101 protein-coding genes and 1 other RNA gene (2 of these 102 only partly in view) are annotated in these 115,343 nt (G+C 37.9%); 50 read left to right on the top strand and 52 right to left on the bottom strand.

The genetic code is table 11. The features are described 5' to 3' along the window. The 4 genes from ABN099_RS04820 to ABN099_RS04805 all read right to left on the bottom strand — a co-directional run. Positions 1-2,295, bottom strand: the 5' portion of a protein-coding gene (locus ABN099_RS04820; protein ID WP_349462546.1) for a hypothetical protein. It extends 459 nt beyond the left edge of the window; 2,295 of the gene's 2,754 nt are visible here — the first part of the coding sequence; it begins with the start codon at positions 2,293-2,295; its stop codon lies beyond the left edge, outside the window. Positions 2,296-2,356: 61 nt separating this feature from the next. Further along, entirely contained in the window at positions 2,357-4,273 is a 1,917-nt protein-coding gene (locus tag ABN099_RS04815; protein WP_349462545.1) for a hypothetical protein, read from the bottom strand. Positions 4,274-4,490: 217 nt separating this feature from the next. Further along, positions 4,491-5,123, bottom strand: a complete 633-nt coding sequence (locus tag ABN099_RS04810) for a helix-turn-helix transcriptional regulator (RefSeq protein WP_349462544.1) — start codon at positions 5,121-5,123, stop codon at positions 4,491-4,493. A gap of 63 nt (positions 5,124-5,186) precedes the next feature. Then, positions 5,187-5,819, bottom strand: a complete 633-nt coding sequence (locus ABN099_RS04805) for a TetR/AcrR family transcriptional regulator (protein WP_349462543.1) — start codon at positions 5,817-5,819, stop codon at positions 5,187-5,189. A gap of 232 nt (positions 5,820-6,051) precedes the next feature. Here ABN099_RS04805 and ABN099_RS04800 point away from each other — a divergent pair, with 232 nt between their 5' ends. Both ABN099_RS04800 and ABN099_RS04795 read left to right on the top strand, forming a co-directional pair. Beyond that, on the top strand, positions 6,052-7,263 hold the full coding sequence (locus tag ABN099_RS04800; protein WP_349462542.1) for a Tm-1-like ATP-binding domain-containing protein: 1,212 nt from the start codon (positions 6,052-6,054) through the stop codon (positions 7,261-7,263). A gap of 16 nt (positions 7,264-7,279) precedes the next feature. Continuing rightward, positions 7,280-8,107, top strand: a complete 828-nt coding sequence (locus tag ABN099_RS04795; RefSeq protein WP_349462541.1) for a phosphoenolpyruvate hydrolase family protein — start codon at positions 7,280-7,282, stop codon at positions 8,105-8,107. 84 nt (positions 8,108-8,191) lie between these two features. Here ABN099_RS04795 and ABN099_RS04790 read toward each other — a convergent pair whose 3' ends face one another. Further along, positions 8,192-9,091: a diaminopimelate dehydrogenase gene (locus ABN099_RS04790; protein ID WP_349462540.1), complete on the bottom strand. Its 900-nt coding sequence runs from the start codon at positions 9,089-9,091 to the stop codon at positions 8,192-8,194. A gap of 199 nt (positions 9,092-9,290) precedes the next feature. Here ABN099_RS04790 and ABN099_RS04785 point away from each other — a divergent pair, with 199 nt between their 5' ends. Continuing rightward, on the top strand, positions 9,291-10,631 hold the full coding sequence (locus ABN099_RS04785) for an MATE family efflux transporter (RefSeq protein WP_349462539.1): 1,341 nt from the start codon (positions 9,291-9,293) through the stop codon (positions 10,629-10,631). Positions 10,632-10,690: 59 nt separating this feature from the next. On the opposite strand, the gene ABN099_RS04780 is transcribed toward ABN099_RS04785, so the two are convergent. Then, entirely contained in the window at positions 10,691-11,593 is a 903-nt protein-coding gene (locus ABN099_RS04780) for a hypothetical protein (protein WP_349462538.1), read from the bottom strand. 111 nt (positions 11,594-11,704) lie between these two features. Then, positions 11,705-12,310, bottom strand: coding sequence for a hypothetical protein (locus ABN099_RS04775; RefSeq protein WP_349462537.1), 606 nt, complete (start codon positions 12,308-12,310; stop codon positions 11,705-11,707). A gap of 456 nt (positions 12,311-12,766) precedes the next feature. Between ABN099_RS04775 and pepT the strand changes: the two genes are divergently transcribed. The 3 genes from pepT (at position 12,767) to ABN099_RS04760 (ending at position 17,422) form a co-directional block, all read left to right on the top strand. Then, positions 12,767-14,020: a peptidase T gene (pepT, locus tag ABN099_RS04770; protein WP_349462536.1), complete on the top strand. Its 1,254-nt coding sequence runs from the start codon at positions 12,767-12,769 to the stop codon at positions 14,018-14,020. Then, positions 14,017-15,384, top strand: coding sequence for a C4-dicarboxylate transporter DcuC (gene dcuC, locus ABN099_RS04765; RefSeq protein WP_349462535.1), 1,368 nt, complete (start codon positions 14,017-14,019; stop codon positions 15,382-15,384). Before pepT ends, dcuC begins: the two co-directional genes overlap by 4 nt. Before the next feature lie 715 nt (positions 15,385-16,099). After that, complete coding sequence (locus tag ABN099_RS04760) at positions 16,100-17,422, top strand: serine dehydratase subunit alpha family protein (RefSeq protein ID WP_349462534.1); 1,323 nt, start codon at positions 16,100-16,102, stop codon at positions 17,420-17,422. 222 nt (positions 17,423-17,644) lie between these two features. On the opposite strand, the gene yjiA is transcribed toward ABN099_RS04760, so the two are convergent. From yjiA to apt, 11 genes are all read right to left on the bottom strand, one after another. After that, positions 17,645-18,619: a GTPase gene (gene yjiA / locus ABN099_RS04755; RefSeq protein WP_349462720.1), complete on the bottom strand. Its 975-nt coding sequence runs from the start codon at positions 18,617-18,619 to the stop codon at positions 17,645-17,647. 22 nt (positions 18,620-18,641) lie between these two features. After that, a complete protein-coding gene (locus ABN099_RS04750; RefSeq protein WP_064719079.1) occupies positions 18,642-18,848 on the bottom strand; it encodes a YbdD/YjiX family protein in 207 nt (68 codons plus the stop codon). Between the two features lie 68 nt (positions 18,849-18,916). Beyond that, positions 18,917-21,067, bottom strand: coding sequence for a carbon starvation CstA family protein (locus ABN099_RS04745; protein WP_349462533.1), 2,151 nt, complete (start codon positions 21,065-21,067; stop codon positions 18,917-18,919). A 624-nt stretch (positions 21,068-21,691) separates the two neighbouring features. Continuing rightward, positions 21,692-24,199: a TonB family protein gene (locus ABN099_RS04740; protein WP_349462532.1), complete on the bottom strand. Its 2,508-nt coding sequence runs from the start codon at positions 24,197-24,199 to the stop codon at positions 21,692-21,694. A gap of 16 nt (positions 24,200-24,215) precedes the next feature. Beyond that, positions 24,216-25,739: a protein kinase domain-containing protein gene (locus ABN099_RS04735; protein ID WP_349462531.1), complete on the bottom strand. Its 1,524-nt coding sequence runs from the start codon at positions 25,737-25,739 to the stop codon at positions 24,216-24,218. Next, complete coding sequence (locus ABN099_RS04730) at positions 25,739-26,488, bottom strand: PP2C family serine/threonine-protein phosphatase (protein ID WP_349462530.1); 750 nt, start codon at positions 26,486-26,488, stop codon at positions 25,739-25,741. Before ABN099_RS04730 ends, ABN099_RS04735 begins: the two co-directional genes overlap by 1 nt. Continuing rightward, positions 26,488-27,171 (bottom strand): vWA domain-containing protein, encoded by a 684-nt coding sequence (locus ABN099_RS04725; RefSeq protein ID WP_349462529.1) that lies wholly within the window; start codon positions 27,169-27,171, stop codon positions 26,488-26,490. Before ABN099_RS04725 ends, ABN099_RS04730 begins: the two co-directional genes overlap by 1 nt. Before the next feature lie 250 nt (positions 27,172-27,421). Further along, entirely contained in the window at positions 27,422-28,027 is a 606-nt protein-coding gene (recR, locus tag ABN099_RS04720; protein WP_349462528.1) for a recombination mediator RecR, read from the bottom strand. Beyond that, positions 28,027-28,356 (bottom strand): YbaB/EbfC family nucleoid-associated protein, encoded by a 330-nt coding sequence (locus ABN099_RS04715; protein WP_064719073.1) that lies wholly within the window; start codon positions 28,354-28,356, stop codon positions 28,027-28,029. Before ABN099_RS04715 ends, recR begins: the two co-directional genes overlap by 1 nt. A 54-nt stretch (positions 28,357-28,410) precedes the next feature. After that, on the bottom strand, positions 28,411-30,393 hold the full coding sequence (gene dnaX, locus ABN099_RS04710; RefSeq protein ID WP_349462527.1) for a DNA polymerase III subunit gamma/tau: 1,983 nt from the start codon (positions 30,391-30,393) through the stop codon (positions 28,411-28,413). Positions 30,394-30,673: 280 nt separating this feature from the next. Next, the gene (gene apt / locus ABN099_RS04705; RefSeq protein ID WP_349462526.1) at positions 30,674-31,225 is read right to left on the bottom strand and encodes an adenine phosphoribosyltransferase; all 552 of its coding nucleotides are present in this window, start codon (positions 31,223-31,225) and stop codon (positions 30,674-30,676) included. Positions 31,226-31,361: 136 nt separating this feature from the next. On the opposite strand from apt, the gene priC reads away from it, so the two are divergent. Both priC and rsmS read left to right on the top strand, forming a co-directional pair. Next, positions 31,362-31,904, top strand: a complete 543-nt coding sequence (gene priC / locus ABN099_RS04700; protein ID WP_349462525.1) for a primosomal replication protein — start codon at positions 31,362-31,364, stop codon at positions 31,902-31,904. Positions 31,905-31,915: 11 nt separating this feature from the next. Beyond that, positions 31,916-32,071, top strand: a complete 156-nt coding sequence (rsmS, locus tag ABN099_RS04695; RefSeq protein ID WP_349462524.1) for a pleiotropic regulatory protein RsmS — start codon at positions 31,916-31,918, stop codon at positions 32,069-32,071. Positions 32,072-32,081: 10 nt separating this feature from the next. On the opposite strand, the gene mscK is transcribed toward rsmS, so the two are convergent. The 3 genes from mscK to acrR all read right to left on the bottom strand — a co-directional run bounded on the left by mscK (position 32,082) and on the right by acrR (position 36,651). After that, entirely contained in the window at positions 32,082-35,501 is a 3,420-nt protein-coding gene (gene mscK / locus ABN099_RS04690; RefSeq protein ID WP_349462523.1) for a mechanosensitive channel MscK, read from the bottom strand. A gap of 124 nt (positions 35,502-35,625) precedes the next feature. Further along, positions 35,626-35,979: a DsrE/DsrF/TusD sulfur relay family protein gene (locus ABN099_RS04685; RefSeq protein ID WP_064719067.1), complete on the bottom strand. Its 354-nt coding sequence runs from the start codon at positions 35,977-35,979 to the stop codon at positions 35,626-35,628. Continuing rightward, positions 35,980-36,651 (bottom strand): multidrug efflux transporter transcriptional repressor AcrR, encoded by a 672-nt coding sequence (gene acrR, locus ABN099_RS04680; RefSeq protein WP_349462522.1) that lies wholly within the window; start codon positions 36,649-36,651, stop codon positions 35,980-35,982. Positions 36,652-36,775: 124 nt separating this feature from the next. Between acrR and ABN099_RS04675 the strand changes: the two genes are divergently transcribed. From ABN099_RS04675 to ABN099_RS04660, 4 genes are all read left to right on the top strand, one after another. Then, positions 36,776-37,969: an efflux RND transporter periplasmic adaptor subunit gene (locus ABN099_RS04675; RefSeq protein WP_349462521.1), complete on the top strand. Its 1,194-nt coding sequence runs from the start codon at positions 36,776-36,778 to the stop codon at positions 37,967-37,969. 14 nt (positions 37,970-37,983) lie between these two features. Continuing rightward, entirely contained in the window at positions 37,984-41,133 is a 3,150-nt protein-coding gene (locus tag ABN099_RS04670; protein WP_349462520.1) for an efflux RND transporter permease subunit, read from the top strand. Between the two features lie 600 nt (positions 41,134-41,733). Beyond that, positions 41,734-42,096 carry an Hha toxicity modulator TomB gene (gene tomB / locus ABN099_RS04665; RefSeq protein ID WP_349462519.1) on the top strand — a complete coding sequence of 121 codons (363 nt, stop codon included), beginning with the start codon at positions 41,734-41,736 and terminating at the stop codon, positions 42,094-42,096. A 46-nt stretch (positions 42,097-42,142) separates the two neighbouring features. Further along, positions 42,143-42,346, top strand: a complete 204-nt coding sequence (locus ABN099_RS04660) for an HHA domain-containing protein (protein WP_006535062.1) — start codon at positions 42,143-42,145, stop codon at positions 42,344-42,346. Positions 42,347-42,715: 369 nt separating this feature from the next. Here the strand turns inward: ABN099_RS04660 and ffs are convergent. Further along, an RNA gene (ffs, locus tag ABN099_RS04655) (signal recognition particle sRNA small type) lies at positions 42,716-42,812 on the bottom strand. A gap of 349 nt (positions 42,813-43,161) precedes the next feature. On the opposite strand from ffs, the gene tesB reads away from it, so the two are divergent. After that, positions 43,162-44,037 (top strand): acyl-CoA thioesterase II, encoded by an 876-nt coding sequence (tesB, locus tag ABN099_RS04650; protein WP_349462518.1) that lies wholly within the window; start codon positions 43,162-43,164, stop codon positions 44,035-44,037. Between the two features lie 48 nt (positions 44,038-44,085). Here tesB and amtB read toward each other — a convergent pair whose 3' ends face one another. The 5 genes from amtB to ABN099_RS04625 form a co-directional block, all read right to left on the bottom strand. After that, positions 44,086-45,378, bottom strand: coding sequence for an ammonium transporter AmtB (amtB, locus tag ABN099_RS04645; protein WP_349462517.1), 1,293 nt, complete (start codon positions 45,376-45,378; stop codon positions 44,086-44,088). Positions 45,379-45,388: 10 nt separating this feature from the next. Next, the gene (locus tag ABN099_RS04640; protein ID WP_349462516.1) at positions 45,389-45,727 is read right to left on the bottom strand and encodes a P-II family nitrogen regulator; all 339 of its coding nucleotides are present in this window, start codon (positions 45,725-45,727) and stop codon (positions 45,389-45,391) included. A gap of 249 nt (positions 45,728-45,976) precedes the next feature. Beyond that, positions 45,977-47,767 carry a SmdB family multidrug efflux ABC transporter permease/ATP-binding protein gene (locus ABN099_RS04635; RefSeq protein WP_349462515.1) on the bottom strand — a complete coding sequence of 597 codons (1,791 nt, stop codon included), beginning with the start codon at positions 47,765-47,767 and terminating at the stop codon, positions 45,977-45,979. Continuing rightward, entirely contained in the window at positions 47,754-49,499 is a 1,746-nt protein-coding gene (locus tag ABN099_RS04630) for a SmdA family multidrug ABC transporter permease/ATP-binding protein (protein WP_349462514.1), read from the bottom strand. The genes ABN099_RS04635 and ABN099_RS04630 overlap by 14 nt, the downstream gene beginning before the upstream one ends. Positions 49,500-49,557: 58 nt before the next feature. Next, entirely contained in the window at positions 49,558-50,019 is a 462-nt protein-coding gene (locus ABN099_RS04625; RefSeq protein ID WP_064719057.1) for an Lrp/AsnC family transcriptional regulator, read from the bottom strand. A 158-nt stretch (positions 50,020-50,177) separates the two neighbouring features. Between ABN099_RS04625 and queC the strand changes: the two genes are divergently transcribed. Continuing rightward, the gene (gene queC, locus ABN099_RS04620; protein ID WP_349462513.1) at positions 50,178-50,876 is read left to right on the top strand and encodes a 7-cyano-7-deazaguanine synthase QueC; all 699 of its coding nucleotides are present in this window, start codon (positions 50,178-50,180) and stop codon (positions 50,874-50,876) included. Between the two features lie 147 nt (positions 50,877-51,023). On the opposite strand, the gene ABN099_RS04615 is transcribed toward queC, so the two are convergent. The 9 genes from ABN099_RS04615 to bolA form a co-directional block, all read right to left on the bottom strand. Beyond that, complete coding sequence (locus ABN099_RS04615) at positions 51,024-51,431, bottom strand: acyl-CoA thioesterase (RefSeq protein WP_349462512.1); 408 nt, start codon at positions 51,429-51,431, stop codon at positions 51,024-51,026. 274 nt (positions 51,432-51,705) lie between these two features. Further along, positions 51,706-52,074: a ComEA family DNA-binding protein gene (locus tag ABN099_RS04610; RefSeq protein WP_349462511.1), complete on the bottom strand. Its 369-nt coding sequence runs from the start codon at positions 52,072-52,074 to the stop codon at positions 51,706-51,708. 271 nt (positions 52,075-52,345) lie between these two features. Next, on the bottom strand, positions 52,346-54,223 hold the full coding sequence (ppiD, locus tag ABN099_RS04605) for a peptidylprolyl isomerase (RefSeq protein WP_349462510.1): 1,878 nt from the start codon (positions 54,221-54,223) through the stop codon (positions 52,346-52,348). Between the two features lie 479 nt (positions 54,224-54,702). Next, a complete protein-coding gene (gene hupB / locus ABN099_RS04600) occupies positions 54,703-54,978 on the bottom strand; it encodes a nucleoid-associated protein HU-beta (protein ID WP_036911695.1) in 276 nt (91 codons plus the stop codon). A gap of 214 nt (positions 54,979-55,192) precedes the next feature. Then, a complete protein-coding gene (gene lon, locus ABN099_RS04595) occupies positions 55,193-57,553 on the bottom strand; it encodes an endopeptidase La (RefSeq protein WP_349462509.1) in 2,361 nt (786 codons plus the stop codon). A gap of 261 nt (positions 57,554-57,814) precedes the next feature. Continuing rightward, entirely contained in the window at positions 57,815-59,086 is a 1,272-nt protein-coding gene (clpX, locus tag ABN099_RS04590) for an ATP-dependent protease ATP-binding subunit ClpX (RefSeq protein ID WP_129039643.1), read from the bottom strand. Positions 59,087-59,208: 122 nt separating this feature from the next. Next, positions 59,209-59,832, bottom strand: a complete 624-nt coding sequence (gene clpP / locus ABN099_RS04585; protein ID WP_064719050.1) for an ATP-dependent Clp endopeptidase proteolytic subunit ClpP — start codon at positions 59,830-59,832, stop codon at positions 59,209-59,211. Between the two features lie 257 nt (positions 59,833-60,089). Further along, positions 60,090-61,394, bottom strand: a complete 1,305-nt coding sequence (tig, locus tag ABN099_RS04580; RefSeq protein ID WP_349462508.1) for a trigger factor — start codon at positions 61,392-61,394, stop codon at positions 60,090-60,092. Between the two features lie 321 nt (positions 61,395-61,715). After that, positions 61,716-62,030: a transcriptional regulator BolA gene (gene bolA, locus ABN099_RS04575; RefSeq protein ID WP_349462507.1), complete on the bottom strand. Its 315-nt coding sequence runs from the start codon at positions 62,028-62,030 to the stop codon at positions 61,716-61,718. Positions 62,031-62,297: 267 nt separating this feature from the next. Between bolA and ABN099_RS04570 the strand changes: the two genes are divergently transcribed. Both ABN099_RS04570 and ampG read left to right on the top strand, forming a co-directional pair. Continuing rightward, on the top strand, positions 62,298-62,876 hold the full coding sequence (locus ABN099_RS04570; RefSeq protein WP_349462506.1) for a YajG family lipoprotein: 579 nt from the start codon (positions 62,298-62,300) through the stop codon (positions 62,874-62,876). Positions 62,877-62,929: 53 nt separating this feature from the next. Continuing rightward, positions 62,930-64,450, top strand: coding sequence for a muropeptide MFS transporter AmpG (ampG, locus tag ABN099_RS04565; RefSeq protein WP_349462505.1), 1,521 nt, complete (start codon positions 62,930-62,932; stop codon positions 64,448-64,450). A 93-nt stretch (positions 64,451-64,543) separates the two neighbouring features. Here the strand turns inward: ampG and dbpA are convergent, their stop codons facing one another. After that, positions 64,544-65,917 (bottom strand): ATP-dependent RNA helicase DbpA, encoded by a 1,374-nt coding sequence (gene dbpA, locus ABN099_RS04560; protein ID WP_349462504.1) that lies wholly within the window; start codon positions 65,915-65,917, stop codon positions 64,544-64,546. 380 nt (positions 65,918-66,297) lie between these two features. Between dbpA and ABN099_RS04555 the strand changes: the two genes are divergently transcribed. The 7 genes from ABN099_RS04555 to ABN099_RS04525 all read left to right on the top strand — a co-directional run bounded on the left by ABN099_RS04555 (position 66,298) and on the right by ABN099_RS04525 (position 73,882). Continuing rightward, entirely contained in the window at positions 66,298-67,059 is a 762-nt protein-coding gene (locus ABN099_RS04555) for an outer membrane protein OmpK (protein WP_349462503.1), read from the top strand. A gap of 495 nt (positions 67,060-67,554) precedes the next feature. Next, a complete protein-coding gene (gene cyoA, locus ABN099_RS04550) occupies positions 67,555-68,511 on the top strand; it encodes a cytochrome o ubiquinol oxidase subunit II (protein ID WP_349462502.1) in 957 nt (318 codons plus the stop codon). Positions 68,512-68,514: 3 nt separating this feature from the next. Then, on the top strand, positions 68,515-70,497 hold the full coding sequence (gene cyoB / locus ABN099_RS04545; RefSeq protein WP_349462501.1) for a cytochrome o ubiquinol oxidase subunit I: 1,983 nt from the start codon (positions 68,515-68,517) through the stop codon (positions 70,495-70,497). After that, on the top strand, positions 70,497-71,108 hold the full coding sequence (locus tag ABN099_RS04540; RefSeq protein ID WP_069368579.1) for a cytochrome o ubiquinol oxidase subunit III: 612 nt from the start codon (positions 70,497-70,499) through the stop codon (positions 71,106-71,108). The genes cyoB and ABN099_RS04540 overlap by 1 nt, the downstream gene beginning before the upstream one ends. Next, positions 71,108-71,440, top strand: a complete 333-nt coding sequence (locus ABN099_RS04535; RefSeq protein ID WP_064719040.1) for a cytochrome o ubiquinol oxidase subunit IV — start codon at positions 71,108-71,110, stop codon at positions 71,438-71,440. The genes ABN099_RS04540 and ABN099_RS04535 overlap by 1 nt, the downstream gene beginning before the upstream one ends. An 11-nt stretch (positions 71,441-71,451) precedes the next feature. Further along, positions 71,452-72,336 (top strand): heme o synthase, encoded by an 885-nt coding sequence (gene cyoE, locus ABN099_RS04530; RefSeq protein WP_349462500.1) that lies wholly within the window; start codon positions 71,452-71,454, stop codon positions 72,334-72,336. A gap of 175 nt (positions 72,337-72,511) precedes the next feature. Beyond that, the gene (locus ABN099_RS04525; RefSeq protein ID WP_349462499.1) at positions 72,512-73,882 is read left to right on the top strand and encodes an MFS transporter; all 1,371 of its coding nucleotides are present in this window, start codon (positions 72,512-72,514) and stop codon (positions 73,880-73,882) included. 69 nt (positions 73,883-73,951) lie between these two features. On the opposite strand, the gene ABN099_RS04520 is transcribed toward ABN099_RS04525, so the two are convergent. Beyond that, on the bottom strand, positions 73,952-74,443 hold the full coding sequence (locus tag ABN099_RS04520; protein WP_349462498.1) for a YajQ family cyclic di-GMP-binding protein: 492 nt from the start codon (positions 74,441-74,443) through the stop codon (positions 73,952-73,954). 214 nt (positions 74,444-74,657) lie between these two features. On the opposite strand from ABN099_RS04520, the gene panE reads away from it, so the two are divergent. The 4 genes from panE (at position 74,658) to ABN099_RS04500 (ending at position 77,311) form a co-directional block, all read left to right on the top strand. Continuing rightward, positions 74,658-75,578, top strand: coding sequence for a 2-dehydropantoate 2-reductase (gene panE / locus ABN099_RS04515; RefSeq protein WP_349462497.1), 921 nt, complete (start codon positions 74,658-74,660; stop codon positions 75,576-75,578). Next, a complete protein-coding gene (gene yajL / locus ABN099_RS04510; protein ID WP_349462496.1) occupies positions 75,547-76,164 on the top strand; it encodes a protein deglycase YajL in 618 nt (205 codons plus the stop codon). The genes panE and yajL overlap by 32 nt, the downstream gene beginning before the upstream one ends. Positions 76,165-76,343: 179 nt before the next feature. Further along, a complete protein-coding gene (locus tag ABN099_RS04505; RefSeq protein WP_349462495.1) occupies positions 76,344-76,925 on the top strand; it encodes a hypothetical protein in 582 nt (193 codons plus the stop codon). A gap of 5 nt (positions 76,926-76,930) precedes the next feature. Further along, positions 76,931-77,311, top strand: coding sequence for a type II toxin-antitoxin system YafO family toxin (locus ABN099_RS04500; protein ID WP_349462494.1), 381 nt, complete (start codon positions 76,931-76,933; stop codon positions 77,309-77,311). Between the two features lie 72 nt (positions 77,312-77,383). On the opposite strand, the gene thiI is transcribed toward ABN099_RS04500, so the two are convergent. Continuing rightward, positions 77,384-78,835, bottom strand: a complete 1,452-nt coding sequence (gene thiI / locus ABN099_RS04495) for a tRNA uracil 4-sulfurtransferase ThiI (RefSeq protein ID WP_349462493.1) — start codon at positions 78,833-78,835, stop codon at positions 77,384-77,386. A 200-nt stretch (positions 78,836-79,035) separates the two neighbouring features. On the opposite strand from thiI, the gene xseB reads away from it, so the two are divergent. The 12 genes from xseB to ABN099_RS04435 all read left to right on the top strand — a co-directional run bounded on the left by xseB (position 79,036) and on the right by ABN099_RS04435 (position 89,892). Next, positions 79,036-79,299 (top strand): exodeoxyribonuclease VII small subunit, encoded by a 264-nt coding sequence (gene xseB, locus ABN099_RS04490; protein WP_349462492.1) that lies wholly within the window; start codon positions 79,036-79,038, stop codon positions 79,297-79,299. Next, positions 79,300-80,223 carry a (2E,6E)-farnesyl diphosphate synthase gene (ispA, locus tag ABN099_RS04485; RefSeq protein WP_349462491.1) on the top strand — a complete coding sequence of 308 codons (924 nt, stop codon included), beginning with the start codon at positions 79,300-79,302 and terminating at the stop codon, positions 80,221-80,223. Between the two features lie 65 nt (positions 80,224-80,288). Beyond that, positions 80,289-82,154, top strand: a complete 1,866-nt coding sequence (gene dxs, locus ABN099_RS04480; RefSeq protein WP_349462490.1) for a 1-deoxy-D-xylulose-5-phosphate synthase — start codon at positions 80,289-80,291, stop codon at positions 82,152-82,154. A gap of 354 nt (positions 82,155-82,508) precedes the next feature. Then, positions 82,509-82,928, top strand: a complete 420-nt coding sequence (gene rbsD, locus ABN099_RS04475) for a D-ribose pyranase (protein WP_349462489.1) — start codon at positions 82,509-82,511, stop codon at positions 82,926-82,928. Between the two features lie 7 nt (positions 82,929-82,935). Next, on the top strand, positions 82,936-84,444 hold the full coding sequence (rbsA, locus tag ABN099_RS04470; protein ID WP_349462488.1) for a ribose ABC transporter ATP-binding protein RbsA: 1,509 nt from the start codon (positions 82,936-82,938) through the stop codon (positions 84,442-84,444). 1 nt (position 84,445) lies between these two features. Beyond that, positions 84,446-85,411 (top strand): ribose ABC transporter permease, encoded by a 966-nt coding sequence (rbsC, locus tag ABN099_RS04465; protein ID WP_349462487.1) that lies wholly within the window; start codon positions 84,446-84,448, stop codon positions 85,409-85,411. A gap of 42 nt (positions 85,412-85,453) precedes the next feature. After that, positions 85,454-86,344 (top strand): ribose ABC transporter substrate-binding protein RbsB, encoded by an 891-nt coding sequence (gene rbsB / locus ABN099_RS04460; RefSeq protein WP_349462486.1) that lies wholly within the window; start codon positions 85,454-85,456, stop codon positions 86,342-86,344. Between the two features lie 76 nt (positions 86,345-86,420). Beyond that, the gene (gene rbsK, locus ABN099_RS04455; RefSeq protein WP_349462485.1) at positions 86,421-87,347 is read left to right on the top strand and encodes a ribokinase; all 927 of its coding nucleotides are present in this window, start codon (positions 86,421-86,423) and stop codon (positions 87,345-87,347) included. Between the two features lie 4 nt (positions 87,348-87,351). Beyond that, entirely contained in the window at positions 87,352-88,359 is a 1,008-nt protein-coding gene (gene rbsR, locus ABN099_RS04450) for a ribose operon transcriptional repressor RbsR (RefSeq protein ID WP_432807482.1), read from the top strand. Between the two features lie 118 nt (positions 88,360-88,477). Continuing rightward, positions 88,478-88,720, top strand: a complete 243-nt coding sequence (vapB, locus tag ABN099_RS04445) for a type II toxin-antitoxin system VapB family antitoxin (protein ID WP_349462484.1) — start codon at positions 88,478-88,480, stop codon at positions 88,718-88,720. Beyond that, complete coding sequence (gene vapC / locus ABN099_RS04440) at positions 88,713-89,117, top strand: type II toxin-antitoxin system tRNA(fMet)-specific endonuclease VapC (protein WP_349462483.1); 405 nt, start codon at positions 88,713-88,715, stop codon at positions 89,115-89,117. Before vapB ends, vapC begins: the two co-directional genes overlap by 8 nt. 439 nt (positions 89,118-89,556) lie before the next feature. After that, complete coding sequence (locus tag ABN099_RS04435) at positions 89,557-89,892, top strand: zinc ribbon domain-containing protein YjdM (protein WP_349462482.1); 336 nt, start codon at positions 89,557-89,559, stop codon at positions 89,890-89,892. 95 nt (positions 89,893-89,987) lie between these two features. Here the strand turns inward: ABN099_RS04435 and thiL are convergent, their stop codons facing one another. The 10 genes from thiL to queA form a co-directional block, all read right to left on the bottom strand. After that, complete coding sequence (gene thiL, locus ABN099_RS04430) at positions 89,988-90,971, bottom strand: thiamine-phosphate kinase (protein WP_349462481.1); 984 nt, start codon at positions 90,969-90,971, stop codon at positions 89,988-89,990. A gap of 93 nt (positions 90,972-91,064) precedes the next feature. Continuing rightward, on the bottom strand, positions 91,065-91,478 hold the full coding sequence (gene nusB / locus ABN099_RS04425) for a transcription antitermination factor NusB (RefSeq protein WP_349462480.1): 414 nt from the start codon (positions 91,476-91,478) through the stop codon (positions 91,065-91,067). 28 nt (positions 91,479-91,506) lie between these two features. Then, entirely contained in the window at positions 91,507-91,977 is a 471-nt protein-coding gene (gene ribH, locus ABN099_RS04420; RefSeq protein WP_349462479.1) for a 6,7-dimethyl-8-ribityllumazine synthase, read from the bottom strand. A 212-nt stretch (positions 91,978-92,189) separates the two neighbouring features. Further along, positions 92,190-93,344: a bifunctional diaminohydroxyphosphoribosylaminopyrimidine deaminase/5-amino-6-(5-phosphoribosylamino)uracil reductase RibD gene (gene ribD, locus ABN099_RS04415; protein ID WP_349462478.1), complete on the bottom strand. Its 1,155-nt coding sequence runs from the start codon at positions 93,342-93,344 to the stop codon at positions 92,190-92,192. Between the two features lie 64 nt (positions 93,345-93,408). After that, complete coding sequence (gene nrdR / locus ABN099_RS04410; RefSeq protein WP_064719018.1) at positions 93,409-93,858, bottom strand: transcriptional regulator NrdR; 450 nt, start codon at positions 93,856-93,858, stop codon at positions 93,409-93,411. A gap of 118 nt (positions 93,859-93,976) precedes the next feature. Next, positions 93,977-94,945 carry a protein translocase subunit SecF gene (secF, locus tag ABN099_RS04405; protein ID WP_349462477.1) on the bottom strand — a complete coding sequence of 323 codons (969 nt, stop codon included), beginning with the start codon at positions 94,943-94,945 and terminating at the stop codon, positions 93,977-93,979. A 10-nt stretch (positions 94,946-94,955) separates the two neighbouring features. Beyond that, a complete protein-coding gene (gene secD / locus ABN099_RS04400) occupies positions 94,956-96,803 on the bottom strand; it encodes a protein translocase subunit SecD (protein WP_349462476.1) in 1,848 nt (615 codons plus the stop codon). A gap of 32 nt (positions 96,804-96,835) precedes the next feature. Next, on the bottom strand, positions 96,836-97,171 hold the full coding sequence (gene yajC, locus ABN099_RS04395; protein WP_006535133.1) for a preprotein translocase subunit YajC: 336 nt from the start codon (positions 97,169-97,171) through the stop codon (positions 96,836-96,838). Positions 97,172-97,256: 85 nt separating this feature from the next. After that, positions 97,257-98,399 (bottom strand): tRNA guanosine(34) transglycosylase Tgt, encoded by a 1,143-nt coding sequence (gene tgt / locus ABN099_RS04390; protein WP_349462475.1) that lies wholly within the window; start codon positions 98,397-98,399, stop codon positions 97,257-97,259. A gap of 198 nt (positions 98,400-98,597) precedes the next feature. Beyond that, positions 98,598-99,668, bottom strand: coding sequence for a tRNA preQ1(34) S-adenosylmethionine ribosyltransferase-isomerase QueA (gene queA / locus ABN099_RS04385; RefSeq protein ID WP_349462474.1), 1,071 nt, complete (start codon positions 99,666-99,668; stop codon positions 98,598-98,600). Between the two features lie 107 nt (positions 99,669-99,775). Between queA and ABN099_RS04380 the strand changes: the two genes are divergently transcribed. The 10 genes from ABN099_RS04380 to ABN099_RS04335 all read left to right on the top strand — a co-directional run bounded on the left by ABN099_RS04380 (position 99,776) and on the right by ABN099_RS04335 (position 110,658). After that, on the top strand, positions 99,776-100,363 hold the full coding sequence (locus ABN099_RS04380; protein ID WP_349462473.1) for an ACP phosphodiesterase: 588 nt from the start codon (positions 99,776-99,778) through the stop codon (positions 100,361-100,363). A 539-nt stretch (positions 100,364-100,902) separates the two neighbouring features. After that, positions 100,903-101,505 carry a peroxiredoxin C gene (locus ABN099_RS04375; protein WP_349462472.1) on the top strand — a complete coding sequence of 201 codons (603 nt, stop codon included), beginning with the start codon at positions 100,903-100,905 and terminating at the stop codon, positions 101,503-101,505. A 318-nt stretch (positions 101,506-101,823) separates the two neighbouring features. Next, entirely contained in the window at positions 101,824-103,584 is a 1,761-nt protein-coding gene (gene ggt / locus ABN099_RS04370) for a gamma-glutamyltransferase (protein ID WP_349462471.1), read from the top strand. Positions 103,585-104,198: 614 nt separating this feature from the next. Then, a complete protein-coding gene (locus tag ABN099_RS04365) occupies positions 104,199-104,828 on the top strand; it encodes a ferredoxin-like protein (protein ID WP_349462470.1) in 630 nt (209 codons plus the stop codon). 55 nt (positions 104,829-104,883) lie between these two features. Then, positions 104,884-106,986 carry an aldehyde ferredoxin oxidoreductase gene (locus ABN099_RS04360; RefSeq protein WP_349462469.1) on the top strand — a complete coding sequence of 701 codons (2,103 nt, stop codon included), beginning with the start codon at positions 104,884-104,886 and terminating at the stop codon, positions 106,984-106,986. A 19-nt stretch (positions 106,987-107,005) separates the two neighbouring features. Continuing rightward, positions 107,006-107,719, top strand: a complete 714-nt coding sequence (locus ABN099_RS04355; RefSeq protein WP_349462468.1) for a YdhW family putative oxidoreductase system protein — start codon at positions 107,006-107,008, stop codon at positions 107,717-107,719. A gap of 69 nt (positions 107,720-107,788) precedes the next feature. Beyond that, positions 107,789-108,460, top strand: coding sequence for a 4Fe-4S dicluster domain-containing protein (locus ABN099_RS04350; RefSeq protein ID WP_349462467.1), 672 nt, complete (start codon positions 107,789-107,791; stop codon positions 108,458-108,460). Then, the gene (phsC, locus tag ABN099_RS04345) at positions 108,457-109,254 is read left to right on the top strand and encodes a thiosulfate reductase cytochrome B subunit (protein WP_349462466.1); all 798 of its coding nucleotides are present in this window, start codon (positions 108,457-108,459) and stop codon (positions 109,252-109,254) included. Before ABN099_RS04350 ends, phsC begins: the two co-directional genes overlap by 4 nt. Positions 109,255-109,267: 13 nt before the next feature. After that, complete coding sequence (gene ydhT, locus ABN099_RS04340; RefSeq protein ID WP_349462465.1) at positions 109,268-110,236, top strand: protein YdhT; 969 nt, start codon at positions 109,268-109,270, stop codon at positions 110,234-110,236. Positions 110,237-110,364: 128 nt separating this feature from the next. Continuing rightward, positions 110,365-110,658, top strand: coding sequence for a helix-turn-helix domain-containing protein (locus ABN099_RS04335; RefSeq protein ID WP_349462464.1), 294 nt, complete (start codon positions 110,365-110,367; stop codon positions 110,656-110,658). Positions 110,659-110,719: 61 nt separating this feature from the next. On the opposite strand, the gene brnQ is transcribed toward ABN099_RS04335, so the two are convergent. The 3 genes from brnQ to phoB form a co-directional block, all read right to left on the bottom strand. Next, the gene (gene brnQ, locus ABN099_RS04330) at positions 110,720-112,057 is read right to left on the bottom strand and encodes a branched-chain amino acid transport system II carrier protein (RefSeq protein WP_349462463.1); all 1,338 of its coding nucleotides are present in this window, start codon (positions 112,055-112,057) and stop codon (positions 110,720-110,722) included. A gap of 508 nt (positions 112,058-112,565) precedes the next feature. Further along, positions 112,566-113,867, bottom strand: coding sequence for a phosphate regulon sensor histidine kinase PhoR (gene phoR / locus ABN099_RS04325; RefSeq protein WP_349462462.1), 1,302 nt, complete (start codon positions 113,865-113,867; stop codon positions 112,566-112,568). A gap of 23 nt (positions 113,868-113,890) precedes the next feature. Further along, complete coding sequence (phoB, locus tag ABN099_RS04320) at positions 113,891-114,580, bottom strand: phosphate regulon transcriptional regulator PhoB (protein ID WP_349462461.1); 690 nt, start codon at positions 114,578-114,580, stop codon at positions 113,891-113,893. A 222-nt stretch (positions 114,581-114,802) separates the two neighbouring features. On the opposite strand from phoB, the gene sbcD reads away from it, so the two are divergent. Further along, positions 114,803-115,343 carry the start of an exonuclease subunit SbcD gene (gene sbcD / locus ABN099_RS04315; protein ID WP_349462460.1) on the top strand. Its footprint extends 692 nt past the window's final position, so only the first 541 of its 1,233 coding nucleotides appear in the window; its start codon is at positions 114,803-114,805; the stop codon falls past the right edge of the window.

The following is a 115,343-nucleotide window of genomic DNA, read 5'->3' as shown; positions in this document are numbered from 1 at the left end:
ATTTGACGACTTATCTATATTTAAATTCTCTTTAGTTTCTAATTCATTACTACCAAACCCAACACCTTGATTTTTTTCTATTTCACCCTCCATCATAGGTGCTATTCTTTCATTTTTGTACTGCTCTTTTTTCCTTTTATTTTTTTCCTGAACATTCTCAATTTCATTTTTCAACAGCTGAAATTCGTTTTCTTTATCAATCGTATTATCAATGAAATTTTTTATAGCCTTATCTAATACTTTATTTTTTACAGGATTATTTATCTCACTTCTTAACTTTCTATTTTTCTCAATATTTTCTTTTGTTTTAGTTACAAAATCAGAGCCTGAACTGATACTATAATTATGGACTTCTTTTTTATTTATCACTTTCCTATTAATTTCTTTATTTATTTTTTCCATCAATAATGAAATTGAATCTTCAATTTTAGGATCGTTTTCGTCAAAGTTTATTGACATTGCTTCTTCTGGAATATATTCAATATCATCAATTTTTTTGTTCAAAAAATCTAATCCATTTATTTTAGAAGCATCACTCTTTAACACATTTTCACTTCTGAATGTAATATTATTTAACTGAGTTAAATCATCATCTAAAAGCATTCCCCTCATCTTTGAAAGATAAAGATCAAACTCATTCATTAGCTCTTTTATATTATTTTTTATTGGTATTTTAGTCGTTTCACCAATTGAGTCACTTATATTAAAATTTAAATTTTCTTTTAATTTAATTAAAAGATTTTTTATCTCATGATAAGGATCATTTTCTTCAACTTCCGTATTCACTCTCTCTTTTGAGCTCTTGATAGAAACTAAACTATCACGAATAGAAGTCATTATTTCTCTTGCTTCATTTACGTGTCTATTAAAATCTATTTTTATTTCTTGATTAACATCAGATAAAATTTCTTTTATTTTTTCATCTATTAAATTAATTTCATTATATTTCTTCATCATCTCTTCCATAGAGGAAAAAATATTTAACGACTTATTTAACAGTTCATCTTTATCTTCTCTGTTTTCTATTTTATCTTTAATTTCCAGCTCAGAAATCTTTATTATTGACTCATTATTTGCATTTCTTTTTATTTCTTTAATTATTTCATCTGCTTTCTTATCTGCCTTTTCTCTTGCTAATCTCTTTGTTTCCTCTTCTGTTTCATCAACCGTATCCATCACTTCTTCTTTTATTTCTTCTTCTTTTACCTCTTCTTTTAATTTCATTTCCTCTTCTATTTTTTCTATTTGCGCTATTAAATCACTATTATCTAATAGTATATTTAACTCTCTTTTTTTATTTTCCCATTTCATTTCCTCTTCAGAAAATAGTTTTACACCTCCAAAATTTTCTTTTAACTCCTCATCTGAACTTCTATATTTTTGAAAATCACATCCATTAATATATATATTTCTCCACTCCATTATTAGTTTTTTAAAAGAAGCATTTTTATTATCTTTATTTCCTAGTGCCACTTTCATTATTGTTGATAAATTATGTTTTATTTTCTCGCTAAGAACCTTATCAGAATTACTCAGCACTCCTAATTCATCTTCAGCAATAACAAGTAAATTAATACAACTTATAAATTTATCTCTTTCTTTAACACTTGAAAAATTACTCATAAAGTCATATTTTTTATTTAAATGTATTTTTTCAAAATTATATATTTTAGTAATAAGTTTATAGATATTTTTAAAGTCATCAACATTTAAGGCATTAAGTCTATTGTTAATTATAATACTAAAAACATTAAATAAATCATGTTCATTAGAAGTGATGTCATCAAGATTATTGGATAATGAAAAATAATCTTTCGCTTTTTTAACTTCGGTTAAATAATGACTAAAACTATAAAAATCAAATTTAGCATCTGAATTATAAATAAGATCATTCAACACATTAGAATTATTTATTTCTTCTCTATATTCATTTGAAATTTCATTTAAAAATAAATTTTTTTTATCATTTTCTCCCACCATAGAAATCAAATTTTCTCTTCTATCGATATCTCCTTGATTTTCATATATGACATTATCAATTTTTAATTTCTCAGAAGAATTAAACATCTTATTATTATTTATACTTTTTATACTTCTAACAAATAAAGTCATATCAATTTTATGGTAAAAAGAGGAAATTCCATGAACTATTCTTTTTAAAAACGAAGGTGATACGGGGGTGTTTTTTATCTCACTTATCTTTTTTGAAATAATATATTCTTCTTTTTTAGGATATCTATGACTCACTTTAGAAAAAGAAAATTTAGGATTTAAAGTAACACTATTCATCTTCATAAAAACACCTACTTATATATATTTAAAATCTTATAAAAAATAAAAATAACTTATTGATGTATTAAATATGCTCAAAATAGTTAGAAAAATATTTCCTAAGCACTTCGTCTTTATATTTTACAAAATCACCATCTTTTAATCCCAATCGATTTAAAATATCTTTTAATTTTGTTTTTGCCATTGTTTCTTGTGTTTTATCAGAACCACCCCCACCATTTGCTTTTACTCCATCACTATCATAACTTATCGAATATCCTTTACTTTCTTCGCTTAATTCACTCACTTCATTTTCAAATGTTTCATAACTGATTAATAATATGACAGCATCCTGTGCCCACTTATAATTAATATTATTACTTGAGTTTTTAAATAATCGAGTGAGTAAATCCTTTCCATTGTCATTTTGTTTTATATTTTCATAAAAAGAATTACTAAGTGAATTTATTATTTTCTCTGTTGGTTTACCTAAATTTTTATGAATATGTTCACTTACTGTTTTGATTAAGTCATCTACTTTTGTAATAGAATCTTTATCGCCAATAAATATTTCATTTTTTGAAATCTTATTAAATAATTCTTTTGTTAATTTATCAGATATACCTTCCTTTATATGTTCATATACACCATAAAAATCTTTACCCATTGCTATTTTATTTTTTTCATTCAAAACAGAATCAACTATTTCATCAATAGTTGAATCAAATTTTATATTACTATTTTTACTATTAACCTTTTCTTTTAATAAACTTTTTAATTCTTCAATCGTATTAGAAGAAAACAAATTATCCATCTCTGGATCAGTGATATCATTTAATTTATTTACTATTTTCACGTGTAAATCAGAATAATTCTCTTCAAATTTATTTTTAGCCAAATCAGATTTAAATTCATTACTTAATATTTTCATATCATTAACAAGCTTGCATTCCAAAGCCTTTTCTAAAGTATGATATTTAATCGTTACATCTATATTTTTATTATTAAATAATTTCTTATCTATTACTTTATTAATATTATCAGTAAATGTTTCATTTAGTTGGTTTAGTTTATTAGAGAAATTACTAAAAGCTTCATTATTTGACACACTATCAAACCTAAATGTTTTTAATGATCTATTTATATTAGGATTTTCAAAATCGACACTTACAGGTAACAATGATCTATTTATAAATTTAAATGGTGAAAAAAATATTTTAATTAAATTTTTAAAACTTCTTTTCTTTTCACTTCTAAAATAAAGATTTTGATTTGCATTTAATTTTTTTCTCCCGGAATTAGTAATCCAATCAGGAAGTTTATTTTCTTTTTTTTCAACAATTTGATTATCTATATTTTCAGTATTTTTATGATTACTCTCTTCCGTTGTAATAGATTGCTTTTCTATACTTTCAGTATTTTTATGATTACTCTTTTCTGTCGTAATAGATTGCTTTTCTATACTTTCAGTATTTTCATGATTACTCTCTTCCGTTGTAATAGATTGCTTTTCTATACTTTCAGTATTTTCATGATTACTCTCTTCTGTCGTAATAGATTGCTTTTCTATACTTTCAGTATTTTTATAACTATTATCTGTTTCAATAAAATCTTTATGACTACGTAAATGATCATTTTCATCAAATAAATCATTCATCATATTTTCAAGATTGTTATTAATAAGGTCATCAATTTCTTGATTAAATTTATCATCTGAAACAGTCTTATTTTTATTCTCATTGTAGCTATCTGACTTATTATTTAAAACAGGATAACTATCGCTATTATTTTTTAATTTATTTTCACAGCCATTTATATACTTAGATATATTACTACCTAATGTCGTATTTTTATCTCCTTTCATCCTAATATTTACATTAGTATTAAAAATACTTTCCAAATCCTTGATATATGAAAGCGTTTTTTTATACTCAGTTTCAATCTTATTTTCTATATTATTTACAGATTTAGTTACTGCTAAATTTACTTCTCCAACTTTCATTTTAAATGCCTTCTTTAAAATTGTTTTAGATAGTCTATCCCTCTCATTTTTTTAAGTTTATAAAAATCGCACAATAGTAATTAATTAACACTTTTCAATAAAAGAACTATATATAATTTAAAATTAAAAATAGAAATAAAAAAAGATATCAACAAGTGATATCTTTTTTTTAGTGTAAATATTTTCTCTGGTATTTAACAATAAGTTGCTAGTTTATTTATTCTTTTAGATCGTTATAAACAGTTGCCCTTGAAACACCAAGATATTGTGCAGTGATCTCCATCGCTTTACGCAGTGAAAGGTAACCTTCATCTTGTAGACAAAGTAATAATTCACGACGCTGATGGGGTTTCAGAGCTCTTGGCGTTACTGAATAAGTTGCAGAAAACTCGTCAATACGCTTTTTCAGTGAATCCTCGGTTACTGAGCTAAAGGTTTCAATAATGTCATTGCCTTCTTCAAGCGTGGCAAATTGATTAAGCACCATTTGCAAACCTTTAATCATTGAAATATCAATATTTAAACATAAAGCAGCAACATAATTGCCTTGCTTATCTTTAATACCAATAGACGTACTTTTCGCCGTTCTTCCATCAGGAAACTGGTTAGGATAATTTGCAACAATTTGAGGAAAATCAGACGACTCGATACGCGCCATTCCTAACTCTGTTGCTCTATCTCCTACTTTTCGTCCTGAAAGGTTATTTTCAATGACCATAATAGTATTTTCACTATCAGTCAGATCATGAAGTACAACTTCACAAAAAGGCGATAATGTTTTACCAATGCCTTGTGCAATATATTCTAGTTGTTCTACCAGCCACTCTTGGTCTTCTGTTTTATGTGACATAACGATCCTGCAATAGCTAAAACGTAAATGATTGATACAATTTTAACTGATTTATTCAAATAATTAATCGTTATCTGTAGGAAAATCTGACTTTGCCTGATTTAGGATAGCTTTTGCCATCCATTGAGTCATATCAATGACCTGCTGATCGTCCATTTTCCAGATATCTTTCATTACTAAAAATACTTCCGAACCATAAATCAGTGAAAACGCTTTAATCACCTTATCCCACATCTCTTCTGGATATTGGCTTTTTAATGGCTCAATCACCTTAAGAAGTATCTCTTTACGGTGACCTCGAATAAATCGTTTTTCTGTATATTCACTTGATTGCCTCTCTTTTGCCCACTGCTGTAACGATACTTGCAGTGCGCCTCGCAATGCCCCTTCATGTTTAAACATTTGTGGATAAGCAAGATTAAGCAATTTTTGAATACGCTCTTGCGTATTATCTTCAGCGATAGGTTTCCATGCAATAATCGGTGCTAAACTGGCATCCACAGTAGCACTAATTAAATCACTCTGAGTCGGAAAATAGCGATATGCGGTTGCTCTAGAAACACCTGCATGCGCCGCTAATTCTGACACTGTCGGTAACATTCCCTGCTCAAAAAGTCCCAACGCAGTATTCACTAATAAATGGTAGGTTCTTTTTCGTGTACCGGACATTGCATCCGTTTCATCACTGTAACTCATCGTAAATCCTTCGCTATTATCATACTTCCGTATGGTTTACTGATCTTATAATAAATTTTCAATTCTATTAACGTTTACTTTAGGTGATTAACTCACCCTAATCGATATCTAAAACAGAAAAAATAAAAATAATGAGACACGAGTCTCAAAGTGGTGCTATTATAAATGAAACTCAAGTCTCATTATGATTATAATCTATTCGTCAATAATCATAAAAGGTAAGGGAAGGCTAATGAAACAGTATTCTGGTTCTATTTATATTGCGACGACGCTTGATACTAAAAGCGCTGAAATTTTTTATGTCAGTGAATTAATTAAACAAGCAGGCCTTCCTGTTAAAACCGTCGATTTGACAACCAAACCCACGGCATTAGCAAGAGAAGCTGATGTCACTGCTTTAGAAGTCGCAAGCCATCACCCTGAGGGGAAAGATGCTGTATTTTGTGGCGATAGAGGCAGAGCAATTGCGGCGATGTCGGTCGCGTTTGAACACTATTTAACTCACTGTGATGATGTCTTAGCCATTCTTGGGCTAGGCGGCTCAGGGGGGACGGCACTGATTACACCAGCAATGCAATCTCTGCCAATTGGTGTACCTAAATTGATGGTATCTACAATGGCTTCCGGTGATATTTCCGGTTATATCGGTGCCAGTGATATCTCAATGATGTACTCCGTAACCGATGTATCCGGCTTAAATCGTATTTCTCGTAAAGTGTTGAGAAATGCAGCTAATCAAATTGCCGGCGCTGTCTATTTTTATCAAGAAGAGCACGTTGTTGATAAACCTGCTGTGGCATTAACCATGTTTGGTGTTACCACACCTTGTGTACAACAACTGACTCAAAAACTCGAAACTAATTATGACTGCCTTGTTTTTCATGCAACAGGAAGTGGCGGTAAAGCCATGGAAAAACTGGCAGACAGTCACCTACTTCATAGCGTACTTGATCTTACAACAACAGAAGTATGTGATTATTTGTTTGACGGAGTGCTTGCTTGTGATGAAGACCGTTTTGGTGCTATCGCCCGCACTAAAACCCCTTATATAGGTTCTTGCGGTGCATTAGATATGGTTAATTTTGGTAAACCTTCTAGTGTGCCTGAGAAATATAGAGGGCGTCAGTTTTATCACCATAATGCACAAGTCACCTTAATGCGTACAACACCAGAGGAAAACCGCCAATTAGGTATTTGGATCGCTGAGAAATTAAATCAGTGTGAAGGTCCTTTGCGGTTTGTATTACCACAGGGCGGTTTTTCAGCTCTGGATATTGAAGGTGGCCCATTCTGGGATCCACAAGCAAACCAAGCGTTTTTTGATGCATTTATAACAACATTTAAAGAGACAGAGACTCGTCAATTAGTCATCAGTCCTTATCACATAAACTCAGCTGAATTTAATCAGCAAATTTATGATTTACACCAGGAACTTATTTGTTAACCACGGAGAAAGAAGAATGACTCATTCACGTGAAGTGTTACTAGAAAAATTCAATGAAATGATTGCTCGCCATGAACCTATTATTGGTGGTGGTGCAGGTACTGGGCTTTCAGCTAAATGCGAAGAAGCGGGTGGTATTGACCTTATCGTGATTTATAACTCAGGTCGTTATCGCATGGCGGGTCGTGGATCTTTAGCGGGTTTGCTTGCTTATGGTAATGCCAACGAAATCGTTATGGATATGGCGAAAGAAGTTTTACCTGTAGTAAAACATACACCTGTACTTGCTGGTGTTAATGGTACCGATCCATTCTGTAATTTCGATAAATTTTTAGATGATGTAAAAGCAATAGGTTTTGCTGGTGTGCAAAACTTCCCTACTGTTGGCTTAATTGATGGTAATTTCCGCGCTAATCTAGAAGAAACAGGTATGGGTTACGGACTTGAAGTCGAGATGATCCGCAAAGCGCACGAAAAAGGCTTATTGACCACACCTTATGTCTTTAGTCGTGAAGACGCGATTGCAATGGCAAAAGCGGGTGCTGATATTATCGTTCCACATATGGGTTTAACCACAGGTGGTAATATTGGGGCTGAAACCGCATTAACATTAGCGGATTGTGTACCATTAATTAATGACTGGGCTAAAGCGGCAAAAGCAGTACGTTCTGATGTGATTGTACTTTGTCATGGTGGTCCAATTGCCACACCGGAAGATGCGCAATATATCCTTGATAACTGCCCAGATTGTCACGGTTTTTATGGTGCAAGTTCAATGGAACGTTTACCAACTGAAGTGGCATTAACAGCAACAACCAAAGAATTTAAAAGTATTAAACGCTAATTCCAAATCATCAAGTTTGCCTAAGCGTTAATCCTATTGCCCACTTTATGTGGGCAATATTTTATGCAGCGACTCTTAACGCAATTACACTAATTTTGCGATCAGCGAATTCAAATCACCCGCTAAGAAGTTAACTGGTGGAATTTCAATGACGGTATAAGCCCCTGCTTGCTGTTTCATGCTAGCTCTTGCCGCTGAAACCATAAATTGAGAGGTTAATGCTGGATTGTTAATTCGCATTGAATATTCAAATAACTGATTATGTGTTTTTCCTGATACGCCTTTATGTGTCATCTGCACACCATGACCAACATCTTTTAAGCTATCAACACTATCAACTTGTTTAATATGCGTTTCATCAGAAGAGAAATAACTATCTGCTTTTATCGCTTTTTCTACAGCATTAAAATCAGCACCCGCTTCTAACTCAACATAAACCATACGACGATGAACACCTGTACCTAATGGTATCGTCATTGAAAGCGCATCTTTTACTCCATCAATCGCTTTAGCCGCAACACTATGCCCCATACTCATACCTGGACCAAAGTTGGTGTATGTAATGCCTTTAGGTGCCATTGCTAGCATTAGTGTACGAATAATCGAATCCGAACCAGGATCCCATCCAGCAGAAATAACCGCAACACTGTCATGCTTTTTAGCAACACTATCTAACTCTGTTTTTAATGCGACTATTTCACTATGAACATCAAAACTATCTACCGTATTAATACCTAGCGCTAAAATAGATTTGGCTAACGCTTTAATTGCTCGTGTTGGAGAACAAAGTAGCGCAACATCAACATGCCCTAATGTTTTAATATCATGAGTAACGGTAATATTTTGCAGTTCTTCTGGAATATTCGTGCAATCACGACGAACAACACCGACTAATTCAAAATCTTGAGCCGCATTTACCGCTTCTAAAGCAAATCGACCAATATTGCCATAACCAACAATGGCGACTTTTATTTTCGTATTCATCTTTTCCCCTGTACAAGATATTAATCATCTCTTAATAAGAATAGTGATTAAGATTCAATGAATAAACCATATAATAATTTTTTTTGCCAGATATTAATTAATTACACTATTCCAGTATAAGTAAACCATGTAGAATCCAAATTTTCCCACTGATTATATTTACAACACTTTTTCACTCTGTTTTTTAAGAAGGTTTTCAATGCATCAGTCTGATGTAGCGGATCGTTCGCTTTATTCTCTTAGCTGGCCAATATTTATTGATATATTTCTCCATCTCGCCACGCTATTAATCAATACTTACATGATAAGCCACGTTTCTACGGCTTATTTAGCTGCAATGGGCGTGGGTAACCAAGTCTTTGACCTTTTTATCACTATATTTAACTTTATTAGTGTGGGATGTAGTGTCGTTATTGCTCAATATCTAGGCGCGGGCAAACGAGAAAAAGCCAGTCAGGCAATTCATATTTCTATCGCATTTAACTTCTTGCTCGGCTTTATTAGTGCCGTTGTTATTCTTTTCTTTGGCTACCGTATTCTTAATGTAATGAATACGCCAGAGCATTTAGTACAAGATGGCTACAATTACCTGCATATTCTTGGTATTTGTCTTATTCCTGAAGCTATTTCCATCATTTTAGCGGCATGTTTACGTGTTTATGGTAAATCGAAAGCCGCTATGTATGTGACATTGATTGCCAACATTGTTACCGTTATTGGTAATATGATTGTGCTCTATGGCTTCTTTGGTTTACCACAATATGGTTTAGTGGGCGTTGCTTGGTCTACTGTCGTTGGTCGTATCATTGCTGTTGTTCTACTTTGTGGATTATTGTTCTACGGCTTACGTATTAAGTTTGATATAAGACTTTTAGTTATCTGGTCTAAGAATATGTTAGGGAAAATCCTACATATTGGTTTACCTGCTGCAGGTGAAAACCTAGTGTGGATTTTACACTATATGACAGCCTCTGCATTTATTGGCTTAATGGGTGAAGTGCCTCTTGCAGCACAAACACTCTATTTCCAATTGTCATTATTCTTAATGCTATTTGGTATTGCGATTAGTATTGGTAACGAAATATTAGTGGGGCATTTAGTCGGTGCAAAACGATTTGATGATGCCTATATTCGCGGTGTTAAAAGCCTTAAAATGGGTGTGATTTTTACTATTATTGTTGTGATTATTTATTGGTTTATGCGTGATCCTATTCTTTATTCAATTACAGATGATCAGCGTATTATTGACCAATTATTACCATTGTTTATTTTGTCGGTCTTTTTAGAGCCGGGTCGTACTTTCAATATCGTCATGGTAAACGCCCTACGTGCTGCGGGTGATGCGCGTTTTCCACTGATCACCGCCGTCTGTTTTATGTGGGGTATCGCAATTCCTGTGGGTTATTTCCTCGGCATTAAAATGGAGATGGGCTTAATTGGTATTTGGATTGGTTTTCTTTGTGATGAGTGGCTACGTGGTCTAACTAATGCGTGGCGTTGGTATTCTCGCAAGTGGCAAACTAAGCGTTTAGATCTTTAAATACGAAAAAGCCTGATAATAATATTGTCAGGCTTTAACAATAGGTCCCTACTTAAAAATCAAATAATACCTTCTTTATCATATTTAGCTAACACTAAACTAATTATCGAATTTGAAATATTATTAATTCTTTGTATATCTTTGTTTTTTAAATAACTGATATTTTTAGAATACTCTTGTGATATTTTAGAAAAAAGATTAGTCATATAGTAATTATTATCATCTTTTCTTAAAATCAACTCACTCAAGGGTATTTCATTCATTTCCAAAAGAAGTTTATTTTTAAAACCAGGGGTTTCAATTAGATTTGATAAATTTATTATCATTTTTGTTTTCATTTTCAAAAAATCACTTTCTAATACATTAATCTCTTTATTAATTAATTCATTTATTTCCAAAGATATAAAATCATCACTTTCTTTTATTAAATTCGTTAAAGAAACATACCGATCAAATTGATCTGCATAAATATTATTTAATTCCTTGTGACTATTATAACTCATTATTTCTTCATCAATTATTACTTTATCTATTATTAATTCATTAACAATGTCGTCATTAGTTATTATTTTATTTTTTTTAGAATAATTAATAATCTCATTGATATCAACGTAATCTGAATCTGAATCTAGATATGGATCTGAATCTAAATCTGAATCTGAATATAAATCTGAATCTGAATCTGAATCTGAATCTGAATCTGAATCTGAATCTGAATCTGAATCTGAATTATAAATTTTTCCTTTCAGGTAAGCGCTTTTACCACTCATATCCATATAAATGGGTTCTTCTACCACATTTGCAGATTCCCTCACTGAATATTTAACATCAAAAAATTTATTTGATGAATTTTCTATTGATAATACCGAATTTTGATTAATGCTGAGATCAGTATCTGATATATAATTTGATAAACTTGATAAATTTCTTTGTGATATGGTGCTTGTACTATTAAGGTACATAATTACTACCCTATTAATTTAATGTTATCATTATTCTATAGTTTACTTTCTATCCTTCTATCATTTATCTACCATACGCAAAATTGATACCTTTAAAGATTTTATAAAAAATCAATCTCTATACAAAATATTATCAATAGCATTATTGATATTTTCTAATAGAAAAAACTTATAAGAATCAATGGAGTGAAATTTTACTTTTATTTTTTCATCTGCATTTAATATAGTCTCTAACATTGATTGAAAAAAAGAGTTTTTGCTTTTATTTAAAGAATTTTTATCACCTTGAAACACTATATTTTTAGTGTTTATATTTAACTCATTCTTAAATTTGGTAACTGTATCTTTATCTAATGTTGTATCTCTCTCCAAGCTTTCAACAATATCATTAATCACACTTTCTTTTATTTCATCACTTTTTAACTTTCTTAAGACATAAGCGAATTTATTATTAATAACCTCATCACTTTTTATTTCTTCTTTGTTCAATGATGTTTTTTTATTCTCAACTAAATTAATTTCATTCTCAAAACCTGATATGCTCTTTCGCAACCCGATTTGATTTATATTTTTATTTAAAATAGGATTAATAAAACTGACAATTGTATTGTAGCAACCCACTATAATTCCACTTAAGTTACTTTTAATTTTATTACTTTTACTTTCAATATTAGTTATTGCTGAAATAGTACTTCTAACAAAATTATTAATATACATAAATCCTCCTAATTATATCAAGAGGATATATGTATGTCATAGTGACTTTCTATCAATAAGTCATACTTTTTTCGTCATTTTTCTCAGTTTAATAACAAAAAATCAATAAAACATAATTGTTTAAAATAATAATTCATTTAAATAAATGATTGATTATTTTCTACCAATAAATATCTTATGTTTAAATTTGTTTTTTTATGATGAAGATCACAAAAAACATCAAGATAAGTTAAAAAAAATAACGTCAACTACAAAAAACACGATTTTTATTAATAAATAAAAAAACAAAAATTAAATATTAATCAACATTAAACTTTTTTTATAAAAATAATTATTTTTCCCTAATTCCCTATTGGTTTTTTTATGATACAAGTAGGTGTTGCCCTTTCCAATAAATGAGACAACTAAGCTTTAACAGAGAAAATACAAAAAAATCAAACGCAATGGAGTCGAATAATGAATCTCGTTGAACGATTTATTTCTTATACAAAAGTTAACACCACCACAAATAGGGAAAATGGCGCAGCTGGTATTATGCCTTCATCAGAAGGTCAGCGAGTGCTAGCGCTAAAATTAGTTGAAGAATTAAAAGCTTTAGGTGTCGAAGATATCAAAATCCGTGATACAGCAATTGTTACAGCGACACTTCCTTCAAACCTTGATTATGATGTCCCTACGGTTGCCTTTTTTGGTCATCTAGATACGAGTGCTGAACAAACTAACGATACAAAAGCACAAATCCTACCTTATAAAGGTGGTGACCTCTGTTTAAATAAAGAATTAGATATTTATCTACGCCAAGGCGAGTTTCCTGAATTAGAAAACTATATTGGTGATGACATTATTGTTACTGATGGCACAAGCCTATTAGGTGCTGATGATAAAGCCGCTATCGCCTCAATTATGGATATGCTGCAATATTTCAAACAAAATCCAGATGTAAAACATGGTACTGTGAAAATCGGCTTTGTTCCTGATGAAGAACAAGGTTTACGCGGTGCTAAAGCCTTTGATGTAAAAGCGTTTGGTGCTGATTTTGCTTATACCCTCGATTGCTGTGGGATTGGTGAATTAGTGTATGAAAACTGGAATGCCGGTGATGTTGAAATTACCTTTACAGGTGCTTCCGCACACCCAATGTCTGCAAAAGGTAAACTGAAAAACTCACTATTAATGGCTCACAAATTTGTCGCTATGCTACCTGGTGGCGAAGCACCAGAATATACAGATGGCCGCGAAGGTTATTATTGGGTAAAACAATTAGCCGGTAATAGTGCTCGTACTGTATTAAAAATGGATGTGCGTGATTTCACCGAAAAAGGCTATGCGCATCGTATGGCATTTTTAAAACAGCTTTCAGAATATTGTGAAGGTTTATGGGGTGAAGGTTCTGTCGTTTGTAAACAAGCAGACCGTTACGCTAACGTCTTTAATAGCCTACAAGGCGATAATAGCTATCCTATCGATATTGCCGTTGCTGCTTATGAAGCCAATGGAATTACACCACGTCCAATTCCAATGCGTGGTGGTTACGATGGCGCAGCATTGTCTCAAAATGGCTTACCTTGCCCTAATATCTTTACGGGTGCTCATAACTTCCACTCAATTTATGAATATCTGCCTGTTAAATCACTTTATGCTGCAAGCGATGTACTGAAATCTGTCGTACAAATCACCGCTAAACGTTTTGCCCCTGGAGCTAAAGCATGATTCAAATCCTTGCGGTTTTAGTTGTTGTAATTATTGTCGCTAGGATGATTTTAAAGGGATATAAAGCCGAGCCCGTTTTATTAGTTGCTGGTTTAGTGCTAATGGCGCTAACAATGGCATTTGGTTGGGGGGATATTTTACCTAAAAATGTCAAAACAACAGGAATTGGCTGGTTAGACCCTTTTGAAGTAATGCGTGATCTCTTTAGTAGCCGAGCCGCAGATTTAGGTCTGATGATTATGGCACTGATGGGATTTGCTCATTATATGGATCATATTGGTGCAAATGAAGCCGTTGTGCGTGTTGCAACTCGTCCATTGAAAAACATGCGTTCACCTTATGTGCTGCTGTTTTTCTCTTTCTTACTGGCGAGTATTTTACAACTTGCGATACCTTCAGCAACTGGGTTAGCCGTTCTGTTAATGGGTACTATGTTCCCTATTATGATCGGTCTAGGTCTATCACCGGCATCTGCTGCGGGTGTTATCGCGACATCATTAGGTGTTGCTTATACACCAACCGCTATTGACGCAATTCGTGGTGCTAAAGCAGTTGATCTAGGTGTCGTCGAATATGTGCTTTACTATCAAGGCCCTGCGGCTATTGCAACCGTGTTGGCTGTTGGTATCACCCATATATTCTGGCAACGTCACTGTGACCGCAAATCAGGGTTTATTCCTCAGTTAGGTAAAATCTCTGAAGAGGCTAAAAGCAATAAAAACGTACCTGGGTTTTATGCCCTACTGCCAATGTTACCGATTATTATGGCAGTCGGTTCATCTAGCCTGTTTGTTGTTGGCATTAACCTTGATGTTGTTACTATTGTATTGATCTCAATGGCAATTTGTATGCTAATTGAAACACTACGTCTACGTGACTTCAAATTAGTTTGTGCTGGCTTCCAACATTTCCTAAAAGGGATGGGTTCTGCGTTTAGTAATGTGGTGGGATTATTAGTTGCAGCAGGTGTTTTTGCTCATGGTATTAAGGTGAGTGGCGCAATAGATAGCTTAATTGTTATGGCTGAATCTGTTGGCTTACCTCCTTTTGCAATGGCGTTAGTGTTCGCTATCGTCACATTAGCAGCTGCAATTATTATGGGTTCAGGTAATGCACCTTTCTTGGCATTCGTTGAGCTGATCCCACAAATCGCTCATAGCATGGGAGTTAACCCAATTGCGATGATTTTACCAATGCAACAAGCGTCACATATGGGGCGCGGTATGTCTCCTGTTGCTGGTGTTATTATTGCCGTATCAAGCGGTGCTAAGTTACAGCCTTTTGATGTTGTTAAGAGAACGGTAGTACCGTTAATGGTTGGATTTGTTTTCCACTGTACCGTTATTGCTATTTTCTATTATTAATAGATCAATCTGGGGCAATATTTATTGCCTCAGATTATTTTCAATTAATAAACATATTAAAAATAAGCGACCGTATTTTATGGCTAATGCTATAAATAACAAATAATAGAGAACTATTTAAATATCATGATAAAATTCTATTTATAATTTTTATTTACAATATTATAAACATAAGAATATTAACAAAATAACAAGGAGTTATTCTTATACTCACCTAAAAAAACAGAATAGTATTCATTGTGTTAAAAAATGGTGCTTAGTAATCGGTTCTCCACTCATTGCCATTTATTTAACTATTTTGAGTTAGCCCACATTAAGTATGCTTATTATACTAGCAATAGAATGATTTATTCATTCTATTGCCTTTTATTTTAACTTTATATTAGTATATTATTTTTATTACATAATTATATAAAACAGTTCTCTCTATTAAATGTTTATTAAACATGAGCAATAATTATTAATAACCTTCAATCAAAAATATCAATCGCCTATTACCTCTACCATTACTGATAAACATACGCTCAAATCTATCATTACTCTCATAAATAAAAATTTTTTCCAATTCGCATTACTCGGAGAGTATTATTTTCTTAATATTTACAAGAAAGTAGGAAATTCGGGAAAAACTTTCTCTGCTAAATTCAGTATGATGAAGAATACTAAAAAAAGAATAACCCCTTGAAATTTCATATAGTTTATTGGATGCGATGCGATGAAAGAACAATTATCCTCTCGTTGGAACACATTGATAGCCGCAGTTAAACAACAAGTAAAACCCGCTTTAGGTTGTACTGAACCTATTTCTCTTGCATTGGCAGCAGCAAAAGCGGCTAGCTATTTACAGCACAACATTACCCGAATTACCGCCGAAGTTTCTCCTAACTTAATGAAAAATGGTATGGGTGTTACTGTACCAGGAACTGGAATGGTAGGATTATCTATTGCTGCAAGTTTAGGTGCTATTGGTGGTGATTGTGAAGCCGATTTAGAAGTACTAAAACATGCCACACCTGAAGATGTAGAAGCCAGTAAAGCGCTTTTAGCATCAGGGGTTGTCAGCGTATCGATAAAAAAAGAGTGCCAAGAAGTTCTTTACTCTGAAGTCACTATTGAAGATGGCGAAAACAGTGCAACAGTTATTATTGCGGGTAATCACACCAATATTGTTAAAGTTATTCATAACGATAAGGTTATTCTTGATAAAACTAATAATAACGCACAACAAGCTGCATCTCCTTGCCAAATAAAAGAAGCACTTACAAATACCAACACTCAAGAAATTTATGAATTCATTACACAAGTCCCCGCTGAAGAGATAGCATTTATTCTTGAGTCTGCTCACTTAAACGATGCACTATCAAAAGAAGGTTTGAGCAATACTTACGGCTTACATATTGGTCAAACATTACAACGCCAACAACAACGTGGATTGCTCGCCAAAGATCTATTATCCGAGATAATGATCCGTACCTCAGCCGCTTCTGATGCACGTATGGGTGGGGCTATTTTGCCTGCAATGAGTAATTCTGGTTCAGGTAACCAAGGAATAGCGGCAACCATGCCTGTTGTTGTTGTTGCCGAATACTTAAAAGCAGATGAAGCTAAAACGGCAAGGGCACTGATGCTTTCGCATCTGTTAGCTATCTATATTCACCATAAATTTCCTGCGTTATCGGCGTTATGTGCAGCAACAACAGCATCTATGGGTGCAGCTGGTGCTATTGCATGGTTAATGGAAGAACGTTACGAACCAATGGCAATGGCTATCAGTAGCATGATTGGTGATATTAGCGGTGTAATTTGTGATGGCGCATCTAATAGCTGTGCAATGAAAGTATCAACAGGTGCAAGTGCCGCTTATAAAGCAGTTTTAATGGCATTAGATAATACTTGTGTAACGGGTAACGATGGTATCGTGACACATAATGTTGATACCACAATTGAAAACCTTTGTGCGTTAGCCAGCCGAGCAATGCAACATACTGATGTACAAATTATCGAGATTATGGAATATAAAGCCGTTGTTAACGGTTAATTAACTCTCACTATGTCATAAAAAAAGCACCCCATAATGTTGGTCATTATGGGGTGAAAAATAAGATCCTAGGAACAGGATCCTCCTCAAGTTAGGAGCTTCTTCAATATTCGTTTACTGCTATTTACTGTCATTACTGCTATTTACTGCCTACGAGACTACGGTACGGTTACAGCCACTTCTTACTTCTCTTTCTAACACTTACTACAGGTATTTGGTTTATTAGCAGATTTCTGTGCTATTCATTAGTGCGTCAAAACTTGCTCTAATTTCGTCTTCTGGCAGTTGAATACCAATAAAAACGAGTGTGCTTTCACGCGGTTCATCATCACGCCAAGGTCTATCCCAATCTGCACTATAAAGTCTTTGTACGCCTTGGAATAACAAGCGATTAGGCTGCTCTTTAATATTTAATATGCCTTTGTAACGCAACAGATTATCCGCAAAGCTAAGTAACAGTTTTTCCATTACATCTGAAACTTGTTGCAACTCAACTGGGTAGTCAAATTTCAAGACAATAGAGCTAATATCATCTTGTTTTTCAGCCTGAAAACGAAATAAAGGCTGTTTTACCTCTAAGCTATCGCTCAACATAAAACCTTTTACGTTAAACAATAACCCTAAATCTATTTGCCCATTAATTACGGTATAAACCGGCGCTCGTGCATTCATACGTCTTAAGCGAGCAAGGAGTTCTTGAGATGCTGGTTTAACATCAGTTTTGGTTAATAAAAGACGGTCTGCATAACCAATTTGTGATTGGGCAATAGTAAATTGGTCAAGTTGCTGCTGAGCATGAACATTATCAACTAAGGTAATAATGCCATCTAATAAATAGCGTTGGCAGATGATTTCATGTGAGAAAAAAGTCTGAGTAATTGGACCAGGATCTGCCATACCAGTACATTCAATCACTAATCTATCAAACTCAATTTCACCACGGTCAAGGCTGTCGCAGAGATCAAGTAAAGTGTCTTCTAGTTCATTGGATTTACTACAACAGATACAACCATTGGTCAGTGTTTTGATTTGAGTCGCTCGATCACCAATGATTTCATCGTCGATAGGCACTTCACCAAACTCATTTTCAATCACCGCTATTTTATAACCATGCTCTTCATTAAGCATGTGACGTAAAAGTGTTGTTTTACCTGAACCTAGAAAACCCGTCAGTATTGTGACCGCAATAGGCGCCATCATTTGTCTCCTTTACCGATTATTAGCAACAGCGAAAACCACCTTTACCATCTCCGCCGCCATAACGTGCTTCTTGGCGTTCACGGAAAAACTCGTTATAAGTCATAAATGGCTTATCTGGGTGATTATCTTTCATATGCTGAACATAGTTGTCGTAATCAGGAATACCCACCAGCATACGTGCAGCTTGTCCTAGATATTTTCCAGCTTGTCCTAAATTACCAAACATACGTTTCTCCTGAGATAAGACCCCGTACCAGCAAGCCAGTACGGGGTGACATAACCATCTACCTTAGATTAGTGACCTGAGGACACTTTAACGTCTTTTGGCATAGGTACATAGGGTGTTTCTTCATCTGATTTTTCTGGGTTTTTACGTGCTTGCATTGCAGTACGGAAACCGTAGAAAATAATGCTATAAACAACCACTAAGAACAGAATACTTAAGCCAGCATTGGTGTAGTTATTAATGACAATATGATTCATATTGGTAATTTCTGTTGCTGTTAACTCAGCACCACCCGCTAAGATCTTCGCTTTGTATTCACTTGCTAGATAGAAGAAGCCTTCCATTTGTGGATCATTACTAAAGAGTTTCAATCCTAATGCCCATGTAGTACAGATTAATAACCATACTGCAGGAACAACGGTAACCCAGATGTATTTAGTGCGTTTCATCTTAATTAAGATAACGGTAGCTAATACTAGCGCAACAGCGGCTAACATCTGGTTAGAGATACCGAACAGCGGCCATAAGCTCTTAACACCACCTAATGGGTCGACAACACCTTGGTATAACAGATAACCCCATAAACCAACACAACCTGCAGTACCAATAATACCAGCAATTAAGGAGTCAGTTTTTTTCAAGAATGGAACAAAGTTACCTAACAAGTCTTGTAGCATAAAGCGACCAGAACGTGTTCCTGCATCAAGCGCTGTCAGAATAAATAACGCTTCAAACAAGATACCGAAGTGATACCAAAAGCCCATATCAGCAGCAGGGATAATTTTATGGAACACCATTGCGATACCAACAGCTAAGGTTGGCGCACCACCAGCACGGTTCAGTACAGAAGGCTCTCCGATATCTTTAGCCGTTTGTAAAATCTCATCTGGTGATATCACAAAACCCCATGAACTTACGGTTGCAGCGGCATGAACGGTTGCCTCTCGTAGTTGACCCATAATCACTGCCGTATTTTCGCCACCTAATTCATGCAGGTTTGGCATTGTGATACCTAATCCTGCTGGTGGTGTATTCATTGCAAAATACAGACCCGGTTCAATGATAGATGCAGCAACTAACGCCATGATTGCAACGAATGATTCCATTAGCATTGCACCATAACCGATAAAACGTGCATCCATTTCGTTTGCGATAAGTTTAGGTGTTGTGCCTGATGCAATCAGAGCATGGAAACCAGAAACCGCTCCACAAGCGATGGTGATAAATAAGAATGGGAATAATGCGCCTTTCCATAATGGACCCGTACCATCAATGTACTGAGTAACAGCAGGCATTTTCAGCTCAGGGTTCAGAATAACAATACCAACCGCTAAACCAACGATAACCCCAATTTTTAGGAAAGTTGCTAAGTAGTCACGTGGCGCAAGGATAAGCCACACTGGTAATAGTGCAGAAACAAACGCATAGCCAATCAGACCAAAGGTAATAGTGGTATCTTTAAAGGTTAATGCAGGTCCCCAATAAGGGTCGTGAGCAATAACACCACCAAACCAAATCGCAGCTATCAACAATACAATACCAATAACTGACACTTCACCGACGCGACCAGGACGGATATAGCGCATATAAATACCCATAAACAGGGCAATAGGTACTGTTGAACAAACGGTAAATACACCCCATGGGCTTTCTGCTAATGCTTTAACAACAATAAGTGCAAGCACCGCTAGGATGATAATCATGATCAGGAAGCAACCAAACAAAGCGATAGTACCCGGAATAGGTCCCATCTCTTTTTTTATCATCTCCCCCAAAGAGTTACCATTACGGCGTGTTGAAATAAACAGCACCATAAAGTCTTGTACTGCACCAGCAAGTACAACCCCAGCTAATAACCAGAGCGTACCAGGTAAATAACCCATTTGCGCGGCAAGAACTGGACCAACTAAAGGACCCGCACCTGCGATAGCCGCAAAGTGGTGACCAAATAAAACATAACGGTTAGTTGGAACGTAGTTCAAACCATCATTATTAATAACTGAAGGTGTTGCTCTAGTTGGATCCAACTTCATCACTTTTTGAGCGATATAAAGACTGTAGTAGCGGTAAGCCACCAGATAAACAGCAACTGAAGCAACAACTATCCATAATGCACTGACGTGTTCACCACGACGTAGCGCAACAACTGAGAGACAAAAAGCACCAATAATCCCTAGGATCACCCAAGGTACGTGCTTTAGAAATGCATTTTTGTTCATGAGACACCTTTTTTTCAGGCAAGACCGAACAGCCAAAGAGTAATGCGGAACAGCCGAGAATAATTTGAGCGAATATGAGAGACGACTGCCCGCTGCTACATAATAAGAAGAATGACTCGTTAATGGAGAGATTAAATCCCTCAGCGGTTGTATAACGAATTAAGCGGTCTGTTTTCTTCTTTAAGTGGTTATAACATTTTGTAAAGCGTGTTTTTTTGTGATCTAGATAACAATTTTATGACTTTCAATAAGTTAGGAAACGACTAAATATAAAAAAATCTTCCCTTTTTTGTCATTACTACGGTGAAACAGCCTTAGCATCAATATCAAGTTATGGGGTCATATCGCCCACTTTAAGATAGGAGCGTTTTCAGGCGTATACACTTTAGGGAATATTTAAGAACTTGCTTTAATAAATTGAACAGGAATAACATTTCCTTTTAGCGTTCGTTAAAACGCCAATGATAAGCAGTATTACCTGCCATATTAACAACTTGCAGGTACTGCTGCCTAATTTGATCATTATTACAGAAGGAATACCCTTAGCATCAATGTCGAGTTATGGGAGCATATTGCCCATTTCAGGATAGGAGTGCTTTCTGGCGAAAGCACTTTAGAGAGTATTTAAGAACTTGCTTTCATAAATTGAACGGAAATAAGTGTCACATTTCCTTTTGGTGTTGCGTTAAAACGCCATTGATAAGCCGCATCAACCACCGCATTATCAATTTGTAAATTGCCACTGCCTGATTTGATCATTACGACAGTAGGAACACCCTTCGCATCAATATCGAGTTGTAAAATCATGTCGCCCATTTTAGGCGCGCTTTCTGGTACATTCACTTTAGGGACAATTTGAGAGCTCGCTTTAATATTTGCAGCAGAAAAATCGATACTGAATACGCGGTTAGACTCTTTAATATCAATTGTATTTAAAGGAATACGCGCTATTTTACTATCAGGATTGGTTGCTGGAATGGGTCGCTGAGCTAACTGAATTTGCGTTAACTCATTACTGAGATAATCATTTTCAACATCACTTTTAGCATTTGTAGGTAGATAGCGCATATCCATTCTTGCTCGTAATGTTTGATAGCGATCTAAACGGACACCCTCTAACGTATTCATCACCATTCTCATTTCTAGCATTTGCAATACAGAAGCTATCTCTTCTGTTGATTTTAACTGCGCGGCTTTAGCAAATGCCCCAGCGGCAAGTTCAGGATCTTCATCTAACCATGTAATTGCCCAACCTAGCCAAACATCTTCACGATTAGGAGTCAGTCCAATTGCCTGTTCAAAGTGATGACGAGCTTTAAATAGCAAACCTTGCCAATATTTTTTATCTTGAGGATAAATATCTGGCTCTTTCGCAAGGTTGTTTGTCCCTACGTTGTAATATTGCAATTCAAAGCGAGCAACCATTCTAACAACATCGTCATTATCTTGATGCATAACGAGTTTTTCATTTAAAAAATCTAAACTATTATTCCAACTTTCGTGGTTATTCTCACCATTTGGTAATGTTTGTAACTCTTTTAGGATTGTTTGTAATACAGCCCGTTTTTCTTGCTGTTGCTTATATCCTGTTTGATAAGAAGAGTAATATTCATTAGTTGAACGATATGTGTCTTGCGCCTGATTTTTTTCAGGTGCACGTTTTTGCACTTGTTTAAATTCATTTTCAGCAGTAGAGATAGCTGCTGTATCTTGCCTTGCATACGCTCTTGCTAATTTTTCTATCGTTGGCTGTTGCTCAACAGTATATTGCCCGAGACCAAGGCGTGAGCTCTCAAACTTTACGGTTACACGCTGTCTATAACCGTTTGAGGTTGGCATAAATCGCCAAGGAAGTGCAATTTTTAATGCTTCATAATCAAAGCTTTCAATACCGCTACTTCGTTGGATCCATAACCCAGAAACCCGACCTTGAGCATCAACATCTACAGATAAAATTACATCTGCATAAGGAATATATTGGTTAATTAATGGATAACTTACTTCAGTCAGATTTTGTATTTCGTTAGGTGATTCAACAGTAACAATGCCAGGATGCTCTTTTTTCGTCATCGAATGCATGGCTACAGAAACGGTATATTTACTGTTAACGATATAGTTAAGCATTAATCGTTGATTAGCTAACGCTGTGATTTCTGCTGGTGGCGTCATTTTTTGCCGATAGTAACGCTCTTCGACCACCCTAGCTTGTAATATTTGATAAGCTTGCTGCTGCTCTTTAGGTAGTTCAGCAACAACTTTTTTAAGTAATGTTTGTAATGATTGACTGTGATAGCCGCTCTTATTGCTCTCTAGCATATCAGCAACCATCAATGTGGCAGTTGCTTTCTCTAAATCAAGATTAGCTTGGCTTTTTACAATATGAGTCAATGCTATTGTTTGCCAAGCTTCGACCATCAGTGGCGCTGATAACAATACGTTAATACCCGTGAGTTCTAGCTGAGGATCATTGGGTGTAAAAAGTGATGACAACGCCTGAGTTATCACTATTTCTGGCTGAGTTAATAACCAATCTGCGTAAAAAGCGAGGGTTTTAATCGCCTCTTTTTGTATTGTCGTCTCTTTTTCGCTGGTTAAATAATCCGCTTTTGCCGCGGTTGCAGCAGTTAAATCTTCAGCTAAATAATTCAGTGCAGGTAAATTTTTTCGTTGTGTATTGAGCTGGTTAAGGTATTCCATCGCCTTTTGTGGTTTAGAAAAGATTGCTTTATTAATATTTTCTTGTTTTTCCAAAGCACTAAGATGATAAGCACGCCATTGATAAGCAGCAATATCCTGTAACACTGTACGACGACGATTTTCTAGCTCTGAATGTGGAATAATAGTCAGCGATACCGAAACGGTCATAAACACCACTAAGGTAGCACCCAAAAGATAAAACCCATTTTTACTGCGCCATGATTGCAATAACATCACAATCATCATAATTAACGAACCTAACCATAATCCCAGCAGGAAGTTACGTTCATCAAAAATGATTGATGATGGCAATATTTGGGCATTAACCCCATCAATGGCATTTAGGATAATCATTAAAAAAGCAGGCAACCAAAAAGGCAGAAGCACAGTTGGGAAGATAAGCAGTAGAAGCGTATATTTAAGATATTTATTCATATTATTCCTCCACTGATTAAGGTTTTCTTTTTAAAATCGACATGGAAGGAACAACAAAAATAAGCAACAAAACGACGGCAACAATCATTAAAATCATGACACTTAAAAATGCCACAAACCACTGTTGAATATAATCATCTTTTAAAAGCTGGTTTATCCACTCAAAACCATCTTGGCTATTTGCCCCTTGAGGCATAAAAAACATCAACAGTAGTCCAAAAATAACAGGGATCACCATAGCTAAAAAGGTATGAGAAATAACCCTAGGAATTTTATTAAGAATACGTTTAGCAGCGATAACAAACGCGGGTGTAGGTAGCGGTTGTGTTGGAAGTGTTGGCATCACCACGTTAGGAGAAGCTTGCCTTACATTGGCATTCGCTTTATAAGCACGTTTTTGACGAGCTTGTTCTAATTGTGCTCTGTTTTTCTTTTGTGTTATCGCAACTTGTTGTAATTGGGTCTCTCTTGCACAAGCCGCACACGCTTTACCTGAAAAGTGCTGGTGGTTGTTATCATTTTTACACACCAACATCTGCTGTTTTTCAGGCTGCGCATAGTCATAAAGCGCATTCGCCCATGCTTTAGCACTTGGTCGTTGAGAGGGTGCGCCAGAAAAGGCTTTATCAAAAAGTCGGCGGAGTGTATCAGGAAGATGCTTATGACCACTCACCATATTTGGCGTAATTAGATTATGGGCTTTTATACCATAGGCATAAAAATTCCCTGCTATGCGCCTTGGAATATCGGTGGGCACAGTGTCATTTTTTGGGCTACCACTGAAAGGATGGATACCAAAATTCAATAACTGAAAAATAATAACAGCTAATGCAAATCGGTCTTGCCGCTCTTCTTGATTTTCAGGCACAACCTGCTTGTTTTGGAATTCAGGAGCCAAATACTCAACCGTAAATTGCCCTGCTGGATAACGTGTATTTTCACCTTGAATACTAAAACCATCACAATCGAGCAGAGACATATACAAACTAGCTTTATAAAACCGTAAGTTAAGCGGCTTCATATCAATAACACGGTGTCCTTGCTGATGCAGTGCATCAATCAGAGAACATAGGTTATAAGCCAAACTCACTTTGGCACCCATTCCAGTAGGTAATCCATGGGCTTTTGCTTGTCTTTCTTGCAGAATATATTCTAATTCGATGGTATTTTTAACATCCAACTCAGGCATAACAAAGCCGACAAATTGCTTTTGATTATTGTATAAACGAGCTTCAGGCCATGCGAGTTGAATAATCGGGGTATTATTTACTGTGACGGGTTTTAATGTAGGTTTTAATGCCTGCATTGCGGTGATTTTTTTCAGATAATAGGCTTTATCAATTTTATCGTGATAAATCTTAGATACCTGTTTGGGGGCGTTGTTAATATGACTAACACTACCCGCACCACCACTTTTTATCAGTTTACCTATCTGATAAATCGCGCCGCTTTCATCTTGCAATTGAATAGATGATGCTTGATTAACTATTGCTGCATCTACTTTTTGTATATTGGATTTTTTCTTGCTTGCCTTCGCCACTACTCTTCATTCCTAAAGCAAACAACCAGTGTTTTATCATCACCAGTAATTGAGTGAGTGCGGGGATCTGATAAAGTGCCAGCTAATGCTTCACTTCCTGGATCTTCAGAAACTGTTTTCAAATAGCGTATTACAGGCTCAATAAAAGGCTCATACAGGGCATCACCGCTTTTATTCATCGCAAAAGGCTGTACACCATCAGACATTAAAACAACTTGGGTAACTGGTTTGGTTAATGGAATAACGCGTAGATGTGCTTGCCAGCTTTCTGATGTCACAAACCATGTTTGATTAGCATATTCGCCATTTTCAGGTTGTGAAACATAGCTAGAGCCATCGCTGAACTCAACAACCGCAATGCCATCACCTAAATGAAATAAATAGCCACCTTCATCGCCTATCCAACAAGCAACTAATGTTGACGCATATTCGTTAAGGGAACACTGTTTTATTTCTGCATATTCAACAAGTTGTAGGCGAATATCTTCAATTAGTTGATGCACACCTTGCTTTACCTGTTTTTCAGTCAGCAGATAGATATCTGGCCATTCGGTAATTCGTAGCGTAAATAGCCGAGAAACTAACCTTGCACCTTGATCACTATAGCGCGAAGACCCCGCACCATCACAAACAGCAGCAATTAAATATTCGCCTTTACGGCGAACAAAATAGGCATCTTGACACGGAATTTGGCGCTCTTGATGAGCGACACCAATAACAGATGCCCCATAAATTAACCAATCATTCATCAAACAGGTACACTCGCCCAAGAATCAGTAGAAGGAAGTTGCGCAGTACCACCCGGCGTTGACTGTGAGACAACTTGCATGCTGGCACTTAACCATAAAAAGAGCTCTTTAAATTGCAATCCTTTCAGCATTTTTACACCATTGATGCCATTACGTGTAAAACTGCCCATGATCTCAGCACTTGCGCCCTCAACCATAATAGGGAAGATAGCCACTTTCTGACTCTCTTCAGCTTGGCGACATGAGTGCGCTGCTTGCTCCCACATATCAGTTGGTGCGCCATCCGACATTAAAAATAACCAAGGGCGCGTATAAGCAACACCCGCTTGCTTAAATCGCTGTTTTTCAGCTTCAATTTCTTCTAATGCTAAAGAAATAGCTTGTCCCATTGGTGTTGTGCCATTTGCTTCTAAAACGGGCGCGGTAAAGTCCATTGCGTCACTCCAATCACCATGAACGGTACATTGGTCATATCCGCCATATTCGATAACAAGAATACGCACACGTTTAGCCGCAATAACGTCATTTTTGAGCTCTTGTTCTAGTAACTTCAGGCCTTCATTTAATTGTTGAATAGGTTCGCCATACATACTACCTGAGCTATCTAACACCAAAATAAGAGGCGTTCTTTGCTCGCTGTTATCAACTAAAGCTACGTCAGGGATCATTGGATGCTCCATCATTAAGTCATTCCTTATTAACATGGTTAACAATGTAACATAAAGATATTGAATTCATTAGAATGAAAAAGGTTATCAAGTAAAGATAAAGATATTTCTGATAAACCTAAAGATTTTTTGCTCTAAAAAAAACGAAATAAATAAAAATGCGAAGTATTGCACAGAATAAAATTGTACCTATGAAAAAAAACACCTTTAGGTATTACCCCAAAGATGCTCTTAAATAAATTATCATACTAATTAACTAGATGATTTAATAACGGATCTTTTGGCGTCCAGCAATAGAGTGTGAAAGTGTTGTGCCATCAACCATTTCAAGTTCGCCACCAACAGGAACACCATGAGCAATTCTGCTCGCAGTAATATCATATTGCGCGCAGATTTCCGCAATATAATTGGCTGTCGCTTCACCCTCAACTGTTGGGTTTGTGGCTAAAATAACTTCTGAAATAGTCTCTTGGCTTAAACGCTCTTCTAGTCTATCTAAACCAATATCCATCGGACCAATACCGTCTAAAGGCGATAAATGCCCCATTAAGACAAAGTATCGACCAGCAAACTGCCCTGTCTGCTCGATAGCATGAATATCAGCGGGGCTTTCCACTACGCATATCTGTCCATTTTGCTGACGTCGAACATTACTGCAAATAGTGCAAGACTCTTCTTCAGTAAAGGTTCGGCAATCACAACAGTGACCGATTTCAGACATTGCTCGCGTTAACGCTTGTGCTAATCGCATACCACCGCTTCTATCACGTTGAAGCAGTTGAAAAGCCATTCGCTGCGCTGATTTTGGCCCAACACCGGGCAAACAACGCAACGCTTCCATTAATGATTCAAGAAGTGGGCTCGTTTGCATTAGAATGGCATCTTAAAGCCTGGTGGTAATTGCATTCCGTTAGAAACAGATGCCATTTTTTCTTTTTGCGTTTCGTCAATACGACGAGCTGCATCATTAAAAGCAGCGGCAATCAGATCTTCTAACATCTCTTTGTCATCTTCTAGCAGGCTAGGATCGATTTCAACACGACGGCAATTATGAGCACCATTGATAGTGATCTTCACTAAGCCAGCACCGGATTCACCAGTGACTTCTAAGCTCGCGATCTCTTCTTGCATCTGCTGCATTTTATCTTGCATTTGTTGGGCCTGTTTCATCAGATTACCCAAACCACCTTTTCCGAACATAATTGTCTCTCTTTGTAAAAGCCACACTGTATCTATTTATACAAAATGTTGCGATTAAACAGGTCGGATACTCTCTTCATCCAGTTCAGCATCAAAATATTGCTGCAATGTTTGAATTGTTTTATCCGTAATAATCGATTGGCGAGATAACGCCAATTTTTCATCATAAATGGCTTGCCGCCATTCCAGTGGTGTTTTAACCGCTGGTGAGTCATCTTCTATAATTGTGAGTGAAATTGCTTTTCCATGCAATTCACTTAACGCATTTGTGAGTGTACGTAACGCATTTGCAGAATTTAAATGTTTCTGTTTAGTTCGTAAATGCAAAATAACTTCGTTTTCACTTACCGTTTCTTTATACGAATTTAATGCCAACTGCTGAATCAATTTTGGCAGTGGCATTTTCTCTATTTCGGCCGCCCATGCATCTCGTTCCCATGACTCTTTAGCAATTTTAGTGGCAAGCTCTGGTGTTTTTTCATATTCGAGAACTTCTTTGATCTCTTTAGGCGAAGAAACAACATTTTGGGTAGATTCTATTTCTGGGTTTTGTGGTCGCCACTGGTAAGCTTCTTTTTTCTTTTTTCCAGAAGCAGAATTTGACTGACGATGTTGAGCGACAACGTGTTGCCGTTTTTCACTTACGGCTGCTAGCCGCTCTAATGCACTAGCAGCCGGCTTCGCCTGTCGGGGCGTCGCCGGTTCAGGCTTTTTTGGCGGGGTTTTCTGTTCAGTTCCCCTTATCGCCTGTCGTGCTCTTAGCAGTTGTGCTGTTGGGCTATCGCCTAATGCGGCATTATTTTCTGTAGATAACGCGTTTTGAGGTGCTATTTGTTGAGTATGGTTATGCGCCATTTGTGACGCATAATGGCTAGATACTCGACTTTCTGACGATGAGGTTGAAGGTAATGTTTGCACTAATGGTGCTGAATACACTTCGTCAATTACCGTTTTAGGATGAAATGCCAATGCTCTTAGCAGTGTCATTTCTACCCCCATACGTCTATCTGGCGCGTAAGATAACTCTTTTCGCCCCACAAGCAGCGTTTGATAGTAAAGCTGCAAATCTTGAGGTGATACTGATTTGGCTAATAACCGTAAACGCTCTTGAGTAAATTGTTCTTGTGGCTTTTCTTCGCTAGGTAATAGCTGCAACATCGCAATTTGATGCAGTAATGAGAGCGTTTCAACTAAGAAATTTTCCCAATCAGTGCCTCGTGAGGCGACTTCATTCACCAATGCCATTACCTGTTGCCCATCGGCTTTAACAAGCGCTTCAATCAATGCAAGGGGTTGTGCATCGTCAATAGTACCTAACATTTGGCTGACGACTTCAGCACTAACAATACCTTCACCACTCGCAATGGCTTGGTCTGTTAAACTTAATGCATCACGCATACTGCCATCAGCTGCGCGAGCGATCAGTTGGCGTGCTCTTGCATCGTTTTCAATATGCTCAGCTGACAACACTTTTTCTAATTGCGTTGCAATTTGGTCAATATCTAAAGCGCGTAGATGAAATTGCAAGCAACGCGATAAAATCGTGACAGGTAATTTTTGAGGATCAGTTGTAGCGAGTAAGAATTTAACGTGCTCTGGTGGCTCTTCTAGCGTTTTTAATAGCGCATTAAAACTATGACGCGATAACATATGGACTTCATCGATAAGATAAACCTTAAAGCGTCCACGAGCAGGTGCATATTGAACGTTGTCGAGAAGTTCTCGCGTATCTTCTACTTTTGTTCTTGATGCCGCATCAATTTCAATTAAATCAACAAAACGACCTTGTTCGATTTCAAGGCAATTAGCACATTGACCACAAGGTTTACTTGTAATACCTGTTTCACAATTAAGCCCTTTGGCAAATAATCGGGCGATAGTGGTCTTTCCGACACCGCGAGTACCAGAAAAAAGATAGGCATGATGAAGTCGCTGATGATCAAGACCATTAGCTAACGCAGTCAATACATGACGTTGACCGACAACATCGTTAAAAGTTTGTGGGCGCCACTTACGGGCAAGTACCTGATAGCTCATTGATTCCGCTAAATTTGAACGAGATTTATCTCTATGCTAACACAGGGAAGACCTCTTGAGCGAGATTTGTAAGAGACAAATGAGATATTGATGAAGTTAACATCAGTGATTAGCTTAGAGAACAACAGGTGTGAGTAACAATTGTGCGGGCCTTATGCATTGAGAAAACGCACAAAATGCACCCGCACTATCACCATGGTTAATTGCTGTAACTTAGCAATTAGCCTATTAGTTTAATAAAAACGTTTTAATTAATTGTTTTTATTAAACTGTTTGAAAATTAATGCCCTGGAAAATCGACCAGTGTAAAGCTGTGAACACCTTGTTTTTCTAAGCGTTCAATACCGCCCAAATCTGGCAGGCAAATAATAAATGCAGCTTCAGTAACCGTTCCACCTAAACGGCGGATAAGGCGAGCGGTTGCTTCGATAGTGCCGCCTGTTGCCAACAAATCATCAACCATTAATACTTTATCTTGACTCGTAATACTGTCTTTGTGGATCTCTAAAGTATCTGTGCCATATTCCAGATCGTAAGTTTCACTGAGTGTTTCGCGAGGCAATTTACCTTTTTTACGAACAGGTACAAAACCAACACCTAGACGTAAAGCGACTGGTGCACCAAACAGGAATCCACGAGCTTCGGTACCAACAACTTTAGTGATACCCTGACCCTGATAGTGTTCTACCAGTAAATCGATGGTTGCCTGATATGCAGCAGGGTTATCCAAAAGTGTGGTGATATCACGAAATAATATCCCTTCTTTTGGATAATCAGGAATGGTTTCAATGCTGTCTTTAATAAATTGCAGTTGTTGCGCGTTAGCAGTCATAATCAGTGCCATAAATAAAAAACGAAACGATAGAATCTATGCAATATGCCGTTAAAATGCAACAGAAAGCCAGTTAACAACTCTTTTTTGTTGCTTTAAGTCAATTCAGTTTTCATAAAAATAGAGACAAAAACAGATGAAAAAAATAGATTCATTGAGTTTGTTTGAAAAACAGATCGACAATCTCGCCGAAGCACTAGCGCCTATCGCAAACAAAAAAATTGCGGCACCTTGCTTCGACACAGCACTGTTTCACCGCCGAAGTGATTCACTTGGCGGCTATATGCAACAGATCCGCGATAATTTTACCCAGTTAATCGCTTGTGTTGAAGCACAACGAAGCCAGCAAGTTAAATTTCTGGCAACACAAATCCTACAACAAGTTGAAGCATTAACTCGTGAATTATCGACACAAAATCTAAGAAAGCAAGAGAACCAACTTAATCAACGGAAAAAAAGCACTGATTTATACCAAAAACTTGCACAACATCAGGATTACGAGCGCAGATTACACACCATGATCCAAGATAGAGAGCTTGAATTAACACAGGCGCAAGGATTTACCCGCCAACAAGAGTTACAAAAAGAGATTGCGGCACTTGAAAACCGTTTAGCTCGCTGTAAAAATGCGCTGTATTCCATCGAAAAAAGCATTGAAAAGCAAGAAGACAAATATTAGAAGGTGAGTGTATGAATTTAAAAGATGCGCCAAAATCAATTCAGTTAGCTGTTGATCTCATCTATTTGCTAGAGAGCAATCACGTTGATCCACAAACGGTGCTTGAAGCACTTGATATTGTTCGCCAAGATTATGAAAAAAAATTGGTAAATCAATCAGCTAACTAAATTTCAATCCTTAATTAAACGGGGTATTTGCTTGCGGTGTTGAACCATCTAGAGGACGTTTAACCTCTTGTATTTCATCACCTTGTTTATTATGTAAATACACATCTAGTTGATTAAACGCGATATTAATATCATTTTCATTACACAGTTTATCAATAGCGCGATTAACTTCATCTGTCGTAATATTTCGATCACCTAACGTTCTTACATAAAAACGCAGATCGTGATTAAGCGTACTTGCACCAAATTCAGTAAATAATACAACGGGCTCTGGCTCTGTCATTACTTTTGGATTGTCTTTTGCTGCTTTCATTAAGATCTCTTTTACTTTATCGAGATCAGAACCATAAGCGACACCCACTTGAATAATAATACGGGTGACAGTATCAGATAATGTCCAGTTAATAAGACGCTCTGTTACAAACGCTTTATTAGGAATAATGACCTCTTTGCGATCAAAATCTGTAATGGTAGTTGCCCTGATACGTATACGACTTACTGTCCCTGAATAAGTGCCAATAGTTATGGTGTCGCCAATTCTTACTGGTCGTTCAAATAGAATAATTAAACCTGAGACAAAGTTGGCAAAAATTTCTTGTAAACCAAACCCTAATCCCACCGTTAACGCAGCTGCGAGCCATTGCAATTTTTCCCATGCAACACCGAGTATTCCTAGTGAAACAATGGTTCCTATCGCAATAATAATGTAGGTTAAAATAGTGGTAATCGCATAAGAAGCACCTTGCTGTAATTTTATACGCGATAAAATGAGCACTTCTAATAATCCTGGTAGGTTTCGTGTCATAAACCAAGAAATAGCCATAATCGCAACCGATAATAATAGATCAGCGACTGTTACCGCTTTGATTACATTACCTAATTCTGTTGGCAAACTATAATGCCATAGTGTAATACCATCAAGGTAAGTAAATACGGTAATAAAATCAGACCATATGCCATAAAAACTCGATGCAAAGATAATAAACAAAATCATTGTTGTTAATCGCAATGACTGTTGATTAATCTGCTCCATATCCATGGGTGGCTCTTGAATTGGCTCCAGGCTATTATCTTCGTTCTCTTTTTTCTCTTTAAGCATTGCCTGTCTGCGTTCAAGAGCACGACGATAAGCTAATCGTCTTGCGGCAACCGTTAGTCCTCTTAAACTTGCATGATAAGCGATAAACCACAACATAAGCAGATACAAACTATCAACCCAGCGGTTAGCTAAACGCAGTGCGGTATAGTAGTAACCCAAAATAACCAGTCCCATTAATATTAATGGAGAAAAAGTTAGTAGCGTGATAACAACGGTTCTGACGACATGATTGCCTTTCTCTTGCCACATTTCACGGCAAAATGGCAGCGCACATAAGCTAATAAAAAAGAGAGAGATAATGGCAATAAGCTGACCAATAACATCACCCACCAGTAATAATGGATTATTAATGCCATAAGCTGAGAGTAAAATAACGGGCAACATAGGAATAGATAAACGTAATAAGCGTTTACGGTTTTGTTGAACGCGCTCTACAGGAATTTTAAAATGCTTAACAGCAACCCCTGCATCAGACATTAATCGATAAGACCATTCAAACATCAGCCAAAATACGGCAAATTGCCAAGCAAATGACCAAATAAACTCTTGTTGCACATTAAAACTATTTATTAGCCAATATCCGATAGCCAACACAATACATGAAAGTGGCAAGGTTTTAATAAACACTATCGCCAATGCTAGCGGAGTATGTAATTGTGAATCCTTGTTCAACTTATTGATATCTGCACTTAATTTATCGAATTCAACATTCAATTTTTTACGTTGCCAAATTATCAGTAAACTAAAGGCAATAAGTGTAATCAGTACAGGAAGTGATTTTTTAGCCCCGATCAGCAGATTTTCATTTGACCAATTAAGTTTAAAACCTTGAAACTCAGCAACGGCTTGAGTAGGGAAAGCAGAAAACCAACTTAAGTTTATCGGTTTATTACTGCTTACCCAGAAAATTTGCTGTGCGAGTGTACTTTCTAATGAACCCACAACGCTTCGCAGTTGCTGTTGATCCATCTGTAGATTAATGGACTCTGAAATTTGATTACCTAATTGGCTATTGAGCTTATCTAACAATTCTCGACGGGCATCAATCAACTGTTCTAGTGCACTGCGTAACTCGTTAAGCTCTGTTTCATTTAGCTCATTAGGATGTGCTAATTGATACTCATTCATTAATTGATCAATATAGAGATTAGGCTGAAATATTTGATCACGCTGTTTATTAATCTCAAATTGTTCTAAACGCAGATCGGCAATTTTATCCGGTAGGTTATTAATAAATATTCCATCGGGTAAGTCGACTTGCTCTTCAAATAAAATGCGAGATAACAATAAGCTGCCTTTTAGGACATCTATTTGCTCTTTTAAATTACGCTCAGATTGAATCGCACGGTCTAAACGGTTTTTTACCATTAAACTATGGCGGTTTAGCTCATTATTATTTTGAGTAGTAACAATCAACTTATCACTAAGCTGCTTATTAAGCTCCGTTTGTGCCAGATAAAAAGTATTATTCTGAATTGTTTGGTTTTCAAGTTCTGTTGTTTGCGCTTCTTTCGCTGTTTCTTCTGAACTATCAAGGCGTTTATCACTTAATGCTTCTTGAATTAGTTGTGCATGTTCTTGAGAAAGATCGATATATGCTGAGCTATAATCACGCTGGAGTTGCAATAAACTTTGCAACTGTACATTGGATTGTAAAGTGCGTTTTTGGAAGTTATTTTGCTGCTGAAGATAATATTGTTCTAATTGTAGTAATTGAACCATTGAAGGTCGCATTTGTGCTTTATCAGAACTGCTTTTATTTAATGCATTTCTTATTTGTTGCAATCTTTCCGAATTACCAAATAAAACAGATTGTGCCCTTTCTGGTTGTGTTTGTAACACAATCAATTCATTACTGTAATTAGCTAAATCATCTTGTGATTTCTGCAAAGATTGTAATACATTTTCTAATTGAGATTCTAATGTTGTTAATGTCAAAGCATCTAATGAATGCCGATAATCTTCCGCTTCATTATTCGCTATCTTCTGTTTTAATTGATTAAGTTGATTCTGTGTTGTGCGCAATTTTTCAGGTAATTGCTCAATGCTTTTATTATAGCTTGTGGATTTTTTTTCTAATTGTTGAATATTATCAAGCATTAAAAGCGATTGTTCTAAATCACTTATCGTCAGCTTATCTTCTGCACTTAAATCACTGCGTTTATTTAATAAATTAAGCTGATTTTGAATACTTTCTTGAGTTGGTAAATTACTGGGAGTAATCGCCCATGCACAACTAAATATTATGCTCCATAACATAAGCATAATTGTTGTTACAGTAACGATGATGGAACGATGATTTAATCTAAAAAAGATTATTGATGCACGCATATTAAGCAACTTGTTCAATTAGCATTGAAAAACTGTTCTATTAGTATAATCCAATTATCGCGAATTAGCAGCGAAAACAGAACAAGTTGCGCGGTTTATTTACCTTAAGGTAAGCGTATAAAAATCAAAAAGTAAGAATTTTATCTGCGGCTAATGTCCACTGAGCCAAATCTACCAAAGTGCCTAATTCAGCGCCATCAACTAATGGTAAATCGCTGATCCCACGCGTATCTGTGCATGTTTTACATAATTTAACTGGCACATTTTGTGCTGTCAGAATTTCAAGCATTTGCTGAAGGTTATAACCTTCTTTTGGTTGCTGACGAGCTAAAGCACCCGTTACCGCATCAGACATTAAAAAGATATTTAATTCAGTTTCTGGATGCTGCTCTTTTAATGTAATAGATAAGCGCAGTGCATTAAATAATGATTCATTGCCATAAGCGGCACCATTAGCAATAACTAACACTCTACTCATTTATTTATCCCTCATGTTTAGCGTTAAAGTATCTGGCGCAGATATTCTCATACTTGCACTAGTCTTTATCATATCAATAAAGCTATCCACTAAATATTGACTTTCATCTTTGAGAGAAAAACTTTCTGGAGAAAATAACCAGTTTTCAGCTAATCCAGTCATCATTGCTCTTAACATGATAGCTGCTCGCCTTAAATTTAAATCGTCTGGTAGCTGATTTTTTTCAATGCAATGCCGTAGAGAAATCTCTATTCTGCAATAATCAGCTGCACATAATTCTTTACGAATTTCAACAATTGACTTCATTTCACCGACAAATTCGCATTTATGGAAATATATTTCCAAAAGTGCATTATGTTTGGGATCTTCTACAATTGATGTCAAGATGTAAATAAGCAATTCTCTTAGTACAAATAGTGGATCATCTGGATATTTTGTTTGATACTCTAGATCTAAAGATTCTATTTTTAAGTCGGTGAGTTCGCACGCTTCAGTAAATAAATCCACTTTATTCTTAAAGTGCCAATATATAGCACCTCGGGTAACTCCAGCTTTGGTTGCTATATCTGAAAGTGATGTGGCAGAAACGCCTTGCACAGTAAACAGCCTAATTGCAGCATCTATGATCTGCTGCCGTGTCTCTTGTGCCTGCCGTTTAGTTTTTCGTGCCATTATTCCTCGATTTTGACTGAAGTTAATTTACATACATTCGTGTATGTTTGTACTATACATCGCAATCAATCATCAACTTAATTATTTTTATCCCAGGAAACGACGTTTGAATAGAGGTTTTCTTATGCGAAAAAACAGAGGGGTTTTGCCTCTGGCTCTGTTAGTGCTCTCAGGCAGTTTGGTTCTTGCTGGATGTGACGACAAAGCTAATCAGTCTGCTGGAGGTCCACCTCCTGCACCTGCTGTAGGTGTTGTGACTTTAGGAGCACAAGCTCTGACCATCACTACCGACTTACCCGGTCGTACATCCGCTTACCGTATTGCTGAGGTTCGCCCTCAGGTTGGCGGCATTATCTTAAAGCGCAATTATACGGAAGGTAGCTATGTTGAAGCTGGTACATCACTGTACCAAATCGACCCTGCTATATTTCAATCAACATTAAACAGTGCTCAAGCTGAATTAGCTAAAGCCAAAGCGAATGCTGAAATCGCTCGTCTAACTGTAGAGCGCTATAAACCTCTACTTGGTACGAATTATATCAGTAAACAAGACTTTGATACTGCAACATCTCAGTATGCACAAGCCGTTGCTGCCGTTAAAGCAGCCGATGCGGCTGTAACAAGTGCAACAATCAACCTTAGTTATACCAGAGTAACGGCTCCAATTTCAGGTCGTTCAGGTAAATCAACGGTAACTGAAGGTGCTTTAGTATCACAAGGTCAACAAGTTGCACTAACTACGGTTCAGCAAATCGATCCGATTTATGTCGATGTGACACAATCAAGTGAAGATTATCTGAAACTAAAAGACGATATTGAAAATGGTGCAATTGAGCAAGAAAAAGGCAAACCAGTCGTTCATCTATTGTTGAACAATGGCAAAACCTATGCAGAAAAAGGCCATCTAGAGTTTTCTGATGTCACTGTTGATGAATCAACTGGCTCAATTACTATGCGTGCTATCATTCCTAACCCGAAAAGTGAGTTACTGCCGGGTATGTTTGTTCGCGCTAAGTTAGAAAATGGTATTCGCCAAAATGCAATCTTAATTCCTCAACAAGCGGTTATTCGTACACCTCGTGGTGATGCAACAACAATGGTAGTTAATAAAGACAACGTTGTTGAAGTTAGATCAATTAAGGTGTCACAAGCTGTAGGTAACCAATGGCTTGTAGATGAAGGAATTCAGGCTGGTGATCGCGTTATCGTTTCTGGATTGCAGAAAATTAAACCGAAAATGACAGTAACGGCTCAAGAAGAAGATTTAGATGCGAAAGCATCAACCCAACAAACTGAGCCAGCTAAGAATCCTCAATAAGGAGTCGGTGATCCATGCCTAAGTTTTTTATAGATAGACCAATATTTGCATGGGTAATTGCGATAATTACCATGCTTGCTGGTCTTCTGGCACTCATCAAATTACCCGTTGCGCAATATCCAACGATAGCACCGCCTGCGATCTCTATCTCAGCGGTCTATCCTGGTGCAGATGCGACCACAGTGCAGAATACAGTAACCCAAGTTATCGAACAGAATATGAATGGTATCGATAACATGGTGTATATGTCTTCTACCAGTGACTCAGCCGGTATGATGAACATCACCCTAACCTTTGATGCAGGTACAGACCCTGATATTGCGCAAGTACAGGTGCAGAATAAACTGCAACTGGCAATGCCTCTTTTACCTCAGGAAGTGCAACAGCAAGGGGTTAGTGTTGATAAATCCTCAAGTTCATTCTTAATGGTGACTGGTTTCATCTCAAGTGATGGTTCAATGTCACAAGATGATATCGCTGACTATGTAGGTGCAACAATTAAGGACCCACTAAGCCGTGTTACTGGTGTGGGTGAAACCCAGTTATTTGGTACGCAATATGCTATGCGTATTTGGTTGAATCCAGACCAACTGGTTAAATACAATATGACGACACTTGATGTTATTGGTGCAATCAAAGCACAAAATAACCAAGTGGCTGCGGGTCAGTTAGGGGGAACACCTCCTGTACCGGGTCAGCGTTTAAACGTCTCAATTATCGCTCAAACCCGACTCAACACGGCTGAAGAATTTTCTAATATCCTGATGAAAGTCAATCAAGACGGTTCACAGGTTAAATTGAAAGATCTCGGTATTGTTGAAATGGGCGCTGAAAGCTACAGTACTGTTGCTCGTTTTAATGGCTTACCTGCTTCAGGTATTGGTATTAAACTCGCAACTGGTGCGAATGCTTTAGATACAGCAACCGCCGTTCGTGCAGCTTTAGCGGAGATGGAACCGTTTTTCCCTGCGGGATTAGAGGTTGTTTATCCTTATGATACAACGCCTTTCGTTAAAATTTCGATTTTTGAAGTAGTAAAAACACTCGTTGAAGCCATTATGTTGGTGTTCGTGGTTATGTATCTGTTCTTACAGAACTTCCGAGCAACCCTGATCCCAACAATTGCCGTACCTGTCGTACTATTAGGTACTTTTGCAATCTTGTCGGCGTTTGGTTATTCGATAAATACCTTGACGATGTTCGCGATGGTACTTGCCATCGGACTTCTGGTGGATGACGCCATTGTTGTAGTAGAAAACGTCGAACGGGTTATGCAAGAAGAAGGGTTACCGCCTAAAGAAGCAACGCGTAAATCAATGGGACAAATTCAGAGTGCGTTAGTGGGTATTGCACTCGTACTTTCTGCTGTATTTATCCCAATGGCATTCTTTGGTGGTTCTACTGGTGCTATTTATCGCCAGTTCTCAATTACTATCGTTTCGGCGATGGTACTGTCTGTTTTCGTTGCTCTGATTTTAACACCTGCACTGTGTGCAACGATGTTAAAACCTGTACCAAAAGGCAGTCATGGTGTTCAAACTGGATTCTTTGGTTGGTTTAACCGTACCTTTGAAAAGAGTAGTCACCATTACACAGACAGCGTTTCTCGCACCTTACGCGGTACTGGTCGTTACTTATTACTTTATGTCTTATTAGTCGTTGCTATGGCGCTGATGTTTATCCGTCTGCCAAGCTCGTTCTTGCCAGAAGAAGACCAAGGGGTATTACTGACAATGGTTCAGTTACCTGCGGGTTCGACTCAAGAGCAAACTCAAGATGTATTAAACCGAGTTAATGACTACTTTGTTAAGGATGAAAAAGATCTGGTTAAATCTGTCTTTACCGTCAATGGCTTCGGCTTTGCAGGTCAAGGTCAGAATATGGGTCTGGTATTCGTTGTATTAAACGATTGGGATGAACGTAAAGCGGAAGAAGATAAAGTTCCAGCAATTGTTGGACGAGCTAATATGAAGCTCTCATCAATCAAAGAAGCCTTTATTTACTCCTTTAATATTCCGGCCATTGTTGAATTAGGCTCTGCTGGTGGTTTCGAATTTGAATTAGTCGATAAGGCTGACTTAGGTCACGAAAAACTGATGGCAGCCCGTAACCAATTACTGGGATTAACCGCTCAACATCCTGAAATGCTGATGGGTGTGCGACCTAATGGTCAGGAAGATACATCACAGTATCGTCTCTATATCGACCTAGAAAAAGCACAAGCTCAAGGTGTTGCAATTAGCGATATCTATTCAACATTAGGTACGATGTTTGGTGGAACTTACGTCAACGACTTTATCGACCGTGGTCGTGTGAAAAAAGTGTATGTTCAGGCTGAATCTCAGTTCCGTATGTTGCCGCAAGATATTGGTAATTTATATATCCGCAATAATGTTGGGCAGATGGTTCCATTCTCTTCATTCATCGATACAAGCAAAGATCCTTGGCTGTATGGTTCTCCACGCTTAGAGCGTTATAACGGATTACCAGCACTGCAAATCCAAGGTAGTGCAACACCTGGTCAAAGTAGTGGTGATGCAATGCTAATGATGGAGAATTTAGCAAGCCAGTTACCTAGCGGTATCGGTTATGAATGGACTGGTATGTCTTATCAGGAACGCTTATCTGGTAACCAAGCACCAGCACTATATACTATCTCCTTAATCGTAGTTTTCTTGTGTCTTGCTGCACTGTATGAGAGCTGGTCTATTCCATTCTCAGTCATGTTGGTAGTACCTCTTGGGGTTATTGGTGCATTATTATTCACCAGCGTCAGAGGACTTGAAAACGACGTTTACTTTAAGGTAGGGCTCTTAACAACCATTGGGCTATCGGCGAAAAACGCAATATTGATTGTTGAATTCGCCAAAGACTTGATGGAAAAAGAAGGTAAAGGATTAATAGAAGCAACATTAGACTCAGTAAGAATGCGTCTACGCCCAATTCTAATGACATCTTTAGCCTTTATGTTAGGGGTTATACCTCTAGTATTAAGTAATGGTGCAGGTTCTGGTGCGCAAAACTCAGTAGGTACAGGTGTATTTGGCGGTATGATTGCTGCAACATCTCTTGCCATCTACTTCGTGCCAGTGTTCTTCGTTGTCATTCGTAGAAGATTTTCTAAGAAAAACGAAGATTTAGAGCATCCTAGCAATTCACATTAATGCTTTAACTTATGTTAATAAAAGGTCGCATTAGCGACCTTTTTTTTCTTAGCCAAGACAATACCGCTAAAATCTATATTCCTGTCTCTTTTTTAAAAATATCTTCTTAATCAATAAAAACATTTTATCTTTTTTCTCATATATGACTTTTTGTCAATATTAAACTTATCGCTGTTATTTATAAATAACAGTAAAGAATATGCCCTATTTCACCTCTTAAATAAGATTAATTAATAAAATCTAAGTTAATCATAATGTTAGACAGATGTAATTCAAGTTAGCCAAGTTTAACTTTTACGAAAATAGACAAAATTCTACCGTTAAGATAGTGACTTATGCCATAATAGTGCTATATTAAGCAAAGAAGCATTTTTATCGCGTGATTTTTCTACTTGTATACGATGCATATCAGTATTTAAATAATGTCTTTAAATATGCTATTACTTTGTTAGAAATAATAAATATAAATATTAAAACTCCCTCTTATTTGAGCTTTTTTATTAATTCATTAATGAATTATGCAATTAGTATCATTAATATTATACGTTATAAGTATTTACCTTTAATAAGAGTGCCGTTATTAATTCAGTTAACAAAATTATGGACGAATATTCACCAGAAAAAGTAGATTTAGCTGAATTGTCATTTTTATGTGAAGAGCTCCTGCAGCAAGCCGTAAGCTCATTAGATAAAGGTACAACAGTTTGGAACAATGATCTGAGTAGCACAAAAAGCGTTGACCTAAATGTTCTAATTGAACACATTATGGCATTTTGCTGGAAATTTAAGATAAAACACCCAGATAAACATGCAATCAATACTCTAACTGAAGAGTATCTTGAAGAAACATATAGTTTATTTGGTAATACATCTATTTCTTACTCAGAACTAAATAATTGGAAAGAGTTAAATCACTCACTTTTAACTCTAATTGCTAAAAACCCTAAAAGTTATATTAAGTAAATTTAATTAGCTTTAGTTTTAATTGAAATAATAGAGAAAAGACAACATGACTAAAACTGACTATCTAATGCGCCTACGAAAATGTACCTCTATCGAAACATTAGAGCGTGTGATTGAAAAAAACAAATATGAATTATCTGATGATGAACTGGAACTGTTCTATTCAGCTGCAGATCACCGTTTAGCTGAACTTACTATGAATAAACTTTATGATAAGATCCCAGCTTCTGTTTGGAAGTTTGTAAGATAATCTAGCAATATAAATTACTCTATTTTTAATTCTGCTATCTTTTATTTATAGCAGTAGGGTTAATAGCTTTTATTTTGGGTATCATTTTATTCACATTTTCTTATAAGTAGAATGATTACACACCATCATGCCGTGTGCTTATTGCGGCATGACTGAAAAATATTGCGACTAAAAAACTGTAATTAAATAACCATTACCAATATCACAAGATAAGATCCCAAAATAATTTGGGCTAATTTTCTCGTCTCTATTTTTTATGTTTCGGTGTGAAAATACAATAAAAGAACTGACAAGATAATTAAGTCTGAATATTATAAATTGGGTAGGTTAGCGATTAAGAAAAAATGAAGGGCTATAAATTGGGTGGGGCCTTGCCAGCGACATCCCGGCACACACGATACCTGCCATGGCTGCTTCCTTCCGGACCTGACCGAGTTAACAAGTTAGTGTTGCGGGAGAACCAACAAGACCCCATTGATTGTCTTATTGCTAAGACGTCACGCATTATCTTTTAAACTCAGGAAAATAGCAAGGAAAGCGCGCCTGAGTGATGATTAATTACCCAAATCTGGCATATATTCCATTTATTCGTTGTCGTGGATCTTCGTCATCATAAACCGGCATCCATCTTCGTATGTTTATCCACCAATCTTGGTATATTAAAATGAACGTTTATGGCTCACCTACAAATCGTGGCTTCGATAAGAAGAAGCATAACTGTAGTTGATTAAATCGTAGATTATTTTTTTATCCTACCTCGAATTGTATATAATCCCTCTTATAAAAAATAATCTATCTGATGGTATAGGTAAACTATGAGCCAAGCATTAAAGAATCTTATCAAATTGATGGAGCTTGAAAAAATAGAAGAAGGTCTATTTCGTGGGCAAAGTGAAGATTTAGGATTACCTCAAGTTTTTGGTGGACAAGTTGTCGGCCAAGCACTTTATGCAGCAAAACAGACTATTGCTGATAATCGTTACATAAACTCTTTTCACAGCTACTTTTTACGCCCAGGTGATAGCCATAAACCCATTGTTTATGATGTTGAATATATTCGTGATGGTGGCTCTTTTAGTACTCGTAGAGTGAGTGCTATCCAACATGGTAAGCCTATTTTTTATATGACGGTTTCGTTTCAAGAATTTGAAGAAGGCTTTGAGCATCAAGATACGATGCCAGATGTACCTTTTCCGAATGAACTCATACCACAAGACGAAATTCTGAAAAAACTAGCACCTAAATTGCCTGAACCAATAAGATCCTTAGCGTTAAGAGAAACACCGTTCGAAGCACGCCCAGTGCAATATTTCAGCCCGTTTGGCTATCCTAAAGCCCCAGCAGAACGTTATGTTTGGTACCGTAGCCGTGGTGAAATGCCATCAGATCCTTTTTTACACCAGTATTTATTAGGCTATGTTTCTGATTTTGATTTTCTACCAACGACACTTCAACCCTATGGTTTAGGATTTATGGATCAAAGCCTGCAAGTGGCGACTATTGACCATTCAATGTGGTTTCATCGTCCATTCCGTGTTGATGACTGGTTACTTTATGCGGTAGAAAGCCCATCTGCATCAGGTGGTCGAGGCTTTGTAAGAGGAAAAATATTTAATACTAATGGTCAGCTGGTTGCATCTTCTGTGCAAGAAGGGGTTATTCGTCAAAAACGAGCTAAAAACACCAAATAACTACGCTAGATTTGAATATTCCCCCCTCTATTGAGGGGGAATAGACGATTACTGTTGATATGCTCTTTCACCATGTGTGGTTAAATCTAATCCATCACACTCCTCCTCTTGTGAAACTCGCAAACCGACCAACTTATCTGCAATTTTAAAGCTAATATAAGCAACCACTCCAGACCAAAAAATAGTGATAACAACACTTACTAGTTGAACGAATAGCTGTTTGCTTAATGTCATTTCATCACTATATCCAACGCCCCCTAAATATGACGACGTAAAAACACCCGTTAATAAACATCCAACAACACCACATGTTCCATGAATGCCAAAAACATCACAAACATCATCGGCTTTTAGCCATTGCTTCAATACAACAACGCCCCAAAGACCGATGATTCCACCAATAATACCGATAATCAATGCCCCCATTGGACCGACGGTTCCCGCCGCGGGAGTAATTGCCACTAGCCCAGCTATGCAGCCAGAACAACTTCCTAGCATTGACGGTTTTCCTCGAACTAACCATTCAGATAATGTCCAAGAAAGTACGGCACCCGCAGTAGCAACAACAGTATTTAAGAAAGCAAGAGCAGCAATAGCATTGGCACTGCCCGCAGATCCCGCATTAAAACCAAACCAGCCAATATAAAGCACAGCTGTTCCTGTAAATACCATTGGTAGATTATGCGGTTTTAAAGCAACTTGCTTATAATCACGTCTATTTCCAAGTAAGTAAGCACCAACAAGCGCTGCAACAGCGGCATTAATATGGACAACAGTACCCCCAGCAAAATCTAACGCACCATCATCAATTAGCCATCCTCCTTCTCCCCACACCATATGAGCAATAGGAATATAAGAGAACGTAAACCAAATGATGGCAAAAATCAGCAATGCAGAAAAACGAATTCGCTCCCCTAAAGCACCGACAATCAATGCCAGTGTAATAACCGCAAAAGAGCCTTGAAATACAACATGTACATATTGATTAATAGAACCAGATAAATCATTGATAGATATTGAACTTAAAAAAGTAAGTGACCACCCACCCCAAATTTTATTTCCAGAAGTGAATGCGAGGCTATAACCAAATACAATCCATAAAATAATAACAACACTAAAAATCAACATCACTTGTGTCATCAATGATAAAACATTTTTACTGCGTAATAATCCGCCATAAAACAAGGCTATACCGGGAATAGTCATAAAAAAGACTAAAGCAGCACAAATTAACATAAAGCCATTATCTGCTTTATCAGCCGCCACTGTTTCAGCAACAGCAAGTGGTGTAAAAAAGTATGTAAGCACTAATATTAATAAACAAAGGAAGTGATTTTTCATTGTTATCTCCTTAAAGTGCTTCATCACCAGACTCTCCCGTGCGGATCCGGAAAGCCTGAGCCAGTTCAAAAATAAATATTTTCCCATCACCTACTTTCCCTGTATCTGCAGCGCTAATCAGCGCTTGTGTAACGGGTTCTAATAATTCATTACTAATTGCGAGTTCTATTTTTACTTTAGGTAGAAAATTGATCTCATATTCAGCCCCTCTATAGAGTTCTGCATGCCCTTTTTGTCGCCCATATCCTTTCACTTCACTTATTGTCATTCCCTGAACACCTAACACCGAAAGAGACTCTCTAACATCTTCCAACTTAAATGGTTTAATAATTGCGATGATATATTTCATATAACCCTCTATTAGCTTAAGAAAGAACAAAAGTTATAGAGCAAGAGATATGCCATAAATTAAGCTAGTGATATTTAAAGAAAAAAACATGCAATTTAAATAAGAGGGGAATATATCTCACCAATTTAGTGCAAAAATAATATTTTTTTCGCTCAAAAGATAAAAATAGGGGCAACAAAAAAGGACATATCGTTGATATGTCCTTTTATATTCACGTTTTAAATTATTAATTTAATACAATAGTCGTTATTATAATTCACCTTTGATAGATGATTGAACTTGAAGTGATTCACCAACCTGTTGAAGTTGATACATATTATAGTAACGACCTTTTTGTGAAAGCAGCTGACTATGTTTGCCTTTTTCTACTACAGCACCTCGATGAAGCACCACTATTTCGTTAGCTTCAGTAATCGTTGAAAGTCGATGAGCAATAACAATTAACGTTGTTTTCTCTCTAACCACTTTGAGCGCTTTCTGGATAGCTTGTTCAGTGCCTGAATCAATATTTGCTGTTGCTTCATCCAGAATAAGAATACGAGGTGGCATCAATAATACTCTAGCTAATGCAAGCAGCTGTTTTTGCCCCGCAGATAAACGGTTACCTTGTTCACCAAGTGGTGTTTGTAATCCTTCAGGTAATTGTTTAGCCCATTGTGTAAGTTGTACGGTTTCTAATACTTGCCACAAATGAGCTTCAGTGGTTTCTCGCCCTAAAGTAATATTTTCATAAAGTGAGCCTGACAATAAAACAGGATCTTGCTGCACCATCGCAATGCCATTACGTAATGAATGGTGAGAATAGCTTTCTAGTGGCTGTTCATCTAAATAAATATGCCCTTTTTGCCAAGCGTAATTTCCCATGAGTAAGCTTGCTAATGTACTTTTACCGCTCCCCGTATGACCAACAAAAGCCACAAAATGACGAGCAGGAATATCAATATTAATCGCTTTTAATACCCACTGTTCATCACGATAAGCAAACCAAAGATTATCAACAGTGATATGCCCCTGATTAATTATTTTTTGTGATAAACCATATTGTTGCAAAGGTGCATCCATCAGCTCAAAAATACGCTCACCAGAAACAACAGCTTGCTGCAAAATAGATTGCTGCGAAGTTAACGTTATTAATGGCTCATTTAATCGACCAAGATAGCTAATAAAGGCATAAATTACCCCAACACCAATAACTGCACTGCCTTGATAGCCAAATAACATCAATAAGCCGCACAGAATCAATGTTGATAACATACTAAGCAAAGGACGTAATAACAGCCCATCAAGTTTTAATGCTTTCATACGAGATTGATAGTGCTGCCAGCTATCATCTGACATTCTTTCGCCGAAACGAGCCTGTTGTCTAAATTGTTGAATAACAGACATGCCATTAATGACTTCATGAAAACCATCATTAATATTTGCAAGAAAGTGGCGAACATTACGCACAATAGGCGTACTTAGGCGTTGATAGAGCATCATGACACCAATTACCACAGGAAATATTGTCATTGCGATTAATGCCATTTGCCACTTTAATAAAAACATAGCAATAAGCATAACAACCACTAAAGCAATCGCTCTAAATAGCGTTGGTAATACGTTGACGAATAAATCTTTAATGGTCTCTGTATCATTAGTGACACGAGAAATTAACTGACCAACGGGTTGATTATCAAACGCACTTAAAGGCTGCTTTAATGCCGCACTCATAACATCGGTTCGCAACTGCTGAACCACACCGACTGCAGCTTGGTTAAAGACTATTGCCTGATAATAGTGAAGCAGTGCTGCTGTGATTTGTAATAAAATAAATACTAATCCAAGACCTAATGCTGACATCAATTCAACATTATTCTTAGCAACTTTTGCATCAATAAAGTAACCAACAATTAATGGTCCGCCCACTTCAGCAATAGCAGCTATCCATAACATGATGACGCCTAATGTCATCGGTTTGCGATAAGCTTTGCCATAAGTAAGTAGACGTTTTAATGCAGGTAGTAGCGCCTTAGCCGGTTTATTTTTATTCATCGTCATCTAGCGCTGCCTCTAGTTGCTGATAACGGTACATATCTTGATACCAACCTGGCACAGATATAAGTTTCTGGTGCGTTCCTTGTTCTATCACTTCACCCTGTTTTAATACTAATATATTGGTAGCACCCACCAATGCAGATAAGCGATGCGCACTAATAATAAGCGTTCTATCTTTGCGCCATTGAGATAGGTTTTGTAAAATTTGGTGCTCTGTTTGTCCATCAACCGCAGATAATGCATCATCTAATAACAAAATTTCAGCATCAAGCAATAAGGCTCTTGCAATAGAGATCCGTTGCTTTTGCCCTCCCGATAACATGACGCCTTTCTCACCTACTTGGGTTTGATAACCTTCAGGTAAACGTAAAATATCATCATGAATATTCGCAAGTTTAGCGACAGCTTCTATTTCGTCTTTAGTGGCATTAGGACGACCAAGCGCAATATTTCCTGCAATGGTGTCAGAAAAAAGAAAAGGTGTTTGATTCACAACAGCTAAACGCGCACGCCATTTATCAAGTTTTAATTGATAAATAGGTACTGATTGGAAACAAATTTCACCCTCATTGATATCATAAAGGCGCTGTATCAAGGCGAGTAATGTACTTTTACCTGAGCCCGTCATGCCACAAATACCCAGCATTTTACCTGGTGATAAAGTGAAATTAATATTTTTCAGCACATCACTGTTTTGCTCAGGATAATGAAAGCGCTGAATATTAACATTTAGCACTCCGCGACCATGATCAGGTGATAGTTCGCCATCAATCATATCGGTTTTTTCATTTAGAAGTGTATTAATTCGGCTATAAGCTGCACTACCTCTTTCGACAATATTAAACATCCAAGCCAATGCCAGCATAGGCCAGATCATTTGCCCTAAATACATAACAAAGCTGGTTAATCCACCTAATGTCATTTTTTCATTAAGCACTAAATAACTACCACCAGCCACTGCTAATAAATTAGCAAGACCTATCGCCATAAAAATAGTGGGATCAAACAGTGCATCAACCCTTGCTACTCGCATATTTTGGCGACCCGTCTCTTTTGCTACCTCATCAAATTTAGCGGTATGTTGTTGCTCTAATCCGAATGATTTGATCATACGAATACTACTTAAACTTTCTTGGGCTTGGTTATTTAGTGAAGAGAACAGCGCTTGTGCAGTTTTAAATCGGCTATGTAGCTTGTCTCCATAGCGTTTAATTAAAATTGCCATCAAAGGCATAGGCAATAATGAGATTAATGTTAGTTCCCAGCTCAGCTGAATGCTCATCATGACTAAAACTGCCAATCCCATAACCATAGAGTCAACAAGTGTTAAAACACCTTCACCTGCGGCGAAGACGACTTTATCAACATCATTAGTGGTATGAGCAATTAAGTCACCAGTACGATAGCGTTGATAGAAAGAAGATGATTGCTGACTAAGTTGACGATAAATCTGCATACGCAACTTCACTGCCAATTGGTAGGATGCGCCAAAAAGCCATAGACGCCAAAAATAACGCAATAGATAGACGGCAATGGCAATAAATACCATTACACCAATCCAATTCATAACTTGTTGAAGTGATAAGGTATGGTTATCGACACCATCTACAATTATTCCCACAATTTTTGGTGGAATGACTTGTAAGACTGCGATAACCATCAGTAAGAAAATAGCACCGACATAACGACGCCATTCACTAAGAAAATACCAACTGAGCTGTGAAAATAGAGCCACGCCTTAAAATCCTAAGGTTATATCAAAAATAAAATTGCCAGTTGGTAGAAGATGAACCTTAATCAGGTATCGGCATTGCCGTTGTGTATTTAATTTTTTCCATTGCGAAGTTAGAAGTCACGTCAATAAGACCCGGAACACCATTAACCATCCGTTTATAAAATAGGTCGTAACTTTTCATGTCTACAACTTCAACATGCATTAGATAATCACACTCACCCGCCATTCGATAGAATGTTAATACTTCTGGCATCTGCTTAACAAATGAAACAAACTGTTCGTACCATTCGCTATTATGTTGCTGCGTTCTTATCATAACAATAACTGTTAGACCTAGCCCGATTTTTTCACTGTCAAGTAATGCAACACGCTTACGAATATAGCCTTCGTCCTCAAGTCTTTTCAACCGTTTCCAGCAAGGTGTTGAGGTTAGGTTAACCGCCTCTGCCAAAGTATTAAGTGAGAGGCTAGAATCTTCCTGTAATAGCGCCAGTAATTTCCGGTCAATCTTATCTAACATAGATACTCCTTCAAAATATGCCCCTACAAAAATTAATGATAACCTGCCCCTTACTATAAGAGTAATCATCTGCTGAAAAATCGGTAATAAATTGCCATAATATCGGCTATTTTGTGCGTATTAGTCCTTACAAAAATTCAACATTCAGGAGTATTCTGATGAAAAAAACCGTCGTTGTCTTTAGTGGCGGACAAGATTCAACAACTTGTCTTATTCAAGCAATAGAACTATACGATGAAGTTTATTGTATCACTTTCAATTATGGGCAACGTCATAAAGAAGAAATTGAGGTAGCACAAAAAGTTAGTCAATTACTGGGTGTTACGGCGCATAAAGTATTAGATGTTAGTTTATTAAATGAGCTCGCTATTAGTAGCTTAACTCGTGACAATATCCCAGTGCCTGATTTTAAAGAAAGTGAAGAAAGTGATATTCCGAGTACCTTTGTTCCTGGGAGAAATATACTTTTTCTTACTTTAGCCGCTATTTATGCTTATCAAGTTGGCGCTGAAAGTGTTATCACTGGCGTTTGTGAAACTGATTTCTCAGGCTATCCTGATTGTCGAGATGAATTTGTGAAAGCATTAAATCATGCGGTTTCTTTAGGTATTGCTAGAGATATTAAATTTATAACCCCTTTAATGTGGCTAGATAAAGCACAAACTTGGGCATTAGCAGATTACTTCCACAAATTAGATTTTATTCGTCATAATACCTTAACTTGTTATAACGGTATTCAAGGTGATGGCTGTGGCGAGTGCGCGGCTTGTCATTTAAGACAGCGCGGTTTAATGACTTATTTACAAAATAAAGTCAGCATATTTAACAGCATGAAAGAAAAAGTGGGCTTAAAATAAGAGGCAGGCATAAAACTATTATGCTTAATTCTTTCAGTCATTAATAATTATTCCTTACAGCCTTACAGTGATAGTACCGTTTTACTATCACTGTATAAAACCATATATTATTAAATCATCTTTTATTAAATCGCGTTATATTGTTGTTTATTCAGACGATTGTCGCACATACTCTAGTTTTTCTCTTAATTGGTCAGTCAGCATTAAGGCTTTTTTGGTATTAATATCAACTAGAACAAAAGTAACTAAAGCATCTGAAATTAATGCACCATCTTGTTTTCGTACTATTTTTTGAGAAAGCACTCCACTTTTAATACCTATCTCAGCCACATTACAATCAATGATTAATTCATCACCAAGGCTTGCTGGTGTTCGATAATTAATGTTGATATTAGCGACAACGAGAGCTACGCCATTGCGTTTAAACCAAGAAAAGTCTAAATGCTGCTCTATCCAATCCCATCTAGCTTGCTCTAAGAATTCTAGGTAACGAGCGTTATTAACGTGTTCAAAAATATCGAGATGAAATCCGTAAACTTTAATTAATGTACTCATATAACTTGATTACCTCTTGATAATTCTAACAAACTTCATTTTATCGAAGCTATTTGCGATAAAGTAAATATAGTCAACAAACAGGATAAATCATAGTCTATCGTTATTATTTTATTTTTGATAAAGCATAAATACATTACTTTAAATTTAAAAATCGTGTTCCTTATTCAAGGGAAAATAATAAAGGAACACGTAAAATTGGATCAATATATTATTCGAAATGGATTAATACTAAATGAAAAGTCATCAATTAATAACTCAGTAAATAGTGAGGTTATTCACTAATAATTAAAAAATCTCGATTTTGCTCAATCAACTTGGAGCTAATACCAAAAACTTTTTCTAACTGATCTATAGAAGTGAATTTTCCTAACTTCTCACGGTAATCAATAATTGCTTGAGCCTTCGCTTTACCAATTCCTCGCAATGCCATTAATTCATCCGCTGTTGCCTTGTTTAAATCAATTTTACCCTCAGTGCTAGCTGCTACTCCTGGTTCTGAATTTGACGTTACTCGCTCAATGGGAATAGTTTGTGAAACATTCGTTGATAGGTTCTCGTTTGCAAAAGCAATAGATGACATACCAAGTCCCAAAGCAAAACAAACAGATGTTATAAATGTTGATACCATTTTTTTATCCATATAAACAATCTCCTTTTTGTAAAAAATCTTGTTAATCAATGGCAAACAATAGTGATTGAATGCAAAAAAATAATGCCAATATTTCAATAAACGGGCAATGACTAGCAAAACAAAACGCGAAGAAGTTGGAGAACATAAAAGGTAAGCAAAAGGGTTTGCAAAAAAGTCTCGGTATATCTCTCAATTTTTTGAATATTGACTAATGATCATTTTTTACCATAAAAAAACCCAGCCTTAAGCTGGGTTTAGAAATTAATACTTTGGGTATTATTTATTGATAATCTTTATCGAAGATTTCAATTTTTGCTTTTTCTCTTAAATCACGAAGCATTAACTGTAGAGCATCTTCACCCATTTGAGCACGATAGAGATTAGTCATAAACTCTAACTGTTCAGGTGTTGGTTTACCCTCTGTAACGCTGTCTAATTGAATTAGAACCACTTTGGTTCCTGGTACATTAGAGATACCATATTCTTTTTTACCTTCAGCAGGCTTTGGCATAGCGAAGATAGCGGTTTGTACAGCATCGGTTGCTGACGAGTGAACAATGCTCTCGACTTCACCAAAAGAGATATTAGCGGCTTTCATTGCTTCAGCGCCTTTACCCTCTTTTAATGCAGCTAATAATTTCTGAGCTTCTGCATTCATCATTTGAGAGGCTTTTTGCTGTTTGACTAAAAGAACCACTTTATCGTGAACTTTATCAAGAGGCTCAGTTGCTGAAGGTTTATAACCTTCAATTCGCACGATAAATGCGCTGTCATTGCCTAGCGTTATCATGTCTGAGTTCATTCCTGTTGGTCCATTTTCATCAACTAATGAACCGCCAAAAATTAACTGAGTCACTTTTTCATTGTTCAGTGCTGCTGGAACGTTATTTTCATCAAACCAATCAGTATCAACAACAGTGACATCTCCCGCTTTTGCCGCTGGTGCTAAAGTATCGTTGTCATTGGATGCGGCTTGACTTACTTTTTGTTGCAGTGCAAAGAAATCATCAATCGCTTTGTTTTCACGCATTTTTGCAATTAAGTCATCTTTTACATCAGCAAAAGGCTTAACCACAGAAGCTTTCATGTCATCAAGGCGGAAAATAGCGTAACCATTGCTGATTTTAACAGGTGCAGATATCTGTCCTGCTTGAGTTAAACTTGCATTAGCAAGCTCTGGTAACTCTTGTCCAATAGTTATCCAACCTAAAGAACCATTCTGCTTAGAGGAAAAAGTATCTATTGATTTCTCTTTTACTAATGTAACGAAATCAGCACCTTTTTTCAGTTCATCTTCAGCGGCTTTCGCTGCAGCTTCATCAGCTAAAACTAGAATGCTATATTTTTTCTGACCAGGCGTTGTAAATTCACTGATATTGCTATCGTAGTAAGCTTTAGCTTCTTCGTCAGTAATGCTGATATTGCTAAGGTCTTTTTGCGCATTCAGTTGAATATAGCTAACTTTAAACTGTTCTGGAGCAACGAACATCTGAGCATTTTGGTCATAAAATGCTTTAATTTCTTCGTCAGTAGCGGCTTGTTTTTCAAGGAATGATTGAATATCTAATGTTGCTAAGCGTACATTACGGCTTTGTAACATTAAGCCCGCAAATGAATTTACTTCACTCGCTAACGCAAAATCAGTGCCTTGAATTGAATATCTGAGTTGCTGATTAACTAAATTTTGGCGAATACCTTCAGCAAAAGCATCTGCATCAATGTTATTACTTTTCAATAAATCGACATATTTTTTGTTATCAAATTTGCCATCTGTTTGAAAGTAAGGCAGAGCAAAGATTGCATCTCTAATTTGCTGGTCGCCCGCTGAAATACCTAGCTCTTGCGCGAATTGGTCAAGTAATGCTTGGTTAATTAACAGATCTAAAGATTGTTGGCGAATTAATTTTTGCCCTTCTTCAGATGAAGCAAGTGCGGCAAAATTCTCACCCATATCTTGCTGTAATTGAGCACGACGTTGCTGGTAAGTCTGTTCTAACTGAGAACGGCTAATTTTTTGCCCATTTACTTCTGCCGCATCATTTACGCCTGAACTAAATAGGTATCCGCCCACACCAGTTAGGACGAAAGAGAGAATGATCACAGCCAATAATACCTTGATAAATGGATTATTAGCAGTTGAACGAATGTTGTCCATCATAACGAGACTAGGCTCCGTTTGGTGAAATAAAAAATTATTTTTATCAGTGTTACACGACTATTTTGAGCACAGCTAAAAATAACATGCTCATTGCTGGCTTAATATCAAAATGTCACGCCACGCGACAATCCATAGAAATAGCCAGTCCCGTATTAAACGTACCGCCTTAACATGCACGCTCTATAACCAGAAACAAAATAAACAGCATTATTTGATTCATTGATTAATTCAATCATTTAACTAACCACTGAATCATTCATTGCCGCCTATATCAGTTATAGAACAACGCGCTATTCTATCAAATGACTACTCTAGTTTCACGTGTTATCGCCAGAGAATACAAGGTTTAATCGCTATTTAGTACCTAAAAAAAGAAAAGCGCATCTATTTAAGATGCGCTTTAATTCTTAATTGATACGCTTTCTGTGTACTCATAACAATATTGTCATTATAAGTGTGCAGAGAGTACGCACAAAAAGTTACTGATTAACTGCGTCTTTTAAGCCTTTACCAGCACGGAATGCAGGTACTTTCGCAGCTTCAATCTGAATTTCTTTACCTGTTTGTGGGTTACGGCCAGTACGAGCTGCACGATCGCGTACAGTGAAAGTACCGAAACCTACTAATGCTACATCATCACCTTTTTGTAAAGATTCAGTGATTGAAGCAACCAGTGCATCTACAACACGACCTGCTGCTGCTTTTGAGATATCTGCATTCGCAGCGATTTTGTCGATCAGTTGAGTTTTATTCACGCTTTCATCCCCATAATTTTATGCGTTATTTTTCACCAATAATGGTAAATTTTGCAAACGTCGTTATATCAAGCCTTTTTAGATATAGCAAGACCGATAAAACAGCATTATTAATTAAAATCCTCATTAAATTAGCGACACAAAAAAAGGCTGGCAAGCTTTTATTGCTTATCCAGCCTTACTTTTAGCTATAATTTATGACTAACATCACTATTTAGTGAGATTTGTTAGTCTCTACTGCCATGCCAAACGGTGAGTTTTGCAGGGCTAGCGATAAAACTTCCTCAATTGTTTTCACTGGGTGAATATCCAGATCCGCAACAATATTTTCAGGAATTTCTTCTAAATCACGTTTGTTTTCATCTGGGATAAGAACAGTCTTAATTCCACCACGATGTGCTGCAAGTAACTTTTCTTTTAATCCACCGATAGGCAATACTTGCCCACGTAACGTAATTTCACCCGTCATTGCAACGTCTGAACGAACTGGATTTCCGGTTAAACTTGAAACCAGTGCTGTACACATTGCAATACCTGCGCTTGGACCATCTTTTGGTGTAGCACCTTCTGGTACGTGTACATGCATATCACGTTTTTCATAGAAGTCGCCATTGATACCAAGCTTATCAGCACGAGCACGAACAACCGTCATCGCTGCTTGAATCGACTCTTGCATCACTTCACCTAATGAACCAGTGAAGGTTAATTTACCTTTACCTGGTACACTTGCGGTTTCAATGGTCAGTAAATCACCACCCACTTCAGTCCACGCTAAACCCGTTACCATACCGACTCGGTTTTCTGTATCAGCACGACCATAGTCAACTTTACGTACACCTAAGTAGTCTTTGAGATTATCTTCATCAATCTCAATATGCTTAATAGTGCTATCCATCAGCAGCTGTTTAACGGCTTTACGGCACAGTTTAGAGATTTCACGTTCTAGGCTACGTACACCCGCTTCACGCGTGTAATAACGAATGATGCCCATAATCGCGCTGTCATGAATTTTCAGCTCACTCTCTTTCAGGGCATTACGTTCAATCTGTTTTGGCAGCAAATGCTGTTTAGCAATATTGAGTTTCTCGTCTTCGGTATAACCCGATAAACGGATAACTTCCATACGGTCTAGCAATGGTGCTGGGATGTTCATGGAGTTAGACGTTGCCACAAACATAACATCAGAAAGATCGTAATCGACTTCCAGATAATGGTCGTTAAATGCGATATTTTGCTCTGGATCTAACACTTCTAACAGTGCAGAAGCTGGATCGCCACGCATATCTGATGACATTTTATCGATTTCATCTAACAAGAAAAGTGGGTTTTTAACACCAATTTTCGCCATCTTCTGGATAAGTTTACCCGGCATAGAACCAATATAGGTACGACGGTGCCCACGGATTTCCGCTTCATCACGCACACCACCCAATGCCATACGAACATACTTACGACCTGTCGCACGAGCAATAGATTGACCAAGCGAGGTTTTACCCACCCCAGGAGGTCCAACTAAGCACAGAATTGGGCCTTTGATTTTGCTAACCCGTGACTGTACTGCGAGATACTCAAGAATACGTTCTTTAACACGCTCTAAACCATAATGGTCAGTATCAAGTACTTCTTGCGCCTTAACTAGGTCTTTCTTAACTTTGCTACGGCTGTTCCAAGGAACTTGAACCATCCAATCAATATAGCTACGTACCACTGTTGCTTCTGCAGACATTGGCGACATCATCTTCAATTTTTGAAGTTCTGCTTCTGTCTTCTCTTTTGCCTCTTTTGGCATTTTAGCAGCATCAATTTTACGTTTTAGCGATTCCATTTCATCAGGTGCATCATCCATCTCACCTAACTCTTTTTGAATTGCTTTCATCTGCTCATTGAGATAATACTCGCGCTGGCTTTTTTCCATCTGCTTTTTAACGCGATTACGAATGCGTTTTTCAACTTGCAGCAGATCGATTTCTGATTCCATCATCGCCATTAAATATTCAAGGCGTTCAGTAACATCAGACATTTCCAACACAGCTTGCTTATCTTTTAATTTCAGCGGCATATGAGAAGCAATGGTGTCTGCTAGTTTCGCTGATTCTTCAATAGCATGCAAAGAGGCTAATACCTCTGGCGGAATTTTTTTATTCAGTTTGATATAGCCTTCAAACTGATTAATCGCAGTGCGATTCAATACTTCTTGTTCGCGCTCGTCAACATCCGGCGTTTCAAGGTACTCCGCTTTCGCTTGAAAATATTCACCGTTGTCAGATAGTGTCGTAATTTTAGCGCGACGAATACCTTCAACAAGCACTTTAACGGTTCCATCAGGTAATTTTAGCATCTGTAAAACCGATGCTACTGTACCGACAGAAAAAAGATCATTAACACCTGGTTCATCAGTAGATGCATCTTTCTGCGCAACCAGCATTATTTGTTTGTTGTCGTTCATCGCAGCTTCTAAGCAATGAATTGATTTTTCACGACCAACGAACAACGGGATCACCATATGCGGATATACAACGACATCACGTAATGGCAATACAGGTATTTCAATACGTTCTGGACGCTCAGGATTCATAGAGCTCTCTCTTCGTTTTTAGCTTAACGCTTTTACAGGTAATTTTATTCGCATGTCACCAAATAAAATTAATTCCACGGATTGTCAAAATATATAAGGGCACTTTTCTGACATTCAATAGCCTTACCCATTAAAAAAACAAAATGAGGGAAAAATCCCTCATTTTTATCACGTTGGCGTGCTTTATCTTACTTCTCTCACTCGTTTTATGAGAAAAATAAAGATAATGTCAGACAAGAGACATTGCCAATATACGATGAATTATTCACCTGATGCCTGATTTTCTGGTTGACTATAAATAATCAACGGCTCAGATTTTCCATTGATAACGCCTTCATCAATGACAACTTTCTGTGCATTTTCAAATGAAGGTAGATCATACATCGTATCAAGTAATGCGGCTTCAACAATAGACCGTAAACCACGAGCACCCGTTTTACGTACCATGGCTTTTTTCGCTATCGCTGTTAGCGCTTCTTTACGAAACTCTAAATCTACGCCTTCTAAATTAAATAGTGCCTGATACTGTTTTGTCAGTGCATTTTTAGGTTCTTGTAGAATTTGAATTAGTGCGTCTTCGCTTAATTCACCTAAAGTTGCAACAACAGGTAAACGACCAATAAACTCAGGGATCAGACCAAATTTAATCAGATCTTCGGGTTCAACTTGTGCTAACAGTTCACCTTCACTGGCTTTTTCGCTTTGGCTTTTTACTTCAGCACCAAAACCAATGCCTGAATGTGTATTTAAACGTTGTGCAACAACTTTATCTAACCCTGCAAACGCACCACCACAAATGAAGAGGATCTTAGAGGTATCAACCTGTAAGAACTCTTGCTGTGGATGTTTGCGTCCACCTTGAGGTGGAACAGATGCCACAGTACCCTCGACTAATTTCAGTAATGCTTGCTGTACACCTTCACCAGAAACATCACGTGTTATTGATGGGTTTTCAGACTTACGGGTGATTTTGTCGATTTCATCAATATAAACAATACCACGTTGCGCTTTTTGTACGTCATAGTCACATTTTTGTAGGAGTTTTTGAATAATGTTTTCAACATCTTCCCCTACATAACCTGCTTCGGTCAGCGTTGTGGCATCCGCCATGGTAAAAGGTACGTCAAGGTAACGAGCCAGTGTTTCTGCTAATAATGTTTTACCACTACCGGTTGGTCCAATTAGCAGAATATTACTTTTTCCAAGCTCAACACCATTGGCTTTATCACCATTACGCAGACGCTTATAGTGATTATAAACGGCAACCGCCAACACTTTTTTCGCGAGTTCCTGACCGATAACATAGTCATCAAGGTGTTTACGGATTTCATGTGGCGTTGGCAATTCACTGCGTTCATGATGAGGTGCCAGTTCTTTTATTTCTTCGCGAATGATGTCAACACAGAGATCAACACATTCATCACAGATATAAACCGACGGACCAGCGATAAGTTTCTTTACTTCATGCTGGCTTTTACCGCAGAAAGAGCAATACAGAAGCTTCCCTGAGCTATCTTTGCGCTTATCTGTCATCAGTCAACCTCACTTAGTTATTCTTCCTGTGGTTTCACAAGAAGAAGAAAGACTTTTTTAATAAATGGCGATATTCATTTCCTTTGTGGAGTGATATCCACAAAAGAAACATTTTAAATTTATTAGCTACGTTGCGTATAAACTTTATCCACTAAACCGTATTCTAACGCTTCATTTGCAGATAAGAAACGATCACGCTCAGTGTCTCTTTCTATTTCTTCAATAGATTTACCGGTATGTTGAGCCATTAACTCATTCATACGCGACTTCACTTTTAAAATTTCTTGTGCGTGGATTTGAATATCTGTTGCCTGACCTTGGTAACCACCTAATGGTTGGTGGATCATAACGCGTGAGTTTGGTAAACAGATACGTTTACCTTTCGCGCCAGCAGATAATAAAAACGCTCCCATAGAACAAGCTTGCCCCATACAAATAGTACTTACATCTGCTTTGATGTATTGCATGGTATCGTAAATCGACATACCCGCAGTAATAACACCGCCGGGTGAGTTAATATACAAATTGATATCTTTTTCTGGGTTTTCGGCTTCTAAAAACAGCATTTGAGCAACAATTAGATTTGCCATATGGTCTTCGACTTGACCTGTCAGAAAAATAATACGTTCTTTTAAAAGACGAGAGTAAATATCGTAAGAACGTTCTCCACGCGAAGTTTGCTCGATAACCATCGGCACCAGAGCCATATTAGGTGCGAATTGTTCCTGTGAGTCGTTAAATGACATGTCTGTCTCCTATTGCATTCTTATTGGTGCCAATGACAACAATTTTACTTGAGATAATTGATCATGACCATTTCTAATGATCTAATCTCTCACAAGACATTCAAGGCGCCTCGCGAGGAGTGATAAAGAGAATATAGAATTATCTGGAGATAATCGCTCAAATTTCAAGGCAAAATTTGATAAATATTTATAAACTGAAAAAAACCCGTGGTAAAAACCACGGGTTTTTGCTTAAAACCGTTAATCGCGGTTAAAAATTAACCCATTTGAACTTGATTCATCAGTTCAGTGAAGCCAACTTCTTTTTCAGATACTTTAGCATTTGCTAAGATTTTTTCTACCGCTTGCTCTTCCAACGCAAGATTACGAATGTTATTCATCAGTTGTTCGTTCTTGTTGTAGAACTCAACAACTTCTGATGGATCTTCGTAAGCTGAAGCCATTTCGTCGATCAGAGTATTAACACGCTCATCTTCTGCTTTCAGTTCGTTAGTATTGATCACTTCACCTAACAGTAATCCAACGATAACGCGACGTTTAGCTTGTTCTTCAAACAGTTCACGAGGTAATTGCAGAGCTTGCTGCTCATCACCACCAAAACGTTGTGCTGCTTGACGTTGCAGAACTTCGATTTCGCTATCAACCGCTGCTGCTGGAACATCGATTTCGTTTGCATTAACTAAACCATCAATCACTTGTGATTTAACACGAGTGCGGATTGCATTTTTCAGTTCACGTTCCATGTTTTTACGTACTTCTGCACGTAAACCATCGATAGAACCATCAGCAATACCAAAACGTTTGATAAACTCTTCAGTTAATTCTGGCAGTTCACGCTCTTCAACTTTTTTCAGGTTGATAGCGAATTGTGCCTTTTTACCTTTCAGGTTTTCAGCATGGTAATCTTCTGGGAAAGTCACATCAACAGTGAACTCTTCGCCAGCTTTATGACCGATAACGCCATCTTCAAAACCTGGGATCATACGGCCTTGGCCCATAGCCAATACGAAATCTTCAGCTTTTCCGCCTTCGAATTCTTCACCGTCGATAGAACCGTTGAAATCAACAGTTACACGATCTTCAGCGGCAACTTCACCGTCTTTGTCTTTCCATTCTGCTTGTTGTTTACGCAGAGTTTCTAACATGTTGTCGACGTCTTCGTCTTTTACTGTAACAACAGGTTTTTCAACTTCAATGCTTTCCAGACCTTTCAGTTCGATTTCTGGGAAAACTTCGAATTCTACAGCGTAAACAAAATCTTCGCCTTCTTTGTACTGCTCTGGTTTGTAATCAGGCGCACCTACTGGGTTTACTTTGTTTTCGATGATAGCGTTAATAAAATTACGCTGCATCAAGTCACCCAGAACATCATTCAGTACTGACATACCGTAACGCTGTTTAACCATCGACATTGGAACGTGACCTTTACGGAAACCATCAATGCGAGCAGTTTTAGCAGCTTTCTTCAGTTCACTGTCTACTGCAGTTTGGATATCAGCGGCTGGTACGGTGATTGTGACACGACGCCCTAGGCCTTGAGTCGTTTCAACAGAAACTTGCATCTTGTTACCTCAAAATAAGTTTTAGTGCTCGGTCTACTTTAAAAAAAGTGCGCATGACATTGCATAGTCGCACTTATCTTTTATTTCAGAACCGGGGCCGCCACATTTAAAAAAACGAGGATCCCTGATATCAGAAGCATCCCGAAACCTTACTGAAAATTAGACGCGACATTATAACGATCTAGAGGGGTTGAGTCGAGAAAGAGCCGTTTTATTCCGCAATTTTTTCACGAAAACGGGCTTACCGTTCCTTTTTCATCCCATAAAGAACAAAAAATACGCATCCTAGAATTAATTTGAATGCAGTTAACTACAACTTAGTTAATCTTCGTGGCTTCCACCACGGCATCCTGGTGAGCGTAATGCTTTATCTTGCTGCTCGTTCCATTCACTAAGTGTAAATGTATGCAATGCTAATGCATGAACGCCATTATCAAGCTCATGTGTTAGTGTTTGGTATACATCACGATGACGTGAAACACTGCGCTTATCATTAAAAGTATCACTGACAATGATCACTTTAAAGTGGCTTTCAGAACCTTCTGGCACATTATGACGGTGGCTTTCGTTTATTACCTGTAAAAAATGCGGTGAAAAGCGTGAAATCAGCTTATTCTCAATATCATCACGGATCATTTCTGCCCCTATAAATTAACGCACTTACTTCTTTCAATTTTGCCGATGATAATCGCCTATTTTTCATCTTGAGTAAAATCCTTGGCTTAAAAATGTTAAAAGGCATGATACAAACGTCGTTAATTTGAAATAAAATCAATTGATAAAATCAGATAATTTCGTTCTATAAGGGGATATTAGCGGCTCATTAGCAGTGATATGATAGACTAAATTTAATCATCCCTTCTGCTGTTAAAATCAGCAGATATATTTAACTGAGATTACTCCATGATAAAAAATTTACTCTGTGCTTTTTTTGCATTAACAATGCTTGCTGGTTGTGCAGCACCAACAAATAAACTGTCAATTGAGCCTACATTGTCAATGCCTGCCGCAGATCCTACTATGCGACCAATATCATTGAATATTTCAAGCCAAGATAAACGCCCATCAAAAGCATTAGCGGAAATTAATCGCAATGGTAAGTTGGATGTTCTAGTCCCTACTCGCGATTTGGCTTTTTTAATGCAAGAAATTCTGCAAAAACAGATGACAGCTCGTGGTTTTATGATTGGTTCTCCGGCTGCGGCTGATGTCATTATTACAATCAATAAACTAAAAGCAGATGTTGGTGAAGGAAGCGTGCGTCATAATATTAGTGCAATGGCTGACATATCCATTATCGTCACTTTGCCAAGTGGTAACTCTAATACCAAAACATTCCGTACTAGCTACAACGTTCAAGGTCCATTTGGTGCAACCAACGAAAAAATCGCAGCTGCAATTAATAATGTCTTAACTGAACTTGTCAGTGATATGGCAAAAGACGCTTCAGTGAGCCAATTTATCAAATCTAACGCTCGCTAATTAAATCAAAAAACTGCCTGTCGCTTTTTACAGGCAGCCAAAAGGAATTTTGCATGGTTCAGCCCGCCTTTAAACAAACCACATGGTATAAATCATTTATTCTACTTCTATTAGGTTTCACTTCTGGCTTACCCTTAGCGCTAACAGCGGGAACACTACAAGCATGGATGACAATAGAAGACATTGATTTAAAAACCATTGGTTTTTTTTCATTGGTGGGACAAGCTTATGTGTTTAAATTTCTCTGGTCCCCTTTTATGGACCGCTATACCCCTTCTTTTCTCGGTAGACGCCGAGGATGGATGCTATTAACTCAGATAGGACTCGTTGCTGGTATCGCGGGAATGGGCTTTTTAAACCCAACAAGCCATTTATGGTGGCTCGCTTCTTTAGCTGTGGTCGTTGCTTTTTGTTCAGCCTCTCAAGATATTGTTTTTGATGCTTATAAAACCGACCTTCTAAAAGCTGACGAACGAGGTACAGGTGCTGCGGTATCTGTTCTTGGCTATCGTATTGCAATGTTAGTTTCTGGTGGTATGGCTTTGTGGTTAGCCGATAAATATATTGGCTGGCAAAATATGTATTGGTTAATGGCTGCATTAATGGGTATAGGTATTTTAGCCACGTTATTGGCACAAGAACCAGAAATGGTAACGAAGCCACCACGAACACTGTCTGAAGCCGTTGTTAAACCTCTATATGAATTCTTTTCACGCAATAACGCATGGCTAATATTATTACTCATTGTGCTGTATAAAATGGGCGATGCTTTCGCGCTTAGCCTTAGTACAACCTTTTTAATTAGAGGGGTGGGTTTTGATGCTGGTGAAGTTGGATTAATTAATAAAACCTTCGGATTAGCCGCCACGATTGTAGGTGCTCTATTTGGTGGCTTATTAATGCGTCATTGGAGTTTATTCAAAGCATTAATGGTATTTGGTATTTTACAAGGTGGTTCAAATATTGGTTATTGGTATTTGGCTATTTCAGAACAAAATATCTATACCATGGGAGCCGTTGTTGCATTAGAAAATATTTGTGGTGGTATGGGTACCGCTGCTTTTGTCGCACTTTTAATGACACTTTGTCATCAATCTTTTTCAGCAACACAATTTGCCTTACTTTCAGCGTTATCTGCAATTGGGCGCGTTTATGTTGGTCCTGTCGCAGGATGGTATGTAGAAAGTCATGGTTGGGAAGCCTTTTATCTTTTCTCTATTATCGCTTCTATACCAGGGCTCTTTTTATTATTAATTTCAAAAGACACCCTGATTTATACACAAAAAACGGGCGAATTTATTAGAAGAACACGCTTTATTAAACAGTACCGTTTTGCGATTTATGGCTTAATGTTTACCGTATTTTTATTCTTATGCAGCCTATTGCTCATTATTATTAATTCATTAACCAGTGTTAATATTCTGCACTCTGTTGCATTTATTCAAGCAATAGACACAGAATTGCTAAGTAATTGGGCAGCAAATATCTTTTTATATGGTGTGAGCATCGGTGCTATTAGCCTTATTGTCGGTACAATATTAGATTATTTAGCATTAAGAAAAACCGCGCATTAATCAAGCGACTTGGTAGATTTCTATCTATAAACGTAAAAGGACAGCCAAAGCTGTCCTTTTATTATTCTAGTTTAAAACGTGTTGTTAAACAGGTTATCTAAAAAGTCTTACCTTAACTGATTTACCTTTGATTTTGCCTTGTTGTAGCTGCTTCCATGCTTGCTTAGCAATAGATTGTTTTACAGCGACATAAGCATGAGTTTGGTTAATCATGATCTTACCAATATCGGCACCATTAAGCCCCATATCACCCGTTAATGCCCCTAAAATATCACCAGGGCGCATTTTGGCTTTCTTACCACCATCAATACAAAGTGTTGCCATTATGGCTTCAAGTGGTGTGATTTGCAGAGCACTAGGCACTGGTAGCCAATTTAATTTCATATGAAGCATTTCTTCTAATGCATTAGCACGCTGAATTTCTTCTGGAGCACAAAAGCTAATAGCTAAACCACTTTCACCTGCTCTAGCAGTACGACCAATACGATGAACATGCACTTCAGGATCCCATGACAACTCGTAGTTAATCACCATTTCCAATGCTTTAATATCAAGCCCACGAGCAGCAACATCTGTAGCAACTAATACACGGCAACTTCCATTAGCAAAACGGATTAATGTCTGATCACGTTCTCTTTGTTCCATGTCACCATGTAGAGCGAGAACGCTTTGATTGCTTTCTGTTAGCGTTTCATAAACATCCTGACAATCTCTTTTAGTGTTACAAAACACCACACAAGATGCTGGTTGTTCACGGCTTAACAGTTTCTGTAATAGTCCTATTTTGCCATGACGCGATATTTCATAAAACTGCTGTTCAACAGCAGGTAGTTCATCAATGGAGTTAATTTCAATTGTGATAGGATTTTGCTGGATCCGACGACTAATTGCAGCAATTTCATCAGGCCATGTTGCTGAAAACAGTAGTGTTTGGCGTTGTATTGGCATCTGATTGATGATGCTATTGATATCATCAAAGAAACCCATATCCAACATGCGATCGGCTTCATCAAGGACTAACGTTTTAACATCGCTTAAAGTTACCGTCTCTTTTTTCAGGTGATCAAGCAACCTACCTGGTGTTGCAACAATAATATGAGCCGCATGAATAAGTGAATCACGCTGGATACTAAAAGGTACACCACCGCAAAGCGTTAATACTTTAATATTCGGAAGATAACGAGCAAGACGACGTAACTCATTAGCAACTTGGTCGGCAAGCTCACGCGTTGGACACAATATTAATGACTGAGTATTAAATTGTTTAGCATCAATATGTTGTAATAATCCCAAACCAAAAGCAGCTGTTTTACCACTGCCTGTTTTTGCCTGAGCGCGGACATCTTTTCCTGCAAGAATTGCCGGTAAAGCAGCTTCCTGAACAGGCGTCATAGTTAAATAACCAAGTTCATTAAGGTTATCAAGTTGTTCGGTAGGAAGTGCGTTAAGTTCAGCAAATGAGGTCACAATGAAATTCCGAATAAATAGTAAATAAAGTAAAAAAAACAGATATTGCGCAATGATACTATCCCTTTACTGCCATGTCGTGAGGTATTTTTATTCAGTTATAGCTCTGGTTTCTCTTAAAACGACGTTTAAACGCCTTATTAATTACATCCCTCTTTATTTAAAGATACTTGCCAAAATAACACCCACCATGAAACAATAAAAATAAATTAAACAATACAAAACTTCTGATAACAATAATCAAGATCAATATTCTAGAAATAGATCATATTTACAGAACAAGAGTCTGTAAAAAATGATTTTATAAATTATAATTTTACTTTTGACGTAATAAAAAATTCACCGAATCTATAACTCATCAATATAACTAAAGTTAACTTATGATAAAAAAAACAACTCTATTTGCTATCGCAACTGTATTTTCATTATCCACTCAAGCTAGTTATCTAGGGGGGTTTGCAAATACCAGCATTAACTACCTTGACTGGACAGCGCATACAACACACAAAACAGGCAATACAACACATAAAGATGATTTTGCTTATTTAGAACTAGAGGGTGGAGTTAATTTTTCATGGGGAGAGTTTTATGGCTTTTTCGATTTAGAAAATCCATTTAATCGCAGAGTGATGCAGCCAGGACACAACCAACGCTATACCATGAAAAGTACAGGGCGTGTTTATCTAGGGGATAGCAACTTTAATCTCTATGGACATATATACGGCACATGGTCACTACCGAGTCAAAAATATGGCGGCAATTTCCATGAATTAAATACGCTTTATGGTATTGGTTATAATGCCCAAATTGCTAACTTCTGGTTTAAGCCTTTTGTTGCTCTTCATTATGTTGACCAAACTTTTTACTCGGGTAACAACGGCTATGTTTTGGGCTGGGTTGGTGGATATGATTTTGATTTTTACCAACAAAAATTTAGCCTAACTAATTGGCATGAAATGGAGTTTAATCGTAATAAAAATTATGGCAACGGCGGAAAAAATGGATTTAATGGGGCTTTAGCATTTTGGTGGCATGCAACTTCATCTATCACTACAGGTATTCAATACCGTTATGCATATAAAAAACTAGGCGAAAACTTCCTACAAGACGGTATTGTTTATAGCTTAAAGTATAATTTTTAATAGCTAATTGTTAATTTTCATTACAGCGAATGTGTTTTTTACCGCTGTAATGAATTTCTTACTATAAATAACCAATGTAGCTGTTAAATATTTAACTGCGATAAAAATAACATTACCAACATTAAACTTCAGAATACATTCAAAGGATGACACTTAACATCTACATAAGATGATTTTTATGTATTAACTCTCCTCAGACCTCTTAATTGAGTAAAGTTTAAACAAAACATCTTTTCTTACACTTTTTTCTACGATTTTATTTGTAAAAATATGTATTTATTTTAGAAACATGTTACTTTATGAAAATATCGTTAATATCCAATAATTAAATTAACATTTGTGTAATAGTTTGATTACTTGTGATCACATTAACACAAAGAGCCAACCATTCACCTACTTACCATTACAATTGTTTACACTGCCGCAACCTTACCGTAAAATGTCCTTACTGATACTGATGAAACAACATAGAACCTTTGTCATTTGGGTCGTTGGATGAGACTTATGAAATACATAAAAAGTATTGGGACATTCTCGCTATTAGCAGCCGCACTTTTACTCAGTGGCTGTGATATGGCGTTAATGAATCCCAAAGGCGCTATCGGCGCTGAACAAAAAACATTAATCCTCATTGCACTGGGTTTAATGTTAATTGTTGTGATACCGGTAATTGTGATGGTGATCGTTTTCGCTTATCGCTACCGTGAATCCAATACTAAAGCCACTTACAGCCCAAACTGGGCTCACTCAAATAAAATTGAACTCGTCGTTTGGACGGTGCCAATTATCATTATCGTGATTTTGGCTAGCATCACATGGAAAACAACCCATGAACTTGATCCTTATAAACCACTAGACTCAACAGTTAAACCAATCACCATTGAAGTTATCTCGATGGATTGGAAATGGTTATTTGTCTACCCAGAACAAGGTATCGCTACAGTTAATGAACTGGCTTTCCCTACTAATGTTCCTATTAATTTCAAAATCACATCTGACTCTGTAATGAACTCATTCTTTATTCCTCGCTTAGGTGGTCAAATCTATGCGATGGCAGGAATGCAGACCAAACTCCATCTTATTGCAAATGAGCCAGGTGAATATCAAGGTATGTCAGCAAGCTATAGCGGACATGGTTTCTCTGATATGAAATTTACGGCAATCGCAACACCTGATCAGGCTGGTTTTGATGCTTGGGTTGAGAAAGTAAAACAATCATCAGATACGTTAAATACCATGACTGCATTTGATGAACTTGCTAAACCAAGCCAAAAAAATCCAGTGGCATACTATTCAAGTGTGAAACCTAAATTATTCCAAGAGGTTATCTCTAAATTTGGTCACACTGGACATGGCGCTCACGGTAGCAACAATCAGACTGCACAACAGCACTCTGATGCGGCGATGAATATGAACATGAGCCATGCGGCACATGCAGGAGCAGAGGAATAAAGCATGTTCGGAAAATTAACTCTCGATGCAATCCCGCTACACGAACCTATTATTATTATTACATTAATCGGTATTGTTCTTGGTGGGCTTGCTGTTGTTGGCGCTTTGACCTATTTCCGTAAATGGAAATGGTTATGGAGCGAGTGGTTAACCAGCGTTGACCACAAAAAAATCGGTATCATGTATATTATCGTAGCAATGGTCATGATGTTCCGTGGCTTTGCAGATGCCATTATGATGAGAAGCCAACAAGCGCTTGCCTCCGCAGGTGAAGCTGGTTTCTTACCGCCACATCACTATGATCAGATCTTTACCGCTCACGGCGTTATCATGATTTTCTTCATGGCAACACCTTTTGTTGTCGGTCTGATGAACCTCGTTGTTCCACTACAAATTGGTGCGCGTGACGTTGCATTCCCATTCTTAAACTCATTGAGCTTCTGGTTCTTTGTCGTTGGTGTGATACTTATCAACCTCTCTTTAGGTATTGGTGAATTTGCACAAACGGGCTGGTTAGCTTACCCACCACTTTCTGGCTTGGAATACAATCCGGGGGTCGGGGTCGATTATTGGATATGGAGTTTACAAATATCCGGTATTGGTACGCTATTAACAGGTGTTAACTTCTTTGCCACTATCTTGCGTATGCGTGCGCCAGGTATGAGCATGATGAAAATGCCAGTATTCTCATGGGCTGCATTATGTACTAACGTCCTGATTATTGCTGCATTCCCAATCTTGACAGTGACTATCACCCTACTAACTTTAGACCGCTATCTTGGTACACACTTCTTTACCAACGATATGGGCGGTAACATGATGATGTACATCAACTTAGTTTGGGCATGGGGTCATCCAGAAGTTTATATTCTGGTGCTACCTGTCTTTGGTGTGTTCTCTGAAGTTACAGCGACTTTCTCGAAAAAACGGTTATTTGGTTATACCTCATTAGTGGGTGCAACCGTGGTTATTACTGTGTTGTCATTTATTGTTTGGTTACACCACTTCTTTACTATGGGATCCGGTGCAAACGTAAATGCCTTCTTTGGTATAGCGACCATGATTATTGCAATACCAACAGGGGTTAAAATCTTTAACTGGTTATTTACTATGTACCAAGGACGCATCGAGTATAAAAGCCCAATGCTGTGGACTATTGGCTTCCTGATCACCTTCTCTGTTGGAGGAATGACAGGTGTTCTATTAGCCGTTCCTGGTGCAAACTTTGTTTTACATAACAGCCTATTCCTAATTGCTCACTTCCATAACGTTATCATTGGTGGTGTTGTCTTTGGTTGTTTTGCGGGTATGACTTACTGGTTCCCTAAAGCATTTGGTTTCACACTAAATGAAAAATGGGGTATCCGAGCATTCTGGTTCTGGTTTATCGGCTTCTTTATGGCATTTATGCCTCTGTATATTCTTGGTTTTATGGGAATGACTCGTCGTTTAAGCCAAAATATCAACCCAGAATTTAATCCAATGCTGCTCGTTGCTGCAGGTGGTGCTGTACTGATTGCTATCGGTATTGCATGCCAAGTAGTGCAAATTTACGTGAGTGTTCGTGACCGCCATGAAAACCGCGATTTAACGGGTGATCCATGGGGTGGACGTACTCTGGAATGGTCTATCTCTTCTCCAGCACCTTTTTATAACTTTGCTACTGAACCACAAGTTCAAACTCGTGATGATTGGTGGGATCAAAAAGAGAAAGGTACTGCTTATCAGCGCCCTACTAAATATGAACCAATCCATATGCCAAAAAATACGGGTGCCGGTGTGATTATTTCAGCATTCAGCTTAGTCCTTGGTTTTGCCATGATCTGGCATATCTGGTGGTTAGCTATCGTAGGTTTCGCAGGCATGATTGTGACTTGGATCGTTAAAAGCTTTGACACAGATGTCGATTACTACGTCCAAGTGCCTGAAATTGAAGCTATCGAGAATAAGCATTATGAAGAACTGAAAGAAGCAGGTGTGAAATAATGTCTACTCAAACTGTAAATAACGCAAACGCCCATGAGCATCATGGGCACCACGATGCAGGAGCAACGAAAGTTTTCGGCTTCTGGATCTATCTAATGAGCGACCTTATTCTGTTTGCTAGCTTATTCGCAACTTATGCGGTGCTTGTTAACGGAATAGCAGATGGTCCATCTGGTAAAGAAATTTTTAGCTTACCTTTTGTTTTGGTAGAAACCTTCTTACTACTGTTTAGTAGTATTACATTTGGTTTTGCCATGCTCAGTATGAATAAAGGCAGTGTAAGCCAAGTTAATCTTTGGTTATTTGTCACTTTCTTATTCGGTTTAGGCTTTGTCATCATGGAAGTCTATGAGTTCCATGAGCTGATCGCAGAAGGTTATGGTCCTGATCGTAGCGCATTCTTATCTGCTTTCTTTGCTTTAGTTTCAACACATGGTCTTCACGTTACTGCAGGTTTAATTTGGATTGTTATCATGATGATCCAAGTTTCACGCCGTGGTCTAACAGAAGTAAACCGTACTCGTTTAAGCTGTTTAAGCCTGTTCTGGCACTTCCTTGACGTTGTCTGGATCTGTGTCTTCACCGTAGTTTATCTGATGGGGGCTATGTAATGAGTCATTCTAATACCTCTCCTTCAGGCGCAAGCCACGGCAGCATGAAGTCTTATCTGATTGGCTTTATTCTGTCAGTTATCCTTACCGTTATTCCTTTTTGGATGGTAATGGAAGGAACAGCAACACCAGCAACTATTCTGTGGACTGTAGTCGGCATGGCTGTAGTACAAATTGTGGTTCATTTAGTTTGCTTCTTGCATATGAACACCTCTTCAGAAGAGCGTTGGAACGTTACTGCATTCTTGTTCACACTGCTTATTATCGGCATTGTCGTAGTAGGTTCACTGTGGATTATGTACAACCTGAACATCAATATGATGATGGATTAAGGGTTGTTATTATGATTAAGCAATACCTACAAGTCACCAAACCAGGAATTATCTTCGGTAATTTAATTTCTGTTATCGGTGGTTTCCTTCTCGCCTCTAAAGGCGAGATTGATTACCCCCTCTTTTTCGCGACTCTACTTGGGGTGTCTCTGGTCGTTGCTTCTGGTTGTGTTTTTAACAACTATATTGACCGTGATATTGACCGTATCATGGAGAGAACGAAGAACCGCCCATTAGTTAAAGGGTTAATCGACCCACAAGTTAGTCTTGTTTATGCTTCCGTATTAGGCATTGCTGGTGTTGTGCTACTTTATGTAGCCGCTAATCCACTGGCTATGTATATCGCTGTATTTGGTTTTATTATTTATGTAGGGGTATATAGCCTTTATATGAAGCGTAAATCCGTTTATGGCACCCTAATAGGAAGCTTATCTGGATCTGCTCCACCGGTTATCGGCTATTGTGCTGTAAGTGGTGAGTTTGATGCAGGTGCGATGATCTTGCTATTAATCTTTAGCTTGTGGCAAATGCCTCACTCTTACGCTATCGCTATCTTTCGTTTTAAAGACTACCAAGCTGCGAACATTCCTGTGTTACCTGTAATAAAAGGTATTTCAGTCGCTAAACGCCATATTATTCTCTATATTTTGGCATTTATGATTGCAACATTAATGCTAACACTGGTGGGTTACGCAGGTTATAAATACCTGATCGTTGCATCCGCTGTCAGCATTTGGTGGTTAGGTATGGCGTTATCTGGCTACAAAGCCACTAATGATAAAGTTTGGGCAAGAAAATTATTTATTTTCTCTATCGTGGCAATCACTTCACTTAGCGTCATGATGTCTGTTGATCCCACTAGTTCAACTGAAACTGTACTCGCATATCTAAGATAATGCGTATCAATAGATAGCTTAAACAATGCCAGTCAGCACTTTTGACTGGCATTTTCTTTTTTTATTGCTGTTTAAAGTCATATCAGTACAGTTTTGTCTTTTTTGAATACCATTTATTGATTAACCTCGCTAAGAAATGTCATTACAATGGGGTATCAGTAATATGAGGTAATCCATGAATGATAATAAAATGACCCCACTAGAGCGCAAAGCAACATGGGGACTAGGGACTGTTTTCTCACTTCGCATGCTCGGCATGTTTATGGTACTTCCAGTTTTAACCACCTATGGGCTTCAACTACAATACGCAACAGAATCACTTATTGGATTAGCGATAGGTATTTATGGTTTAACACAAGCTATCTTTCAAATCCCATTTGGTTTCTTTTCTGATAAATTTGGTCGAAAACCTATGATTGTTTTCGGGCTAATTATCTTTATTTTAGGAAGTCTTATAGCGGCATTAAGTGACAATATTTATGGCATTATTATTGGGCGAGCATTACAGGGTGCTGGTGCAATTTCTGCCGCTGTCATGGCACTATTATCAGATTTAACAAGAGAACAAAATCGCACTAAAGCGATGGCATTTATCGGTATTAGTTTTGGTATTACTTTTGCCTTAGCGCTTGTTCTAGGACCTATTTTAGCAAATATTTTTGGCTTAAATGGTCTATTTTGGGGAATTGCCTTACTCGCCTTCTGCGGTATTATTATTACTTTATTCACGGTACCTAACAGTGAAAATCATATTCTCAATCGTGAATCAGGTTTTGTTCGCGGTAGCGTAAAAAAAGTCTTATTTGATGCTCAGCTTCTTAAACTTAATACAGGTATTTTCTCGCTGCACACTTTATTAATGGCTGCATTTGTTGCACTTCCTCTCGTAATGAGTGAAGCAGGATTAGCGCCAGAAAGACATTGGATTGTTTATCTCGTTACCATGCTAATTGCATTTGTTACTGTTTTACCTTTTATTATTTATGCAGAGAAAAAACGTAAAATGAAACAGGTCTTTTTGTTCTGTATTCTTTTACTCATTATTGCTCAAGCCATTTTAATAAGTTCCGGTTCAACACTATGGCTAATTATTGCTGGGATCCAAGTCTTCTTTATTGGTTTTAACATTATGGAAGCACTACTGCCGTCACTTATTAGTAAAGAAGCACCCGCGGGTTATAAAGGAACAGCCATGGGGATTTATTCCACCAGCCAATTCTTAGGTGTGGCATTAGGCGGTATTTTAGGTGGATGGCTTTATCAACATTATAATGCTCAGGTTGTTTTTAGTGGTTGTTTAGTTATCGCCATTATCTGGTTTGCGATTAGCTTAACATTACGCCAACCTCCTTATGTCAGTAGCCTACGTGTTGAACTGCCTGCTAATTTATCCACAATACAGCAGCAGCAACTTCAACAGCTATTTAAACAACAAGCTGGTGTGAATGAAGTGGTTATTATTGCAATGGAGCAGAGTGCTTATATTAAAGTTGATACCAAACAGACACCAAGAGCGACATTAGAATCTTTAGTGCTCACTATTTAATTAAGTCGTTATAAACAAACTATAGAAATGAAAACGCGCTGGTAAACAGCGCATTTCTTAATGAGAAATTTAATCGCGGAAATTATTAAATTGGAAAGGTTGTCCCAATTCACCTTCTCGCACTAATTTCATCACCCCTTGTAAATCATCACGAGATTTACCTGTCACACGAACTTGCTCGCCTTGAATTTGAGCCTGAACTTTTAACTTGCTATCTTTAATAAGCTTCACGATTTTCTTTGCCACTGCAGTATCAATACCCTGCTTTAATGTCGCTTCTACGCTATACATTTTTCCGCTGTGAGTCATCTCTTCTGGGATATTCAATACTGCACCATCAATCCCTCTTTTTGCCATTTTCTCACGCAGAATATCTAATAACTGCTGAACCTGAAACTCAGATATGCTGGTTGTTTTAACAGATTCTGTTTTTTCATTTAGCTCAAAGCTGGCTTCAACATTACGAAAATCCCAACGAGTCGTCAGTTCACGTTGTGCGTTTTCAACCGCATTACGCACTTCATGTAAGTCAACTTCAGATACAATATCAAAAGATGGCATTCTTTCTTCCTCAATAAATAGATACAACCCGAATAATAGCTGGTTTTAAGACAGCAAAAAAGTATTGAGCATCGAATAGCTCCCTTTATTAACCATTAGAAAGTAAACATACTTTAAACAGTAAAACTTAATCAATGATATAATTTTACTGACAACGCGGTTGGATAAATAATGCATAGCCACCTGTTTGCCATTTAACAGGAGAAAAGACTCAATGAAAATTACCGTATTAGGATGTGGTTCAATAGGTAAACTTTGGATTGCCGCACTCACGCTTCAATCACATGAAGTACAAGGGTGGCTTAGAGTTCCTCAACCTTTTTTAGAGGTAAATGTAGACTCTATTAATGGTCATGCATTTAATCAACGTATTTTTACCAACCAAAAAGAACATCTACAACAGAGTGAACTGCTTATTGTTTGTCTAAAATCTTGGCAGGTTTCTGATGCTGTTAATGCTCTTTTGCCACTTATTTCTGCACAATGTCCTATTTTATTAATTCACAATGGAATGGGAACGGTTGATGAGCTACCTGTATCTGAAAATCCTACCGCAAGAGCTATTTTACAAGGCGTAATTACACACGGTGCTTATCAACAAGGGCAAGAGGTTATTCATTCAGCAGAAGGCATCACTCATATTGGGCCACTCAATTTTGCAGCTCGCCAATACGGTTATTTAGCAGAAGTCTTACACCTCGCACTTCCTGATGTCGCTTGGCACAATGACATCCACACTATTAGCTGGCTCAAGCTAGCAGTAAACTGTGTTATTAATCCTTTAACTGTATTTTATCAATGTCGTAATGGTGATTTACTTCGCTATCCCGAACATATTCAAATAGTGTGTGACGAAGTTTATCAAGTGATGGAACGTGAAGGCGTTGTACCAACGTCTAAAACACATCTTCATGGCTATATTATTGATACAATTGAACAAACAGCAAACAATTATTCATCAATGTATCAAGATATAAAATACCAACGCCACACAGAAATCGATTACATTACAGGTTATCTATTACGTCGCGCATCAGAGCAAGGGCTCGTATTGCCAGAAAATAACCGTCTTTTCCAATTTATAAAACAGAAGGAAGGCAATTATGACCATATCAGCGCTCATCTGCCTAGCTAATGGTAGTGAAGAAACTGAAGTTGTCACAACAGCAGATTTACTGATTAGAGCCGGAATTAAAGTCGTACTTGCAAGTGCTGAAGATGATGTCGATGAATTAGTCATTACCTGCTCACGAGGAATTAAATTAGTGGCTGACGCTCCACTTGTTCGTGTTGTAGATCACCACTATGACGCTATTATTCTACCTGGTGGATTACAAGGCAGCGAAACATTAAGAGATAGCCCATTAGTCGTTGAAAAAGTACGTCGTATGCACGGCGAGAATAAACTTGTTGCCGCAATTTGTGCAGCCCCAGCAATTATTCTTGAACATCATAATATTTTTCCTATTGGAAATATGACGGGATTCCCTGCACTAAAAGATAAAATATCAGCAAAGAAATGGGTTGATTACCGTGTCTATTTTGATGAAAGAGTTAATTTAATTACCAGTCAAGCACCTGCCACTTCGATTGATTTTGCATTAAAAATTATTGAACGTTTAAAAGGTAAAGAAGCCGCAGCCGATGTTGCAAAACAACTTGTATTACCACCTGGTATCTATAATTACCAAGATGAATTTACAGGATTTGGGGATCGGTAATAAATCTTATATTTTTTTAATAAACCTTACCTAATACATTAATTGCATATAATAATCCTGAAGTTTATTAGGTGAGAATTAAATTTTAAGACTGATTTCATCGGTTATTTCTTCACATCAGATTTCAAAATCAAAATGGAGAGGTTAAAATAGAACCAGTTTCTAAAGGAAGTGGCAAAATGAAAACGCTCCAACATCGCAAAAAATCACCTAAACTTGTTACTCTAATTTCTATGGGATTAGCTTCTGTTCCTGTTGAAAGCTTTAAACATAATTACTCGCCTTTAATGTCTCATTCACAACATATCCTTTCTTCACCTACATCGAATACACTTGTTGCCATTCCTATTCATGACGCCACAGAGAGAATGAATAAATTAGCAGATTTACTCACTAATGATTTAAATAAGCTAAAAGAAGAATGGGAAAATACCCATTATTCATTTATTACTGAACAAACCTATAAACAAATAAATAAAAATATAAAGGACATAGATTCCTCTTTAGCTGATATTAAGATTGTATTGGCTTCGTTCTCAAAAAATGAAATCAAAAAAAGAGAAAGTGCTATTTCATTTGGTCGCGCTCTAGCCGTTTATAGAAGTGCACTAACTGATGTCATGTCATTTATAGAACAAACTGATCAGCCTTTAAAAACAACCAGTAAAAAACTCAATATCACTGAAGCCGATATGAGAAAATTAATACGAGCTGAGCATATAAAATTGGGACTTAATGAACCTAGATTCGATAAAATTTAATATTTATGGTTCAAATATCAATACACCCTGATATAGAATATAAAACCATAGCTAATAAATATGCAAATTTATTAAGGGCTTGGAAAGAACACAATATATTATCTGATTACTTAGGTGCTGATGGTAGATGGGAGAATAACGCTAAATTATGCCAATCCCTTATTTCCAAAATACATATTAGGATGCCAATAGACCCTGTATGGAATAAAAAAACGCCTCAAATACAAAGAAAGTCAAACCACTACTTAGTTTATTGTCAGCATTGGCTTAATCCAAATGAATACCAAATTATTGCTATTATGTCACCGAATGCCCATGAATTAGCGAAAACATCATTTCTTATGGTATTGGAGAAAAGAGCCGAAGAGTTTCAAAATAATGTTTAATAGTTGTCTACAAAAAGTATAAAAAAGCCACTAAAGTGGCTTTTTTATTGCTGATAGCTAAAGATTATCGCACTATTTTTTACGATATACTTTTACGTTATCAAACCCTTGTTCACGTAAATAAAGCGCTTGTAAACGGCTCATCATGCCACGATCACAATAGAGCAAATACGTTTTTTCTTTATTTAAATCACCAAACTGAGTACCTAATTTATAAAAAGGTAGCTCTTGAACTTCAACACCCTCTAATTTCAGTGGTGAGCTCTCTTGTTCTTCTGGTGAACGAATATCAAGAACAACGTCATTAGCTGTAAATTCAGATACCATTTCAACTTCAACCACTTGCTGTACAGTCTCTTCAGCAATACGGCGGATATCCATATTTTTAGCGTTTTCAACAACGGTATCTAAAATAGCAAAATCGAACTTCTCTTCTTCAGCTTCAATCTTCGCTTTAACTGCTTTCACTGTTGGACTTTTTGAAATCACGCCACAAAATTCAGGCATAGTACGAGCAAAATCTTCAGTACCAATTTGGCGCGCAATATTAATAATATTTTCTTTATCGTGTGTAATCAGTGGACGCAAAATTAAAGTATCTGTCGCATTATCAATTAAACGCAGATTTGTTAATGTTTGGCTAGAAACCTGACCTAGTGCTTCACCAGTTACTATCGCCTGCACACCATAACGCTCAGCGACTCTAGATGCAGCACGTACCATCATACGTTTAAGCACCACACCCATTTGACCATCATCAACTTTTTCTAAAATTTCTGCGACAACAGGCTCAAAATCAACGGCAACAAAGTGCACTTTATGAGAACGACCAAAGCGGTTCCATAAATAATGGGCAACTTGCTTAACACCGATTTCGTGAGCAGAACCACCTAAATTAAAGAAACAATAGTGCACTCTGCTACCACGACGCATCAGCATATAACTTGATACACCAGAATCATAACCACCAGAAATTAGCGATAACACATCTTCTTGAGTACCAATAGGGAAACCACCAATACCTTCATAACGTGCATTAACTAAAATGAGTCTGTCGTCTTCAATTTCTAAATTAATAGTGACATCAGGGCGCGTTAATTTAACTTTTGCACTTTCAACATGCTGGTTAAAGCCACCACCAACATAACGTTCCACTTCATTTGAAGTAAAACTATGTTTACCACGACGCTTAGCGCGAACACAGAACGTTTTGTTTTCAACTAAATGCCCGAATGCAGCAAATGTTTGCTCAAAAATATTGTGTAAATCGGTATAGCTGTGTTCTTCAACTTGTAGAAAATGATGGATACCCGGAATACGCGTTAAGGCATCGCAAACATCAGCACTTTTACTTTCATCTTTGCTTACTACAATAATGTTGTCCCAATTACGAACAACTGTAGTATCCTCACCTAACGTGTTTAATACATTACGAATATTACTAGTAAGAATTTTGATAAAACGTAAACGTACTGAAGGGCTTTTGATAGTGATTTCTGGAAATAATTTAATAATAAACTTCATAGTCAATTAGTCATAGGTTATTAAGTAGATACATAAACTACAGTGATGTTGATTGACTGGAGTTTATAAAAGTCACAAAGTATATCACCAATATTTAGGGCTCACCCGCAAAAATCGCCGACTGAATAAGAAATTTTCTGCTTAATTGTAGTAAGATGATCGCTATTATTCGGCTAACACGCTTTATTATCAAAAATATTATGGCTAAGAAAACGACATCTATTAACGAAGACACCGCACAAGTGCCGAGTTTCGAAGCATCAATGCAAGAACTTGAGCAAATAGTTAACCGCTTAGAATCAGGTGAATTACCTTTAGAAGAGGCACTCAATGAGTTTGAACACGGCGTTCGCTTAGCCCGTGTTGGACAAAAAACCTTACAAGATGCAGAGCAACGCGTTCGCATCCTTCTAAAAGAGGACGACAATTCTGCTCCTGATGATTTTATCCAAGAGGCTGAATAATTGAGTAACGCGATTTCAAATGCGGATGCATTCCGTCAAAAATTACATTTATCTCACCAACGTGTCGATGATGTATTAAACCAAGCGCTTTCAGCACTTCCTTTTGCCAATATGCCATTAGGTAAAGCCATGCATTATGGCGCATTGCTTGGCGGTAAACGCTTACGTCCTTTTCTGGTTTATGCTGTCGGCGAAATGTTTAAAGTTCCAACACTTAATCTTGACGTACCTGCCGCTGCCGTTGAGTGTATTCACGCTTATTCACTTATCCATGATGACTTACCAGCAATGGATAACGATGACCTACGCCGCGGACAACCAACTTGCCATATCGAATTTGGTGAAGCGAATGCCATTTTAGCTGGCGATGCTTTACAAACTTTAGCTTTTGAAATTTTAGCTAAAAATCCAATGCCAGATGTTACTATGTCAGATCGCGTTACTATGATTGCAGAATTAGCAACAGCAAGTGGGCTTGCTGGTATGTGTGGTGGTCAAGCGCTCGATCTTGATGCTGAAGATAAATCGGTAGATTTAGCCTCGCTTGAGAAAATTCATTTACATAAAACAGGTGCATTAATTCGTGCAGCTGTTCGTCTTGGTGCATTTAGCGCTGGGCAAAAAGGTCATGACGTTTTGCCCGCTTTAGATAAATATGCGCACTCTATTGGCCTCGCCTTTCAAGTACAAGATGATATTTTAGATGTCATAGGTAGCACTGAAGAGACAGGAAAACGCCAAGGAAGTGACCAAGAATCGGGCAAAAGTACTTATCCAGCATTACTTGGTTTAGAACAAGCTCAACAAAAAGCACAAGAGTTATATCATGAAGCATTGGATGCTTTAGCGTTTCTAGAGCAATACGAGTACGATACAACCACGCTTAAACAGTTAGCGAGTTTTATCGTTGAACGGAAAAACTAATAAAAAATAAAGAGAGCAGCTTACCTGTTCTTTCCCTATTCAAGTGATTAATTAATAGGCATCACATGAGCATTGATATCGAAAAATATCCCACACTGGCGTTAGTTGAGACCCCTGAAGATTTGCGCCTTTTACCAAAAGAGAGTTTACCAAAACTCTGTGATGAGCTAAGGCTATTTCTTCTTAACAGTGTCAGCCGCTCAAGTGGTCACTTCGCCTCAGGTTTAGGTGCTATTGAGTTAACCGTTGCCCTTCATTATGTCTATAAAACACCTTTTGATAACCTTATCTGGGATGTTGGACACCAAGCCTATCCTCATAAGATCTTAACTGGTCGCCGTGATCGCATTGACACAATTCGCCAAAAAAATGGTTTACATCCATTTCCTTGGCGCGAAGAGAGTGAATACGACAAGCTTTGTGTGGGTCACTCTTCTACCTCGATTAGTGCGGGTCTTGGAATGGCAGTTGCTGCTGAGCAAGAAAATCTGGGTAGAAAAACGGTTTGTGTGATAGGTGATGGCGCAATCACCGCAGGTATGGCATTTGAGGCAATGAATCATGCTGGTGATATTGAGCCAGATATGCTGGTCGTACTTAACGATAATGAGATGTCTATTTCGGAAAACGTTGGCGCACTCAATAATCACCTTGCACAACTACTTTCAGGTAAACTGTATACCACGTTACGTGAAGGTGGAAAAAAAGTCTTTTCAGGTATTCCACCCATTAAAGAACTACTGAAAAAGACAGAAGAACATATTAAAGGCATGGTTGTTCCTGGCACTATGTTTGAAGAGCTAGGCTTTAATTATATCGGTCCTGTTGATGGTCATGATGTTGTTGCATTAGTGCAAACATTAACGAATATGCGCGACCTAAAAGGTCCTCAATTACTGCATATTATGACTAAAAAAGGACGCGGTTATGCACCAGCAGAGCGTGATCCCATTAGCTGGCACGCTGTACCAAAATTTGATCCAAAAACAGGGACACTACCTAAAAGCCCTGATGCTCGTCCCACTTTTTCCAAAATTTTTGGTGAGTGGTTATGTGAAGAAGCAGCAACAGATCCTAAGCTAATGGCGATTACTCCGGCAATGCGTGAAGGCTCAGGTATGGTGCGTTTTTCTAAAGAGTATCCAGCACAATATTTTGATGTCGCGATAGCAGAACAACATGCGGTAACTTTTGCGGCAGGTTTAGCCATTGGTGGTTATAAACCCGTTGTCGCTATTTATTCGACCTTTTTACAACGTGCATACGATCAAGTGATACACGATATTGCTATCCAAAAATTACCTGTTCTTTTTGCTATTGACCGTGGTGGTATTGTCGGTGCTGATGGTCAAACCCACCAAGGCGCTTTTGATCTCTCATTTTTACGCTGTATACCGAATATGGTCATTATGGCGCCAAGTGATGAAAATGAGTGTCGCCAAATGCTTCATACGGGTTATCAGTACCAAGAAGGTCCTGTTGCAGTTCGTTACCCACGAGGCTCTAGCATCGGTGCTGAATTACAACCACTTTCTGCCTTATCCATTGGCAAGGGTATTATTCGTCGTCAAGGCAAAGGTATTGCTATTCTTAACTTTGGTACACTGTTACCTGAAGCATTAGAAGCAGCAGAAAAACTTGATGCAACAGTTGCTGATATGCGTTTTATTAAGCCTCTCGATAAATCACTTATTCTCTCATTAGCACAACAACACGATATGCTGGTTACGCTAGAAGAAAACGCAATTATGGGCGGTGCAGGTAGTGGTGTTAATGAACTATTAATGCAAGAGCGCTGTTTATTACCCGTTTTAAACTTAGGTATTCCCGATCTGTTTGTACCACAAGGTGGACAAGAAGAGATCAGAGCAGATTTAGGACTTGATGCCGCAGGTATTGAAAAATCAATTATTACCTACCAAGCTAAATAATTCATCAAATCAATATCAGTTAAAATCTCTCCCGTACTCGAATAACGGGAGAGATCCATAACCACTTTAATCCTTTTTTATTTTTTAACTTTTAAAAAATCATCATTTCTTATCGTTATTATCTTGTATTAAATATTTTGTATTACATCTCATTTTTCTGAAATTCAATGAAAATAATAATTCTCGTTATTGAATCCATTCAGCGTTAATTTATTCAATCAGTTAGATTTTTCTTTCTTTTTGTTTGCCAACGAAACGTTTCGATCACGCTCACAATTCAAATAACTCTTTCTTGTTTTCTACCTTTTCTTTTCTAGTATATAACTAGCGAAACGTTTCGCTGAGGAGGAAAAAATGAAAAAAGGGGTATTACTTAATAGTCATATTTCTACAGTTATTGCTCGTCTTGGTCACACAGACAGAATAACTATTGCGGATGCTGGATTACCTATTCCCTCCTCCGCTGAACGTATTGACCTTGCATTAACTCAAGGTATTCCTGATTTTATGTCTGTCTTACAAACCGTCACTCATGAAATGCAAGTTGAAGCGGTGATGTTGGCTGAAGAGATTAAAAGCATAAACCCCATATTATTAAGCGAAATCACAACTTATCTGCGTTTATTAGAGCAACAACAAAAAAATTCTATTGCGATTTTTTACGTCACTCATGAAGAATTTAAAAAACAACTTCCTGCAAATAAAGCGGTGATAAGAACCGGTGAATGCTCACCTTATGCCAATATCGTACTGTTTTCCGGTGTGACCTTCTGAGGAAAATATGGAACCTTTACTTGAGCTTAAAGATATTGATAAGTCATTTCCAGGCGTAAAAGCGTTATCAGGAGCAACGTTACGCATTTATCCTGGCAGAGTCATGGCTTTAGTGGGTGAAAATGGTGCGGGTAAATCCACATTGATGAAAGTCCTCACTGGGATCTATAAAAAAGATGCTGGAGAGATTATTTATCAAGGGGAAAGTTGCCTATTTAATGGACCAAAATCGTCTCAAGAAGCCGGTATTGGCATTATTCACCAAGAACTTAATCTTATTCCTGAACTTACCATAGCCGAAAATATCTTTTTAGGTCGTGAATTTACCCGTCATTTTGGCGCTATTGATTGGAAAAAAATGTATAGCGAAGCTGATAAGCTTTTAGCTCGATTAAACCTTTCATATAGCAGTCATCGTTTAGTTTCAGAATTATCTATTGGCGATCAACAGATGGTTGAAATCGCCAAAGTACTCAGTTTTGAATCCAAAGTTATTATTATGGATGAACCAACGGATGCACTTACTGATACTGAAACTGAATCCCTTTTTAGTGTGATAAGAGAACTAAGAAACCAAGGCTGTGGCATTGTTTATATCTCTCATCGCCTAAAGGAAATTTTTGAAATCTGTGATGATGTAACGGTATTACGAGATGGGCAGTTTATCGGTGAAAAAACCGTGGCTTCATTACAAGAAGATACCCTGATTGAAATGATGGTGGGTCGCAAATTAGAAGACCAATATCCCCGTATTAATATCCCGTTAGGAAAAACAAAACTCAATGTCATAAACCTAAGTGGCAAAGATGTCCATAACGTAAGCTTTTCATTACATGAGAATGAAATTTTAGGTATTTCTGGATTAATGGGTGCTGGTCGTACTGAATTAATGAAAATTATCTATGGGGCATTAGCAAAAACAAATGGAACTATTGAATTAGATAGCAAACCTTGTCAAATCAATAAACCTGCTGATGGTCTTGAGCAAGGTATTGTTTATATCTCTGAAGATAGAAAACGCGACGGTTTAGTACTCGGTATGTCAGTTAAAGAAAATATGTCATTAACCGCCCTGCGCTATTTCAGTAATTCAATGAGTGTATTAAATCATAAAGAAGAGCAACTCACTGTGGGTGATTTTATTAAATTATTCAATATAAAAACACCATCTATGGATCAAACCATTGGTTTTCTCTCTGGAGGAAATCAGCAAAAAGTAGCAATTGCCAGAGGCTTAATGACTCGCCCTAAAGTGCTTATTCTTGATGAACCTACCCGTGGTGTCGATGTTGGCGCTAAAAAAGAGATTTACCAGCTAATAAATAAATTCAAACAAGAAGGGTTAAGTATCATTTTAATTTCGTCAGAAATGCCTGAAGTCATGGGAATGAGTGACCGCATTTTAGTGATGCATGAAGGTCGTATCAGCGGTGAGTTTTCAGCTCACAATGTCACACAAGAAATGCTAATGGCGGCTGCGGTTGGCAAACAATATGGCACAGAGGTAGGAGTTTGATATGAGTACCAATTCAATGCCAGCATCAAAACGCTGGTTCTCTAAAGCTTGGTTACTAGAACAAAAATCACTTATTGCACTGATTCTTCTTATTGCCGTGGTTTCAACACTTAGCCCAAACTTTTTCACCTTAAATAATATTTTCAATATCCTACAACAAACCTCAGTTAACGCCATTATGGCTGTCGGTATGACATTAGTTATTTTAACGTCAGGTATCGATTTATCGGTGGGATCATTATTAGCATTAACTGGTGCGGTTGCTGCATCGATGGTAAGTGCTGATGTGAATGCAATAGTGGCGGTTGTCGGTGCATTAGCGCTTGGTGCCGCAATAGGCGGAGTTACTGGCATTATTGTTGCAAAAGGTAAAGTACAAGCCTTTATTGCGACCTTAGTGATGATGTTATTGCTACGTGGTGTCACTCGTGTTTATACCGATGGCAGCCCAATAAATACCGGTTTTAGTGATAATGCCGATCTCTTTAGCTGGTTTGGTATTGGACGCCCTTTTGGCATCCCAACACCAATCTGGTTGATGATGATTGTATTTTTAGCTGCTTGGTATTTATTACATCATACCCGTTTAGGTCGTTATATTTACGCGCTCGGTGGCAATGAGTCAGCAACACGTTTATCCGGAATTAGCGTTGATAAAATCAAAATTGCCGTTTATGCCTTGTGCGGTTTATTAGCCGCTCTTGCCAGTGTGATTGAAGTTGCACGTCTCTCATCAGCACAACCAATGGCTGGTAATGGCTATGAGCTTGATGCAATTGCCGCCGTGGTGCTTGGAGGCACAAGTCTTGCGGGTGGTAAAGGACGTATTATCGGCACATTAATTGGGGCATTGATTTTAGGTTTTCTAAATAATGCACTGAATTTATTGGGTATTTCATCAAATTATCAAATGATAGTAAAAGCCGTCGTCATATTACTTGCCGTTTTGGTAGACAACAAAAAATAACGCGCTTCTCTCTTAATCCGACTCTCTACAGGAACTTATATTATGAAACTAAAAAAAATAGCAACACTCCTTTCTGTTGTTGCTCTTAGTGCCACAATCAGTGCGAATGCTTTTGCAAAAGAGTCTATCGCCCTTGTTATTTCAACACTAAATAATCCTTTTTTTGTCACCATGAAAGATAGTGCTCAAAAAGAAGCAAACAGATTAGGCTACGATCTAGTGGTGCTCGACTCAATGGATAATCCAGCAAAAGAACTAGCTAATGTGCAAGATTTAACGGTCAAAGGCACTCGCTTAATGCTGATTAACCCAACAGACTCTGATGCTGTGGGTAATGCAGTTATTATGGCTAACAAAGCCAATATCCCAGTTATTACTTTAGACCGCGTAGCAAATAAAGGGGAAGTGGTAAGCCATGTAGCCTCTGATAACCGCCTTGGTGGTAAAATGGCGGGGGATTATATTGCTGATAAAGTAGGAAATGATGCCAAAGTTATCCAACTTGAGGGGATCACCGGAACTTCAGCTTCTCGTGAACGTGGTGACGGTTTTAAACAAGCTGTAGATGCGCATAAAATCAATCTATTAGCAAGCCAACCTGCTGATTTTGACCGTACTAAAGGTCTAAACGTTATGCAAAACTTATTAACCGCTTACCCTGCGGTTCAAGCGGTATTTGCTCAAAATGATGAAATGGCATTAGGGGCATTACGTGCATTACAAACCGCAGGCCGTACTGACGTATTAGTGGTTGGTTTTGATGGCACTGATGACGGTATTAAAGCCGTAAATCGTGGCGTTTTAGGTGCAACTATTGCACAACGTCCGGATCAAATAGGGATTATTGGTATTCAGACTGCTGATAAAATTCTAAAAGGCGAAAAAGTGGATGCGACGATCCCTGTTGAGCTTGAATTAGTGATTAAAAAATAACAAAAACTCTGCCATAAAGTGTTCTACTTCGTGGCAGATTTAATAATTAAAAACGTTTTCCACAAGGATAAAGGCTATGACAACACCTCGCCTTGCTGTACTTGGCAGCATTAATGTTGATCACATTATGAATATTTCTCAGTTCCCTAAACCTGGTGAAACAATTATTGGTCATCACTATAAAATTGCCTTTGGCGGTAAAGGTGCCAATCAAGCCGTTGCTTGTGGTCGCAGTGGTGCTGATATTACCTTTATTGCCTGTGTAGGTGATGATGCTATAGGTAGTGAAATTATTACTCAACTGAAAACAGATAATATTCATACCGACGCTATCAGTATTATTCCAGAAACACCAACGGGTGTTGCAATGATATTGGTTAATGAACAAGGCGAAAACGTTATTACAATTAGTGCTGGTGCAAATGCCAATTTAACACCAGCACATTTCACTCAATATCATCACGTCGTTGAACATTCAGACGCGTTATTAATGCAGTTAGAATCTCCATTAGAAACGGTATTTGCTGCGGCGAAACTAGCTAAATCACATCACACCAAAGTCATTTTAAATCCAGCCCCCGCACTGCCTTTATCAGATGAATTTCTGAGTTTTATTGATGTTATTACCCCAAATGAGACAGAAGCTGAAATATTAACAGGTATTTCTGTGCATGATGAAACAGGTGCTGCAAAAGCCGCTGAAGTGCTGCATAGCAAAGGAATTAAACACGTTCTTATTACGTTAGGTAGTCGTGGAGTTTGGTTTAGCGAACAAGGAAAAGGTATGATTATTCCAGGCTTTCGTGTAGAAGCTGTTGATACCATTGCCGCAGGTGATACATTTAACGGTGCTTTTGTAACTGCAATATTAGAGGGTAAACCTTCCATTGACGCTATCCGTTTTGCACATGCTGCCGCGGCAATTGCAGTTACACGTCATGGCGCACAATCGTCAGTACCTTGGCGAGATGAAATTGAATCTTTTTTAGCAGAGCGAGCATAAAACTTTGGCAACAATGAAAGATGTCGCCCGTTTAGCGGGCGTTTCAACATCAACCGTGTCACATGTTATCAATAACAATCGTTATGTTAGCGAGGGGATCCGTAAAAAGGTCAATGATGCTATTGAGTCTTTAAATTATGCCCCTTCAGCACTAGCTCGCAGTTTAAAAATGAACTGCACTCATACAATTGGTATGTTGGTGACAACCAGTAACAACCCGTTTTACGCTGAAGTAGTACGTGGTGTTGAACGTAGCTGCTATGAACGTGGTTACAGCCTGATTTTATGCAATACCGAAGGCGACTATGAACGTATGGATAGCAGCCTTGAAACGTTGTTACAAAAACGCGTTGATGGTTTATTGTTGATGTGTACTGAAGCTCGCGCACCTTCTAGCGAAGTACTTAGCCGTTATCCTCGTTTACCTATGGTGATGATGGATTGGTCACCTTTTGAATATGGCGGTGATATTATTCAAGATAATTCGCTATTAGGTGGCGAAATGGCAACCCAGTATCTTATTGATAAAGGTTTTACTAAAATTGCCTGTATTGCAGGACCGCAAGATAAGTTGCCTGCAAAATATCGTCTGCAAGGCTATTATAATGCAATGCAAAAAGCCGGTTTACCTATACGTGAAGAGTTTGTCTTAACCAGTGACTTTGAATTTGCGGGTGGATTAACGGCTATGCAAGAACTGCTTTCACTCCCCACATTACCACAGGCTGTATTTACCTGTAATGATGCTATGGCTGTGGGGGCTTATCAGGCTATTTATCAAAAAGGATTACACGTACCTGAAGATATTTCTGTGATGGGTTACGATGATATTGATCTCGCTTGTTATATGATCCCACCTCTTTCTACCATTCATCAACCTAAAGATGAATTAGGCAAACTTGCTGTTAATCAATTACTACATCGTATGGAAAATATCGATGCAAAAGCTAATGTACTCGTACTTACGCCCAAGCTTATTGAACGTGGCTCAGTGATAGAAAATAAAAAATAATCTATTAATATTAAAACATTAAACGTTTCCGTATAGATTTCATACAACTCATTTGGTATCCTTTCTAAACTGCTATATACTTATGCTATATAGCAGTTATTGAGAGGAGGCTATCATTATGATCCAGCATGGCAAAGTATTTATGAGCAATAGAACACAAAATGTTCGTTTACCTGCTGAAACTCGTTTTCCTGATGATGTAAAAGATGTAGTAGTTCGTGTAAAAGGGAAAGAGAGAATTATCACACCGATACAAAATGCATGGGATAGCTTTTTTTTATCTGAAAAGTCTGTAACAGATGATTTTTTATCTGAAAGGCCAGATCAAGTTACAAGCGAAAGAGAATCCTTTGATGATTAAATATCTGCTAGATACAAATATTGTAATATTTACAATTAAACGTAGACCTGAATTTTTATTACCAAAATTTAATCAGCATGTTGAACAGCTAGCCATTTCAACGATAACACTTGCTGAACTACTATATGGTGCTGAAAAAAGCTCAAATTCAGCAAAAAATTTAGCTACCGTTAATGATTTTGTTTCTAGACTGAGTGTTTTATCTTATGACGAACTTGCAGCCTTTCACTATGGAGATATAAGGGCAACACTAGAAAAGCAAGGTAAACGCATTGGTGATAATGACTTACATATAGCGGCACATGCCAGAAGTAAAGGATTAATCGTCGTTACGAATAATACCAGAGAATTTGAAAGAGTTGATGGTTTAAGGATTGAGGATTGGACTCATCATTAACTCAAATACAAAGCTTATTGAACGTGGCTCAGTGATAGATTTCATAAAATAATAACAAGAAAGTTAACACTATTATTGCTGATGCTCTCTTTTAAGGTGAGGGCATTTATTTTTAGTGAATTTTATAAACTTAATTATTTTATATCAATAGGTTAATTAGAATCTTAAATCACGCTTATTGGTATTTATATCCTATTTAACACCCTATATTAAACCTACTTTCTCTCACTTTTTACGCCATAGTGAGTGAAGGATGCAAATTTTCATCAAATCTATTATACTGTTGCCCTTTCGCATTATCTGATGCAGCCCTATTTAGGGTATTGCTTTAGAATTTTCACGCTTAAATGATAATGTGTCCTTTAATTTATGGGGCAAGTGTTATCCTCATCTTGACGATTAATCACTTCCCATTTTGATAAAATTTGAGAGTATTATTATGTCATTACCTTCTTGTCCTAAGTGCAATTCAGAATACACCTATGAAGATGGTGCAATGTATGTATGCCCTGAATGTGCTCATGAATGGAACGATGCTGAACCTGCTGTAGAAAGTGACGAATTAGTAGTTAAAGATGCTAACGGCAACTTATTAGTTGATGGCGATTCAGTTACTGTGATTAAAGATCTAAAAGTAAAAGGCAGCTCTACCATGCTAAAAATCGGTACTAAAGTAAAAGGTATCCGTTTAGTAGAAGGCGACCATAACATTGATTGTAAAATTGATGGTTTTGGACCAATGAAGTTAAAATCTGAATTTGTTAAGAAAAGCTAAGATAACAGATTATTGATAATATCTTTGTTGATAGATCTAGATGTTATCAGCATTCTGAAAGGCGCTTATAGAGCGCCTTTTTAATTGAGATAGGCTTACTGATTGGACTCGCTAAAGTGATCAAATCCTTTAAGTAAAGGATGCACTTCTTTACCATCACGCAAATAGCGAATACCCTCAGAAATTGGCATAATTTGACCTACACAGTGAAAATCAGCACCTGTATGGGCTAATGCGATATCTAATGCGCCACGGTTAATTTCAGGCACCGTAAAACAGAGTTCATAATCTTCACCGCCACTTAATGCCCAAATTTCAGCTTGCTCAGCGCTAACCTCTTCTTTCATCGCAGTCGAGTAAGGTAATGCATCCAAATTAAGCCGGGCACCACAACCACTTGCCGTTAAAATATGGTTCAGATCAGAAATTAAACCATCTGAAATATCGATTGCAGATGTTGCTAAATAACGTAACGCTTGCCCTTGTAATAACCGAGGCTGCGGACGCAAATGCCTTGCAACAAAGTAATCTTGGTTTACTTGCTGAGTGGGTTGTAATCTATCTTGTAATACGGCAAGCCCAGCTGCACTATCGCCTAAAGAACCTGTGACATAAATCCAATCACCAATCTTTGCACCTGAGCGTAATAATGCCGTTCCCTGTGGAACAAACCCTTGTATGGTGATAGTTAAACTAAGTGGACCGCGGGTTGTATCACCACCAATTAATTGGATAGCGTAATAATCAGCTAGAGCAAAGAAAGAGCGACTAAACGCTTCAAGCCAATCACTGTTGGTATCAGGAAGAGTTAATGCCAATGAAGCCCAAGAAGGATCAGCACCAACAGCAGCAAGATCACTAATATTAACAGCAAGGGCTTTATAAGCGAGATCTTCAGGGGAGATGGTCGGAAGAAAATGGATCCCACTAACGAGCGTGTCAGTGCTAATCGCAATTTGTTGTTTTTCTGGTACTGTCAGGATTGCGCAGTCATCGCCAATTCCCGTACTGACATCTTTTCGCTTTACTGGCTGTGAAGTGAAATATTGCTTGATAAGATCAAATTCACCACAAGGCATTATCTATTCCCTATTAAGCAGAGCATATTATACAAAAGGCCGGAAATACCGGCCTTGGATTATTGATTTACCATAGAGGAAACGTGAGTAACGTTATTTTTTACGTACAACTGGTGCGGCTTTATCAAGAACGCCATTAACAAACTTATGGCTATCGTCTGCACCAAATACCTTAGCCAGCTCAATCGCTTCGTTAATCGCAACTTTGTAAGGAACATCTTCACGGAAGCTAAGTTCAAACATTGCTAAACGTAAAATCGCTTTTTCAACTTGACCTAATTCTTCCAGTTGGCGGGATAAATAAGGTTCCATCGCCTTATCTAAGCGAGTTGCGTTAATTGCAACACCCACTAAAAGCTGACGAAAGTAAGCAATATCTACACCTTGGGTATCCTGCTCGGATAAAAACTCCAATTCCACATCCGCGATGTCATTTCCGGATAATTGCCATGAGTAGATAGCCTGAACAGCACACTCACGAGCACGACGACGAGCAGCAGGTTTCACAAAATTCCCCTTAAGTTAAAACAGATGATTAGCCTTTTATGGCTTTAAGTACATTGATCATTTCAAGTGCTGTCATTGCTGCTTCAGCACCTTTGTTGCCCGCTTTAGTACCAGCTCGTTCAATAGCTTGTTCAATGCTTTCAGTGGTTAACACACCAAAAGTCACAGGGATCTCACTTTGCATCGCAACTTGAGATAAGCCAGAGCTGCATTCGCCAGCAACGTATTCAAAATGTGCGGTTCCACCACGGATAACAGTACCTAATGCGATAACTGCATCATATTTGTCGCTTTCTGCTAATGCTTTAACAGTTAATGGCAGCTCATAAGCGCCTGGGACCCAAACGACGGTAATATTTTCAGAGGAGACTTGTCCAATACGATCAAGTGCGTCTATCGCACCTTCTAACAAGCTATCGTTAATGAAATTATTAAAACGGGCAATTGCAATTGCTACGCGTGCGTTTGGCGCCGCGACAACACCTTTGATTACGTTCATAGGTTACCTTTTTCTCCTATCCGCGGGGCGCGGATTTTATCATATTCTTTCCTTTACTGCGCTCTGTTTTATTATTACACAGAAAAGGAGCCAAAAATCCTTGATAAATCAAGGTATTTAGTTGGCTGATAACAATGTCGTAACGACAGGAAATAACACACACTACGCCATTTTACTACAAATAGAGCCGTAGACACACTTATTTGCGTCTATTAATAACGAGGTTTTAAACAAACTCTGATATCAGAGCCAATTTGCTGAAGCGAATCTATCGTAAATTCAGGCGCTTCGGATAACGATGAAAGAGGTGATAGCTCAAACAATCCTCTGGCATTATTACCTAAAATTTTAGGGGCAATATACATAATCAGCTCATCAACTAATCCGGCTTCTAATAATGCGCCAGCAAAATGAGCGCCACTTTCTACCCACACGGTATTAATATTACGTCGCCCTAATTGCATCATCAGCAAAACAAGGTCAACACCACTATTTTTACCATTTGTAGGTAATAAAATCTCAGATACATTACCTTGCCACTCACTAGTTTTAGAGTGAGTACGTGCTAACAAACATTCGCCCTCTAATTGAGTTATCTTATGCTCAGGCATAACTCTATTTTGGCTATCCATAATAATTCTTGTCGGCTGGCGTAGCTCTTTTTGAGGATAAATAGCTTTAATATCGTCAGAAAGTTCATCCCAGCGTACATTCATGGAAGGATTATCTGCCAATACAGTGGCACTGGTCGTTAAAATTGCACTCGCTTGTGCTCTGAAATTTTGTACATCTTGACGAGAAGTTTTAGATGTTATCCATTGGCTTTCACCATTAGCAAGTGCTGTTTTACCATCTAAAGAAGCGCCTAATTTAAGTTGGATATAAGGAAATCCTGTTCTCATACGCTTAAAGAAGCCAACATTAAGCTTTTCAGCTTCTTGCATCAATACACCATGAGAAACATCTATACCAGCGGTGAGTAATTTATGTAAGCCGCGCCCTGCGACTTGAGGGTTCGGATCTTGCATTGCAGCAACAACTCGCGCTACACCAGCATTAATCAATGCATCAGCACAAGGTGGTGTTTTACCAAAATGGCTACAAGGCTCTAAGGTCACATAAGCGGTTGCACCTTTGGCACTATTACCCGCCATTTTTAATGCATGAACTTCTGCATGAGGACCACCAGCATGATGATGGTAACCTTCGCCAATAATTTCACCATTTTTGACAATCACACAACCAACATTAGGATTTGGCGATGTAGTGAAACGACCAAGAGCTGCTAGTTCAATAGCTCGATGCATGAATTTTTCATCATCATGGCTATCAGTAAAATGGGGGTTATTGCTGTCGTTATTTATCATAATAATTACGTTTAAATTTATTATTTATCGTTATTTTTCAAATTATTAAATTAAAATTTATTGCTTAATCCTGCAATTTAGCAATTTCTTCGCCAAAATCACGAATATCTTCAAAGCTTCGATAAACAGAAGCAAAGCGAATATAGGCAACTTTATCGAGTTTTTTCAATTGCTCCATCACAAAATTACCAATCTCTTTTGATGGAATTTCTCGCTCACCCGTTGCTCTTAATTGCGATTTAATTTGGCTAATAGCGGCCTCAACATCGTCAGAACTCACAGGGCGTTTTTCTAATGCTTTTAGCATGCCTCTACGTAATTTTTCTTCATCAAATGGTTCACGTATTTCATCACTTTTTACGACTCGAGGCATGACCAACTCTGCAACTTCAAAGGTCGTAAAACGTTCGTGGCATACAAGACATTGACGACGACGGCGCACTTGTGAACCATCACCAACAAGTCTGGAATCAATTACTTTGGTATCTACGGCTCCACAAAATGGGCAATGCATAGTTATTCCTACTTTTTGACAATACTCATAAACAGTGTACCTGTTCAGTGAACAAAAAACACCCTGTCAGTCATTAACTGGCAGGGTGTCCGCGATGTTTTATCAGAGAAACGCTCTATTAAGGTAAGAGTGTTGTCTGATCTGCACCCTCTTTTTCCACTTTTTGTACAATCAAGTGTTCACGTTTCATGCCCATTTTCAGTGCTAATGCAGAAGCCACATAAATGGAAGAAATTGTACCTATCGTAACACCGATTAACATAACTAAAGAGAAGCCTTTCAACATTGAACCACCAAAGATATACAGCATTAATACAACTAACAATGTTGTTGCTGATGTCATGATGGTACGGCTTAATGTCTGAGTCAAAGAAACGTTCATAATTTCATATGATGTTCCACGACGAATTTTACGGAAGTTCTCACGAATACGGTCTGATACAACAATACTATCGTTTAGTGAGTAACCGATAACAGACATCAATGATGCCACAATGGTTAAATCAACTTCTATTTGGAATAGTGAAAGTAAACCTAGTGTAATGACCACGTCATGCCCAAGGGAAATAACAGCACCCAAAGCCAAACGCCACTCAAAACGAAATCCAACATAGATAAGAATACAGATAAGTGCAGATAATAACGCCATTGCCCCTGTTTGAGCCAATTCACTACCTACGCTTGGCCCAACAAATTCAATACGTTTAACTGTCGCATCGTTATCAATTTCAACATTGATAATATCGATAATTTTCTTACCTAATTCTTGTCCTGCCTGTCCTTCAACAGGAGGCATACGCACCATAATATCGCGGCTGCTACCAAAGTTCTGTAACAGAGGATCTTTATAACCTGCGGCTGCTAGGCTATCACGCATTTTATCAAGGTCTGCTGGTTGACTGAGATTGATCTCAATTACCGTACCCCCAGTAAAATCCAGTCCCCAGTTAAATCCTTTCACGGAAATGATAGCAATTGACGCTATCAAAAGCAGAAACGAAATACTAAAGGCGACGTTGTCCCAACGCATAAAGTCAATGACTCTACGACCATGGTTTAATTGTTCAACAGTATAATCCTGTGCCACAACGTGCTCCTTAAATAGACAGTTTCTTGACGCGTTTACCACCATACAGCAGGTTTACTATCGCACGAGTACCAACGATCGCGGTAAACATGGAAGTCGCAACCCCGATAGCCGTTGTGATAGCAAAGCCTTTAATAGAGCCGGTACCGACTGCATAAAGGATAATCGCTGTAATCAATGTGGTTAAGTTCGCATCAATAATACTGGAGAAGGCACCTTTATAACCTTCATGGATTGCTTGCTGTACTGAACGTCCATTACGTAACTCTTCTTTGATACGTTCGTTTATCAGTACGTTAGCATCGACCGCTACCGCAAGTGTTAAAACAATACCTGCAATACCCGGCATGGTTAGCGTTGCTCCTGGTAATAGTGACATTACCCCGACAATCAACACTAAGTTCGCCATTAATGCGGTACTCGCAATCACACCAAATTTACGATAGTAGATAATCATAAAGGCAACCGAAGCAATCAGACCCCATAAACAAGCTTCTAAGCCTTGTGTAATGTTCTGAAGACCTAAAGTTGGCCCAATGGTTCTCTCTTCAACAATTTGAATTGGTGCAATCAAAGCACCTGCGCGAAGTAATAGAGATAATTGGCGTGCTTCATTAGCGTTAGAAATTCCTGTAATACGGAAACTATTTCCTAAACGTGTTTGAATATTGGCAACGTTAATGACTTCTTCATTTTTTACCAAAATTGCACGATCATTTTCATCGCGTTTACCGCTGTCTTTATATTCTACAAAAAGCGTTGCCATCGGTTTACCGACGTTATCTTTTGTAAAATTAGACATGATAGAACCACCCGCGCTATCAAGTGAAATACTCACTTGTGGCTGACCATATTCATCAGACTGAGAAGTTGAGTCTGTAATATGATCACCCGTTAAAATAACGCGTTTGTAGAGAATTGCTGGTGCACCATCACGAGTATATTTTACTTCAGAGTCACCAGGGATACGGCCTGTTTCTAGCGCAGAAGGGTCAACAGAAGTATTCACTAAACGGAATTCTAATGTTGCAGTTGCACCTAAAATTTCTTTTGCACGAGCAGTATCTTGAATACCTGGTAATTCAACAACAATGCGATCAGCACCTTGGCGTTGAACTAATGGCTCAGCAACACCTAACTGATTCACACGGTTACGTAAAATGGTGATGTTTTGTTGTACTGCATAAGTACGTGCATCACGTAGACGTTCATCAGTGAAAATTGCTCTTAAAGCGTTATTAGCACCATCTCTAAAAATTAAATCTGGGTTACGACGAGAGAGGTAATCTGAGGCTTTAGAGCGATCATCTGAATTGCGAAAACGAACTTCAACACCATAGTTATCCGTTTTACGGATAGAAGAATACGCAATGCCTTCGTCACGTAATAAAGTACGCAGACTTTCAACATTCTGTTCCTGAAGTTTACCTAACGCAGTTTCCATATCGACTTCCATCAGGAAGTGAACACCACCACGTAAGTCTAACCCCAGTTTCATTGGCTCACCACCAACGGCTTCTAACCATTTTGGTGTTGCAGGCGCAAGGTTAAGTGCAACGACGAACTGGTCACCTAAAGCAGGTAACAACACTTCACGGGCACGTAACTGAATATCAGGGTTATTAAAACGAGCCAGAATCGCACCATTTTCGAGTGCAATTGATTTCGCTTCTATTTTTTCTTTATCTAATAAAGATCGGACTTGATCCAGTGTTTGCTCATTGGCGGCGGTTCCCCGCGCGCCAGTGATTTGAACAGCCGGATCCTCACCATATAGGTTAGGAAGTGCGTAAAGCAGACCGATGAGGATAGCGAATATCAACATCAGATACTTCCACAAAGGATAACGGTTTAGCACGGCAGTTCCCTTTTCCCTTTGGGGAAATTAAATTAAATTGCTTTCATTGTGCCTTTAGGTAACACAGCAGCAACAAAGTCACGTTTGATGGTTACTTCAGTTGTTTCATTCAGAGCAACAACGATATAGCCGTTATCTGAAACTTTAACAACACGTCCGATTAAACCGCCAGTGGTTAAGACTTCGTCACCTTTACCAATAGAGTCCATCAATTTACGATGTTCTTTAGTGCGTTTTTGCTGTGGACGTAGGATCATAAAGTAGAAAATCAGAATAAAGATCACTAACATCGGTAAAATAGACATAAAGCTAGCCTCAGGAGCCGCTTGTCCGGCAGAAGCAACAGCATCAGAAATGAAAAAACTCATTCACTTTTCCTCATTGTTGTCGATATCGACGATATTCAAATAATAAGCCCAATATCATACACAGAATTGGGCTTTGTCGTATACATTAATCACACTTACTTGTGCTGCTATTTAACGCTGGAACGGGTTTTCCGATACGCTCGTAGAATTCATGAACAAACTCTTCAAAGCGACCATCTTCAATCGACTGACGAATTTCAGCCATGAGACGCTGATAATAGCGTAAGTTGTGAATTGTATTCAGCCTTGCACCTAAAATTTCATTACAGCGATCAAGGTGATGCAAGTAAGCGCGGCTATAATTTTTACATGTATAGCAATCACAATGTTCATCTAACGTTGATGTATCTGAACGATGTTTTGCATTACGAATCTTAACGACACCATTGGTCACAAAAAGATGACCATTTCGTGCATTTCGTGTTGGCATCACACAGTCAAACATATCGATACCACGACGAACACCTTCAACTAAATCTTCTGGCTTGCCAACACCCATTAAATAACGCGGTTTATCCGCCGGAATTTGTGGGCAAACATGCTCTAAAATACGATGCATATCTTCTTTTGGCTCACCGACAGCAAGGCCGCCGACAGCGTAACCATCAAAACCAATTTCGACTAGTCCTTTTACGGATATATCACGTAAATCTTCGTAAACACCGCCTTGAATAATGCCGAATAATGAATTTTGGTTATTTAACTCATCAAAGCGCTGACGACTACGTTTTGCCCAACGTAATGACATCTCCATTGAGTTTTTCGCATAATCCCAATCTGAAGGATATGGCGTACACTCATCAAAAATCATCACGATATCAGAGCCAAGGTCGTATTGGATTTCCATCGATTTTTCAGGGCTTAAGAAAATCTTTTCCCCATTAATCGGGTTACGAAAATGAACACCCTCTTCTTTAATTTTACGCATTGCGCCTAAACTAAAGACTTGGAAACCGCCAGAGTCCGTTAAAATCGGACCTTTCCATTGCATAAAATCATGTAAATCACCATGTAACTTCATGATTTCTTGACCTGGGCGTAACCACAAATGGAAGGTATTACCTAACAGAATTTGAGCACCTGTTGCTTGTACTTCTTCAGGTGTCATTCCTTTCACAGTACCGTAAGTACCAACAGGCATAAATGCGGGTGTTTCAACAACACCACGTTCAAAAATAAGGCGACCACGACGTGCATTGCCATTAGTCGTTTGTAATTCGTATTTCACACATCCTCCGAGCACCAGAAAAACAGTCTAATGCATAATAAAAAAACAGCACATTCTAAACATTTGTTAGACAGCTGTATATGTTACATCAATAAAAACCCGTGTTTAGTCAAGCTCATCGGGGGTTAATAATGACATAACAGTACTCTCAACATAAAAAACAGACTAAAAACGATAAATTCTGATTATATATCTAAGTTATATTCCAACTTTTTCATCAATGGCTAATGGATTACGCGTAATAAACATCGCATCACCATAGCTAAAGAAGCGATATTGTTGTTCAACCGCTTCTTTATAAGCATTCATGGTATTTTTATATCCCGCAAATGCAGATACCAGCATAATCAATGTTGATTCGGGTAAATGGAAGTTGGTAATTAATGCATCAATAACTTGGTAGTTATAACCTGGATAAATAAAAATCTGAGTATCATCAAAGAAAGGCGCAATCAGCGCATTTTTAGTGGCATTTGCAGCACTTTCTAATGAACGAACAGAGGTTGTACCTACTGCAATAACACGGTTACCACGCGCTTTACAGGCTAATACTGCATCAACCACATCTTGTGGTACTTCTGCGTATTCAGAATGCATCGTGTGTTCTTCGATATTATCAACACGTACAGGTTGGAAGGTTCCTGCGCCAACATGTAGTGTAACAAACGCCATCTCAACCCCTTTTTCTTTTAAGGCTTGAAGTAATGGCTCATCAAAGTGTAATCCTGCTGTTGGTGCAGCAACAGCACCGGGACGCTCATTATAAACCGTTTGATAAAGCTCCTTATCAGACTCTTCATCAGGACGATCAATATAAGGAGGCAATGGCATATGTCCAATGCTGTTGAGGATAGTAAGTACATCTCGCTCATCATCAAAACGAATTTCAAAAAGTGTATCGTGACGCGCTACCATTGTAGCTTGAACACTTTCGTCTTCACCAAGAATAAGAGCAGCCCCCTCTTTGGGTGATTTTGATGCTCTTACATGAGCTAAAACACGATGCTCATCAAGCATGCGTTCAACCAATACCTCAATTTTACCACCAGAGGCTTTACGTCCGTATAATCGCGCTGGGATAACTCGCGTATTGTTAAATACTAATAAGTCTCCCGCATTCAATTTATCTAAAACATCAGTAAAAACATCATGTGATAATGAACCCGTTGTGCCATCAAGAGATAACAAGCGGCAACCACTACGTTGCGGCTGAGGATAGTGAGCAATCAAGGCTTCAGGTAGTTCAAATCGAAAATCTGATACACGCATAATTAAACAGCTATATTGATAAAAAACAGGCGGACTAGTCTAGTGCTGCGAGCTAATCAGTGCAACAAAGAAGCTCTTTTTTATTTAAAAAGCGTTATGATACTGAGATGAACTATCTTGCTCACTTACACCTCGCCTTCAGAGCCAAAAGCTCCCTATTAGGCAATATGATGGCTGATTACGTCAAAGGCACGCCGAGCTCTGATTACAGCTCAGCTGTGGTTGAGGGTATTCGTATGCACAGACGTATTGATGTGCTAACTGATACGCATCCTTTAGTAAAAGAAGCGCGTTTACTTTTTCCAGCAGAATATCGTCGAGTTGCCCCCATTACATTAGATGTTTTTTGGGATCACTTTCTATCGTTAAATTGGTCGAGATTTGAACCAGATATGCCGCTAACGGAGTTTGTCACACACACTCGAAAGATTATTGAACCCGATCTATGGAAAACACCCGATAAATTTCAAGAGCTCAACGAATATTTATGGTCACAATCTTGGCTTATTCGCTATGCAGATACGGCTTATATTGAACAAACACTAAAAGGAATGGCTCGTCGCAGACCCCGTTTAAGTGCCCTTGCGGGTTCTTATATTGCGCTTGAGACTCATTACAACGAACTCAACGAGATTTTTTGGCAGTTTTATCCACAATTGCTAGAAAGAGCACAACAACATCGGTTGAATGACTGATACATTTACACCTGTTTTTTTAATTCATCTTTTTGTCATGCTTTAGTATTACACTCGTTATATCAATAAGATATTTAGCTTTACTCTCACTTTATTGGTAACGATTTGTTAACAAGCGTGGTATTCATTTCCAAAGTTGATTAGAATGAATCGTTATACAAGGAGTCATAAATAATCCTACTTTATTGTATTAAGTTAATAGTTATAATCTATCAAATAGATTGTTCTGTTTAACTTTATCAATAGCGATTGATTATTTATGCTGTATGCATCATTTAAAAACAGGGTACATACTCTGCATTATTCGAAGTGTAGCTAGATGACTAGCGCGAATGAACGCAGTCAACAACGCTACAACTTGAAGTATAACGAGGCTCTTACTCTAAATAATTCGAGGTGTAGCTAGGCGACAAGTGAGTGAGTCACTAGGAGCATACAAAAGTATGTGACTAGCGCGAATGAACGCAGTCAACAACGCTACAACTTGAAGTATGACGAGTATAAATACCCTTAACTCTTTCAATCTACAGGAGTACATTATGGTTCTGGTTACTCGTAAAGCCCCTGATTTCACTGCTTCAGCTGTTCTTGGTAACGGTGAAATTGTTAATGATTTCAACCTGCATTCATTTATCAAAGGCAAACCTGCCGTTATTTTCTTCTGGCCAATGGATTTCACCTTTGTTTGCCCTTCAGAGCTGATTGCTTTTGATCACCGTTTTGAAGAGTTCCAAAAACGTGGCGTTGAAATTATCGGCGTTTCAATGGACTCTGAATTTGTTCATAACGCATGGCGTAAAACAGCTATCGATGATGGTGGTATCGGTGAAGTAAGATACCCAATGGTTGCTGATATCAAACATGACATCATCAAAGCATACGGTATTGAACATCCAGAAGCAGGTGTTGCACTGCGTGGTTCATTCCTGATTGACAAAGAAGGTGTTGTTCGTCACCAAGTTGTTAACGATCTGCCATTAGGTCGTAATATCGACGAAATGATCCGTATGGTTGACGCACTGCAATTCCACGAAACACACGGTGAAGTTTGCCCAGCGCAGTGGGAAAAAGGTCAAGAAGGTATGGGCGCATCTCCAGATGGCGTAGCTAAATATCTGAAACAAAACTCTAGCAAACTGTAATATTTCCGCTATTTCACTTAATGAAATAGCTTAAAACAGTAAGCAAAAGAATAAATTAAAGCCCGCGAAAGCGGGCTTTTTTGTTGGTTACAACAAATTTAGTCATAAGCATTAATCAGCTTAATAAAACATAATCTGACTATTTGCCTGCTTAAAGATGATTTTGTGATCGTCAAACCAAAAAAAACGCACCTCACTAATAACCACTTCCTATACTTATTGTTATGCAATTGTTAATTCACATTAATAACAGCATACAACCTCTTATCTTTATATCTATTCACTTAAAATAATTCCTTGTTATTGCTGGAGATAATAATGATTACAATAAAAAGAACTCACCTGCTGTTACTCACTGCTCTTTTTTCACATTCACTCTATGCCGCTTATGAGCCAGCCGTTGAAGCACAAAACGGCATGGTGGTTTCCTCACAACATTTAGCCTCTCAAGTAGGTAGCGATATTTTACAAAAAGGAGGTAATGCAATAGATGCGGCTGTTGCTGTTGGCTATGCACAAGCTGTGGTAAATGCTTGTTGTGGCAATATTGGTGGCGGTGGTTTTATGACCATCCACCTTGCTGATGGCACAAATACCTTTATTAATTTTAGGGAAACAGCCCCTGCGACGGCGTCTAAAAATATGTATTTAGATAAAGAGGGTAACCTAATTAAAGATGCCAGTTTATATGGTTATCTTGCATCTGGTGTACCTGGTACAGTCAAAGGACTCGATGCTGCATTGGAAAAATATGGCTCACTTTCACGTCAAGAAGTGATGGCTCCTGCGATTAAACTCGCAAGAGAAGGTTATATTTTAACGCGTGCTGATACTGATGTATTAGAAACCACCACCGAGCGCTTTAAACAAGATCCCGAATCAGCAAAAATCTTCTTAAGACCTGATGGTACACCATGGCAACCCGGTGATCGCCTTATTCAAACTGACTTAGCCAATACACTTGAACTTATCGCCAACCAAGGTGCTGATGCATTTTACCAAGGAGAGATCCCTAAAAAAGTTGAAGAAGCCTCAAAGCAGCATAATGGTATGTTAACTCAAGAAGATTTTGCTAATTTTACTATCACAGAAACCAAACCTATCACCTGTACTTACCGAGGTTATGAGTTTATTTCTGCACCACCGCCAAGTTCAGGCGGCGTCACTATCTGCCAAACACTGAATATTTTGGAAGGTTATGATCTTAAATCGATGGGCTTTAACTCGGCTGAATATGTTCATACTCTTACAGAAGCTATGCGTCATGCTTATATGGACAGAAACACGTTTCTTGGTGATCCTCAATTTATTAAAAATCCAACAGAAAAGTTATTAAGTAAAACCTATGCCACAGAGCTTCGCCAACAAATTAACCCCAATAAAGCAACACCATCAGAAAATGTACAACCCGGTATTACACCTCATGAAAGCCCTGAAACAACACACTACTCTGTTATTGATAAAGCGGGTAATGCGGTTTCAACAACCTATACCATTAATGGTCGCTTTGGCGCTGTCGTGATTGCACCAAAAACAGGCTTTTTCCTTAATAATGAAATGGATGACTTCACTACTAAAGTCGGCGAAAAAAATCTCTATGGTTTAGTGCAAGGTGAACGCAATAGTATCGCACCATTAAAACGTCCATTGTCGTCAATGAGCCCAACCATTGTGACTAAAGAAGGTAAACCTTTTTTAATTTTAGGATCACCGGGAGGTTCACGTATTATTTCAATTACGTTGCAAACGGCACTCAATATCATTGAATTTGGTATGCCACCACAAGAAGCGGTTAATAGCCCTCGTATTCATCATCAATGGCTACCTGATGAGGTCTATTATGAGCAACGAGGGTTATCAAAAGACACCTTAGAGAAACTCTCCGCCATGGGCTATAAGATGGTAGAACAAACGCCATGGGGTGCTGCTGAGCTAATTATGATAGGACTACCCGGTGAAAAAGGTGTTATTCCAGCGTCTTCTGGCAATGATTCCGCGGTTTCCGGTGCTGTACGTGAAGGTTATCTTTATGGCTCAAATGATGTTCGTCGCCCAGCAGGTAAAGCCGTGGGTTACTAACCATAAAATCACATGATACAACTGACAAAAGAGACCTTCTCTTACTTAGATAAGGTCTCTTTTTTTATAAAAATGATCTAGCCATGGTTTTACAATTAATTAATATATTATTTAATTAATAATTATCAATGCACTAATTTAATAATCTATTTTATTTGAATCAAATATCAATTTATAAATTAAATAGCCAAATAAAGATAAATTAAGAACAAACGCAGCTTTAATTCCATTTCAATAATAGAATGTATATAAATAGCATTCATTCTCTTTTTTAAATGAAGATTATAATAATAATCATTTAATTAAATTAAAATAATCATACCTATTCTTTTAATTTCTATGATGACAGTCACAGTATAATTTTTTTAATACCCACACTATCAAAATGGATATTAAGAAAACCTCAAAAATCATAGGTAACACATTGTAAATACAAATATTTAACAAAGTGAAAAATAATATCTTCAGTCATAAAAAGTGCTAAAAGCCATAATATATCTTCTAACGATAGCGTTATTATATTTTTTATATAACGAATTGCAAGCAGATTAAATAAAGCATTTATCATCACAACTTATTTCTTATTTAAATTAGTTAAGCGGAGATAAATATTAATGTCTGATAAACATCATCGTCCGATATTAGATGTCGGACTATCAAGACTTGAGTTTCTGCGAATATCCGGTAAAGGGCTGGCAGGGATCACAATAGCGCCCGCATTGCTTTCTCTTTTAGGCTGTAAGCAAGAAGAAATAGACAACGGAATAATTCAGCTCACGACAACACCAAAAGGCGTATTAGTCACGAATAGAGCCCGTTGTACAGGCTGTCACCGTTGTGAAACTGCTTGTACGACATGGAATGATGGTAGTGTTGGCTCCTTCTTCTCTCGTACCAAAATACACCGCCATTTCTATTTTGGTGATAAAGGCATCGGTTCAGGCGGTGGTCTTTATGGCGATTTAAACTTTACAACGGATACTTGTCGCCAATGTAAAGATCCTGAATGTATGAAAGTCTGCCCAGTAAAAGCTATCCGTTATCAAGAAGAGTTCGGTTGTATTGTCGTTGATACGCGCCGCTGTATTGGTTGCGCTGCATGTACAACAGCTTGTCCGTGGATGATGGCAACCGTCAATCCACAAACTAAAAAATCCGGCAAATGCAATTTATGTGGTGAGTGTGCATCAGCGTGCCCAACAGGTGCACTGCATATTATTGAATGGAAAGAAATTACCGTTTGATAGCAAGAAAATGCAATCACTTCACTGAACCACATTTAGATTAGGAAGCAATATTATGATTAACGGCTGGACTGGAAATATTCTAAGAATTAATTTAACTACCGGTGCCATATCCCGCTCAAGCTCAAGCAAATATAAATCACTGATTGGTGGTATGGGATTTGGCTATAAAATCATGTACGAAGAAGTCGCACCTGGCGTTAAACCTTTTGATGAAGAGAACAAAGTTGTCTTTGCAGTAGGTCCTTTAACCGGCTCTGGTGCACCTTGTAGTTCTCGCGTCAATATCACCTCTCTTTCTACGTTTACACGTGGAAACCTTGTCGTTGATGCACATATGGGTGGTTTTTTTGCTGCATGGATGAAATTTGCAGGCTATGACGCTCTGATTATAGAAGGTAAATCAGATAAACCCGTTTGGATCCATATCGATGATGATGAAGTCTCTATTGAAGACGCTTCTTTCTTATGGGGTAAAGGTGTTCGTCAAACTACTGAAGAGCTTTGTGCACAAACAAGCCCTGAAGCTTGTGTAGCCGCAATTGGTCCTGCAGGTGAAAACTTAGTGCCACTTTCCGGTATTATTAATAGCCGTAACCACAGTGGTGGTGCGGGTGTTGGTGCAGTCTTAGGCTCTAAACAATTAAAAGCAATTGTTGTTGAAGGAAGCCGTGGCGTTAATGTTGCCGATCGTAAAGCGTTAAAAGAACTTAACGACTATATGATGACACAACTGATTGGCTCGAATAACAACCACGTAGTACCAAGTACACCACAATCTTGGGCTGAATATTCGCATCCTGGCTCTCGCTGGACGGCTCGTAAAGGGCTTTTCTGGGGGGCTGCTGAAGGGGGTCCTATCGAGACAGGTGAAATTCCTCCTGGTGATATCAACACCGTTGGTTTTAGAACCATGAAATCGACCTTTGACCTTGGACCAGAAGCTGAAGAATACACCGTAAAAATGGGGGGGTGTCACTCTTGCCCTATTCGTTGTATGGCACAACTTAATGTTCCACAAGCAAAAAAATTTGGTGTACCGCAAACAGGGGGTAATACCTGCGTTGCAAACTTTGTCCATACGACTATTTTCCCTAATGGTCCAACGGATGTAGAGAAAAAAGGTGATGGTAACGTAGTCGGTAATCTAGTCGGTCTTAATATTTTTGATGATATGGGCTTATGGTGTAACTACGGTCAACTTCATCGTGACTTTACTTATTGCTATACCCATGGTGTCTTTAAACGTGTTCTTTCTGAAGAAGAGTACAACGATATTCCTTGGGATAAACTTGAAGCAGGCAGCCCTGAGTTTATTAAAGATTTCTACTATCGCTTAGCACATCGTAAAGGTGAGTTTAGCCACCTTGCTGATGGCTCTTACCTGATTGCACAGCGCTGGAATTTAGGTGATGAATACTGGAGCAATAAGAAAAATAAACTCTGGTCACCAATGGGATTCCCAATCCACCACGCTAACGAAGCCTCCGCACAAGTGGGTTCTATCGTTAACTGTATGTTTAACCGCGATGCGATGACGCATACCCATATCAACTACATTGGTAGTGGATTGCCGCTGAAATTACAAAAAGAGATCGCCGCAGAACTGTTTGGTTCAGGTGATGCCTTTGACGAAACCAAAAACTATACCCCTATTAACAAAGCTAAGATTGCTTACACCAAATGGACACTGTTACGTAGCTGCTTACATGATGCCGTCACACTTTGTAACTGGGTATGGCCAATGACTGTTTCACCACACAAAAGCCGTAACTATCGTGGTGATTTAGAAATGGAAGCCAAATTCTTTACGGCAATTACTGGCGAGCCAACCACATCAAAAGATTTAGATTTAGCGTCAGAACGTATTTTCACCTTACACCGCGCTTATACCGTTAAGTTAATGAACACCATGGATATGCGTAATGAACATGACCAAATTTGTTCATGGGTATTTGATAAAGATCCTGATATTGCTGTCTTTAGTGAAGGCACTGACAAAATGGACAGAGAAGATATGCAACTTTCTCTCACCATGTTCTATGAAGAAATGGGCTGGGATCCACAATTAGGCTGTCCAACCAAAGCAACATTAGTTCGTTTAGGGCTGCAAGATGTTGCTGACGATTTAGCGTCTCGTGGTTTATTACCAAGTTAATAGGTAAAAGAAGGAGATCATGATGAGTAAACAGAGTGCATCGGCTTCTATACCACTTGATATCGCTGATGGTGATGTTTTAGCAGAACAACCGGATATCTCTCGTCGTCGCTGGTTACTTCCATTATCAGAACAAGGTGTTGGCATTTCATCCAATACCTCAACTGAAACGGATAAAGAAACGCCGGCAGAGCTTCCTGAATTATCTGCTGAACAACATTTAGCGAATGCGATACGTCAATGTTCAAAGGAAGGTGAACTTTTAGCCATTTCAACGCTGTTTGAAGCGCCTTATTCATTAACAGATGAAGATATCGCGCAATTAAAAACAGCATTAAATAGCGATGAGTTTCTCGATATCGCCCATTTAAGTCTCAATGAACAAGATTATTTCTACTCAACTGATTTTATGTCAGATAACTATGCACAACTGCAATTACTGAATCGCCATGCTGATATTTGTACTGCAATTGCCGGCGTTGTGCGTTTTGAGTGTGAAACTTATCCGCGTCCATTGAAACAGAGCATGTTGATGGCTGAGCCTTTTAAATATGAGGCTTCAGAAATTGAAGATGCACTGCTACTGATGAAAACCCATCCTGACTTTCAGGATATTCAACACGTTTTTGCCTCAAATGATGCCCCTTATCTCTTTAGTAACACACTAATGAGTTATGGCAAGGCGAGAGGCTTAACTGAATGGCTAGAGGTAGAACAATATGAAAATCCTTAATCTTGTTCTTTCTTATAGCCCCAAAGTCCTATGGGTTTCACAACATCATCAGACAGAGGAGCAAAAATAATGCGTGTTTCTCGCCGTAAATTTGTAGCAGGCATGGGATCGGTGATTTTTTTCAGTGCACCACTAGGAAGTGCGCTTGCAGCAACTGCAGAAAAAAAACCAATCCGCTATGCCATGATCCATGACGAAACGCTATGTAATGGTTGTAATATTTGTGCCACAGCATGCCGTAGACTCAATAAAGTGCCAGTAGGTATGGCTCGTATGGATATTGCTCATATTCCATTAAGCCTAAAAGAAGACAACGATCAATATCATTTCTTCCGTCACTCTTGTCAGCAATGTGAAGATGCACCTTGTATCACCGTTTGCCCAACAGGTGCTTCTTGGCGTGATGAATCTAATGGCATTGTGCGAGTGGAAAAAGAGAAGTGTATTGGTTGTAGTTACTGCATACCAGCATGCCCTTATCAGGTTCGTTATCTTAATCCTGTCACTCATGTCGCGGATAAATGTGATTTTTGTCTTGAATCACGCTTACAAAAGGGATTTCCACCGATTTGTGTCAGTGCTTGTCCACAAAATGCCTTGTTATTTGGTAGAGAAGATAGTCCTCAAATCCAAGAATGGCTCAAAACACATGATTACTATATCTATCAGTTAGATGGTGCGGGTAAACCACATCTCTATCGCCGTGTAGGGCCTCATGCACAAGAGGGGGGTAAAGTATGAGTGTCGTTAATATCATGCCAAATGCCGATCAATTCCAAGCTACATTAAAAGAGTATGTTTTAATATATACCCCTGACTATTTACCACTTTGGCTAATTGTTGCAGGCGTACTCTTTATCGGCATGCTTTTTGTGCTCTCGCTTCATGGTTTTTTGCGTTATCGCTTTGCAACACCACATGGCGATGCCCATAAAGAAGAGCGGCTCTATCTTTACTCAAAAGCTGTTCGTTTATGGCACTGGAGTAATGCGTCTTTATTTATTTTATTACTCTTAAGTGGTGGTATTAACCATTTCGCCCTACTTTCAGCTCACGATACGGCATTGCTGGTGAATCTACATGCTATCTGTGGTTATCTACTTTTAGTTTGTTGGTTAGCCTTTGTATTGATTAACCTTGTTGGTGGAAATGGTAAATTTTACCGCATTGATGGCAAAAACTGGTTTCAACGTGCTTTTATGCAAACACGTTTTTACCTCTATGGCATCATTAAAGGTGAAGATCATCCTTTTCCTGCCACAACGTCGGTAAAATTTAATCCATTACAACAAATGGCTTATTTAGGTGTGATGTATGGCTTAGTACCACTATTATTGATTACAGGTGTTTTGTTACAGCAACCTGAATTAATTCCAGCAGATGCCATTATATTTAAAGCGTGGTTATTAGTTGCGCATCAAATCTTAGCCGTCTGTAGTGTCTTTTTTATCTGTGGTCACCTTTATTTATGTACAACAGGTAGAACACCGTTTCAAACATTCCGCAGTATGGTTGACGGTTATCATCGACACTAATTAAGGAGCTTATATGTCTGTACCTTCAGAGGAAAATATTACATTAACAAAAGAAGACTTGCGCCAATTGCATGTTTCGACATCGCTATACCGCTGGTTTCTTAAATATTTTCCTCATGGAGGAACTTACAGCGCTATCCATGCTGAGTTGATAAAACAGCGTCGCACAGAGTGGATAGAGAGCCTTATTCAATATATTTATCTACGTCATTTTAGCAGCGCTTCCTTTGCCCAACAGGAACAAGAAGTGATGGAAAACATCTTGATCCTGTTAGGCAATGAACAGCAACAAGGTATTACGCTACAGCGATTGCCTTATCATGCGAATATTCCTTGTGCCGAAAATATTCAATTTTCTACCGAATGGCATCAACTCGTACTAAAAAGTCAGCAAATTAGCACCAGCTTAGCGCTATGTGGCAGTAATAACATTGTTGCTTTTTCAGGTGATGAAAACAGCATTGCCAATACTGGCTATGGTAATCAACTAATGAATACCGGATTTGCAGGCAAAGTAAGTAATACTGGAAATCAGTGTCGAATTGGCAGCTTAGGAGGTCGTTCTCGTCTTTGTAATAGCGGCAATGATGTTAAAATTTACGCTTCAGGTAATGGTGTTCATATTGCCAATAGTGGTATGCGTAATTTTATTACCGCATCTCAATCACGAGCCAAAGTCACCAATACTGGCGATTTAGCGCAAATTAATCTTGCAGGCGAGAATTCTGTTGCGATCAATACGGGTGATAACTGCAAAATAACAGTTTCAGGTAATAATAGTATCTGTATTTCAACTGGCAGTATTCACCAATTTTGCCTAGGAAAAGGGGGAAGTGCCGTGATTGCTTATCACGATGGAGAGCGCACTCGCTTTAAAATTTTCTATGAAGGTGAAGACGGTGTTGAAGCAGGCATTCACTATTATTTAGATGAAAACCAGCAACCTATTGCACAAAAAACAGAGACTTTATCAACTCACTAAGTGTGATTGATAAGGTGATTTTCAGTATTTCCCACCAATCTATCTCAAAACAAAATAGACACCATAGTGTCCAAAATAGCTATTTTTTGCTATAATTGGACACTATGGTGTCTATTTATGGAGCGGGTATGAAATTTTCATTACTGACCGATTTAGATGTGAGTTGGGCATTTGCTACTCATTTACGTAAGCTTCGTGAAAAAGAAAAATGGTCACGCGAACAACTTGCCGAACGCAGTACTGTCCCGGCATCAACGATTAAAAAATTTGAGTTACAAGGTAAAATTTCATTACGTCAACTACTGCTGCTTTGGCAATGCCTTGATGATTTAAATAATCTTTATGCCGTTGTTGACCCTAAAAAAGTCAATAAGCCTCGTATGCCAAGAACGATTGAGGAGGTATTGCAAGATGAGTTTTAAACCAATAAAAAAGGGAAACTTTCGTTTCCCTTTTTACATTTAAATCAGTGTGCTTTATTGCTTATTTAGTCACTTCGGTATGAAGCACTTTTTTGTGATGTGAACCGACAACTTTGTCATAAATACCACAGACCACAATGGTAATAAGAACAGGAATTAACCACGCTAAACCTTGCTCGCTTAATGGTAATTTTGCAGCCCATTCTGGTAATAAATGTTTTAAGTGTTCTGAGGCTTTTATTGCATCAAAGATACCAAAAAACAGGCTTACCGCCATTGCTGGTGCGATAATACGACTTGAGTTATTCCATAAACGTAATGTGAAGCTCATTAAAATTATCACAATACAAGGCGGATAAATCATAATCAGCACTGGAATTGAAAACTCAATTAATTTACTTAATCCTAAGTTTGATACCACCGCCGAGAAGATCGCCAGAATTAATACCAAAGCACGATAAGAAATCGGTAAATAACGGCTAAAGAATTCAGCACAAGCACAGGTCAAACCAACCGCAGTAACCATACAGGCTAAGAAAATCAACAGTGCTAAGAAGAAACTACCGAAGTTACCAAAGGTATACTGAACATAAGCATGAAGGATATCAGCACCGTCTTGTGCTGCTGGAATAATACTGCCACTTGCAGAGCCAAGTTTAAATAAGCTCAAGTAAATCCCAGTTAATAACACACCGGCAATAATACCTGCCCACATAGTATAACGAGTCAGTAGTGATGAATTCTCTATGCCACGAGAACGTGCAGCATTAACAATCACAATACCAAATACCATTGCACCCAACGTATCCATGGTGAGATAACCATTAATAAATCCTTGGGTGAATGCCATATCTTGATAAGCTTGTGTTGCAGGGATTGGTGTGCCTGCTGGCCAAAATATTGCGGCTAAACCTAATGCGGCGAGAGCTAAAATTTTAATCGGTGCGAGGATATGCCCAACACTATCAAGCAATTTACCAGGGTAAAGCGAAATACCAATAACAATGACAAAGTAGACAACGCTATAAATCAGCAAGGCTATTTCCGTATCGCCCACTAAGGGTGCAATACCCACTTTAAAAGAGACCGTTGCAGTACGTGGTGTTGCAAAAAGAGGACCTACAGCAAGATAAGCAATAACGGCGAGTAAAAGCCCCATTGGCTTACCAATTGGCGTGCTGAGAGCTTCAATTCCCCCCCCTACTTTCGCCAATGCAACCACGGTTAATACAGGAAGACCTACCCCTGTAATCAAAAAGCCAAGTGCCGCAGTCCAAACAAACTCACCTGACTGCAAACCTACCATTGGAGGAAAAATGATATTCCCAGCACCAACAAATAGTGCAAATGTCATAAATCCTAATGCCAGAATATCTCTGGAAGTTAATCGATGTGTCATAATTTTTGTTAATATATCGCTGCAAAATTGGTTAAATCACATTAACAACTAAATGGTTAATGAAACATAAAATCAACAATATCTATTTAATAAAATACAATTGCTATTTAGGATAATATCCATAAATAATCATTTAATGCAGAACAATTATGCTTTAAATAGAAAAAATCGCCGATAACTGCATACAAGTAAAACTTTTATAATGAAAAAAGGCAATAGCCAATCCAAAAACCAGAATAATCATCTAAACTCTATTTCATAGATAGTTATTACTATCATATATCATCGAATATCCCCGATATGATTTGCGTATTTTTTCATCATTAATGACCAATAAAACACTCAATTAAAGTTCTCATTAATTAAGAATATTAAAATTTAACGCTACGATATTAAATTTTCTTGATATTGAAGGCAGGTGATATTCACAAAAAAAAGCCTTTAAAACTTACGATGAAAAGCAAGCAATAAAGACTTTTTAGCGACAAAATAGCGTCTAATGCTATTTTTATTTGATACTATCTTTGGCAAATAAAAGCGTTTGAGGAAGAATAAACGAGAAAGTACTTCCTCTTCCTACTTTGCTCTCAATATTTAGCTGTGAATGGTGATGTTGAAGTGATTTTTTAACTATCGCTAACCCTAATCCTGTACCGCCAGTATGACGAGAACGGGCTTTATCAACGCGATAAAAACGCTCGGTTAAACGAGTGAGATGTTCGGCACTAATACCAGTACCATTATCTGACACACTAAACAGCATACCTTGTGGAATTTTTTTCCATTCAACGTTGATTGTTGTGCCTTCAGGTGTGTGGTTGATTGCGTTATAAACTAGATTAGAAACCGCGCTACGTAGCTGCTCTTCATTTCCTCGCACTGCCCAATGATTATCAATATCAAAGATAATATTATGCTGCCCTTGGCTTAATGAATTTGCTTCTTGTTGCACGACAGACAAAATAGTAGGGATATCAACAACGGTATTTAAATCAATATGTGGCGCAGATTCAATGCGTGATAGCTGTAAAAGCTGTTGAACCAAAATATCCATGCGCTTTGCTTGTTCTTGCATGGTAGAGATAGCTTTATGTTCTCTCGGATTTTCTATTGCACCCTCTTCCATCATTTCAAGGTAGCCTTGAATAACCGTTAAAGGTGTTCGTAATTCATGGCTGACATTGGCAAAAAAATCACGGCGAGCATTCTCTAGTTTGTTCTTTTCGGTAACATCTCTTGCAACCATTAAGCGTTGATCTTCACTGTATGGCATGATCCTAAACTCAACAATAGCGCCATTATTAAGTGATATCGTTAAAGGACGACTAAAATCAGCAACCGTAAAATAGTGCAAGAAATCAGGGTAACGCAGTAAATTAAAGATATTTTGCCCATTATCTTCGGGCCAACGGAATCCTAAAAGATGTTGCGCTAAGCTGTTACACCAGAAAATATTACCTTCATTAGTCATCATCACTACTGCATCAGGTAAACTTTCTGCTCCACTACGAAAACGCTTAATTAACTCACCTAACTCTCGGCGACGTTTACGGTTACGTTGTTGTGTTTGTCGAATACCATAAAAAATAGGTTCCCAGCCTCCTCTACCTTCAGGAGGTAATATTGATCTATCTAGCCATAACCATTTAGATAACTTCAACAAATTATAAGCATGCCACACAAGGGCACTAAGTAGCGAAGCCACCAGCAACCAAGGAAGATGACCAATAAAAAGTGACAATATAAAGGCAGGTAAACAAAATAGACACAGCCCCCATACGAGGGCTTTCCACGATAGTCGTTCTAACACCTGACGATTACTCCCATATTGACTCAGAAACGGGCAGAGAATCGATATCCCGTTCCGCGTACCGTTTGTATCATTCTGTCATGTCCATCTTGTTCTATTGCTTTACGTAATCGACGGATATGAACATCAACGGTTCGGTCTTCGACATAAACATTGGTTCCCCAAACATAGTTTAATAGCTGTTCTCTGCTATACACGCGTTCAGGATGTGTCATAAAAAAGTGCAGGAGCTTAAATTCTGTTGGTCCCATATCTATCGGCTTATCTTGGCTTGTTACTCGGTGCGATACGGGATCAAGATTTAATCCATTAAATTCAATCAGATCTTCAGCCGACATCGGTGATAAACGTCGTAAAATTGCTTTTACTCGTGCAACTAACTCTTTAGGTGAAAAAGGTTTAATAACATAATCATCAGCACCGGTTTCTAGCCCTTTGACTTTATCTTCTTCCTCACCTTTTGCAGTTAACATAATAATAGGAATATCGCGGGTATTGCTTTCCCGTTTCATCTGCTTTATTACCTGCAATCCTGATCCACCTGGGATCATCCAATCTAATAAAACCAGATCAGGGTAAGGATCGATAAGAAAACTCAGTGCAGAATCGTAATCTTCTGCTTCAATGGGTTGAAATCCATTTTGTTCAAGCACAAAACAGATCATCTCTCGAATTGCGGTTTCATCTTCAACAACAAGAATACGCCTTGCCATACTCTATCCTGTGTAATTTATATAGAGGGTCATAATGATTATGAGGCACTTTTATGACAGATTTATGACTAACCATGACATTACTGGAATACGTGAGTGTTGTTAAGGTAAATAATACAAAATAGGGTGAAAATTCACGCCAAAAAGAGGGGCTAACACACGCTTTTCACTAAAAAAGCGAGGTGCGCTATACTCTTTGCTAGATTAAAAAGAGGAATGGTAATGCGGATTATTCACACATCAGACTGGCACTTAGGGCAATATTTTTTTACCAAAAGCCGTACGCAGGAACATCAACAGTTTCTTGATTGGTTATTGGAACAGATTAGTCACTATCAGGTAGATGCGCTTATTGTTGCGGGTGATATTTTTGATACAGGCTCACCACCTAGCTATGCCAGAGAACTTTATAACCGCTTTGTTGTTGCTGTTAGAGACACACAATGCCAGCTTATTATTTTGGGTGGTAATCATGATTCTGTAGCGACATTAAATGAATCAAAATCACTATTAGCATGTTTAAATACCACGGTTATCGCAAATGTACATCATGATGACCCCCTAGCACCTCTTATTCTTAATCAAAAAGATAACACTCCGGGTGCGCTACTTTGTGCCATTCCTTATTTACGTCCTAGAGATATGATAACCAGTCAAAGCGGGCAATCAGGGGCACAAAAACAGACTGCGTTAAAAGACGCAATCGCGGCTTATTATCAGAGCCAATATCAAGATGCTGTTACATTGCGTAACCAATTAAAAG

This window comes from Proteus hauseri (assembly GCF_040139125.1).
GTDB lineage: Bacteria > Pseudomonadota > Gammaproteobacteria > Enterobacterales > Enterobacteriaceae > Proteus > Proteus hauseri_B.
Note: the sequence above shows the minus strand (reverse complement) of the source record. Positions and strands in the feature narration are given on the sequence as shown.

Excerpts from the sequence above, each read along its gene's own strand:
- ABN099_RS04790 (WP_349462540.1), bottom strand. The coding sequence starts at position 9,091 with ATGAATACGAAAATAAAAGTCGCCATTGTTGGTTATGGCAATATTGGT.
- yajL (WP_349462496.1), top strand. The coding sequence starts at position 75,547 with ATGACCATATCAGCGCTCATCTGCCTAGCTAATGGTAGTGAAGAAACT.
- priC (WP_349462525.1), top strand. The coding sequence starts at position 31,362 with ATGAAAAAAATAGATTCATTGAGTTTGTTTGAAAAACAGATCGACAAT.
- ABN099_RS04625 (WP_064719057.1), bottom strand. The coding sequence starts at position 50,019 with ATGTTAGATAAGATTGACCGGAAATTACTGGCGCTATTACAGGAAGAT.
- ABN099_RS04815 (WP_349462545.1), bottom strand. The coding sequence starts at position 4,273 with ATGAAAGTTGGAGAAGTAAATTTAGCAGTAACTAAATCTGTAAATAAT.
- ABN099_RS04525 (WP_349462499.1), top strand. The coding sequence starts at position 72,512 with ATGAATGATAATAAAATGACCCCACTAGAGCGCAAAGCAACATGGGGA.
- ribH (WP_349462479.1), bottom strand. The coding sequence starts at position 91,977 with ATGAACGTAATCAAAGGTGTTGTCGCGGCGCCAAACGCACGCGTAGCA.
- nrdR (WP_064719018.1), bottom strand. The coding sequence starts at position 93,858 with ATGCATTGCCCATTTTGTGGAGCCGTAGATACCAAAGTAATTGATTCC.
- phoB (WP_349462461.1), bottom strand. The coding sequence starts at position 114,580 with ATGGCAAGGCGTATTCTTGTTGTTGAAGATGAAACCGCAATTCGAGAG.
- ampG (WP_349462505.1), top strand. The coding sequence starts at position 62,930 with ATGGTTCAGCCCGCCTTTAAACAAACCACATGGTATAAATCATTTATT.
- thiI (WP_349462493.1), bottom strand. The coding sequence starts at position 78,835 with ATGAAGTTTATTATTAAATTATTTCCAGAAATCACTATCAAAAGCCCT.
- tig (WP_349462508.1), bottom strand. The coding sequence starts at position 61,394 with ATGCAAGTTTCTGTTGAAACGACTCAAGGCCTAGGGCGTCGTGTCACA.
- ABN099_RS04380 (WP_349462473.1), top strand. The coding sequence starts at position 99,776 with ATGAACTATCTTGCTCACTTACACCTCGCCTTCAGAGCCAAAAGCTCC.
- ABN099_RS04540 (WP_069368579.1), top strand. The coding sequence starts at position 70,497 with ATGTCTACTCAAACTGTAAATAACGCAAACGCCCATGAGCATCATGGG.
- yajC (WP_006535133.1), bottom strand. The coding sequence starts at position 97,171 with ATGAGTTTTTTCATTTCTGATGCTGTTGCTTCTGCCGGACAAGCGGCT.
- ABN099_RS04675 (WP_349462521.1), top strand. The coding sequence starts at position 36,776 with ATGCGAAAAAACAGAGGGGTTTTGCCTCTGGCTCTGTTAGTGCTCTCA.
- ABN099_RS04435 (WP_349462482.1), top strand. The coding sequence starts at position 89,557 with ATGTCATTACCTTCTTGTCCTAAGTGCAATTCAGAATACACCTATGAA.
- dxs (WP_349462490.1), top strand. The coding sequence starts at position 80,289 with ATGAGCATTGATATCGAAAAATATCCCACACTGGCGTTAGTTGAGACC.
- ydhT (WP_349462465.1), top strand. The coding sequence starts at position 109,268 with ATGTCTGTACCTTCAGAGGAAAATATTACATTAACAAAAGAAGACTTG.
- ppiD (WP_349462510.1), bottom strand. The coding sequence starts at position 54,223 with ATGATGGACAACATTCGTTCAACTGCTAATAATCCATTTATCAAGGTA.
- ABN099_RS04335 (WP_349462464.1), top strand. The coding sequence starts at position 110,365 with ATGAAATTTTCATTACTGACCGATTTAGATGTGAGTTGGGCATTTGCT.
- mscK (WP_349462523.1), bottom strand. The coding sequence starts at position 35,501 with ATGCGTGCATCAATAATCTTTTTTAGATTAAATCATCGTTCCATCATC.
- rbsD (WP_349462489.1), top strand. The coding sequence starts at position 82,509 with ATGAAAAAAGGGGTATTACTTAATAGTCATATTTCTACAGTTATTGCT.
- apt (WP_349462526.1), bottom strand. The coding sequence starts at position 31,225 with ATGACTGCTAACGCGCAACAACTGCAATTTATTAAAGACAGCATTGAA.
- rbsC (WP_349462487.1), top strand. The coding sequence starts at position 84,446 with ATGAGTACCAATTCAATGCCAGCATCAAAACGCTGGTTCTCTAAAGCT.
- ABN099_RS04810 (WP_349462544.1), bottom strand. The coding sequence starts at position 5,123 with ATGTCACATAAAACAGAAGACCAAGAGTGGCTGGTAGAACAACTAGAA.
- rbsK (WP_349462485.1), top strand. The coding sequence starts at position 86,421 with ATGACAACACCTCGCCTTGCTGTACTTGGCAGCATTAATGTTGATCAC.
- ABN099_RS04785 (WP_349462539.1), top strand. The coding sequence starts at position 9,291 with ATGCATCAGTCTGATGTAGCGGATCGTTCGCTTTATTCTCTTAGCTGG.
- ABN099_RS04800 (WP_349462542.1), top strand. The coding sequence starts at position 6,052 with ATGAAACAGTATTCTGGTTCTATTTATATTGCGACGACGCTTGATACT.
- ABN099_RS04660 (WP_006535062.1), top strand. The coding sequence starts at position 42,143 with ATGACTAAAACTGACTATCTAATGCGCCTACGAAAATGTACCTCTATC.
- yjiA (WP_349462720.1), bottom strand. The coding sequence starts at position 18,619 with ATGGCGCCTATTGCGGTCACAATACTGACGGGTTTTCTAGGTTCAGGT.
- ABN099_RS04685 (WP_064719067.1), bottom strand. The coding sequence starts at position 35,979 with ATGAGTAGAGTGTTAGTTATTGCTAATGGTGCCGCTTATGGCAATGAA.
- ABN099_RS04535 (WP_064719040.1), top strand. The coding sequence starts at position 71,108 with ATGAGTCATTCTAATACCTCTCCTTCAGGCGCAAGCCACGGCAGCATG.
- ABN099_RS04635 (WP_349462515.1), bottom strand. The coding sequence starts at position 47,767 with ATGACGATGAATAAAAATAAACCGGCTAAGGCGCTACTACCTGCATTA.
- ABN099_RS04715 (WP_064719073.1), bottom strand. The coding sequence starts at position 28,356 with ATGTTCGGAAAAGGTGGTTTGGGTAATCTGATGAAACAGGCCCAACAA.
- rbsA (WP_349462488.1), top strand. The coding sequence starts at position 82,936 with ATGGAACCTTTACTTGAGCTTAAAGATATTGATAAGTCATTTCCAGGC.
- ABN099_RS04775 (WP_349462537.1), bottom strand. The coding sequence starts at position 12,310 with ATGTATATTAATAATTTTGTTAGAAGTACTATTTCAGCAATAACTAAT.
- phsC (WP_349462466.1), top strand. The coding sequence starts at position 108,457 with ATGAGTGTCGTTAATATCATGCCAAATGCCGATCAATTCCAAGCTACA.
- acrR (WP_349462522.1), bottom strand. The coding sequence starts at position 36,651 with ATGGCACGAAAAACTAAACGGCAGGCACAAGAGACACGGCAGCAGATC.
- pepT (WP_349462536.1), top strand. The coding sequence starts at position 12,767 with ATGAATCTCGTTGAACGATTTATTTCTTATACAAAAGTTAACACCACC.
- thiL (WP_349462481.1), bottom strand. The coding sequence starts at position 90,971 with ATGCCTTGTGGTGAATTTGATCTTATCAAGCAATATTTCACTTCACAG.
- vapC (WP_349462483.1), top strand. The coding sequence starts at position 88,713 with ATGATTAAATATCTGCTAGATACAAATATTGTAATATTTACAATTAAA.
- queC (WP_349462513.1), top strand. The coding sequence starts at position 50,178 with ATGAAAAAAACCGTCGTTGTCTTTAGTGGCGGACAAGATTCAACAACT.
- dnaX (WP_349462527.1), bottom strand. The coding sequence starts at position 30,393 with ATGAGCTATCAGGTACTTGCCCGTAAGTGGCGCCCACAAACTTTTAAC.
- vapB (WP_349462484.1), top strand. The coding sequence starts at position 88,478 with ATGATCCAGCATGGCAAAGTATTTATGAGCAATAGAACACAAAATGTT.
- amtB (WP_349462517.1), bottom strand. The coding sequence starts at position 45,378 with ATGAAAAATCACTTCCTTTGTTTATTAATATTAGTGCTTACATACTTT.
- rbsB (WP_349462486.1), top strand. The coding sequence starts at position 85,454 with ATGAAACTAAAAAAAATAGCAACACTCCTTTCTGTTGTTGCTCTTAGT.
- clpX (WP_129039643.1), bottom strand. The coding sequence starts at position 59,086 with ATGACAGATAAGCGCAAAGATAGCTCAGGGAAGCTTCTGTATTGCTCT.
- ABN099_RS04670 (WP_349462520.1), top strand. The coding sequence starts at position 37,984 with ATGCCTAAGTTTTTTATAGATAGACCAATATTTGCATGGGTAATTGCG.
- cyoE (WP_349462500.1), top strand. The coding sequence starts at position 71,452 with ATGATTAAGCAATACCTACAAGTCACCAAACCAGGAATTATCTTCGGT.
- lon (WP_349462509.1), bottom strand. The coding sequence starts at position 57,553 with ATGAATCCTGAGCGTCCAGAACGTATTGAAATACCTGTATTGCCATTA.
- queA (WP_349462474.1), bottom strand. The coding sequence starts at position 99,668 with ATGCGTGTATCAGATTTTCGATTTGAACTACCTGAAGCCTTGATTGCT.
- xseB (WP_349462492.1), top strand. The coding sequence starts at position 79,036 with ATGGCTAAGAAAACGACATCTATTAACGAAGACACCGCACAAGTGCCG.
- ggt (WP_349462471.1), top strand. The coding sequence starts at position 101,824 with ATGATTACAATAAAAAGAACTCACCTGCTGTTACTCACTGCTCTTTTT.
- ABN099_RS04520 (WP_349462498.1), bottom strand. The coding sequence starts at position 74,443 with ATGCCATCTTTTGATATTGTATCTGAAGTTGACTTACATGAAGTGCGT.
- ABN099_RS04365 (WP_349462470.1), top strand. The coding sequence starts at position 104,199 with ATGTCTGATAAACATCATCGTCCGATATTAGATGTCGGACTATCAAGA.
- ABN099_RS04730 (WP_349462530.1), bottom strand. The coding sequence starts at position 26,488 with ATGAATGATTGGTTAATTTATGGGGCATCTGTTATTGGTGTCGCTCAT.
- dcuC (WP_349462535.1), top strand. The coding sequence starts at position 14,017 with ATGATTCAAATCCTTGCGGTTTTAGTTGTTGTAATTATTGTCGCTAGG.
- clpP (WP_064719050.1), bottom strand. The coding sequence starts at position 59,832 with ATGTCATTTAACGACTCACAGGAACAATTCGCACCTAATATGGCTCTG.
- ABN099_RS04750 (WP_064719079.1), bottom strand. The coding sequence starts at position 18,848 with ATGTTTGGTAATTTAGGACAAGCTGGAAAATATCTAGGACAAGCTGCA.
- ABN099_RS04360 (WP_349462469.1), top strand. The coding sequence starts at position 104,884 with ATGATTAACGGCTGGACTGGAAATATTCTAAGAATTAATTTAACTACC.
- ABN099_RS04760 (WP_349462534.1), top strand. The coding sequence starts at position 16,100 with ATGAAAGAACAATTATCCTCTCGTTGGAACACATTGATAGCCGCAGTT.
- ABN099_RS04500 (WP_349462494.1), top strand. The coding sequence starts at position 76,931 with ATGGTTCAAATATCAATACACCCTGATATAGAATATAAAACCATAGCT.
- ABN099_RS04615 (WP_349462512.1), bottom strand. The coding sequence starts at position 51,431 with ATGAGTACATTAATTAAAGTTTACGGATTTCATCTCGATATTTTTGAA.
- ABN099_RS04795 (WP_349462541.1), top strand. The coding sequence starts at position 7,280 with ATGACTCATTCACGTGAAGTGTTACTAGAAAAATTCAATGAAATGATT.
- ABN099_RS04505 (WP_349462495.1), top strand. The coding sequence starts at position 76,344 with ATGAAAACGCTCCAACATCGCAAAAAATCACCTAAACTTGTTACTCTA.
- ABN099_RS04375 (WP_349462472.1), top strand. The coding sequence starts at position 100,903 with ATGGTTCTGGTTACTCGTAAAGCCCCTGATTTCACTGCTTCAGCTGTT.
- ABN099_RS04805 (WP_349462543.1), bottom strand. The coding sequence starts at position 5,819 with ATGAGTTACAGTGATGAAACGGATGCAATGTCCGGTACACGAAAAAGA.
- cyoA (WP_349462502.1), top strand. The coding sequence starts at position 67,555 with ATGAGACTTATGAAATACATAAAAAGTATTGGGACATTCTCGCTATTA.
- ABN099_RS04740 (WP_349462532.1), bottom strand. The coding sequence starts at position 24,199 with ATGAATAAATATCTTAAATATACGCTTCTACTGCTTATCTTCCCAACT.
- ABN099_RS04570 (WP_349462506.1), top strand. The coding sequence starts at position 62,298 with ATGATAAAAAATTTACTCTGTGCTTTTTTTGCATTAACAATGCTTGCT.
- ABN099_RS04640 (WP_349462516.1), bottom strand. The coding sequence starts at position 45,727 with ATGAAATATATCATCGCAATTATTAAACCATTTAAGTTGGAAGATGTT.
- ABN099_RS04355 (WP_349462468.1), top strand. The coding sequence starts at position 107,006 with ATGATGAGTAAACAGAGTGCATCGGCTTCTATACCACTTGATATCGCT.
- tomB (WP_349462519.1), top strand. The coding sequence starts at position 41,734 with ATGGACGAATATTCACCAGAAAAAGTAGATTTAGCTGAATTGTCATTT.
- ABN099_RS04555 (WP_349462503.1), top strand. The coding sequence starts at position 66,298 with ATGATAAAAAAAACAACTCTATTTGCTATCGCAACTGTATTTTCATTA.
- brnQ (WP_349462463.1), bottom strand. The coding sequence starts at position 112,057 with ATGACACATCGATTAACTTCCAGAGATATTCTGGCATTAGGATTTATG.
- recR (WP_349462528.1), bottom strand. The coding sequence starts at position 28,027 with ATGCAAACGAGCCCACTTCTTGAATCATTAATGGAAGCGTTGCGTTGT.
- ABN099_RS04350 (WP_349462467.1), top strand. The coding sequence starts at position 107,789 with ATGCGTGTTTCTCGCCGTAAATTTGTAGCAGGCATGGGATCGGTGATT.
- bolA (WP_349462507.1), bottom strand. The coding sequence starts at position 62,030 with ATGATCCGTGATGATATTGAGAATAAGCTGATTTCACGCTTTTCACCG.
- tesB (WP_349462518.1), top strand. The coding sequence starts at position 43,162 with ATGAGCCAAGCATTAAAGAATCTTATCAAATTGATGGAGCTTGAAAAA.
- ABN099_RS04745 (WP_349462533.1), bottom strand. The coding sequence starts at position 21,067 with ATGAACAAAAATGCATTTCTAAAGCACGTACCTTGGGTGATCCTAGGG.
- panE (WP_349462497.1), top strand. The coding sequence starts at position 74,658 with ATGAAAATTACCGTATTAGGATGTGGTTCAATAGGTAAACTTTGGATT.
- ribD (WP_349462478.1), bottom strand. The coding sequence starts at position 93,344 with ATGATAAATAACGACAGCAATAACCCCCATTTTACTGATAGCCATGAT.
- rsmS (WP_349462524.1), top strand. The coding sequence starts at position 31,916 with ATGAATTTAAAAGATGCGCCAAAATCAATTCAGTTAGCTGTTGATCTC.
- ABN099_RS04780 (WP_349462538.1), bottom strand. The coding sequence starts at position 11,593 with ATGTACCTTAATAGTACAAGCACCATATCACAAAGAAATTTATCAAGT.
- ABN099_RS04725 (WP_349462529.1), bottom strand. The coding sequence starts at position 27,171 with ATGATGGAGCATCCAATGATCCCTGACGTAGCTTTAGTTGATAACAGC.
- cyoB (WP_349462501.1), top strand. The coding sequence starts at position 68,515 with ATGTTCGGAAAATTAACTCTCGATGCAATCCCGCTACACGAACCTATT.
- ABN099_RS04610 (WP_349462511.1), bottom strand. The coding sequence starts at position 52,074 with ATGGATAAAAAAATGGTATCAACATTTATAACATCTGTTTGTTTTGCT.